The 112132-nt window shown below is 66.5% G+C and carries 107 protein-coding genes and 1 pseudogene (1 of these 108 cut by a window edge); 46 read left to right on the top strand and 62 right to left on the bottom strand.

The features are described from left to right. Positions 1-2424: the 5' portion of a DNA polymerase I gene (polA, locus tag PV761_RS10855; RefSeq protein WP_347896607.1), read on the bottom strand. It extends 444 nt beyond the left edge of the window; the window shows 2424 of its 2868 coding nt (coding positions 1-2424); it begins with the start codon at positions 2422-2424; its stop codon lies off the left edge, out of view. On the opposite strand from polA, the gene PV761_RS10850 reads away from it, so the two are divergent. Beyond that, the gene (locus PV761_RS10850; protein WP_028269322.1) at positions 2423-2887 is read left to right on the top strand and encodes a hotdog fold thioesterase; all 465 of its coding nucleotides are present in this window, start codon (positions 2423-2425) and stop codon (positions 2885-2887) included. The genes polA and PV761_RS10850 overlap by 2 nt on opposite strands. Positions 2888-2921: 34 nt before the next feature. Here the strand turns inward: PV761_RS10850 and PV761_RS10845 are convergent, their stop codons facing one another. The 3 genes from PV761_RS10845 to PV761_RS10835 are packed head-to-tail and all read right to left on the bottom strand — an operon-like array spanning position 2922 to position 5102. Further along, positions 2922-3464 carry a dihydrofolate reductase family protein gene (locus PV761_RS10845; RefSeq protein ID WP_347896605.1) on the bottom strand — a complete coding sequence of 181 codons (543 nt, stop codon included), beginning with the start codon at positions 3462-3464 and terminating at the stop codon, positions 2922-2924. A 13-nt stretch (positions 3465-3477) separates the two neighbouring features. Beyond that, positions 3478-4347, bottom strand: a complete 870-nt coding sequence (locus PV761_RS10840) for a hypothetical protein (RefSeq protein WP_347896603.1) — start codon at positions 4345-4347, stop codon at positions 3478-3480. Then, positions 4344-5102: a hypothetical protein gene (locus tag PV761_RS10835; protein ID WP_347896601.1), complete on the bottom strand. Its 759-nt coding sequence runs from the start codon at positions 5100-5102 to the stop codon at positions 4344-4346. Before PV761_RS10835 ends, PV761_RS10840 begins: the two co-directional genes overlap by 4 nt. Here PV761_RS10835 and PV761_RS10830 point away from each other — a divergent pair. After that, positions 5095-5340, top strand: coding sequence for a hypothetical protein (locus tag PV761_RS10830; protein ID WP_347896599.1), 246 nt, complete (start codon positions 5095-5097; stop codon positions 5338-5340). The genes PV761_RS10835 and PV761_RS10830 overlap by 8 nt on opposite strands. Positions 5341-5606: 266 nt before the next feature. On the opposite strand, the gene PV761_RS10825 is transcribed toward PV761_RS10830, so the two are convergent. The 5 genes from PV761_RS10825 to PV761_RS10805 all read right to left on the bottom strand — a co-directional run bounded on the left by PV761_RS10825 (position 5607) and on the right by PV761_RS10805 (position 10474). Continuing rightward, positions 5607-5828 carry a hypothetical protein gene (locus PV761_RS10825; RefSeq protein WP_028269327.1) on the bottom strand — a complete coding sequence of 74 codons (222 nt, stop codon included), beginning with the start codon at positions 5826-5828 and terminating at the stop codon, positions 5607-5609. Beyond that, positions 5825-7036, bottom strand: coding sequence for an inorganic phosphate transporter (locus PV761_RS10820; RefSeq protein WP_043437366.1), 1212 nt, complete (start codon positions 7034-7036; stop codon positions 5825-5827). The genes PV761_RS10825 and PV761_RS10820 overlap by 4 nt, the downstream gene beginning before the upstream one ends. Positions 7037-7206: 170 nt before the next feature. Then, positions 7207-7701, bottom strand: coding sequence for an HAD domain-containing protein (locus PV761_RS10815; RefSeq protein WP_347896596.1), 495 nt, complete (start codon positions 7699-7701; stop codon positions 7207-7209). A gap of 168 nt (positions 7702-7869) precedes the next feature. Further along, positions 7870-9135: an FAD-dependent oxidoreductase gene (locus PV761_RS10810; protein WP_347896594.1), complete on the bottom strand. Its 1266-nt coding sequence runs from the start codon at positions 9133-9135 to the stop codon at positions 7870-7872. Further along, a complete protein-coding gene (locus PV761_RS10805) occupies positions 9128-10474 on the bottom strand; it encodes an aromatic acid/H+ symport family MFS transporter (RefSeq protein WP_347896592.1) in 1347 nt (448 codons plus the stop codon). The genes PV761_RS10810 and PV761_RS10805 overlap by 8 nt, the downstream gene beginning before the upstream one ends. A 48-nt stretch (positions 10475-10522) precedes the next feature. Here PV761_RS10805 and PV761_RS10800 point away from each other — a divergent pair, with 48 nt between their 5' ends. The 4 genes from PV761_RS10800 to PV761_RS10785 all read left to right on the top strand — a co-directional run bounded on the left by PV761_RS10800 (position 10523) and on the right by PV761_RS10785 (position 14185). Continuing rightward, a complete protein-coding gene (locus tag PV761_RS10800; RefSeq protein ID WP_347896590.1) occupies positions 10523-11356 on the top strand; it encodes an IclR family transcriptional regulator in 834 nt (277 codons plus the stop codon). A 98-nt stretch (positions 11357-11454) separates the two neighbouring features. After that, positions 11455-12600: a cupin domain-containing protein gene (locus tag PV761_RS10795; RefSeq protein ID WP_028269332.1), complete on the top strand. Its 1146-nt coding sequence runs from the start codon at positions 11455-11457 to the stop codon at positions 12598-12600. Beyond that, on the top strand, positions 12597-13433 hold the full coding sequence (locus tag PV761_RS10790; protein WP_347896587.1) for a fumarylacetoacetate hydrolase family protein: 837 nt from the start codon (positions 12597-12599) through the stop codon (positions 13431-13433). The genes PV761_RS10795 and PV761_RS10790 overlap by 4 nt, the downstream gene beginning before the upstream one ends. Continuing rightward, positions 13433-14185 (top strand): maleylpyruvate isomerase family mycothiol-dependent enzyme, encoded by a 753-nt coding sequence (locus tag PV761_RS10785; protein ID WP_347896585.1) that lies wholly within the window; start codon positions 13433-13435, stop codon positions 14183-14185. Before PV761_RS10790 ends, PV761_RS10785 begins: the two co-directional genes overlap by 1 nt. A gap of 78 nt (positions 14186-14263) precedes the next feature. Here PV761_RS10785 and PV761_RS10780 read toward each other — a convergent pair whose 3' ends face one another. After that, on the bottom strand, positions 14264-15133 hold the full coding sequence (locus PV761_RS10780) for a universal stress protein (protein WP_347896583.1): 870 nt from the start codon (positions 15131-15133) through the stop codon (positions 14264-14266). A 143-nt stretch (positions 15134-15276) separates the two neighbouring features. Between PV761_RS10780 and PV761_RS10775 the strand changes: the two genes are divergently transcribed. Both PV761_RS10775 and PV761_RS10770 read left to right on the top strand, forming a co-directional pair. Beyond that, positions 15277-15930, top strand: coding sequence for a hypothetical protein (locus tag PV761_RS10775; protein WP_347896581.1), 654 nt, complete (start codon positions 15277-15279; stop codon positions 15928-15930). Beyond that, entirely contained in the window at positions 15927-16628 is a 702-nt protein-coding gene (locus PV761_RS10770; RefSeq protein WP_347896579.1) for a hypothetical protein, read from the top strand. Before PV761_RS10775 ends, PV761_RS10770 begins: the two co-directional genes overlap by 4 nt. 129 nt (positions 16629-16757) lie before the next feature. Here PV761_RS10770 and PV761_RS10765 read toward each other — a convergent pair whose 3' ends face one another. Together PV761_RS10765 and PV761_RS10760 are read right to left on the bottom strand one after the other, a co-directional pair. Further along, positions 16758-18089: an erythromycin esterase family protein gene (locus PV761_RS10765; RefSeq protein ID WP_156037039.1), complete on the bottom strand. Its 1332-nt coding sequence runs from the start codon at positions 18087-18089 to the stop codon at positions 16758-16760. Next, entirely contained in the window at positions 18086-19468 is a 1383-nt protein-coding gene (locus tag PV761_RS10760) for an MBL fold metallo-hydrolase (protein ID WP_028269339.1), read from the bottom strand. The genes PV761_RS10765 and PV761_RS10760 overlap by 4 nt, the downstream gene beginning before the upstream one ends. Positions 19469-19641: 173 nt before the next feature. Between PV761_RS10760 and PV761_RS10755 the strand changes: the two genes are divergently transcribed. Then, positions 19642-21276 carry a LuxR C-terminal-related transcriptional regulator gene (locus PV761_RS10755; protein WP_028269340.1) on the top strand — a complete coding sequence of 545 codons (1635 nt, stop codon included), beginning with the start codon at positions 19642-19644 and terminating at the stop codon, positions 21274-21276. A gap of 223 nt (positions 21277-21499) precedes the next feature. Next, complete coding sequence (locus PV761_RS10750) at positions 21500-22627, top strand: class I SAM-dependent methyltransferase (RefSeq protein ID WP_081818781.1); 1128 nt, start codon at positions 21500-21502, stop codon at positions 22625-22627. A 46-nt stretch (positions 22628-22673) separates the two neighbouring features. Here PV761_RS10750 and PV761_RS10745 read toward each other — a convergent pair whose 3' ends face one another. Then, positions 22674-23090: a VOC family protein gene (locus tag PV761_RS10745; RefSeq protein WP_028269342.1), complete on the bottom strand. Its 417-nt coding sequence runs from the start codon at positions 23088-23090 to the stop codon at positions 22674-22676. A 181-nt stretch (positions 23091-23271) separates the two neighbouring features. Here PV761_RS10745 and PV761_RS10740 point away from each other — a divergent pair, with 181 nt between their 5' ends. Continuing rightward, entirely contained in the window at positions 23272-23892 is a 621-nt protein-coding gene (locus PV761_RS10740) for an L-threonylcarbamoyladenylate synthase (protein WP_028269343.1), read from the top strand. Positions 23893-23974: 82 nt separating this feature from the next. Here PV761_RS10740 and ligD read toward each other — a convergent pair whose 3' ends face one another. Then, positions 23975-24997: a non-homologous end-joining DNA ligase gene (gene ligD, locus PV761_RS10735; protein WP_028269344.1), complete on the bottom strand. Its 1023-nt coding sequence runs from the start codon at positions 24995-24997 to the stop codon at positions 23975-23977. Positions 24998-25158: 161 nt separating this feature from the next. Between ligD and PV761_RS10730 the strand changes: the two genes are divergently transcribed. Beyond that, complete coding sequence (locus PV761_RS10730) at positions 25159-27075, top strand: alpha-amylase family glycosyl hydrolase (RefSeq protein ID WP_347896574.1); 1917 nt, start codon at positions 25159-25161, stop codon at positions 27073-27075. A 27-nt stretch (positions 27076-27102) separates the two neighbouring features. Beyond that, the gene (locus PV761_RS10725) at positions 27103-27783 is read left to right on the top strand and encodes an alpha/beta family hydrolase (RefSeq protein WP_347896572.1); all 681 of its coding nucleotides are present in this window, start codon (positions 27103-27105) and stop codon (positions 27781-27783) included. Between the two features lie 10 nt (positions 27784-27793). Here PV761_RS10725 and PV761_RS10720 read toward each other — a convergent pair whose 3' ends face one another. The 7 genes from PV761_RS10720 to PV761_RS10690 all read right to left on the bottom strand — a co-directional run bounded on the left by PV761_RS10720 (position 27794) and on the right by PV761_RS10690 (position 34119). After that, positions 27794-29974 (bottom strand): elongation factor G-like protein EF-G2, encoded by a 2181-nt coding sequence (locus tag PV761_RS10720; protein WP_347896570.1) that lies wholly within the window; start codon positions 29972-29974, stop codon positions 27794-27796. Between the two features lie 111 nt (positions 29975-30085). After that, positions 30086-30238 (bottom strand): hypothetical protein, encoded by a 153-nt coding sequence (locus PV761_RS10715; RefSeq protein ID WP_156037040.1) that lies wholly within the window; start codon positions 30236-30238, stop codon positions 30086-30088. Between the two features lie 138 nt (positions 30239-30376). After that, on the bottom strand, positions 30377-30991 hold the full coding sequence (locus tag PV761_RS10710) for a PadR family transcriptional regulator (RefSeq protein WP_028269348.1): 615 nt from the start codon (positions 30989-30991) through the stop codon (positions 30377-30379). Positions 30992-31076: 85 nt separating this feature from the next. Further along, a complete protein-coding gene (locus PV761_RS10705) occupies positions 31077-31997 on the bottom strand; it encodes a HAMP domain-containing sensor histidine kinase (RefSeq protein WP_347896567.1) in 921 nt (306 codons plus the stop codon). Between the two features lie 106 nt (positions 31998-32103). After that, the gene (locus tag PV761_RS10700; RefSeq protein WP_347896565.1) at positions 32104-32781 is read right to left on the bottom strand and encodes a response regulator transcription factor; all 678 of its coding nucleotides are present in this window, start codon (positions 32779-32781) and stop codon (positions 32104-32106) included. 5 nt (positions 32782-32786) lie between these two features. Then, the gene (locus PV761_RS10695; protein WP_347896563.1) at positions 32787-33503 is read right to left on the bottom strand and encodes a VTT domain-containing protein; all 717 of its coding nucleotides are present in this window, start codon (positions 33501-33503) and stop codon (positions 32787-32789) included. A gap of 10 nt (positions 33504-33513) precedes the next feature. Further along, on the bottom strand, positions 33514-34119 hold the full coding sequence (locus PV761_RS10690; RefSeq protein ID WP_269319482.1) for a phosphatase PAP2 family protein: 606 nt from the start codon (positions 34117-34119) through the stop codon (positions 33514-33516). A 293-nt stretch (positions 34120-34412) separates the two neighbouring features. Between PV761_RS10690 and PV761_RS10685 the strand changes: the two genes are divergently transcribed. Next, a complete protein-coding gene (locus PV761_RS10685) occupies positions 34413-34952 on the top strand; it encodes a hypothetical protein (protein WP_347896560.1) in 540 nt (179 codons plus the stop codon). Positions 34953-34974: 22 nt separating this feature from the next. Here PV761_RS10685 and hrpB read toward each other — a convergent pair whose 3' ends face one another. Next, positions 34975-37650: an ATP-dependent helicase HrpB gene (gene hrpB, locus PV761_RS10680; protein ID WP_347896558.1), complete on the bottom strand. Its 2676-nt coding sequence runs from the start codon at positions 37648-37650 to the stop codon at positions 34975-34977. A gap of 56 nt (positions 37651-37706) precedes the next feature. Further along, positions 37707-38468, bottom strand: coding sequence for a VOC family protein (locus tag PV761_RS10675; RefSeq protein WP_347896556.1), 762 nt, complete (start codon positions 38466-38468; stop codon positions 37707-37709). 635 nt (positions 38469-39103) lie between these two features. On the opposite strand from PV761_RS10675, the gene PV761_RS10670 reads away from it, so the two are divergent. Beyond that, positions 39104-40288: a DUF6226 family protein gene (locus PV761_RS10670; protein WP_347896554.1), complete on the top strand. Its 1185-nt coding sequence runs from the start codon at positions 39104-39106 to the stop codon at positions 40286-40288. Here PV761_RS10670 and PV761_RS10665 read toward each other — a convergent pair. From PV761_RS10665 to PV761_RS10655, 3 genes are read right to left on the bottom strand one after another with little or no spacing between them, the layout of a single operon-like run. Next, entirely contained in the window at positions 40265-40639 is a 375-nt protein-coding gene (locus PV761_RS10665) for a hypothetical protein (protein WP_347896552.1), read from the bottom strand. The two genes, PV761_RS10670 and PV761_RS10665, sit on opposite strands and share 24 nt — an antisense overlap. A gap of 24 nt (positions 40640-40663) precedes the next feature. Further along, on the bottom strand, positions 40664-41632 hold the full coding sequence (locus tag PV761_RS10660) for a CU044_5270 family protein (protein ID WP_347896550.1): 969 nt from the start codon (positions 41630-41632) through the stop codon (positions 40664-40666). Then, complete coding sequence (locus PV761_RS10655; RefSeq protein WP_051628670.1) at positions 41629-42240, bottom strand: RNA polymerase sigma factor; 612 nt, start codon at positions 42238-42240, stop codon at positions 41629-41631. Before PV761_RS10655 ends, PV761_RS10660 begins: the two co-directional genes overlap by 4 nt. Positions 42241-42315: 75 nt before the next feature. Here PV761_RS10655 and PV761_RS10650 point away from each other — a divergent pair, with 75 nt between their 5' ends. The 4 genes from PV761_RS10650 (at position 42316) to PV761_RS10635 (ending at position 45408) form a co-directional block, all read left to right on the top strand. Further along, on the top strand, positions 42316-42777 hold the full coding sequence (locus PV761_RS10650) for a DUF6278 family protein (protein WP_347896547.1): 462 nt from the start codon (positions 42316-42318) through the stop codon (positions 42775-42777). Then, a complete protein-coding gene (locus PV761_RS10645; RefSeq protein ID WP_347896545.1) occupies positions 42777-43721 on the top strand; it encodes an alpha/beta fold hydrolase in 945 nt (314 codons plus the stop codon). Before PV761_RS10650 ends, PV761_RS10645 begins: the two co-directional genes overlap by 1 nt. Before the next feature lie 172 nt (positions 43722-43893). Continuing rightward, a complete protein-coding gene (locus PV761_RS10640; protein ID WP_347896543.1) occupies positions 43894-44751 on the top strand; it encodes an SDR family oxidoreductase in 858 nt (285 codons plus the stop codon). A gap of 72 nt (positions 44752-44823) precedes the next feature. After that, complete coding sequence (locus PV761_RS10635) at positions 44824-45408, top strand: hypothetical protein (RefSeq protein ID WP_028269359.1); 585 nt, start codon at positions 44824-44826, stop codon at positions 45406-45408. On the opposite strand, the gene PV761_RS10630 is transcribed toward PV761_RS10635, so the two are convergent. The 3 genes from PV761_RS10630 to PV761_RS10620 form a co-directional block, all read right to left on the bottom strand. After that, complete coding sequence (locus PV761_RS10630; RefSeq protein ID WP_347896540.1) at positions 45371-45985, bottom strand: dihydrofolate reductase family protein; 615 nt, start codon at positions 45983-45985, stop codon at positions 45371-45373. The two genes, PV761_RS10635 and PV761_RS10630, sit on opposite strands and share 38 nt — an antisense overlap. Before the next feature lie 62 nt (positions 45986-46047). After that, a complete protein-coding gene (gene ribA / locus PV761_RS10625) occupies positions 46048-47934 on the bottom strand; it encodes a GTP cyclohydrolase II RibA (protein WP_347896538.1) in 1887 nt (628 codons plus the stop codon). Between the two features lie 117 nt (positions 47935-48051). After that, on the bottom strand, positions 48052-48759 hold the full coding sequence (locus PV761_RS10620; protein WP_347896536.1) for a FadR/GntR family transcriptional regulator: 708 nt from the start codon (positions 48757-48759) through the stop codon (positions 48052-48054). A 127-nt stretch (positions 48760-48886) separates the two neighbouring features. Here PV761_RS10620 and PV761_RS10615 point away from each other — a divergent pair, with 127 nt between their 5' ends. From PV761_RS10615 to PV761_RS10605, 3 genes are read left to right on the top strand one after another with little or no spacing between them, the layout of a single operon-like run. After that, on the top strand, positions 48887-50299 hold the full coding sequence (locus PV761_RS10615) for an SLC13 family permease (protein WP_347896534.1): 1413 nt from the start codon (positions 48887-48889) through the stop codon (positions 50297-50299). Between the two features lie 58 nt (positions 50300-50357). Then, positions 50358-51620, top strand: coding sequence for a CoA transferase (locus PV761_RS10610; protein WP_347896532.1), 1263 nt, complete (start codon positions 50358-50360; stop codon positions 51618-51620). A gap of 2 nt (positions 51621-51622) precedes the next feature. Next, on the top strand, positions 51623-53185 hold the full coding sequence (locus PV761_RS10605; RefSeq protein WP_347896614.1) for a carboxyl transferase domain-containing protein: 1563 nt from the start codon (positions 51623-51625) through the stop codon (positions 53183-53185). Here the strand turns inward: PV761_RS10605 and PV761_RS10600 are convergent, their stop codons facing one another. After that, a complete protein-coding gene (locus PV761_RS10600) occupies positions 53186-54328 on the bottom strand; it encodes a hypothetical protein (protein ID WP_347896530.1) in 1143 nt (380 codons plus the stop codon). Between the two features lie 53 nt (positions 54329-54381). Between PV761_RS10600 and PV761_RS10595 the strand changes: the two genes are divergently transcribed. From PV761_RS10595 to PV761_RS10580, 4 genes are all read left to right on the top strand, one after another. Then, a complete protein-coding gene (locus tag PV761_RS10595) occupies positions 54382-55269 on the top strand; it encodes a LysR family transcriptional regulator (RefSeq protein ID WP_028269365.1) in 888 nt (295 codons plus the stop codon). A gap of 116 nt (positions 55270-55385) precedes the next feature. Next, the gene (locus PV761_RS10590) at positions 55386-56483 is read left to right on the top strand and encodes a tartrate dehydrogenase (RefSeq protein ID WP_347896528.1); all 1098 of its coding nucleotides are present in this window, start codon (positions 55386-55388) and stop codon (positions 56481-56483) included. 144 nt (positions 56484-56627) lie between these two features. Further along, the gene (dctA, locus tag PV761_RS10585; protein ID WP_347896527.1) at positions 56628-58100 is read left to right on the top strand and encodes a C4-dicarboxylate transporter DctA; all 1473 of its coding nucleotides are present in this window, start codon (positions 56628-56630) and stop codon (positions 58098-58100) included. A 1-nt stretch (position 58101) separates the two neighbouring features. Continuing rightward, entirely contained in the window at positions 58102-59256 is a 1155-nt protein-coding gene (locus PV761_RS10580; RefSeq protein WP_347896526.1) for a glycerate kinase, read from the top strand. A gap of 24 nt (positions 59257-59280) precedes the next feature. On the opposite strand, the gene PV761_RS10575 is transcribed toward PV761_RS10580, so the two are convergent. Genes PV761_RS10575 through PV761_RS10565 form a run of 3 tightly spaced genes read right to left on the bottom strand, consistent with a single transcriptional unit; the run spans position 59281 to position 62775 of the window. Further along, positions 59281-60870 (bottom strand): DASS family sodium-coupled anion symporter, encoded by a 1590-nt coding sequence (locus PV761_RS10575; RefSeq protein WP_347896525.1) that lies wholly within the window; start codon positions 60868-60870, stop codon positions 59281-59283. After that, positions 60870-61832, bottom strand: coding sequence for a D-2-hydroxyacid dehydrogenase family protein (locus PV761_RS10570; RefSeq protein ID WP_347896523.1), 963 nt, complete (start codon positions 61830-61832; stop codon positions 60870-60872). The genes PV761_RS10575 and PV761_RS10570 overlap by 1 nt, the downstream gene beginning before the upstream one ends. A gap of 58 nt (positions 61833-61890) precedes the next feature. After that, entirely contained in the window at positions 61891-62775 is an 885-nt protein-coding gene (locus PV761_RS10565) for a helix-turn-helix transcriptional regulator (protein WP_347896521.1), read from the bottom strand. 131 nt (positions 62776-62906) lie between these two features. Here PV761_RS10565 and PV761_RS10560 point away from each other — a divergent pair, with 131 nt between their 5' ends. Genes PV761_RS10560 through PV761_RS10550 form a run of 3 tightly spaced genes read left to right on the top strand, consistent with a single transcriptional unit; the run spans position 62907 to position 64905 of the window. After that, complete coding sequence (locus tag PV761_RS10560; RefSeq protein ID WP_347896519.1) at positions 62907-63317, top strand: cupin domain-containing protein; 411 nt, start codon at positions 62907-62909, stop codon at positions 63315-63317. 28 nt (positions 63318-63345) lie between these two features. Further along, entirely contained in the window at positions 63346-64203 is an 858-nt protein-coding gene (locus tag PV761_RS10555; protein WP_347896517.1) for an aldo/keto reductase, read from the top strand. 12 nt (positions 64204-64215) lie between these two features. Then, positions 64216-64905, top strand: coding sequence for a flavodoxin (locus tag PV761_RS10550; RefSeq protein ID WP_347896515.1), 690 nt, complete (start codon positions 64216-64218; stop codon positions 64903-64905). Between the two features lie 23 nt (positions 64906-64928). On the opposite strand, the gene PV761_RS10545 is transcribed toward PV761_RS10550, so the two are convergent. From PV761_RS10545 to PV761_RS10515, 7 genes are all read right to left on the bottom strand, one after another. Continuing rightward, the gene (locus PV761_RS10545) at positions 64929-65534 is read right to left on the bottom strand and encodes a DUF1326 domain-containing protein (protein WP_347896513.1); all 606 of its coding nucleotides are present in this window, start codon (positions 65532-65534) and stop codon (positions 64929-64931) included. Between the two features lie 161 nt (positions 65535-65695). Next, positions 65696-66076, bottom strand: a complete 381-nt coding sequence (locus tag PV761_RS10540) for a VOC family protein (RefSeq protein ID WP_028269375.1) — start codon at positions 66074-66076, stop codon at positions 65696-65698. Positions 66077-66350: 274 nt separating this feature from the next. Continuing rightward, positions 66351-68192: a gamma-glutamyltransferase gene (gene ggt / locus PV761_RS10535; protein ID WP_347896511.1), complete on the bottom strand. Its 1842-nt coding sequence runs from the start codon at positions 68190-68192 to the stop codon at positions 66351-66353. Between the two features lie 94 nt (positions 68193-68286). Then, complete coding sequence (locus PV761_RS10530; RefSeq protein ID WP_347896509.1) at positions 68287-68985, bottom strand: VOC family protein; 699 nt, start codon at positions 68983-68985, stop codon at positions 68287-68289. Beyond that, positions 68982-70241 (bottom strand): MFS transporter, encoded by a 1260-nt coding sequence (locus tag PV761_RS10525; RefSeq protein ID WP_347896612.1) that lies wholly within the window; start codon positions 70239-70241, stop codon positions 68982-68984. The genes PV761_RS10530 and PV761_RS10525 overlap by 4 nt, the downstream gene beginning before the upstream one ends. A gap of 112 nt (positions 70242-70353) precedes the next feature. After that, positions 70354-70818: a GatB/YqeY domain-containing protein gene (locus PV761_RS10520; protein WP_347896507.1), complete on the bottom strand. Its 465-nt coding sequence runs from the start codon at positions 70816-70818 to the stop codon at positions 70354-70356. Between the two features lie 160 nt (positions 70819-70978). After that, entirely contained in the window at positions 70979-71545 is a 567-nt protein-coding gene (locus PV761_RS10515) for a hypothetical protein (RefSeq protein WP_028269380.1), read from the bottom strand. Positions 71546-72988: 1443 nt separating this feature from the next. Here PV761_RS10515 and PV761_RS10510 point away from each other — a divergent pair. The 12 genes from PV761_RS10510 (at position 72989) to PV761_RS10455 (ending at position 86049) form a co-directional block, all read left to right on the top strand. After that, entirely contained in the window at positions 72989-74446 is a 1458-nt protein-coding gene (locus tag PV761_RS10510; protein WP_347896504.1) for a sugar porter family MFS transporter, read from the top strand. 118 nt (positions 74447-74564) lie between these two features. Beyond that, complete coding sequence (locus tag PV761_RS10505) at positions 74565-75587, top strand: LacI family DNA-binding transcriptional regulator (RefSeq protein WP_347896502.1); 1023 nt, start codon at positions 74565-74567, stop codon at positions 75585-75587. 158 nt (positions 75588-75745) lie between these two features. Next, the gene (locus PV761_RS10500) at positions 75746-76735 is read left to right on the top strand and encodes a LacI family DNA-binding transcriptional regulator (protein ID WP_347896500.1); all 990 of its coding nucleotides are present in this window, start codon (positions 75746-75748) and stop codon (positions 76733-76735) included. A 2-nt stretch (positions 76736-76737) separates the two neighbouring features. Further along, a complete protein-coding gene (locus PV761_RS10495) occupies positions 76738-77718 on the top strand; it encodes a 2-hydroxyacid dehydrogenase (protein WP_347896498.1) in 981 nt (326 codons plus the stop codon). Next, positions 77715-78932: a D-mannonate dehydratase ManD gene (manD, locus tag PV761_RS10490; protein WP_347896496.1), complete on the top strand. Its 1218-nt coding sequence runs from the start codon at positions 77715-77717 to the stop codon at positions 78930-78932. The genes PV761_RS10495 and manD overlap by 4 nt, the downstream gene beginning before the upstream one ends. Positions 78933-78934: 2 nt before the next feature. Beyond that, positions 78935-80458, top strand: a complete 1524-nt coding sequence (locus PV761_RS10485; RefSeq protein WP_347896494.1) for a mannitol dehydrogenase family protein — start codon at positions 78935-78937, stop codon at positions 80456-80458. Further along, positions 80455-81507, top strand: a complete 1053-nt coding sequence (locus PV761_RS10480; protein ID WP_347896492.1) for an NAD(P)-dependent alcohol dehydrogenase — start codon at positions 80455-80457, stop codon at positions 81505-81507. The genes PV761_RS10485 and PV761_RS10480 overlap by 4 nt, the downstream gene beginning before the upstream one ends. A gap of 72 nt (positions 81508-81579) precedes the next feature. Further along, the gene (locus PV761_RS10475) at positions 81580-82965 is read left to right on the top strand and encodes an MFS transporter (RefSeq protein WP_347896490.1); all 1386 of its coding nucleotides are present in this window, start codon (positions 81580-81582) and stop codon (positions 82963-82965) included. Positions 82966-83042: 77 nt separating this feature from the next. Then, the gene (locus PV761_RS10470) at positions 83043-83744 is read left to right on the top strand and encodes a bifunctional 4-hydroxy-2-oxoglutarate aldolase/2-dehydro-3-deoxy-phosphogluconate aldolase (protein WP_347896488.1); all 702 of its coding nucleotides are present in this window, start codon (positions 83043-83045) and stop codon (positions 83742-83744) included. Further along, positions 83741-84697: a sugar kinase gene (locus tag PV761_RS10465; protein WP_347896486.1), complete on the top strand. Its 957-nt coding sequence runs from the start codon at positions 83741-83743 to the stop codon at positions 84695-84697. Before PV761_RS10470 ends, PV761_RS10465 begins: the two co-directional genes overlap by 4 nt. 61 nt (positions 84698-84758) lie before the next feature. Then, positions 84759-84989: a hypothetical protein gene (locus tag PV761_RS10460; protein ID WP_347896484.1), complete on the top strand. Its 231-nt coding sequence runs from the start codon at positions 84759-84761 to the stop codon at positions 84987-84989. Between the two features lie 55 nt (positions 84990-85044). Next, on the top strand, positions 85045-86049 hold the full coding sequence (locus PV761_RS10455; RefSeq protein ID WP_347896482.1) for a DUF4862 family protein: 1005 nt from the start codon (positions 85045-85047) through the stop codon (positions 86047-86049). Between the two features lie 118 nt (positions 86050-86167). Here PV761_RS10455 and PV761_RS10450 read toward each other — a convergent pair whose 3' ends face one another. The 5 genes from PV761_RS10450 to PV761_RS10430 form a co-directional block, all read right to left on the bottom strand. After that, positions 86168-86548 (bottom strand): Rid family hydrolase, encoded by a 381-nt coding sequence (locus PV761_RS10450; RefSeq protein ID WP_028269383.1) that lies wholly within the window; start codon positions 86546-86548, stop codon positions 86168-86170. A 58-nt stretch (positions 86549-86606) separates the two neighbouring features. Beyond that, the gene (locus PV761_RS10445) at positions 86607-87371 is read right to left on the bottom strand and encodes an amino acid ABC transporter ATP-binding protein (RefSeq protein WP_347896610.1); all 765 of its coding nucleotides are present in this window, start codon (positions 87369-87371) and stop codon (positions 86607-86609) included. 130 nt (positions 87372-87501) lie between these two features. Next, complete coding sequence (locus PV761_RS10440) at positions 87502-88314, bottom strand: amino acid ABC transporter permease (RefSeq protein ID WP_347896477.1); 813 nt, start codon at positions 88312-88314, stop codon at positions 87502-87504. 12 nt (positions 88315-88326) lie between these two features. After that, the gene (locus PV761_RS10435) at positions 88327-89262 is read right to left on the bottom strand and encodes an ABC transporter substrate-binding protein (RefSeq protein WP_347896475.1); all 936 of its coding nucleotides are present in this window, start codon (positions 89260-89262) and stop codon (positions 88327-88329) included. Then, positions 89259-90554, bottom strand: a complete 1296-nt coding sequence (locus PV761_RS10430) for an alpha-hydroxy acid oxidase (protein WP_347896473.1) — start codon at positions 90552-90554, stop codon at positions 89259-89261. The genes PV761_RS10435 and PV761_RS10430 overlap by 4 nt, the downstream gene beginning before the upstream one ends. A 128-nt stretch (positions 90555-90682) precedes the next feature. Here PV761_RS10430 and PV761_RS10425 point away from each other — a divergent pair, with 128 nt between their 5' ends. Then, the gene (locus tag PV761_RS10425) at positions 90683-92341 is read left to right on the top strand and encodes a helix-turn-helix domain-containing protein (RefSeq protein WP_347896471.1); all 1659 of its coding nucleotides are present in this window, start codon (positions 90683-90685) and stop codon (positions 92339-92341) included. Here the strand turns inward: PV761_RS10425 and PV761_RS10420 are convergent. From PV761_RS10420 to PV761_RS10395, 6 genes are all read right to left on the bottom strand, one after another. Then, the gene (locus PV761_RS10420) at positions 92335-93273 is read right to left on the bottom strand and encodes a 5'-3' exonuclease (RefSeq protein WP_347896469.1); all 939 of its coding nucleotides are present in this window, start codon (positions 93271-93273) and stop codon (positions 92335-92337) included. The genes PV761_RS10425 and PV761_RS10420 overlap by 7 nt on opposite strands. 58 nt (positions 93274-93331) lie before the next feature. Continuing rightward, entirely contained in the window at positions 93332-93811 is a 480-nt protein-coding gene (locus PV761_RS10415) for a GNAT family N-acetyltransferase (RefSeq protein WP_347896467.1), read from the bottom strand. Positions 93812-93892: 81 nt separating this feature from the next. Next, the gene (locus PV761_RS10410) at positions 93893-94096 is read right to left on the bottom strand and encodes a hypothetical protein (protein WP_028269391.1); all 204 of its coding nucleotides are present in this window, start codon (positions 94094-94096) and stop codon (positions 93893-93895) included. Positions 94097-94160: 64 nt separating this feature from the next. Further along, entirely contained in the window at positions 94161-96320 is a 2160-nt protein-coding gene (locus PV761_RS10405) for a bifunctional polysaccharide deacetylase/glycosyltransferase family 2 protein (protein ID WP_347896464.1), read from the bottom strand. 2 nt (positions 96321-96322) lie between these two features. Continuing rightward, positions 96323-96844 carry a hypothetical protein gene (locus PV761_RS10400; protein ID WP_347896462.1) on the bottom strand — a complete coding sequence of 174 codons (522 nt, stop codon included), beginning with the start codon at positions 96842-96844 and terminating at the stop codon, positions 96323-96325. 58 nt (positions 96845-96902) lie between these two features. Further along, positions 96903-98078, bottom strand: a complete 1176-nt coding sequence (locus PV761_RS10395; RefSeq protein WP_347896460.1) for an acyltransferase — start codon at positions 98076-98078, stop codon at positions 96903-96905. A 139-nt stretch (positions 98079-98217) separates the two neighbouring features. Here PV761_RS10395 and PV761_RS10390 point away from each other — a divergent pair, with 139 nt between their 5' ends. The 3 genes from PV761_RS10390 to PV761_RS10380 are packed head-to-tail and all read left to right on the top strand — an operon-like array spanning position 98218 to position 99694. Further along, positions 98218-98718, top strand: a complete 501-nt coding sequence (locus tag PV761_RS10390; RefSeq protein ID WP_347896458.1) for a MarR family winged helix-turn-helix transcriptional regulator — start codon at positions 98218-98220, stop codon at positions 98716-98718. Then, positions 98715-99521 carry a zinc-binding dehydrogenase gene (locus PV761_RS10385; protein WP_347896456.1) on the top strand — a complete coding sequence of 269 codons (807 nt, stop codon included), beginning with the start codon at positions 98715-98717 and terminating at the stop codon, positions 99519-99521. Before PV761_RS10390 ends, PV761_RS10385 begins: the two co-directional genes overlap by 4 nt. A 29-nt stretch (positions 99522-99550) precedes the next feature. Then, positions 99551-99694: a zinc-binding dehydrogenase gene (locus PV761_RS10380; RefSeq protein ID WP_347896454.1), complete on the top strand. Its 144-nt coding sequence runs from the start codon at positions 99551-99553 to the stop codon at positions 99692-99694. Here the strand turns inward: PV761_RS10380 and PV761_RS10375 are convergent. From PV761_RS10375 to PV761_RS10335, 9 genes and pseudogenes are all read right to left on the bottom strand, one after another. Beyond that, positions 99691-101217: an aldehyde dehydrogenase family protein gene (locus tag PV761_RS10375; protein ID WP_347896452.1), complete on the bottom strand. Its 1527-nt coding sequence runs from the start codon at positions 101215-101217 to the stop codon at positions 99691-99693. The two genes, PV761_RS10380 and PV761_RS10375, sit on opposite strands and share 4 nt — an antisense overlap. After that, positions 101214-101981 (bottom strand): HD domain-containing protein, encoded by a 768-nt coding sequence (locus PV761_RS10370; protein ID WP_347896450.1) that lies wholly within the window; start codon positions 101979-101981, stop codon positions 101214-101216. The genes PV761_RS10375 and PV761_RS10370 overlap by 4 nt, the downstream gene beginning before the upstream one ends. A gap of 38 nt (positions 101982-102019) precedes the next feature. Continuing rightward, a complete protein-coding gene (locus PV761_RS10365) occupies positions 102020-103351 on the bottom strand; it encodes an FAD-dependent oxidoreductase (protein WP_347896449.1) in 1332 nt (443 codons plus the stop codon). Between the two features lie 2 nt (positions 103352-103353). Next, a complete protein-coding gene (locus PV761_RS10360; RefSeq protein ID WP_028269398.1) occupies positions 103354-103674 on the bottom strand; it encodes a 2Fe-2S iron-sulfur cluster-binding protein in 321 nt (106 codons plus the stop codon). Between the two features lie 45 nt (positions 103675-103719). Continuing rightward, entirely contained in the window at positions 103720-104499 is a 780-nt protein-coding gene (locus PV761_RS10355) for an SDR family oxidoreductase (protein ID WP_347896447.1), read from the bottom strand. Further along, a complete protein-coding gene (locus PV761_RS10350; RefSeq protein WP_347896445.1) occupies positions 104492-106384 on the bottom strand; it encodes a PEP-utilizing enzyme in 1893 nt (630 codons plus the stop codon). The genes PV761_RS10355 and PV761_RS10350 overlap by 8 nt, the downstream gene beginning before the upstream one ends. A gap of 67 nt (positions 106385-106451) precedes the next feature. Next, positions 106452-107531, bottom strand: a pseudogene (locus PV761_RS10345) (PEP/pyruvate-binding domain-containing protein). A 5-nt stretch (positions 107532-107536) separates the two neighbouring features. Further along, entirely contained in the window at positions 107537-108814 is a 1278-nt protein-coding gene (locus PV761_RS10340) for a cytochrome P450 (protein ID WP_347896443.1), read from the bottom strand. Positions 108815-108965: 151 nt separating this feature from the next. Then, positions 108966-109757, bottom strand: coding sequence for an IclR family transcriptional regulator (locus PV761_RS10335; RefSeq protein WP_028269403.1), 792 nt, complete (start codon positions 109755-109757; stop codon positions 108966-108968). A gap of 204 nt (positions 109758-109961) precedes the next feature. Between PV761_RS10335 and PV761_RS10330 the strand changes: the two genes are divergently transcribed. Beyond that, positions 109962-110873, top strand: a complete 912-nt coding sequence (locus tag PV761_RS10330) for an SDR family oxidoreductase (protein WP_028269404.1) — start codon at positions 109962-109964, stop codon at positions 110871-110873. Between the two features lie 81 nt (positions 110874-110954). Here the strand turns inward: PV761_RS10330 and PV761_RS10325 are convergent, their stop codons facing one another. Beyond that, positions 110955-111539, bottom strand: a complete 585-nt coding sequence (locus PV761_RS10325) for an adenylate kinase (RefSeq protein WP_197024885.1) — start codon at positions 111537-111539, stop codon at positions 110955-110957. Between the two features lie 225 nt (positions 111540-111764). Then, on the bottom strand, positions 111765-112001 hold the full coding sequence (locus tag PV761_RS10320) for a hypothetical protein (RefSeq protein ID WP_347896440.1): 237 nt from the start codon (positions 111999-112001) through the stop codon (positions 111765-111767). Positions 112002-112132: the final 131 nt, after the last annotated feature.

The raw sequence follows: 112132 nt of genomic DNA, 5'->3' as shown, positions 1-112132 counted from the left end.
GTCAACGGAAATCTCCAGCTGCTTGGAGAGCCCGAACGACGTCAGGCCGTAGGCAAGGCCGTAGGACATTGCCTTGACCTTGGAACGCATCGCGCTGGTGACCTGGTCGGTGGGGACGTGGAAGATGTTCGATCCGACGAACCGGTGCAGGTCCTCGCCGTCCCGGTACGCCTGGATCAGGCCTTCATCGCCCGAGAGGTGCGCCATGATCCGCATTTCGATCTGCGAATAGTCCGCGGACAGGAGGCATTCATAGCCGTCGCTGACCACGAAGATGCCACGGACCCGGCGGCCCTCCTCGCTGCGGATGGGGATGTTCTGCAGGTTGGGATTGTTGGACGAGATCCGGCCGGTGGCGGCGACGTTCTGCGCGTATGTGGTGTGGATCCGGCCGTCCTCGGTCACGGACTTCTTGAGCGACTCCAGCATCTGGCGTAGCTTCGAGGACTCGCGGTGCGCCATCAGCTGCACCAGGAATTCGTGCCCGGTCTTTTCCAGCAGGTTCTTCAGCGAGGCGGCGTCGGTGGTGTAGCCGGACTTGATCTTCTTCGTCTTCGGCAGCTGCAGCTCCTCGAAGAGCACGGTCTGCAGCTGTTTGGGCGATCCCAGGTTGACCTCGTGGCCGATGGCAGCGAAGGCAAGCTCCTGGGCGTTGTCGATCACCTTGGCCAGGTCAGCCAGCTGTTCATCCATTCGCTGCATGTCGATCGCGATGCCGGCGAGCTCCATGTCGGCCAGCACCCTGCTGACCGGCAGCTCAAGGGTGGAGAGCAGTTCCTCCGCCTTGCGCTCCTTCAGCTCCGCTTCAAAGTAGCGGCTGAGCGTCTGGACGACGGCGGCGGCGTGGACGAGTTCGCCGGCTGCGGCCGAGTCATCGCCGTCGAACGAAAGCTCCAGCTGTCCGGCCTTCGCAACGGCGGGAGAGATTTCGATGTTGAGGTGGTGCTGCGCCAGCTCCGCGAGCTCGTAGGTGCGGCGGTCGGGCTGGATGAGGTAGCCGGAAATCGAGGTGTCGTCCACGACCCCTTCAAGTTCCAGGCCGCGGGCCGTCAGGGCCTTCAGGGCGGCCTTGAAACCGTGCATCACCTTGGGCGCTTCCGGGTCGCGCAGCCACGCCGCCAGGACGTTTTCGGCCTCGGCGTCCTGGGTGGACAGATCGATGTAGGCGGCTGCTCCGTCCCGGACGATTGCCAGCGCGGCGGCGTCCTCCCCGATCCGTCCCGGAACGAGGTCGACGGCGAGGGCGGACCGGTGCCCGGCGCCTGCCGCCAGGAACGCGGTCAGCTCGGCTGCTCCGGCCGGCGTGGCGTACTCCGGGATGTCCAGGCTTTCCCGTTCGGCGAGGTCCACGTCGTCGCTCCCGTAGAGGGCAAAGAGGCGGGTGCGGATGGTCTTGAACTCCAGCTCGTCGAACAACTGCTCCAGGGCGGCCTGGTCCGGCCGCGGCTCGGCCAGGTCGTCCAGGGTCACGGGAAGCTCCAGGTCGGTGTGGAGCCTGTTCAGCCGGCGGTTGCGCTTGACGGACTCCACGTTCTCGCGCAGGGCGTCGCCAACCTTGCCGCCGATCGAGTCGAGGTGTTCCAGCACGCCTTCCAGCCCGCCGTAGAGGTTGATCCACTTGGCGGCCGTCTTGGGGCCGACGCCGGGCACCCCCGGGAGGTTGTCCGCCGACTCCCCTACCAGGGCGGCGAGGTCGGAGTATTCGGCCGGGGTGACGAAGTACTTTTCCTGGATGGCAGGGGCATCCATCCGGGGAATGTCGCTCACGCCCTTCCTGGGGTACAGCACGAACACGTTGTCCGTAATCAGCTGGAAGGCATCGCGGTCGCCCGTGACCAGCAGCACTTCGTAGCCTGCCTTTTCGCCCATGGCGGCGAGGGTTGCCAGGATGTCGTCCGCTTCGTAGCCGGGCATCTTGATGGTCTTGATACCCCACGCGCCCATGACCTTGTCGATGAGGTCGATCTGGCCGCTCATCTCGCGGGGCGTCTCGTTGCGGCCGCCCTTGTACTCGCTGTACTCGGCCTTACGGTGGGTGGTCTCATCGGAGACGTCGAACGCCACGGCGACGTGGGTGGGCTGCTGCTCCTTGATCAGGTTGATCAGCATGGAGGTGAAACCGTGGATCGCGTTGGTGTGCTGCCCTGCAGCGGTGGAGAACTTGTCCGCAGGCAGGGCGAAGAACGCCCTGAACGCCATGGAGTGCCCGTCCAGCACCAGGAGGCGGGGCTGGTCGGTGATGGGAATCACGGGGGCCACGGTGGCGGAAACCGGCTCCGCGGTACGTGTGGTTTTGCGGGCGGGCTTGGCCGCAGCCACTGAGGCGGACTCAGTTGAGGGTAGGACGTCTGCTGCAGTGCCTGCAGCAAGAGGGGCAGGGGCCGGTTTGGTAGTTTCACTCACAGGTGCCAGCCTAGTTCCCATGATGGACAATTTCACGCCCGGACAGTTCGCCGACGAACTGGCAGCCGCCGGCGTCCCCGAAGAAATGCATGAGTGGCTCGGCGAATACGGCGTCGGGGCGCTGGTGGTGAAGATGGGGATTCATTTCCTCGAAATGAGCCCCGAACGCACAGTGGCCACCATGCCGGTTGAAGGCAACACCCAGGTGGCCGGGATCCTGCACGGGGGCGCCCACGTGGTGCTGGCCGAGACCCTTGGCTCGTTCGCTGCCGGGATGCATGCCGGTCCGGGACGGCAGGCTATGGGGATCGAGGTGGGAGCGACCCATCACCGGGCCATTGCCGCGGGCACGGTGACAGGAACCTGCACGGCCATCCATCTGGGCCGTACGCTCACCACCCACGAGGTCGTGATGACGGACGAGCAGGGCCGCCGGCTTTCCACTGCCCGCATCACCAACCTGATCCGGGACATCGCCCCCTGACTTCCCTTAACCGGGCCCGTCAGCCGGGCAGGTTTCAGCCGAGCCGGTACCGCAGTTCCACGATTCCCCTGCCCATGGTCTTGGACGCCACCAGCTCCAACGGCCGGGTGGGGCCGGTCTTGATCGGCAGCACAGGCTTACCCGAACCCAGCACCACCGGGATGATGGAAACGATGATTTCGTCCAGCAGGCCGGCGTCGGCGAATTGGGCCGCGAGCTCTCCCCCTCCCACCAGCCAGATGTTCTTGCCGGCCGCCTCCGCCGCGAAGTCGTCCATGAACTCGCGGACGTCGCCGCGGATAAACGTGATGTCCGCTCCCCGCGGCGCGGAATGTTCGTGGTGCGTGAAAACCCAGCTCGGGGTGTCAGGGTAGGGCCAGTTGCCGGGCTCGTGCTCCATGAGCCAGGCATACGTTTCGCCGCCCATCACGATGCAGCCGACGTCGGCCATGAACGTTTCGTAGCTTTCCCGGCCGCCCTCGAACCCGTCGAACTGGAGGAGCCATGCCAGGTCGTCGTCGGACGTGGCAATGAATCCGTCGAGTGACGAGGCCACAAAATATTGGAGACTGGACATGGGCCCAGCCTAGTCATTTGGACTCGGGGTTCCCATACTCCACGCGCATGCCGGGATCATCGCGGAGCACCACCACTTTGCCGCTGCGGAGCGTCCAGCCTTCGTTGAGCAGGAATATGCGTCCACCGCTGACCACCAACAGCCGCAGGCCGCTGTACTGGTACACGGGATGTTCCGCTGTTCCGCTGGACTGTTCGCGGACGTTGGGCGCGCTAATCCCCAGCCGGTCCTTGCTGTACACCACGGCGGTGGGCAGGAGCGCGGACCGTTCCTCATAGCTCACCGCCAGTCCCCGTCCCAGCGCCTGGGCAAAATCGGAGGTGCCCCAGAACAGCAGCAGGGTCACGAGGCAGAACACCAGCGTCTTCTCGGACCCCCGCGACAGTGCGGCCAGGCTGCGTCCGGACGCTTCCGCCGCCCGCCGCCAAAGACTCAGGCCCCAGGCCGCGAGCAGCACGCCGCCGGCCATGATGTAGGGCACGAACAGCACGGTGCGTTCCGGCTGGACGATCACCACCAGCCACATGGCAGCTGCACAGGCCAGGCCGGCAAAAAGAATCACCGCCGCGAGCCGCCGGATCCCCGCCACCCTGCCGGCGGCGAGGTGTCCGGCTAGGAACCGGTCCAGGGATAACCACGCAGCAGCGACAAGCAGCAGCCAGACCAGCGGAATGAACAACGACGGGATGCTGCGGAGCACGAAATCCTGCACCGTGTAGCCGAAGAGGCTGACGTCCAGTCCCATCGCCTTCGCCTGGGCATCAGTCCGTGCCCAGCCGAAGTAGACCAGCAGGGCGGTGGCAATGGTTAGTGGCGGGCCGATGACCGCCAGCATGTCGACGGCGCGCTTCCAGCGGGGGTCCGCCTCCGGGTCGCCGCTCATGGCTGCGGTTCCGTCAGCCGTGTTGTCGACCCGGACTGCGGCGCGGACTGCGGCGCGGACGCCGGCGGGGTCGTGGCGGGGCCTGACGTGGGCGGTGCAGTCGGGGTGGGGCCGGGACCGGGCGGAGACTGGTCGGAATACACCAGCACTGCCGCGCCGGAAACCGGTGGAGTGGCCTCCACGGTGATCCGGACAGCGGACGTTCCTGTGGCCGGAGGGGCGGAAAAAACGAACGGACCGAACTGCGGGCCGAACTGCTGGCCGCCGTTGTCGATCGGAGTGCCGTCCACCAGGATTCTGTCCACGTTCACGAAGAACCCTTCCAGCCGCACCTGGGTGCCGCCGGCGGCGGAAACGGCGGGGACGGGCTGGCCGGCGAATGGCCCGTCAAGGACAGTCAATCCTGTCAGGTGCCGGGGGCAGTCATCGCCCACTCCTGCTGAATCCACTTGAAGCCGGACTCCCGGGTGGGCGGCCCGGAGGTCCACGGCCTGGCGTAGGGATTCCGTGATCTTGATTTCCCAGCACCTTTCGGGCGGCAGGCCCGCCACGCCGGAGAGCGCAGACCTGGCCCGGTCCCAGTCCCCGGGCAGATCAGTGGCCAGCGCCTGGCAGGTGGCCTCCGCAGCTGTCCACACTTCAGGAAATGCCGTGTTGAGGGTCGACTCGCGCAGGCCGGCGCAGTCGCGGTTCCGCAGGAGTTCGTACAGAGTCCCCTCCGGCGGGTCGGAGGGCGCGGCCGGTCCGATGGGCACCCACCGGATCACGACGGCGCCCGGAGCGGGCGGAGGCCCGTCGCCGGGCCCGGGCAACGGGGCAACCGTCGGCGGGGCGTTGCTGGAGGCCGTCGATGTGGTGCCGGACGCGGCAGCGGATGCCGGCGCCGTCGTCGTTGTTGTTCCAGGCCCAGGAGGCGGGGAAGGCGGGATGACACATCCGCTGGTAAGGAAGAGCAGGCCCAGGGCCGCCATTGTTCCCGGCAGCCTGACCTGAAGCCGGCGTGGTCGTCGGCCTCGGAGCCGGCCGGCTTGACCGGCTGTCAGCCCGGCCGCTGCCACGGTTTGACTGTGCATGACAGACCCACCTGCTCGCGGTTCCCGGCGGGGGAACCGGCCCGGATAGAACCCTTCGGGATGACTCCCGGCATCGGCCGGCTGCGGGGCCGGACCAAACACGCTGAAACAGTGTTAACTATTCCCCCGATGGGCGATATCCGCCAGAGCAGCACCTTGCGTTCCAGCCGCGGGGCCGGGCCGGGGCTACTTGCTGAAGTACGGGATGATCAGGTACAGGCCGAACAGCACCGCGAGCCCGCACAGTCCGAAGCAGACGTACGCCAGCGACTTCATCCACCGCGGCGCGGCCTGCTCGGGGTCACCCGCGATCGCGGTGAACCGGACTCCGACGGAGTAAAGGACCACCACCGTCACGGCCGCCAGGAGCGTGGCGCCCGCTACCTGGACCAGTTCCAACCATTTCATTTGTCTCCACCGTTCAGCTTGTGGGCGCGACTGGCGGCCAGTGCCTTCTTCTTGCGGAAGCGGACGGCCTGCCCTGCTTCCTCGACCTCCACGGCATTGTGGTGGCCAACATGGGACTTTCGGGACTGCACGAACATGAACAGCACTGCGCCGGTTCCGGCGACGGCGGCAATGATGACACCGACGATGCCGGTTTTCACCAGCAGGGCGGTCAGGGCGCCGACGATCCCGGCGGCGGGCAGCGTGAAGAGCCAGCCGACGGCGATCCGGCCGGCGGTGCCCCAGCGCACCGAGGTGCCCTTGCGGCCCAGCCCCGAGCCGATGACGGATCCGGACGCCACCTGGGTGGTGGACAGGGCGAAGCCCAGGTGCGAGGAAGCGAGGATCGCCGAGGCCGTGCTGGCTTCGGCGGCGAAACCCTGGGCGGGTTTGACGTCGGTAAGCCCGGATCCCATGGTGCGGATGATCCGCCAGCCGCCGGCGTACGTACCGATGGCAATGGCGAAGGCACAGGCTGCGATGACCCAGAACTGCGGACCGGAGCCCGGCTGCTGCGTTCCGGCGGCAATCAGTACCAGGGTGATGATGCCCATGGTCTTCTGCGCATCGTTGGTTCCATGCGCCAGTGCTACGAGGCTTGAGGTGAAGATTTGGCCGGTGCGGAAACCACCACGCTTCTGGGTGAGCTTGCTGCCGGTCTCCGGGTCGTGCCGGGACGTCAGCGCGTACGCGAGTCGGGTGCAGACGTACGCCACGCCGCCGGCGATGACGGGAGCGAAGATTGCGGGGAGGATGACCTTTTGCATGAGGGATTCAAAGTTCACCGAATGAATGCCGATGCCGGCTATCGCCGCGCCAATGAGGCCGCCGAAGAGGGCGTGTGACGAACTCGACGGGAGTCCCTTAAGCCACGTGATCATGTTCCACAGGATGGCGCCCATCAAGCCGGCAAAGATGATGTCCGGGGTGATCTGGATACCGTCGGACCCTTCCTTGATGATTCCGCCGGAAACAGTCTTGGCTACTTCGGTGGAAAGGAAGGCTCCGACCAGGTTCAGGACCGCTGCGAGGGCAACCGCCGTTTTGGGTTTGATGGCACCGGTGGCAATAGGCGTGGCCATTGCGTTTGCGGTGTCATGAAACCCGTTGGTGAAGTCGAAAAAAAGTGCCAGCGCTATAACCAGCGCCACCATGAAGGTGATTTCCACCTGTTGCCCAATCTGCAGAGTCGACGGTCAGCAGTTCCACTTCCCCTTTGCCCCGTCCGCACGCAGCGTTACCCCGGTGTTTGCCGGAAGTTCAGGTGGTGTTGTTCGGAAGGGGCTTGAAACCCTATCGATCGTACGCGTCAACGCCGTGAGGACAAAACAACCGGCGGTCAAAGGAATGCCCGCACCGCCTCCAGTTCAGCGCGGGACAATCCGCGCCTGGGCTGCGGCGAAACCAGCAGCAGCCGCCGGCCAAGGATGGAAGCCCATGCCTGGGCCTCGGCCTCGTAATCGAGCTGGTCGTCGATCCAGACGGCGCGGTCCGGAGCAGCCGCCTCGATGTCCCGCTGCAGTGCCCGCAGTTTCCACCAGCCTTCGCCGCTGCCCAGTCCATTGCTGGCCAGTACAGGCCATTCCTGCCCGGCAAGGCCGATCGCGGGGCACAAATAGTCCGGTGCCATCTCCTCCCAGCTGGTGAGCCAGACGCATCGGAGGCCGGGTGTCCGGGACAGGGCATTGAGGGACTCCACCAGCTCACCGGCGTATGCCACTTCAAGCAGGCCGGCATCGGAAATTCGCCACCGGCTCCCCCAGTCCGTGGTGCCGGCCGCCCCGAACGGGCAGATCACGCCGTCCACGTCCAGGTAGAGGGAGACATTCCTCACGCCGGGGTCCTTTCCTCCGGGAGCTCCACGTCCTCCAAGAGGGCTCCACAAAAAACGTTACCGACGGCGGGCGGGGCGGGCAACGGCTTCCGTGCCAACGGAAAAGTGCCGGACACGCTCACGTGTCCGGCACTTCCCAGGGTGCAGCGCTAGGGCCGGGGCATAAGACTAGGCGGGGACTTTCGCCGCCGCTGCCGCATCCCGGACCGCGGGAACTCCGTCGCCGGACTGGCCGTACAGCCAGTCGTTGTACTGGAAGTCGTTGTCCTTCCGGCTCTTGAAGAGCAGGTTGCGCAGCGTCCTGGCCAGCCCCGAGACGTGCCAGGATTCGCCCCAGAGGCGGGCGGTGCGCTGGACCCGGGCGGTGCGGCCGGCGCGGATGGTGTTGAACTCCTGGATCGCACCGTCCCAGGCTGCCGGATTGACGCCGTCGGCCGTGAAGACGGTGCCTACGGTGGCGTCCTGCAGCACAGCAGCGTCCTCAAGCGCCTGGCAGGCGCCCTGGGCGAGGTACTGGAGCATCGGGTGCGCAGCATCGCCCATCAGCACCATCCGGCCGGCGACCCAGTTTTCGATCGGGTCGCGGTCGTACATGGGCCAGCGGATGCCGGTGGCCAGGTTCTTGAGTGCGTCCTGAACCGCCGGAACGCAGTCCTTGTAGGCTGCCTCCAGCTCGTCGACGCCGCCGTACTGCTCTTCGCCGCGTTCGAAGGAAGCGGATTTGAAGACGGCTACGGTGTTCAGCAGCTCGCCCTTGCGCAGCGGGTACTGCACGAGGTGGCAGTCCGGGCCAAGGTAGACGATGACGTCCTCGAGGTCGGTCCTGGGGGTGTTTTCGGTGATCGGCACAGTGCCGCGGTAGGCCACGTAGGCGGAGGGGACCGGCTCGTCGTTGGCCACGAGGGGACGCAGGGTGGATTTGAGCCCGTCGGCGCCGATCACGACGTCGGCCTCGAAGTCCACGCCGGCGGCCGTGTGCGCCACGCCGCGTCCGTTGACGGTTTCGACGCTCTCGACCATGACATCGTTGACCAGCGTCACGCCGGCGGCTTCACAGCCTTCGAGGAGGACGCGGTGCAGGTCGCTGCGGTGGATGACGACGTACGGGGCGCCGTAGCGTTCCTCGAACTCCGCGCCGAGCGTCTGGCGGGTCAGCTCCTCCCCGGTCACGGCGTCGCGGAACACCAGGTGCTTGGGCTGGACACCGATTTCCAGCGCCTTTTCCAGCAGGCCCCAGCGGCGGAGGACACGGGAAGCGTTGGGGGCCATCTGCAGGCCCGCGCCCACTTCGCCGAATTCGGGGGCACGTTCCACGAGGGTGACGTGGGCGCCGTTTTCACGCAGCGCGAGGGCTCCGGCCAGTCCGGCCATTCCCCCTCCGATGACCAGGACGTCAGTGGACAGGACATCGGTGGACGTGGCGTGCTCAGACATTGATAGCTCCTGTAGGTGAGGGTGGGGTGGAAAGTTTTGACTTGAGTTTGAGTCCGACGGCGGCCAGCAGTACCGCTGCGATGGCGGCCGCGCCGGCGAAGGCGATGAAGTTGGAATTGACGCCCATTCCGGCGGCCAGCAGGAGGCCGCCCACCTGGGGTGCGACGACGGCGCCGATGCGGCCTGTCCCGAGCGCCCAGCCCAGCGCGGTGCCCCGCAGGTGTCCGGGATAGTGGCTCGCCACGGCGGCGATGATCAGGCACTGTGTGCCGTGGGTGCCGACGCCGGCCAGGACCAGCATGAGGTAGACCACGGTGACAGGCGGTCCCGCAACCAGTACCACCAGCGCACCCGCCGCGACGGCGGCGGCAGCGATCGCCGTCGGAATCGGACCGAACCGGGTCCCGGCCCAGGCGGTAATGACCGAACCGGCCACCGCACCCAGGTTGAGGGCCAGGGCGAAAGTCAGGGCGGAGCCCAGGTTGTAACCGGCCAGCTGCATGAGGTTGGGCAGCCAGGTGCCGAGTCCGTACCAGGCGAACAGGGTGGCGATCGTCGCCAGTGCGAACAGCAGGCTGACCCCCAGGTACGGTGCCCGGAGCAGGGAAGAGAAACCGGACGGTTCCCGGACTGCGGAGCCCTTTCCTGCGTTCTTCCGTGCGGCCTTTTCTGCTGCACTGACCGGGGTCAGTGTCTCCGGGAGGTATTTCAGTCCCAGCGGCACCACGATCACCAGGGCCAGGACTGCCGCGAGGAACATCGACTGCCAGCCGAAGGCCGGAATCAGCTGGATGCCGACCAGCGCGGCGATTGATCCGCCGATCGGGACACCGGACATCATCAAGGTGGCGATGGTGGACCGCCATTTAGTGGGAACGAGTTCGGCAACCAGGGCGTTCGCCGACGGCACCAGGCCGCCGAGCCCGATGCCGGCAAGGAGCCGCAGGGCGCCGAAAACGGCGGCGTTCGGAGCGAAGGCGCAGAGGACGGTGAAGATGGAGAAGACGACGGCGCAGCCCAGGATGGTGCGGCGGCGGCCCCACGAGTCGGCCATCCGGCCGGCAAAGATCGCACCGATCATCATGCCGAGGAATGCCATGGACCCGATGGTCCCGGCGGTGGCCTTGTTCAGGCCCCAGCCCGTCTCGGTGATCAGTGAGGACTGGACAGTCCCGTAGACGATGAGGTCATAGCCATCGAAGACCACCAGTAGCCAGCAGACGAGGACGGCGGCGGCCGAAGCTTTCGAGAACCGTGATGCAGGCCCATCAGCGGTTGTGGGGGCGGAAGCCCCCTGCGAGGACCGTTGCGGCACTGCAGCGGAAGGTGTGTGATTCATGCCACTACTGTCATGGCCGTTGGAGGTGAACCACAATACAATTCTGATGTGCAGAAAGAGCCAGCAGCCAAACCGGCCTCCAGGTCAGTCCGGAAACCCGTGCAGAAGCGGCCCACGTATTCCATCGAGGCAGTGGACAATGCGCTGCAGCTCCTGCAACTGCTCCGCGATGGAGGAGCGCTGCGGCTCAAGGACGCAGCCGAGGAACTGGCCGTTGCTCCGTCCACCGCCCACCGCCTCCTGGCGATGCTGGTCTACCGCGGGTTCGCAGTGCAGGATGAAACCCGCCGGTACGTGCCGGGCCCGGCCATGGGCGTCGGCCCCGCCGGGTTGAGCTGGACCCGGCTGCTCCGCTCGCTGGCCCAGCCGCACATGGAACTGCTGTCCGCGCAGCTGAACGAGACGGTCAACCTCATGGTGCGGGTGGGCACGAAAGTGCGTTTCCTGGCCACCGTGGAAGGAAACAATGTGTTGCGGGTTGGTGACCGGCAGGGGACGGTGATGCCCGCCAACAAGACCTCCGGGGGCAAGGCCATGCTCGCCGAACTGGAACCCGCCATGATCGACCAGCTCTTCCGCAGCAACAACGCCGAGATCGGCGGCGATACCATCCCGGACGCCGAGTACCCGGGGTTCCTGCGCGAGCTGGAGTCCATCCGCAGCAACGGCTTCGCCGCCAATTTCGAAGGCACGGAGGAGGGCGTGAGCGCTTTGGGGATTGCCCTGCACAACCGTCACGGAAAAGTGGTGGGCGCCCTCAGCGTCGCCACTCCGGCGACTCGTTTTCGCAGGGTGTTCGACGCCGGGCTGGTTCGCGCGATGCGGGAAACCTGCCGTCAGCTGGAGATAGACATCGCGGCCAATCCGGCCGACCCGGATTAGTAATTCTGACCAGCAGAATATGTTGGAGCTCACAGCGCAGCCCTCCGTAGAGTCGAGACACGCCAACGAACTGTTCCGCACTCACCGAGGAGGCACCTGTGTCCATCAGCGCCGAGAACACAACTCATGAATCAGTGGCCGCCAGCCACGCCCTGCCGGAGCCGACACCGGAGGAGGCCGCGCAGCTTGAGCAGCTGTACCGGGACTTCGACCGGGAGAACCTGATCCCGTTGTGGACCGAGATCGCGGACCTGATGCCGATGGTCCCCTCCCCGAAGGCAGTCCCCCACGTCTGGCGCTGGAGCGACCTGTACCCGCTGGCGGCCCGTGCCGGTGACCTGGTGCCGGTGGGCCGCGGCGGGGAACGCAGGGCCATTGCGCTGGCGAACCCGGGACTGGCCGGTACGCCGTACGCGACTCCGACGCTGTGGGCTGCGATCCAGTACCTCGGTGCCCGCGAGACCGCTCCGGAGCACCGCCACTCGCAGAATGCCTTCCGCTTCGTCGTTGAGGGCGAGGGTGTGTGGACGGTGGTGAACGGGGATCCGGTGCGGATGTCGCGTGGCGATTTCCTGCTGACTCCGGGCTGGAACTTCCACGGCCACCACAACGACACCGATGAGCCGATGGCGTGGATCGACGGCCTGGACATCCCGTTCGTGCACTACGCCGACGCCGGGTTCTTCGAGTTCGGCACCGAACGCGTCACCGACGAGGCCACCCCGGATATCTCCCGCTCCGAGCGGCTCTGGGCCCATCCCGGGCTGCGGCCGCTCTCGGGCCTGGATGACACCACCAGTTCCCCGATCGCCGCGTACCGCTGGGAATACACCGACCGGGCGCTGACCGAGCAGCTGCTGCTGGAGGACGAGGGCCACCCGGCCACCGTGTCCCAGGGCCACGCCGCGGTCCGCTACACCAACCCCACCACCGGCGGGGACGTGATGCCCACCATCCGGGCCGAGTTCCACCGCCTCCGCGCCGGCGCCACCACCGAAGCCGTCCGCGAGGTCGGCTCCAGCGTCTGGCAGGTCTTCGAGGGCTCCGGCACCGCCACCCTGAACGGCGAGGTCAGGACCCTGGAGAAGGGCGACCTCTTCGTGGTCCCGTCCTGGGCCGAATGGTCCCTGCAGGCCGGCGCTGACTCGAACGCAACCTTTGACCTGTTCCGCTTCAGCGACGCCCCGATCTTTGAACGACTGAACTTCAACCGCACCTACATCGAAGGACGCAAGAACGCATGAGACTCCTCACCCTCCGCACCGGCACCGGCACCGGCCAAAACACCGTAGCTGTCCGCCAGGACGGCGATACCCTGACCGAAATCGACGGGTTCGCCGACGTCGGGGCACTGCTCCGCACCGAAGGCTGGGAAGCGACCGCGAAGGCCGCGACCGGACCGACGCACCCGGCCGAGGGCGCGGACCTGGCCCCCGTGGTGCCGTTCCCGGGCAAGATCATCTGCGTGGGCCACAACTACCGCAACCACATCAAGGAAATGGGGCGGGAAATCCCCGAGTACCCCACCCTGTTCGCCAAGTACCAGGAATCCCTGATCGGCCCCAACGACGACCTGGCCCTGCCGCAGGAATCCGACACCGTGGACTGGGAAGCCGAACTCGCCGTCGTCATCGGCAAGAAGGGCCGCCGAATCAGCGAAGCCGACGCCAAGGACCACATCGCCGGGTACTCCGTGCTGAACGATGTGTCCATGCGCGACTACCAGTTCCGCACCATCCAGTGGCTCCAGGGCAAGACCTGGGAGAACTCCACCCCGTTCGGGCCCGCCCTGGTCACGCAGGATGAATTCACCGCCGGCCCGCTGATGACCTCGGCCGTGGACGGCGACGTCCAGCAGTCCACCCCGACCGGTGACCTCGTGTTCACCCCGGAATTCCTGGTCTCCTACATCTCCACGATCATCACGCTGAACCCCGGCGACGTGATCGCCACCGGCACCCCGGGAGGTGTGGGCCACGCCCAGGACCCCAAGCGCTACCTGCAGGAAGGCCAGATCCTGGTCACCACCATCGAGGGCCTGGGCCAGCTGACCAACCGCGTGGTCAAGGAAGCCTGATGGTTGCCCGCCACGACCGGACCACGGACCCGGTCCTGCTCGAGGGTTTGCTGCAGGCACGCCGGGGCACGGCGTTCTTCGCCCGCAAGCTCAACGAGCTCCCGGACGCGGAACTCGACGGAGATTCGCTGCTTCCGGGCTGGACCCGGCGGCACGTGACAGCCCACATCGGCTACAACGCGCGGGCCATCGCGCGGCTCATCGAGTGGGCAGCCACCGGCGTGGAGACGCCCATGTACGCCTCCACGTCGGTGCGGGACCACGAAATCAACTTCGGCGCGACCCTGCCGCCGATCGCGCTGCGGCACCTGTTCGACCACTCCGCCGTGCACCTGAACGTCGAATGGCGGGACCTCCCCGCAGAAGCCTGGCACCACAAAGTCAAAACAGCCCAGGGCCGGATCGTCCCTGCCGAAGAGACAGTGTGGATGCGCACCCGCGAAGTCTGGGTCCACGCCGTGGACCTGGACAACGGCGCCACGTTCACCGACATCCCCGCACCGGTCCTGGCCCGGCTGCTCAGGGACATCACCGGCGCCTGGCACACCCGCGGCACCGACACCGGACTGCTCATCAGAGTCACCGACCAGCCCGGCGGCATGACCTTCGGCGACACCAACGCCGAAACACCGCTCGTCGTCTCCGGCCCGCTCGCTGCCATCACCCAATGGGCCACCGGCCGCGGCACCCACGGCGTGACAGCAACAAGCACTGGCCTGCCCGAGGTACCGCCAGCACCCAAGTGGATCTAGTACCCCGGCAGCCGGTTCCGGACATGAAGGTGGCCCCCTCCGCGGAGGGGGCCACCTTTTGTGTACCGGGGGTGCCTGCTATTCCTCGTGCTTGATCTTGTGCACCCGGGTGACCACCGTGGGGCACGGGACCCGCAGCAGGACCGCGTGGGCGGTGGAACCGAGCAGCAGCCGGCTGAACCCGCCGCGCCCGCGGCTGCCGATCACCAGGAGCCGCGCGTTCGCGGCGGCCTCCACGAGGGCCTTGGCCGGATCGGTGTCCTTGTCGAGCACCTGGTTCACCACGAGGTCCGGGTACTTGTCCCGCAGCCCGGCGACTGATTCGGCGAGCACGATTTTGTCCTCTTCCTCAATGACTTCAGCCAGGCCGCTCGCAGGCATCCCGCTCTGGACCCAGCGGGCGGGGCGCCGGAATGCCAGCAGGGCCGTCAGCTCATCCCCTTCACGGTCGGCCTCCGCCGCGGCAAACGCCACCGCCTGAAGGGACTCCTCCGAACCGTCCACGCCGACAACAACGCCGCGTCCCTGCGGCCCCTGGGCCTGCGGTATGACTGCCACCGGGCTGTCCGACGCGGTAACAACCTGAAGGGCCCGGTCCGTCATGGGACCCCCGTCGGCCCAGTGGCGGTGGTGCGAGCCGATGACCACCATGGCGGCCTCTTTGGACATGTCCTTCAGGGCCGAGCCTGCGCTGCCATGCCGCAACTGCACGTCGACGGCGACGTCGGGTTCCTTCTTGGCGGCATCCTCCTGGACCTGCCTCAGCAGCTCCATGCCTGATTCCCGGATCAGTTCGTGATACTGGAAGTCCGGCGACATCCACCGGTCGTCCACTGCATGGACTGCAATGACCGGGAGCTTCAGCTGCGCTGCCCGGTGCAGCGACCACGACATTGCGGCCTCACTTCCCGCGGAGCCGTTGATGCCGACGACGATTGGTTTGCTCATTCGAATCCTGCTCTTCTCCATCGCGTTTTCGGATCAGCACGCCGATGGCCGCTGACACCTTCAGTGTGCTCCGGGGGCAGAGGCACGGGTTAGGGCCTTAAGCCCCTCACCGGCCACTGAGCCCCGCGCGTAGCGTCAGCCCCATGGAGGACACCCGGGCGGACCCGGCCGCCCCCGCACGGCCCAAGCCGTTCCTTCGCCGCTGGTTCCTGTGGGTCACGCTCGGTGAGAGTGCAGGCTTCCTGGCTCCCGCCGTCGTCGCGGTCTTTGTGATCATTCCGGACACGGCCGGCGCCCTGGCGTGGCTGGCCGTGGCGGGCGTCGCAGAAGGCACAGTCCTGGGACTTGCCCAGGCACACGTACTGAAGCGGGAGCTGCCCGGGCTCCGTACGCGGTCGTGGACCGTCCGCACCGCTGCCGGCGCGGCGCTGGCCTGGCTCATCGGTCTTGCCCCCAGTACATTCGCAGCACAATGGCAGGCCTGGCCGCCGGTCCTGCAACTCGCCGTCGCCGTGCCCGGAGCCTTGCTGCTCCTCTGTTCGATCGGCCTGGCGCAGTGGCCGGAACTGCGCCGGCACGTCGCCCGCAGCGGACGGTGGGTGGCCGGGAACGCCCTCGCATGGTGCGTCGGGCTGGGACTGTTCTTCGCCGTCGCACCTCCGCTATGGCAGGAGGGACAGCCGCCGACGACGGTAATCGCCATTGGTGTCGCGGCCGCCATCCTGATGGCGGCCGGCATGGCGCTGGTGACCGGGCTGGTAATGGACCGGCTGCTGGCCGCCAGGGGAAACACATGACCCGCCTCCGGCGGGACCCGGCAGCTTTTGCTGCCGACGGCGAGCGCTTGCGGATCTCGGGCGGCATGGCCGGATTGATGTCGGCAGCGCTCGGCATAGCGGGCGGATCCATGGAAGTCCTCCTCACCGGGCCGTGGCCAACCGCCTCCGACGCAGGCTACGCGGCGTTCCTGCTGGCCAACCGGACGCCGGTGCTGGCCCAGAGCATGCTTTTTGTGTTCAGTTCAGCGGCCCTCATCTGGTTCCTGGGCTATGTCCGTTCGTACCTGTACCGCAAGGAAGGCGGCCCCGGGACGCTGGCTGGCATCGCGTTCACCGCCGGCGTGCTGGGCGCTGGCTTGAACATCCTGGGCCAGGCTGCCCAGATCACGCTGACGCTGCCGTCGCAGGCCGCGGTGGCACCGGGCGTGGCAGCCGCCGTCGCCGATCTGTGCCTCGTCACGCTTGCGCTGGCGAACCTGCCCGCCGGGGTGATGTTCACCGCCATTGCTGTGGTGTCGCTGCGGATGAAGGCATCCCCCGTGGTCCTGGGCTGGATCGCCGCCTGTGCGGCGGCAGCCTCGTTCCTGTCCGCACTGTCTCTGATTCCGGAGAGCGGGCCGCTGGCCCCCATGGGCTGGCTGACCACCTTGCTCCGGCTGGTGCCGCTGCTCTGGTACGTTCCCGCGGCCGTCCTGCTGATGCGGCGCCCTGTTTGACGCAACGTCCTGCCCGGCAAGACGCCGCCCGGCAAGACGCCGCCCGGCAAGACGCCGCCCGGCAAGACGCCGCCCGGCAAGACGCTGCCCGGCAAGACGCCGCCCAACAATGCGCCGCGTGCGGGAATTTCAGAACCCGGTGGGTTCCGTTTCGAACTCCGGCTCGTGTGGTGCAGCTTCGTGATGGAGCGGCCGAAGTGCCGAGGTCTGCTCCAGCCAGATCAGTGCGTCGTAGCGCCCTCCCATCCGGGTGGGGACGTAATTCCCGTGTTCACTGGCCGGCCGGTAGACAACGCCGATGGCCCTGTGCCCCAACCAGGCCGACAGCCATGGCCCGGACCTGTCCCTGCCGAATTCCAGCAAAGCCGGTGCGCCCAGCGCCTTGTGCAGCAGTTCCTCGTGGCTTCCTGCCCGCGCCTCCGGTACCTTCAGCACCCGTTCCGGGGAGCCCCATTCATCGGCAGCCATCACTGTTCCCGCATGCGACGCCAGCCCCACGAGGGTCACACCTTCGGTCCCATGGCGCTCGCGGAGCAGCTGGCCCACGTTCACCAGCCCGTCCCGCGCCATGTCGGTGGCCCGGGCATCCCCCACGTGGGTGTTGTGCTCCCAGATGATGCCCTTGGATGCCGGGCCCAGATGTGCACTGAGCCGGTCCACAGTGTCCGCCATGTGATGGTCCCGGACATTCCAGGACTCGCGGTTCCCCTGCACCATGATGCGGTAGTAGTGCTCGGCGTTGGCGGCGACCACGGCGTTCTGCACGGCGTCGAAGGCCTCGTCACTTTCGACACGTGGTTCATGGTCCCGCAGCGACAGGGCCCGGGTCCGCACCTCGGCGAGCAGGGCGACGACGTCCGCCTCGCAGGATTCCGGGACCAGCCTGGTGCGCCACGCGTACTGGTGCGGGTCTTCGTGATGCGGAAGGAAGCACTGCCATGCGCGCATGGCCGCAGGAACGGCGTCAGGCTCGTTTCCCTGGAGCCAGCCGATGATTTCCCGTAGGGAATCCCACAGCGAGTAGACGTCCAGGCCGTAGAAGCCAACGCGTTCGGCCAGGGGGCGCTCCAGGTTCCAGCCGCGCAGCCAGTCAAGGAAACCCGCCACTTCCTCGTTCGCCCACATCCAGGTGGGCCAGCGCTCGAACCCGGCGAGCATCGCGTGGACCCCGGAGTCCAGCCCGGTTTGTCCCCGAACCCAGCGGTTGATCCGCCAGCAGTCCGGCCAGTCACCCTCGACTCCGATCCAGCTGTACCCCTGCTCCTCGATCAGCCGCATGGTCAGGCGGGCACGGACGGTGTAGTACTCATGGGTGCCATGGGATGCTTCGCCGATGGCCACAAACCGGCCGGAGCCGGCTTTGTGGACCAGCCCGTCGAGGTCCCTGAGACCGGTAAGCGGACGGGCAAGGGACCGGATCTCGTCCGGCATGCTCATGCCGGACAGGTTTCCGGTGGTCACGTCGGGTCCTCGAGGGAGATGCCTTCGAGGTACTCCGGGACGCGTACCCGCCAGCCGAGTTCCCGCTTGATCCGGACCCGGAGGGCGTCGGACGCCTCCGGCTCGCCGTGGGTGATGTAGGTCATCCGTGGTTCCCGTTCGGCCGCCTTCATCCACTCGATCAGCCCGTCGGCATCCGCATGCGCTGACAGGCTCTCCATCTGGATCACCTCGGCCCGGATGCGGATGTCCTCACCGTAGATCCGAAGCTGCCGTTCACCGGCGGCGAGCGCGGCACCGCGGGTTCCGCCCGCCTGGTAGCCGCTGAGGACGATGGCGTTCTTCGGGTCTGATCCGTATTCGGCGATGTGGTGCAGGATCCTGCCACCGGTGAGCATGCCGCTGGCGGAGATGATCACCATCGGGCCGCCGCGGAGATTGAGCAGTTTCGAGTCGTCCACGGTGCGGGTCATCTTGGCCACTTTGTACATGTCCTCGTATTCCCGCTGCTTGAGCCGGTGCTCATCCGGGTGGCGCTGGTACATCCCGGAGGCGTCGATGGCCATGGGACTGTTGAGGTACACGGGGATGTCCGGAATCGCGTTCTTGCTGCGGAGCCGGGCCAGGTGCAGCATCAGCGTCTCCGCCCGTCCCACAGCGAACGCGGCAATCATGATGACGCCGTTCTTCTTCGCCACGCGGGTGATGATCTCCCCCAGTTGCAGTTCCGGATCCAGGCTGGAGTGCTTGCGGTTTCCGTAGGTGGACTCCGTCACCAGGATGTCAGCGGCACCCAGCCCGCGGGGAGGAAACATCAGGGGGTCATCGGTGCGGCCGAGGTCCCCGGTGAAGTGGACGGAGTGCTGGCCCGCCTCGAGCCGGATCTGGGCAGCACCCAGAATATGGCCGGCCGGCAGGAACGTGGCCGAGATTCCCCCTCCCAGTTCCAACGGGGCATCGAATCCCTGTTCGCGGAAACTGTCGAGCGACTTGACCGCGTCCGCGGCGGTGTAGAGCGGTACCGGCGGGCTGTGCCGGGACGATCCCCGCTGGTAGGCGTATTTGGCTTCCTCTTCCTGCAGGTACCCGCTGTCGGGCAGCAGTAGCGTGCACAGTTCAGTGGTGCCCTCGGTGGCATACACCGGCCCCGCGAAGCCGTCCCGGACCAGGGCGGGGACATAGCCGGTGTGGTCAAGGTGCGCATGGGTCAGCAGCACGGCGTCTATGGAGCGCGGCTGGACGGGGAAGGGAACCCGGTTCCGGTCCCGGAGCAGCTTGTAGCCCTGGAAGAGCCCGCAGTCCACCAGGATGCGCCTCCCGCCTGCTTCCACCAGGTATCTCGAACCGGTCACGCTGTCCGTGGCTCCGAGGAACCGGAGTTGCGGGTGTCGGTCTCTCATGGTGCTCCCTGTTCCCGTCGGGCAGCGTTCCCGTAACCGGGAAGTATCTCCTAGCTTCCGCTTCTTCCCGGAGGCCACGTAGGGCCGAAAGTCATAGCTGCCCCGGTGTTCCCCGCGCCTATCCGGCAGTCCCGGCACGGCAGTACGCTGGACCCACCCCTTGGAGACGTCGTATGGCTGAACAGGATCCAATAACCAGCGCCCGCGCGGCGTACGCCCGCAGGGACTGGCCCGCGGCACGGAACGGGCTGCTCGCCGCCAGGACGACCACCGGCCTGGCGCTACCGGACCTGGACGCCCTGGCCGACGCCATGTGGTGGCTGGGCCGCGTTCCCGAATCGTTGTCCGTGGCCGAGGAACTGTACAGGGGCCTTGCCGGTGCAGGAGACCGGCCGGCCGCGGCCATGAAGGCGATCATCCTGTCACTGCAGTGGGGAACCCGAGGGGACCTGATGGTTGCCTCCGGCTGGCTCAACAGGGCGCGGCGCCTGCTCCAGGATCTGCCCGAAGGCCCCGAGCAGGGCTACCTGCTTTATCTCCAATCCGTAATGTCACTGGACCTGGAAGAAGATCCCGGACCGGCGAGGGCGGCTGCAACCGAACTCGAGGCCATGGCCGGCCGGCAGTCGGATCCCACCCTGGGATGCTTTGCCCGCGTGCTGGCTGGCCTGGCTGGCGTCCGTGCCGGACGGACCGAGGAAGGGTTCAACGAACTGGACGAGGCCATGTTGCCGGTCCTTGCCGGGGACGTTGCCCCCGTGTGGGCCGGGGACATCTATTGCACGGTCATCCACCTGTGCCACCAGCTCGGGGACCTGGCCAGGATGCGGGCCTGGACCGGCGCACTGGAGCATTGGACCGCGGACCAGTCAGCCACTTTTGTGTACACCGGCGTGACGCGCATCCACGAGCTGCAGCTGGTCAGTGCCGAAGGCGGCTGGGATGAGGTTGAACGGGAAATAGGCGCTTCGAGCGACAACCTGGTGGATGCGCACGGCTGGATGGCCGGCGCCGGCTACTACGAGCTGGGTGAGGTGCGCCGGCTTCGCGGCAACGCTGCCGGGGCCCTGGCCGCTTTCGGGCGGGCACGCGGCGTCGGAGTCGACCCGCAGCCGGGAGAGGCGTTGCTCCACTATGCTGCCGGCAACAGCGCACTGGCGCTCAACCAGTTGCGCGCCGCCCTGGGCGAGAGCCGGCTGCTGGACCGGGCCAGGCTGTTATTGCCCGCCACGGAGCTGGCGCTGGACCAGCGCGAGGCGGCGCTCGCCGAGGCGTTCGCGTCGGAGCTGGAGCGGACGGCAGCCCGGTTCGCCTCTGCGGGCCTCCGTGCGTGGGCATGCCAGGCCCGCGGCGACGTCCTGCTGGCGGCCGGCCGTGGCAGCGACGCACTGCCCCTGCTGGAAGCCGCCGCCCGGACGTACCGGGCGCAGCGGGCCCGCTACCGCACGGCCCGGATCCATGAGCTGCTCGCCAGCTCCCGCCGCAGCCTCGGCCAGGCCGGTGCTGCCGACGCCGACGTCGCCACCGCACTCGCCATCTACCGGCAGCTCGGCGCTGTCCCCGACGTCGAACGGCTGGAGCGCGACGCAGCAGCCGGCACCGGCGGGAGGGACAGGAACGGCCTCACCGCCCGTGAACGCGAGGTGCTGGCCCTCATCACCACGGGGGCCAGCAACCGTCAGGTGGCGGCAGCCCTGGTCATCAGCGAAAAGACAGTGGGGCGGCACCTCGCGAACATCTTCGGCAAGATCGGAGTCTCCACCCGGACCGCCGCGGCGGGCTGGGCCAGGGAGCACGGCATCACCTGACTGAGGGCAACAACAACTGGACAACGCACGACGACGGCGGCGGGCGGGCGCCGTCGTCGTCGTGCGCTGGTTGCCTTAACCGCTCCGCGCGCGGGAACCCCTGCATCATTCGCCCCATGCCCCCGGCGAAAGTTGCATCATCCGCCCGACGCGGGGCTTGCCGCCTCGAAAGTACTTTCGAAGTAGCCGGACAGGGACGTCCGCCGACCGAAAGGAAAGAACGATGACCACCACCGATACCAACCTCCACACAGGCGCCGGGAAGACCGCGTGGGACGACGGGTTAGTGACAGAGGACGCCGTTGAGGCCGGCGCAGCCCGGTTGCTCGGCATCCTCAACGACAGCTCCGCAGCCCTCCTGGCCAGCGTCGGCCACCAGACGGGGCTGTTCGATGTGATGGCCGGACTGCCCGCGGCCACGAGCGAGCAGATTGCGGATGCGGCGGGCCTCAACGAACGCTACGTCCGGGAATGGCTCGGCGGCATGGTGACGGCCCGCTTCGTGGAGTACCGGCCAGCCCGGTACCCACACGCTGCCGGAACCTACCGGCTGGACCCCGCGCTCGTTCCGTCCGTCTCCGGGCCCGGAGTCGACAACCTGGCCCGCATGCTGCAGTACGTCACGCTGATGGGTGAGGTGGCCGGCAGGATAGCGCAGAAGTTCCGCACGGGCGGCGGCCTGGGATACGGGGACTATCCGGATTTTATGCACATCCAGGCCAGTGACAGCGGCTCAGTCCACGACGCTTCCCTGGTGTCCGCCATCCTCCCGCTGGCCGGCTGCGTTGACCGGCTGCGGGCGGGCATCGACGTCGCAGATATCGGCTGCGGAGCGGGCCACGCCGTGAACCTCATGGCCGGGGCCTTCCCCGCGAGCCGGTTCACGGGCTACGACTTCTCGGAGGATGCCGTGCTGGCGGGACGGGCGGAAGCCCGACGGCTGGGACTGGGAAACGCCCGGTTCGAGATCCTGGACGCAGCCGCCCTGGACGTCGTGGAAGGCTTCGACCTCATCACCGTCTTCGATGCCGTCCACGACCAGGCCCGGCCGGCGCAGGTGCTACACAACATCCACCAGGCGCTGCGCCCGGACGGCACGTTCCTCATGGTGGACATCAAGGCCTCCAGCAACGTTGCCGACAATGTTGGGCTGCCGTGGGGAACGTTCCTCTACGCGATCTCCACGTTCCACTGCATGTCCGTCTCCCTGGCGCAGGACGGGGACGGGCTCGGCACGGTGTGGGGCGTGCAGCTGGCGGAGTCCATGGTGCGGGCTGCGGGCTTCGGCACCGTTGAGGTGAAGGAGCTCGACGAGGATCCGTTCAACGCCTACTTCGTCGCCAGGAAGTAGGCGCCGAACGCCTCCCGCAGCCGGTCCCGCTGCTGCCTGGGTCCGGCTACTGCTTGGGACCCGCGATGTTCACGAGCCAGGCGACGCCGAACTTGTCCGTGCACATGCCAAAGGTGTCGCCCCACGGCGCCTGCTCAAGGGGCACCGTCACGGTCCCGCCGTCGGACAACTTCTCCCAGTACCCGCGCAGTTCGGCGTCGTCCTCGCCGCTGAGGGAAACGGAGAAGTTGTCGCCGGGGTTGAAGCTCATGCCGTTGGGCGTATCGGCGCCCATGAGCACCAGGCCGGATTCGGTGGTCAGCATGCCGTGCATGATCTTCTCCTGCTCCGACGCGTCCTCGCTGGCATGGAAATCGCCAAAGGTGCTCAGTGCCAGTTCGCCTCCAAATACGGACTGGTAGAAGGTCATGGCGTCCCGTGCGTTGTCCCTGAAGCCCAGGTAAGGATTAAGTGTCGTGGTCATGGTCGGGTGTCCTCTCGTGCCGGTCGATACCCGGACCAACCGTGGATCCGGTGGCCGCCCGGGCTTGGAACACTTCATATGTTGCCCGAGTCCTGCGTGACTGCATAGGGGACGGTTCGGCCTACACCTCGGAGGCGCGGCCCTCCGTGCAGAAATCAGCGCCGGGCCATAAGCTCAGGGCATGGCCAGATACTTTGACGTGCACCCCGACGATCCCCAGCCCCGTGCGATCGGACAAATAGTGGAGCTGGTGAGGACTGGCGGACTGATCGCCTACCCCACCGACTCCTGTTACGCCCTTGGTGCACAGCTGGGAAACCGGGACGCCCTGGACCGCATCCGGTCCATCCGGCAGCTCGACAGCAAGCACCACTTCACCTTGGTCTGCAAGGATTTTGCCCAGCTGGGCCAGTTCGTCCAGATCGACAACGACGTGTTCCGCAGCATCAAGGCTGTCACGCCGGGCAGCTACACGTTCATCCTTCCGGCCACCAAGGAAGTGCCCAAGCGCCTGCTGCATCCGAAGAAGAAGACCGTTGGTGTCCGCATCCCGGACAACGCCGTGGTCCAGGCGCTGCTGGCCGAGTTGGGTGAGCCGCTGCTCTCCAGCACGCTGCTGCTGCCCGACGAGGAGGAACCCCTCACCCAGGGCTGGGAGATCAAGGAACGGCTGGACCACGTAGTGGACGCGGTGGTTGATTCCGGCGACTGCGGGGCGGAGCCGACGACGGTCATTGACTTCTCCGGCGGATCGGCGGAAGTGGTGCGGCGGGGCATGGGTGACCCGTCCCGGTTCGAGTAGCCGCCATCTCGCCTGAAAACCGGGCGGGCGCCTGCGGCAGCCTTCTTTGGGCAGGCGGCCGCGGACGCCCTCTCCGGCTGGCTCAGTCCTTCTTGCGCGCCCTGCTGGGCTGAACCCGTGGAGGTTCGCCCGGCATCTTCGGATAATCCGGCGGGAACGGCAGCTCCCCGAGGCCGGAGCCGACGTCGCGTTCCCACCATTCGAGCAGCACGTCGATCTTCCCGGGTTTATCCTTCATGTCCGCCCACGGGTCTCCAACGGTCTTTAGCCGGTCCGGGACGGTGAGGATGGTGAAATTCTTCGGATCGGCGCTCTCCAGTTCGTCCCAGCTGATCGGGCAGGACACCGGGGCGTGGCCCAGCGCACGGGGGCTGTAGGCGCCGGCTATGGTGCGGTCGCGGTTGGCCTGATTGAAGTCCACGAACACCCGTTCGCCGCGTTCTTCCTTCCACCATGCTGTGGTGACCTTGTCCGGCATCCGCCGTTCCAGTTCACGGGCGGCGGCGATGACGGCATGGCGGACGTCCAGGAACTCACGGGTCGGCTCCACCGGGGCGTAGACGTGCAGTCCGCGGTTGCCCGAGGTCTTGATGAATGTGGTGAGTCCGGCTTCCGCGAGCACGTCCTTGAGCTCCAGCGCCGCCGGGATCGCGTCGTCGAAGTCCGTTCCCGGCTGGGGGTCCAGGTCGATCCGCAGCTGGTCCGGGTTGTCCGTGTTTTCGGCGAGTGAGGGCCAGGGGTGGAACACCACGGTGTTCATCTGGGCGGCCCAGACGGCGGCGGCCGGTTCGTCCAGGACCAGCATGGGATGCGAGCGCGCACTCGGGAACACCACCTTCACCGACCGGATGAAGTCCGGTGTGCCCTTCGGCGGGTTCTTGGAAAAGAACTGCTCGTCCTCCACGCCGTCCGAAAAACGCTGCAGCGCGACGGGCCGGCCGCCGTTCGCCGCGATGAAGGCGTCCCCCACGTCCGCCAGGTAGCGTGCAAGGTCCAGCTTGGTCAGGCCCAGCTCCGGCCACAGGACACGGCCGGGACTCGAGATCCGCATCTCGCGGGGACCGTTCGGCCCGTCAACGGTGAGGGTGGTGGATTCGCTCGCCATGGTGACAACCTACCCCGCGCGCCCCGCTCCGTCAGTAGCTGGCGTCCGAATGGAAGAAAGTTGGGCCCGCTCACTGGGCACGCGCCTGCGGGTCTGTCAGGATGTGAACTGGCCGGTTGCCGCCACCGGTGCCCGGGAAATCGTCGAAGGAGACCCGTTCCATGGTTGAAGCCGCAGGTGTGGACCGGGCATTGTGGCAGCACGCACTGAGCGCCCTGGGCGCGCAGGCGGACCTTCTGCCGAAGGGGCAGGACAGCTCCGATTTCCGCCGCCGTTTCGACCGCCATTTCCCTGACCTGTACCGGCTCTTCCATGCCCTGTACGGGACGCGGCCGGACTTCCAGGACCAGCTGACGGCACTCGTGCTTCAGACTGCCCGGTCCTGGAACGACCGCCCGGCTGAACTCAAGGCACTTGATGCCGAACGGGAGCACGACAGCGGGTGGTTCCTCTCGAACAACATGCTGGGCGGCGTCTGCTACGTTGACCGCTATGCCGGGGACCTTGACGGAGTGCGCGCCCGGATCCCCTACTTCAAAGAGCTCGGCCTCACGTACCTGCACCTGATGCCCCTGTTCCAGGCGCCGGAACCGCATTCCGACGGCGGCTACGCCGTCTCCAGTTACCGTGACGTCAACCCGAAGCTCGGGACCATGGAACAGCTGCGTGACCTCGCCGCCGAACTGCGGTCCAACGGCATCAGCCTGGTGGTTGACTTCATTTTCAACCACACCTCGGACGAACACGAGTGGGCGCGGCGCGCGGCCACGGGCGACCCGGAGTTCAGCGACTATTACTGGATTTACCCGGACCGCACCATGCCGGACGCCTTCGAGCAGGACGTGCGCGAGATCTTCCCGGATGACCACCCCGGATCGTTCATCGAGATGCCGGACGGCCGCTGGGTGTGGGCCACGTTCCACACCTTCCAGTGGGACCTGAACTACTCCAACCCGGACGTCTTCCGGGCCATGGCCGGCGAGATGCTCTTCCTGGCCAACCAGGGGGTGGACATCCTGCGGATGGACGCCGTGGCCTTCATCTGGAAGCAGCTCGGCACGCCCTGCGAAAACCTGCCGGAGGCCCACACCCTGCTGCGGGCCTTCAACGCCGTCTGCCGTCTCGCCGCGCCGTCGCTGCTGTTCAAGTCCGAGGCGATCGTCCACCCCGACGAAGTGGCGCTGTACATCGACCCCGCTGAGTGCCAGCTTTCCTACAACCCCCTGCAGATGGCCCTGATCTGGGAAGCGATGGCCACCCGCGACGTGTCGCTGCTGGCGCAGGCGCTCGAGCGCCGCCACAACATCCCGGCCGGGACGTCCTGGGTGAACTACGTACGGAGCCACGATGACATCGGCTGGACGTTCGCGGACGAGGACGCGGCGGAGCTGGGCATCAACGGTTTCGACCACCGGCGCTTCCTGAACTCGTTCTACGTCAACCGCTTTCCGGGCAGCTTCGCCCGCGGCGTTCCCTTCCAGGACAACCCGCGGACAGGCGACTGCCGCATCTCCGGCACGACGGCGTCGCTCTGCGGCCTGGAAGACGGCGCGGGCCAGGCGGTTGACCGGATCCTGCTCGCCCACTCGGTGGCCTTCAGCACCGGCGGGATCCCCCTGCTGTACCTTGGCGATGAAGTGGGGCAGCTCAATGACTACGGCTACGCCCTCGAAGAAGGCCACGGCACGGACAGCAGGTGGGTGCACCGTCCCCATTACCCCGGCGGGAGGTACGCGAAGCGCCACGACCGGACGACGCCCGAAGGCGCCGTGTTCGAAGGACTCCGCACCCTGATCTCCGTGCGGGGCTCGACTCCCGAATTTGCCGGGACCCGGCTGGTTCCCTTCAATACCAACAACCGGGGCGTCCTGGGCTACCAGCGGCCAGGCGAAGGATCCCTCGTCCTGGCCCTCGCCAACTTCAGCGACTCACCGCAGAGCATCACGGCGCAGACACTGTCCGGATTTGAGGGCAACGCAGTCGATCTAATGACCGGCAATCCGGTGCGGATCGATGGAGGCGTCAGCCTCAGGCCTCAGGAATTCCGCTGGCTGCGGGTGGCACCGGTCCGTGGTTGAGAGGCACTGATCCGGCATGATGGAGTCATGCCCGTATCCGAGTCCCCCGTAACCATCAGCGTCGGCGATCTCCAGGTCTCCGGTCTCTACGCCCGGCCCGAGAACCCGTTCGCCACGCTGGTCCTCGCGCACGGGGCCGGCGCCGGGATGGAGCACCCGTTCATGGCCGGGTTCACCAACGCGTTGAACGACGACGGCGTCGCCACCTTGCGTTTCAACTTCCCCTACCGCGAGGCTGGTCGGAAGTTCCCGGACCGCCCGCCCCTGGCAATAGCCACCTGGCGGGCCGTCATGGAGGATGCCGCCGCGAGGGCCGCTGCGCACTCCGACGCCGGTCCGGTATGGGCGGCCGGCAAGTCGTTCGGCGGACGGATGGCGTCCATGGCTGTCGCCGAGGGAATGCCGGCGGCCGGCCTGGTCTACCTCGGCTATCCGCTGCATCCCCCGGGCAAACCGGAGAAACTGCGCGATGAGCACCTCTACGGGCTCACCCTTCCGATGCTGTTCATGCAGGGAACGCGGGACACCTTTGCCACCCCGGAACTCCTGGAAAGGGTGGTGGCCCGGATCGGGCCCACAGCCACGCTCCACTGGTACGAGGGCGGCGACCATTCGTTTGCGGTTGCGGGCAAGAAGCGCGACGCCGGGGAGATCGGCGCCTCCGTGGCGGCCCCGGTCGCAGCCTATCTGAGATCACACAGCTCCTGAAGCTGGAAACTCACTGCCTTGGGGCCGTGTGGACCATGTTCGGGGGTACGGGCTCGTGGCGAAGATACGTGCGCCGGAAACGGCCGGTACCGGCTGTCAGTGCCCGCAGTTCCACCGCGTAGCGCAGCAGTTCCTGCTCCGGGATCTCCGCGCTGATCTCGGTACCGCTGCCGTCGGCCGCGGCGGTTCCGGTCAGCCGGCCGCGGCGGGACGAGAGGTCGCTCATCACCGCCCCCACATAGTCGTCAGCGACGCTGATGGTGACGGCCAGGACGGGTTCGAGGAGCTGGATCCGCCCAGCAGCCGCCGCCTCCCGCAATGCCAGCGCACCTGCTGCCTGGAACGCCGCGTCCGAGGAGTCGACGCTGTGCGCCTTGCCGCCGGTGAGCGTCACCCGGATGTCCACCACCGGGAACCCGGCTGACACGCCCTTCTGCATCTGGGCCCGGACGCCCTTCTCCACGGAACCGATGTATTGCCCCGGAATGACCCCGCCCACGGTCTTGTCGACGAACTCGAAGCCTGCGCCCCGGTCGAGGGGCTCCACGTCGATGTCGCAGATGGCGTACTGGCCGTGGCCGCCGGACTGTTTGACGTGGCGTCCATGGCCCATGGCCGGCGCCGCAAACGTTTCCCGCAGCGGCGTAATCACGTCGACGGTCTGCAGCTTGACCCCCTGCTCGCGCAGCCTGTCCAGCACCACTTCGCCGTGGGCTTCACCCATGCACCAGAGGATCAGCTGGTGGGTTTCGGGGTTCCGCTCAACCCGCAGCGTGGGGTCTCCGGCGGCCACCTTCCCCAGGCTCTTGGCGAGGGCATCCTCGTCGCTGCGGGTTGCTGCTTCCACCGCGACGGGCATCAGCGGCTCCGGCATGTCCCACGAAACAACGAGCAGCGGGGCCTCCTTGGCGGACACGGTGTCGCCGGTCTCTGCATTCGCCAGCTTGGCGATCGCGCAGATGTCCCCCGCCACGCAATAGGGCACGGGCCGGAGGCTGGACCCCACCGGGGAGTAAAGGTGGGTGAGCCGCTCGTCGCTGTCGTGGTCCTCATGGCCCCGCTCGGACAGCCCCCGGCCGCTGACGTGTACCGCGGAATCCTCCCGCAGCGTGCCGGAGAAGACCCGCACCAGGCAGACGCGGCCAAGGAACGGATCGATGGTGGTCCGAACGACCTCGCCGGCCAGGGGGCCCGCCGGATCGCACTCCAGCGGCGCGGCCGGTTCGCCGGCCAGGCCGGTTACCTGCGGCACGCTGCGCTCCAGCGGGGAAGGGAACGCACGGGTCAGCATTTCCAGCAGTTCGGTCAGACCGAGGCCCGTTTCGGCAGACGTTGCCAGCACCGGAAAGAAAGTTCCCCCGGCGACGGCTGTCTCCAGGTCGCTGACGAGCGCGCCGACGTCGATCTCCTCACCGCCGAGATAGCGGTCCATGAGGGTCTCGTCCTCGCTCTCCGAAATGATTCCCTCAATGAGCGTGCCGCGGGCACCTTCGGCCGCGGTGAGCTCCTCCGCGGTGGCTTCGCGTACCTGCGGAGCCGCGGAGCCGGCGGAATAGTCTGACACTGTCTGCGTGAGGAGGCCCAGGAGCCCGGTGGTTGCGTCGCCGCTGCGCACTGGGAGGTAGGCCGGCACCACCGAGTCGCCGAAGGAGCGCTGGCAGGCGGCAACCGTGGCCTCGAAGTTCGCCCGGGGGTGGTCCAGCCGGCTGATCACCACCGCCCGGGGCATCCCGACCTGGTCGCACTCGGCCCAGAGCGCCGTGGTGGCAGCGTCGATGCCGTCGATGGCCGAGACCACGAACAAAGCCGCGTCCGCTCCGCGCAGCCCGGCGCGGAGTTCGCCGGTGAAATCACCGTAGCCCGGCGTATCGAGCAGGTTGACCTTGATGCCGTCCACCACCAGCGGGGCAACGGACAGCACCACGGAGCGCTGTTGGTGCACCTCGGAGGGTTCGGCGTCGCTGACGGTGTTCCCGTCCGTGATCGATCCCATCCGGGAGATGACGCCGGTCGCTGCCAGCAGCGCTTCCACCAGCATCGTCTTGCCCGCACCGGAGTGGCCTACGAGGACAACGTTGCGGACCTTCTCCGGCGAATCGGCGGGAGCCCCGGCGGAGGCGTCCGCCCGCCGGGCATCAGAGGTGCCGCGGGCCGGGCTCTTGGACCGGCCATTTGAGCTTTTTACCGACATGAGCAACTCCAGGCGTCTTAGTCGTGAGCCGCCATGCGGCCTCTGTAAGACGATTCGACACCCTGAAGCGACTGAACTTCAAGAGGGAGATGCTGGGCCTGGCCTCCGGGGCTAGGGTTCGTCGTGCCACCACCCTTCCCAGGGGGTGGATGAGAGCTGCCCGCTCGGGAAAGCGCCCATGGAACCCGCACCGCCGGCATGCGGGTCCTTGTCCTTCCAGCCGGAATGAAGGGAGAGTGTCAACGTGCTCAAAAGAGTCATCATGGTGTGTCCTTCCGTTCGCTGCGTGGACCGCTGTGTCCAAGTAGGAATGAGCCTAACGGTGCAATGTTTCGCGGCAACGACGCAAGGTTTCCGGTGTGTATCGGTTACCTCACATGGCACTCCGGGTCCTTGCCGGGTTCACTCCGCAAGGATCAGGTACAGCGCCCGGCGGGCTTCATCAATCTTTTCGACGGCGGCCAGACGCTGTTCGTCGGTGGCCGCGACCCGGAACTGGTGGATGACGCCCATGAGCTTGCCGACGCTCTGGTGAAAGGCGGGTCCGGTGCCCTCGGGATCGGTGTTCCACGCGTTCCCCAGTTCCTCGGCATGTTCGGCCACGTACGCCGTGCCGGCATCGGTGAGTGTGAATTCGGTGCGCCGGCCCTCACCGACGGGCGTGATGAGCTCTTCGTCGACGAGCTGCTGCAGCGTCGGGTACACCGAACCCGGACTCGGACGCCACGCGCCGGACGTCTTCTCCGTGATTGTCTTGATGAGGCCGTACCCGTTGGACGGGGCCTCGGCCAGGAGCGACAGAATCGCGGAGCGGACATCGCCCCTGTTCGCCCGGCGCGGGCCGCCCGGTCCAAAACCCGGCCCGAATCCCGGCCCAAAGCCGGCGCCGAAACCCGCGCCGAATCCCTTCCCGAAGCCGCCACCGCCGTGCCCGTGGGGTCCGCGCCGGCTGCGTCCGCGCTCGAAACGTCCACGTTCCGGGCCGTTGTCTGAAAATTTGTCGTGAATGCCTCTCATGAGGGCATCCCCCTTTGTATATTACGGTCGCCGACCATCGGCGATACTTAACGATATATCGGTAAGTATCGCCGGTCAAGAGTTTTCAGAAGGATCCCGGAATTGGCGAATTCGGTTTTCCGGCCAATGGGAGCGCCAAACGCATGGTGGTTCCGTCCGGCCCGGTCCGTGCGATCTGTACGGTGCCGCCGGCACTGGTAGCGATATCACGGACCAGAGCCAGTCCGATGCCGAAGCTCCGCTGCGCGCCCTGCGGGCTCTGCGCCCTGACAAATCGATCAAAGATCCGAGACTGGTCCACCCCGCTTACGCCGGTGCCGGTGTCCGCCACCTTTATTACCGCGAGTTGCTTCTCAGCTGACGCCGTGAGCGTGATCCGGCCGCCGGCGGGCGTATGGGCCAAGGCGTTGTCGCCGAGCGCAAGCACGGCCCGGCGCAGGCTGCCCTCGTCAATCCGGGCCAGGGGCCGGCCATCGCTGCGGACCACGACGCTGATGTCCCGCTGTCCTGCCAGCTGCTGAAGGCTCTCGGCCACGGAGGCAGTGATGGCGGTAAGGTCAACCGGTTCGGTCGATGGTTCCGGTGGAGCCCCGGTCGCGGCCAGCAGGAGTTCATTGACAATGCTGGTCAATGCGGCAGTGTCCCCACGGATCCGGTCCAGTGCCCGGCCCTCCGTCGAGTCCGGGACAGCGTCGCGCTGGGCGAGCTGGATCCGGGCATCCAGGATTGCCAAGGGCGTGCGCAGTTCGTGGCTGGCATCCTGGATAAACCTCCGCTGCAATGCCAGCGCGTCCGCCAATGGCCGGATGGCGCTGCGTGCGCTTGCCCAGCCGATGCCCCCGGCAAGAACTATCCCGGCGGCGCCCGCCATGATCAGGGCTTTGAGCAGGTCCTTCGCGTCGAGATAGGCATAGTCCGCCGCGGGCGCTCCCGAACCAGGCAGTTCCGGGTGGGCCAGCTGGTTCATCAGGTACAGGGCGGCTCCGGAGAGCAGGCACAGAACCATCACTGCACATGCTGCGCTTATCCGGAGGGCCACTTTGAGCGAGGCCGTTCGGAGAGTGGCATGGTCGGGGCTGTCGCCGGGGGGCGTCGTCTCATTCATGTTCGCCTCATTCATGGGCGTCGCCGATCTGGTAGCCCACACCGTGGACGGTGCGGACCACCGCTTTGGAGATCTTCCTGCGAAGGTGATGGACGTAGGTGTCGATGACGCCGGGCTGGTCAGTGGGCTGGAACAGGGATGTGATCAGTTCGTCGCGGGTAAAGACCCGTTCCGGCTCGCTGGCCAGCGCGGCCAGGAGTTCGGTCTCCTTCGCAGTGAGCGAAACCAGTGGCCCGTACACCGAGCGGATGGACCTGGAAGCGGTGTCCAGCTCCCAATCCCCGATGCCGAGTGATGTCCGGGGCAGGGTAAAGCTGCGGGTCAATGCGCGGAGCCGTGCGTTCAGTTCCGCGGCGTCGAACGGCTTGGTCATGTAGTCGTTGGCACCGGCGTCCAGCCCGTCGACTTTGTCCTGCGTGGAACCGAGGGCCGTCAAAATGAGGATCGGAACGGTGATGCCCTTCGAACGCAGGGCCTTTATGAGTTCGACGCCGTCCATGCCAGGCAGCCCGCGGTCGATGATCATCACATCCCACACTTCAGTCAGACCGGCGTGAAGGCCGTCCCTGCCATTGGCAACAAGGCGGATCCGGTAGTCGATGCCAAGGAGCTCGGCCACGAGCGGTCCCAGGACGGCGTCGTCTTCGACCAGAAGCAGGGAAGGGACATCCTCTGTTGAACTCATAATGGCTATTCTTCCGTGGCCGGTTCCCTCGCAGGCATTTCGTCCCCGGCTGCGTCCGGTTCCGTGGCCCGGGACTTGTGGCGCCGTTTGAGAAGTTCCACTCCCCACGGCACCACGGACAGAAGCACCATGGCAATGGCGATCACATCGATGTTCCGGGCAATGATTTCGAAGTGGCCGAGCCAGGAGCCCAACAGGGTCACGGAGGCGGCCCAGACCAGCGCACCTATGATGTTCCACGCAGTGAAGGCCTTGTACCCGTAGCGGGCGATGCCGGCGGTCAGGGGTGCGTACGTGCGGACGATCGGAACGAACCTGGCCAGCACGATGGCCGGCCCACCGTGGCGGTCGAAGAATTCCTCAGTCCGGGTCAGGTGTGCAGTTTTCAGCACCCTGGCATCATCTGTGAACCACCGCCTGCCGAATCTGCGGCCCAGCAGGTAGCCCACTTGGTCACCGCCAACTGCCGCCGCCGTAACGACGCCGATCAGCACCGGCAGGGTGAGTTGCAGCTGTTGGTGCAGCAGCCCGGCGGTGAACAGCAGCGAGTCCCCGGGCAGGAAAGGGAACAGGACTCCGGATTCGACGAAGACCATCGCGGCGATCACGCCAATGGCCGCCGGTCCCATGCCTTGCAGCATGCTTGCCGGGTCAAAAAGGGAAAGAACGCCGGCTGAAGCGTCGAAGGCCGGGGAGCCGGTAAGTGCCTGAAGAATATTCACAGGGACCTCCTCAGGAGAGTTGCTGCGGGGTTGCTGTGTTGATGCGCAAAAGCTGAAACATCCGGCCAGCGAATCGGTTCCAGAGCCCCGTGAGCAGTATCAGGACGGCGCCGGCCGCGAGGAACGATGCAGCCACATCAGACGGGTAATGGACCCCGATATACACCCGCGACCACGCAACGACCAGGGCCAGGGCCACACCCAGGGCGGCCACCGTACGCGCCCAGCGTGTCCCGCGGGCCAGGGAATACAGGGCGAAAGCAAGGGTGATGGCGAACGAGACATGGCCGCTCGGGAGGCTGTCGGAGCCGGTTTCGGGTGCCAGTGGGTCGAACAACATGCCGGGGTTGGGCCGGTCCCGCCGGACAAGGAGCTTGAAGAATTCGCTCGCCACCCACCCCGACGCCGCCAACACACCGAAGGTGGCCGCATCCACCAACGACCTGCGGACCAGGAGCACCGCCAGGGCGATCAGAACAATGGCAACCAGACCGAAAACAGGACCAAAGGCCACGTTCAGGACCATCGCTGCAACCGTCAGGACGGCGGCATGGTGCCGGCTGAGGTCCTGGTCAACGCCCAGTTCAACGGCGCTCTCCCCAGGAAGCGATTGCACGGTCAGACCCAGCGCGAGAACCGCGGCGGCCAGGAGGACTGCTGAAATGATCCAATGCCGAACCTGGGGAAGCTCCAGCAGACCACGACGGGCTGCCGCCTGGCCTGTGCCGGTTGTGTTTACCGGACGTGGTTCGTTTCGGACTCGGTGGACTTCGGTCAATGGGCCACTTCCCTTCTGGGCACGGCGGACGGTTGCCGCCAGGACAAGCTTCGCCTCCTGCCCTTAAGGAATCCGTAAGAAACCGGACCGGCCTGCCTTGCCGATGAGCGAACTGTCCGTAGACTCGGCCCATGTCGCGTCGTGGGGGAACGGGGCCGGGCCGCTGTACCGCGGGGCTGGCAGTGCTGAGTGTGTTGATGGCCGGCTGTGCGTACGAGGACGCCGCCAATCCCCCGCCAACAGCCGCTTCCGTTTTCAGCGGCCGTCCTGCGCCGTCCGTCCCGGCGAAGGGCCCGGAGATTCTGGACATCGAAACGCGAAATTACGCCGAGCTGAAGAAGCGTCTCTCGGTGGCGGCCGGGTCTGTGCTTCTTGACGAGTCCGGCCCGGCCGACGGACCTGGCGTGGGCTTCAGCAAGACCGCCACGGTCAAGGCTGCGGGTGCGCACACGGTCACGGCGGCTTGTGTGGGTCTCGACGACGTCCAGATTTCACTTTCCCAGGATCCGCGGACCGGTCCGGAGCTGCCGGCGCTCGTTCTGGACTGCTCAGGAGTGCTGTCCCAGGTGGTGGAACTCCAGCCCGGATATGTCGGAGTCCATCTGACGCGGCAGGACCCCGGCGGTCCCTGGACCGGGGCTGTGGCCGGGATACGCATCACGGTCGACTGAGGCCGGGCTGCCTGCGTCAGCGCTACATCCTGTTCTTGGTCCGGGCGGTGGCCGGGGCCGTCCAGGGGTCCTCCGGCCAGGGATGCTTCGGGTAGCGGCCGCGCATCTCAGCCCGCACCTGCGCGTACGGTCCGGACCAGAACGACGCGAGGTCATCCGTCACCGCGAGGGGCCTACGCGCCGGTGACAGGAGATGAAACAGGACCGGGACCCGTCCGCCCGCCAACCGCGGTGTTTCTGCCCAGCCGAAGCATTCCTGGAGCTTGACCGCCACCACCGGCCTGCCGTCGTCGTGCCCTGCGTCCGGATAATCGATCCTCACGCGCGAACCGCTCGGCACCTCCAGCGTCTCCGGCGCCAGTTCTCCCAGCCGGGCGGCATCGGGCCACGGCAGGAGCCGCCGCAGCGGATCGGTGAGGTCGATGCCGGCTGTGGCCTTCCCGCCGGCGAGCGCCTCGAGTTCGGGCGCCAGCCAGTCGTCAAGGCGGGCCAGCAGCGCTTGCTCGGAAACGTCCGGCCAGGGTCCGCCCAGTTCCCGGTGCAGCAGCGCGAGGCGGCGGCGCAAGGCGTCCGCCGCCGTCGACCATCCGATGGTTCCCAGCCCTTCCTTCGCCAGCGCCCGGGCAACGGCTGCGCGGCCCTCGGCGGCTGAGGGCCGAACCGGCGTCGAGGAAAGCGGGATCGCACCCAACCGGCGCTCGCGCCGGGCCTTGACCCGGCCCTGGTCGAATCCGGCTTCCACGGTTTCACTCATCAGGTGCCGGGCCGCAGCCTCCGCCGTGTCAGCCGACAGTGGAGCCGCGGAACGGATAACGGCGCCGGTACCCGCGGCATCGCGGCCTTCAGCACGTGACACCTCAGCGACCGCCAGCCACTCGTGTCCTGACAGCGGGCTGCCTGCCGGAAGGCCGGCCCGGGTTCCGGAGGAGAGCAGATACCGCTCCCCCGCACCCGGGACGCGGCGCGCAACGCGGTCCGGGAAGGCGAGGCCGACGACGAACCCGACGGCCTCCGCGCCGGTCACCTGAGGCACGGCTTGGGATTTACCGACGGCGGCACCTTCGGTGCGGACGATCGCTTCCATCCGCCGGACGTCCTCCTTCCAGCGCCGGGCCGCCGGATCGCTGCCCGAAAGCAGCATGGCCAGCAGCCGGGTCAGGTCAGCGCCCGGAGCGCGCTGGTCTCCGGCCACGACGGCGACGGTCTCAGCCGCAGCACGGTGGCCGGCGCTTGCGGCGCCTTCGAACAGGGCGCGGGCCAGGCGCGGGTCGGCGGGAACCCGCGCCAAAATCTTGCCCAGCTCCGTCGCGAGACCGTCAGGACCTACGGCACCCAGCTCGCGGAGGACCTCGACAGCCTCCTCCATGGCCGCCACGGGCGGGGCGTCAGGGAGGGCCAGGCCGCGCCCGCCGGGTGATCCCCAGCAGGCCAGGACCAGGGCTGCTCCGGTCAGGTCTGCCACCGCGATCTCCGGGACCTGGTGGGCAGGGGCTGCTCCGAACGTCTTCTGGTCATAGCACCGGACCACCCGGCCGGGGCCCTGGCGTGCTGCGCGTCCGGCGCGCTGCACGGCTGAGGCGCGGGAGCAGGACACGGTTACCAGCCCGGACATGCCGCGGTTCGTGTCGCGCCGGGGCTCGCGGGACAGTCCGGAATCAATGACCAGCCGGACTCCCGGGACGGTCAGGGAAGATTCGGCCAGCGCCGTGGAGACGATGATCCTGGCCCGCCCGCCGGGTTCCCGCCCCGACACTGCACGGTCCTGTTCTGCCGGGCTTGCCTGGCCGTGGAGCTCCAGCACCTCGGCATCCGTCCGGCTGCGGAGGCGGGCTGCGACATACGACACTTCCCATGCGCCGGGCACAAAAACCAGAGCATCCACGTCTGCGTCCGCAGCGAGGGCCTCGGCATGTGATGCCGCCGCGGTGTCCGCCACGTGGTCCAGGAAGGCCCGGGTCACTCCCCGGGTGTCCAGCCGCGCGACGGCAGCCGGGGCCCATCTGGTTTCCAGGGGAAACAGCGCGGAAGGACAGTCGACCACGCGGGCCGGGCCGCCGTCGTCGTTCCCGCCGTTTCCCGCCCCGAGCAGGGCAGCGAAGCGCGGCGAATCCAGGGTGGCGGACATGGCCACCAGCATGAGGTCGCCGCGCAGCTCACGGACCTCGGCGAGCATGCCCACCAGCAGGTCGGTCTCCAGCCCGCGCTCGTGCACCTCATCGAGGATCACGGCGTCCACTGTCTCCAGTCCCGGGTCTGACAGCAACCGCTGCAGCAGGATGCCGGGCGTGACGAACTCGATCAGGGTGCCCGCCCCGCAAACCCGTTCGCCGCGTACCGTGTAGCCGATGCGGTCCCCGAGCCGGCTGCCATCCAGGGCCGCCAACCGTCGTGCCGCCGACCGTGCTGCGACACGGCGCGGCTGGGTCACCACCACGCGCGGGCTCCGGGCATTCCGTCCGGCGGTCGCCGGTGCGGGAACGGACCCGGCGGAAGCGATGTTGGCGAGCAACGGCGGAACGAGGGTGGTCTTGCCCGTTCCGGGAGGTGCCTGGACCACGGCAGTCCCGCCCGGTCCTCCGGAACGCAGGGCGTCCGCCAGCTCCCCCAGCGACGCGGCAAAGGCCAGGCCCGCGCCGATGGCGTCCACAGCGAAGGGCGGGTTGGGTCCGGCGGCTGGCGGGAGGAGCGGAGAAGTCACGCCTCCATTGTGCCCACTCTCGCGGCCGGGATTGTTCCAATCGAAAACAGGAAGCGTCAGCCTGCCGGTGCGCTGACCGCAATGAACGCGCCTTGCGGGTCGCCGATCACGGCGTTGCGAAACCCCGGCGTGGTCATCGGCGGCAGCAGGATGGTGCCGCCCAGGGCGGCGGCGTGCTCAGCCAGGGCGTCCGCGTCGCGGACGGCGAAATTGACGCTCCAGTGCGGAGGGACTGCCACGCCGTCGGTGGCCGTCACGACGGCAACGACGTCACCTGAAAGGCGCCAGAGCGCGAAGCCGGCGTCCGGCACGGAATCGAGTTCCCAGCCGAACATGGTGCCGTAGAACGACGCTGCTGCTTCAATATCCGTGGTGTGCAGCGAACTCATCGCCCAGGAGTCCGGGACATCGGCCAGCACGGCTTCGTCGCCCCGGCCGCTTTCCTCAAGGATGAATGGAACCCCGGTGGAGTCGGCCACCACGGCAAGGGCGGCTCCCGAGCCAGCGCCAAACGGCCCGGCCAGGAGCCTGCCGCCGGCTTGCTCAGCGCGGACGAGGCTCAGCCCGATGCCTTCGACGCGGATGTGGGTGTTCCACGACGGCCGGGACGACGCCGGAGCCTGGCCGATTCCGGCCACCGGCTGCCCGCCGAGACGTGCAATGAAGTAGTCGCCGTCGAGCCCGGACGGCATCGGCGCTGGATCGTCGAAACTCCAGCCGAAGAGCGGGCCGTAAAAGTCCATGGCGGCACGGGGATCGGGCTGGAATGTGTCCACCCGGCACGGGGCACCGGCGGAACGTGTGTTGCGGGCTGTCATTGATGCGCCCTTCCGTTGTGGTTACCGGACGATGGTTAGGGGCTCTGTTCGTGCGGCACACGACGTTCGTTCGAGGGTAGTCCCGGTTCCGCCGGCGCGGTTGTTCCTGCCGGTATCATCACACCAATCAACGCCGTAGGGCACCGCCTCCACCGCGGCAGGTCCGGCAGCTGCAGTCGCCGGGACAACAAACGTATAAGTGAAGGCGCCTCCGTCTGTCATGGGGGCCGTGGTGTTGATGACCTTTATGCCGGCCGCATCCGTGAGGGTGACCTGGATGCGGGCGTCCTTGCCGTACCGGGGATTGCAGTCAGCATCCGGCGCCTGGACCGTCACCGGGTCGCCCGCCCTGGCACTGGGCGGGGCCACCGAATAGGCGGGCGGAAGGCAGGGCGGTTCTCCGTTCCCGGGGGAAACCCCACAAGCAGACAACGACGCGGACACAATGACCGCAGCCACGCCGGCGCAAGCCGAAACACGCCTGCCCACGCGGTAAGGCACGGCCGCCTCCCCTTCAGGTTCTCGCGTCCGGCTATGGCTGTCCCGCAGCCCGAACGACGTCGAGGAGCCCATGGTAGACCGGCTTCCTCAGGCACGCCTCCGTTCGTTGCCTGGTCCGGGGCTAGGATCTCGATATGGGGCGTACAGAGGATTTGTTCGAGGGTGCGGCCACCGGCTTGCCCGAACCGGTCTCACGCGCCGGAGCCCTGTATGCGCAGGGGCCGGGCCGTGATGCCGAGGTCCGGCATCTGGCAGGTTACTCCGCGTTCATCGGGTTCTGTGCCGACCATGGCGTGAAGGCGGAGGAGCTCGCCGTGGACCCTGCGAGGCTCCTGTGGTGCCTGCACCAATGGGCTGCCGAGATTGATCGTGACAGCGCCGTGGGCGCCGCGGCAGCCGTGTTCGCCGGAAACACCATCGCGGGGCTCAGGCCGGACGCCCGGTGGACTGCGTCGCAAGGCAGCTCTCCCCTCGTGGGAAACCGGCAGAGGCAGTTCGACGTCGGTCGGCTGCTCGTGGCGCTGCGCAGCGCCGACGTCGAGTCCGTAGCGGGCCTCGTGACGGCGTTGTCGGACTGGGCTGAGGAAGAGGTGGAATCACCGTCGGTTCCGCCCGCGCACATTCCGCCGGTTGCGCCGTTGGCAGGCCAGCCTCGCTATGTCCGGCCGCTACTGCCGACGACGGCGTATTACTCACCGGAAGGTGTACTGATCCCCTACGGCCGGCAGTGGGGCGCCGACGGTCCGGCACCGGAGTCCTACAGCGTCGACAGCCATCCGGAGCGCTTCGCGGGACTGCACGCCGTCGCCTCGGCCCTGATCGATCACTTGGCCGCCGCCTACGACGTCGACATCGACAGCGACCCGGTCCATGCCGGCGAGGTGCTCATGAAGGCCCGCGAGGTGCTGCAGGCTGTCAGGGTCACGCCGCGCAGCGCCAAAGCTGCGCCGCTGACGTTTGTGTTCACGGGGTATCCGGGGGTTCTGATCCATGCCGGTATGCTGCATGACTTCCCGTTTCCGGTCTGCGGCTGCGATGCCTGCGACGAAACGGCCGGCACCGCGGCTGACCGGATGGAGATGCTGGTGCTTGCCGTGGCGGCGGGCGGCTACCGCGAACGCTACCCGGTTGGCAGCCGGAAATGGAGCGAATACGCGCTGACCGCGGTGGACGGCTCCGGATCTGAAAGCGGGAGCGGTGAACCCGGTCCGGTCGACGCCGTGCGCCTCCAGGACGCGGAAAACCGTTTGCGTGAAGTGGCCGGCGGCTGGCGCCCGTGGCCGTTGCGGCCGGGACTACGGCCCGGCAGTCAAAGCTGACCTCAGCGACGACGACCCAGCTCGTTGTGCCAGTATCGGCCGTCCTCGGTCCCCGTGCGCACAATGATGTCGGGTTGCGGCAAGGTAGAAGGAAACCTCGACGACGTCCCCCCAGGAGGCATCCTCACCCGCGGGCGGCATATCCAACAGGACGATGCGGACCGACGAGCCCCCTGACCTGCGGGCGAGGTTGAGATACACGCCAGCCGCGTCGGATGCGCCGACCAGGCCATTGACCTGGCCTGCGAAGAAGCGGTCAAAGTCTCCATCAATACCACCGTCCTCAGTCCAGACCAGGTCAAGCTGTCCGTAGTCGGTGTCAATTACCTGGTCTATGAGGATTTGTTTCACAGCCAGAGACTACGGCCACACGTTTCAGGGTGCCGTGTTGGTGACAGATGTTTCGATGGCGGTCCAGCCGATGGCGGTTCCTGCCGGTATTGATCCTTGAGGCTCAGTAAGGATGGCCCGTTCACCGATCAGGAGCCCGGTTGCGGCGTCGATGATGATCTCTTGACGCGTCTTGGACGGGCCCTCCTCAGTTCGTCCGATGGCGATACCGGTGCGGCCGTCCAGATTTGCCTGGTTTTCCGTGATGGTCACGCCCGGGATCATGGCCGCGGCCTTGTAGAGGGCGGCACGCAGATCGGCTGGCACAACACCTGTCCTGAGGAGGTCGGCGATGAACACCAGCGCTTCGCCGTCGACGGACTGGCCTTTCCCCAGTGTCTGTTTGTAGATGCTGTTCAGCAGCCGGTACGGGTCTCGGGGAAGCGCGGACATGTCAGTATGAACCCACCCGCCGGGGCTTCCATAGAAGGATCCGTTGGGTGCACGCAGCAGCTCGGGAAAAGGTTTGAAGTCGTTCTTTTCGACGTATTCCTTGGTCCTGGCGTCGAAGAATGTCGTGGGTACCCGCCCTGATCGCACCCACACCCACTCATCAGCGGGATCGGCCGGAATGTACAAATCAAGTTTTTCCGTGTCCAGCCACTCGTAGGTGGAACCATCAGCCTCGGTGGACGCGCTGCCCCAGACGTTGGTGCTTTTGACCCTCAGATACTGGCCCGGGTTCACGACGGGATCAGCTGTCATAATCGCCGTCTCCGCCGCATTGTTGAGGACTTCTGCGGCCTGCGCGGTCGCTCCGCCACGCCAGCCGGCGAGCCCGACGACGTCTCCCGCAACCAGTGCCACAACCGCAGCGGCGGCCGCTGTTGTGAGCCACAAACGGGTTCGACGGGGACGGCGGAAAAGGTTCGGCTTCCGCCGCGCTTCCTGCACGAGGAGGTTCTGGACGCGGTATTTCGTGTCTTTCGGGTAGGTCACTTCAGACAGATTCATGACAGCCTCGCTTCAACGGTAGTCGTGTCGAGTTGTTCGACGGGCTCCGGGTCCCGGTTCATGGCGGCCAGCTTGGCCCGCGCCCGGTGCAGTCTCGATTTCACTGTCCCGGTCCGTACGCCGAGGGTCCTGGCGGCCTCGTCCTGGCCGATGCCGTTCATCAGGCACAGGACAACGACGTCCCGTTCGCCATCGTTCAGTCCCGCGGTCGTCTCGAGCAGTTCGCGGACGGCACGTTCAGCATCGAGCCTCGAAGCAACCGCCTCCGCATGGTCTGCTTCGTGTCCGCCGTGCCGGGGATCTGAGTGCGGCAGCCTGGCTAGGAAATCAGCGTGTCGCCGGGACCCCCTGGCGCGGTTGCGGTTCGCGTTCGTTGCTACCCCGAGCAGCCACGGAAGGACTGTGTCCCTCTCCGGCCTGAGCCTGTCCCGCTGCCGCCACGCCTCCAGAAAGGTGATCGAGACGAGTTCCTCGGCGTCGTGCCAGGAACCACACCGGGAGAGGCAGTACCGGAAGACCGCGTCGGCGTGCCTGTCGAACAGGGCCCCGAATGCGTCGGCGTTGCCGGTGGTGCACTCACGCCACAGCTCTTCATCGGTTTCCCCCATTAGCCTCATGCCTTGTAGTGTCCGCAGGACCCGAAAAGGTTCCCGATCCGGTTAGCACGAGCGTAGCCTTTCGAGATGACGGACCGCGGCGACTCCGACGAACCTCTGCAGCGACTGCCGGCTGGCCTTCCCCGCCGCTACGCGGAATACAAACCCGCACCGGCCGCGCCTGCCATTCCTCCCACGAACGTTGGTGGGTACGACGAACTCCTGGCCCACTTCCGTTCTCTCGGGAAGGAGCTTCCACGCTCCAAAGAGGGCCTCGCCGCGGTCGACCGCCTCATGGATGGCCGCACTGACCGGGCCACTCTGGCCAAGCTGGTCCGCGCCATTGGCATGTTCTACGGTGACCTTCTCACCCACACCGTTCCGGGCGCGCATTGGGAAGTGGTGGTGGAAGGCGACCCGTGCGTCCGCGTCACCCGGAACACCACCGTTTCAGTGGTGTCCGTCGCCAACAGACGCCTAACCACGGGGATACCGACTCTCCAGCAGAACTATGCGCATGTGTTGGACATCGTGGCAGCAGAGGAGTGATGACCATGCGAACCAGGACACGGAGCGGCTGGGTGGACGTGCCCCATGCCAGAATCTACTGGGAAGCGACCGGAGAACCTGAAGGCACCCCGGTCCTTTACCTGCATGGCGGACCCGGTGGTTCCCTTGGACTAGGGGGTTACCGTAAACGGCATGACCCGACTCGCTTCCGGATCATCGGCCTGGACCAACGCGGATGCGGCAAGAGCACTCCGATTGTCCAGGACGATCTGGATCACCTGTCCGAGAACACTACTCAGGCCTTGATCGGCGACATTGAGGCGGTGCGCGAGCACTTGGAGATTGAGAAGTGGATCGTCACAGGCGTTTCCTGGGGCAGCACGCTCGCGCTGGCCTATGCCCTCCAGCACCCGGATCGGGTCCTCGGTGTCGCCCTGGCCGCGGTGACAACGACAAGCCGCGACGAGATCGAATGGATCACCGAAGATGTTGGACGGATATTCCCCGAAGCCTGGAAGGACTTCTCGGATGCAGCCAAGGCAAAGCCGGGTGAACGCCTAGTCGAGGCTTACGCACGCCGGCTGGCCGGGAAGGACCGCGACGACGCTCGCAGTGCCGCTTTGTCCTGGGACCGCTGGGAGTCCACGCACATTTCCCTGGACCCCAACTGGCGCCCTGGTGTGCTATTCGAAGACGAGCGGGAGCGGATGACGTTCGCGCTCCTGGTGACGCACTACTGGGCCCATGACGGATTCCTGGCTAACGGTCAGGAAATCGTTCCTCGTGTACACCAGCTCAACGGTATTCCCGGGTACCTCATCCATGGTCGCCGCGACATTAGTGGTCCCGCGGTCACCGCATGGCAGCTGCAACAGCGATGGCAATCAAGCCGGCTTGTGATCATCGAAGACGAGGGACACGGTGGCCCCGCATCCATGGCCGCACTGTCGAAGGCAGTGGAAGAGATTGCCGCCAGGGGTTGAAGTGCAGGGCACCTGATACCGGCGCTGCCCTTTCCATTACTTACCTGAAGGTGCCTATTGCACTTCAAAGTGCATCATCCGGCGTCGGAATTGTTCCCGCTGGGGGGCAGTTGCCCATAACGGAAGCCGCACGAACAAGGCTCCGGTCAACAAGGTAATCAAGGAGAATCTCATGTCCATTGTCATTGCAGGAGCCACCGGCCAGCTGGGGCGCCTCGTCGTCAAGGAATTGCTGGGCCGCGGCGTACCGGCCGAGCACATCGTGGCCGCAGGGCGGTCCGCTGAGCAGCTGGCTGAACTGGCGGCTCACGGCGTCACAACCGCGACGGTGGATTACGACGATCAGGCCACCGTTGACGCCGCCCTCAACGAAGGCGACACCCTCCTCCTCATCTCCGGCAGCGACATCCAGAAACGGTCAACCCAGCACGAAACCGTCATCGGCGCAGCTGTCCGGGCCAGGGTTGACCACATTCTGTACACCAGCGTCCTGGCCGCTGACACCACCGAGCTCGTCCTGGCCCCTGACCACGCGAGGGCCGAAGAGACCATCCGCGCCAGCGGCCTTCCCTTCACCTTCCTGCGCAACGGCTGGTACACGGAGAACTACGCCGCAGCCCTGCTCACTGCCCGCGAGACCGGCACGCTGCTGGCCAGCGCGGGTGAGGGACGCGTGGCCAGCGCCACCCGGGCGGACTACGCCGCAGCCATCGCCGCCGTCCTGGCCACAACCGGCCATGAAGGCCAGGTGTACGAACTGTCCGGCGACTACGCCTGGACCTTCGGGGAACTGGCATCGGCGTTCTCCACGGTGCTGGAGCGCAACGTCAGCTACCGGCCCGTGAGCTCAGCAGAGCACGTCAGCGCCCTGGAGGCCGCCGGACTTGACCCTGCAACGGCCGGATTCCTCGCAGCACTGGACGGCAACATCCGGGACGGTGCACTGGCCCAGACCACCGGCGACCTCGCGCGGCTGGCCGGGCGGCCCACCACTCCCCTTGTTGAGGCTCTGCGCCCGCTTGCGGGCTGAGCCCGAAGTCGAGCACGCAGGCGGATAATGGCATTCACAGCCAGCTGTTAGCGCGGTCAGGAGGGGCCTGGAATGTACCCGGTTGCACGCATCACGGTGGAAGCTCCGGTGGTCAGTGTCGGTTCCGGCCCCTCCGACTACGAAGAACTCGGCCGCTACGTCCGCGCCCTGCGCCGGCCGCGGGGACTTCATATGACCCTGCTGCACCTCGGCGTGCTCGACGACTTCTGCCAGGACGTCTCGGAGTGGACCAGGGGTTACACGAGCGCTTCGGCCGCCGCCCGCAGCACGGTTGCCTGGCTGCACGGACTGCCGGTCCTGGAAGCCTTTTCGAGCAGCACCGAACGGCTGATCGTGCTGGGCGGCGGCAGCGTGTCATGTCTTGAAATCGACGTCCCGGAGCGGGTCCACGACTACCAGGTTTCACTTGTCCAGGCCCTCCATGACCTGCTGGACGGGCTGCTGGTGGACAACGTCGATGACTTCATCCTCAGCTCCCGCGCCCTCGGCTTCAGGTCCCCGCACTGGACACCGCACGTTGCCGTCGGCACCCCGAGGGCGCGGAGCGGCAAATCGTGGGAAGTCGAGCCGCTGGTGCTGCAGTTCGGCGAGTCACGGATCAGGAACCGCCAGCTGCTCCCCGTCCTGGGGCAGTAGCTCCGGCGGTTCGCACGGAGTATTCAAGCTCAACCAGCCCGGCGTCGTACGTCGTTGCGCTCAGCAGGCGCAGGAGGGCGGGATCCTGGCCGGCAGGGAACAAGCCCCGCCCGGCGCCGATCGCGACGGGCATGACCACGAGCCGCACCCCGTCAACTTCCCCGGCCTTGAAAAAAGCTTCACCTAGCGTCAGGCTGCCCCAGAGCACGACGCTGCCCACGGTTTCGCTTTTGATGCGCCGGATTGCCTCAACGGCATCACCGGATTCGACGGTGGCTTCGGGGAGGCCGCCCCACGGCGCACTTTTCAGCGTTCGGGAAAACACAAAGCGGCGCAACGCGTTGAGTGCTGGCGCGATAACCTCACCGTCGGACGCCGGAGTGGGCCAGAATTCAGCGAACATCCGGTAGGTCGCGGCCCCGAGGACCATCGCGTCGACGGTATCGAGCCATGCCACCTGGCTGCGGTCGAATTCGGCCGTGCCACCTTCGAGCATCTCGTAGGCCGTAAATTCGTTATTCGCGTCGGCAGCGAACCCGTCCGCGGTAACGAATTCCTGGACAATCAGCTGCCCCATGATCGACACCTCGCTTCCGTGGTCCGATGGACTTTACGCCGGGCCGGGCCGAGCTTCAATCGCTAGAACGCGGGAACAGTAAACCCGAGGCCCAGCAGCCCGCGGCCAGCCTGCTCAAGAATCGGGTCCAGGGTCAGCGTCGGATGGTTGAGCAGTACGTCGACGTCCCGCTGGATCCGCTGCAGCGGATTCGAAAGTCGGTGCGCGCTTCCGCCCGATCCCGCCATGATGACGCGGACTGCTTCGGCCGACGCCTCGCCGCTGAGGCCCAGCGACAGGCGGTAGGCGGCCCGCTCGTGGTCCGTCATGGTCATGGGCCGTCGCTGATAGGAAGCAGTGACCACCCGGATGGCTTCCTCCCATTGCAGGCGGGCCGTGGCAACGAGCCCGTAGGCGTGTGAGAACCGCGCCTGCGCGAGGGGGGAATCGGCCTGACGATCCTCCAGCGTGTTCTTGACCTTGCGCACCAGGACCCGCTCACGGAACATCTCGACGGCGTGTTCCGCAGCTCCCAGGGCGGCGGCGGGCGCCACCAGGTTCAGAAGTGTGGCCATAGGGGTATGGATGATCGGGTCCGGGTGAATCCGGCTGCCCGGATTGTCCGCTGCGCCCAGGAGGGCCCAGTCAAGCGCCCGGTGGTCCGGTACGAAAAGCTCGTCTGCCAGGACGTCGTTGCTGCCGGTGCCCCGCAACCCCGCCGTGTGCCACACGTCCAGAAGTTCGACGTCGGACATCGGAACGAGGCATTGCAGCCGGACGTCCCCGTGCTGCACGGCAAGGAGGGCCCACTCCGAGTGCATGACTCCCGAGGCGAAGGTCCAGCGGCCTGAGATGGCGTACCCGCCGGGAACCCTGGTGGCTGCCCCCACCGGGGCGCCGGTGGCGGCAGCCAGGGGCGCCGCCCCGTTGGCGAAGACCTCGTCCTGAACCTTGCGGGGCCAGCGGGCGAGCATCCAGACGTGCTCAATCAGGTGTCCTACCGTCCACGCCGTGGAAGGGCATCCCCGCGCGAGCCTGCGCACCACTTCAACGTATGTTTCAACCCCCATGCCATAGCCCCCGACAGCTTTGGGCGAGAGGACACGGAAGACGCCGGCCTCCCTCAAATCCTCCATCGTGGATTCCGGAATCCGTCGGATTCGCTCGGTTTTCTCAGCGCGCTCCCGCAGGCGTGGAATCAGCGCATCAACACGGGCCAGCATCTCGTCATGGCTTGGGACTGCCGGCTGCGGGAGGACGAGGGTGTGTGCGGTGTGGTCCCGTTTGGCGGCCAGATATGCGTGATTGGCCGGCGACAGGTGGACCCCGGTGGGAACCTGCTCCGTAACGCTGATTCCGAGGGCGGTGAGCTGTGCGGCCTTGTCCGGGTTGTTGGTGAGCAGGCGGACGGTCGTGGCGCCGAGGGCACCCAGCATCTGGGCGGCAGCGGTGTAATCGCGCTCGTCCTCGCCGTGTCCCAGCGCCACGTTGGCTTCGTACGTGTCCAGGCCGGTGTCCTGCAGGGCGTAGGCGTCGAGCTTGGAGTACAGGCCGATCCCGCGCCCTTCCTGGCGGAGGTACAGGAGGAACCCTCCGGTGGCACTGATCTTTTCCACCGCCTCCCGCAATTGCGGACCGCAGTCACAGCGCTGGCTGCCGAACACGTCGCCGGTCAGGCATTCGCTGTGCAGGCGGACCAGCGGCCCTGCCATATCCAGCCCTGCCGGGTCCAGCGGTGCCGGGTCCAGCCCTGCCGGGTCCAACAGCGCCTGCTCCCACGCGCCCAGGGCCAGGAGCAGGTGCTCCTTGCCGTCGGCCAGCCCGTGGAACGTCAGCACCTCGGCCGTGGCCGTGTAGCCATCGGGAAAGCGCAAAGGGACTGTGACCCGGCTGCGCAGGGCGGCTGCGGATGGTGCCGTGGCCGCCGGCATGCGGGTCTCGGACACAACGGTCATCTGGTGCCTCAGCATTCGGTAAGGGTGCAAATTACTTGAAGGTTGAAGTTAACCGTACAGGCGGTTACTTGAACCTGCAAGTATGTTGCACCCTTATCTAAGCCGGCTTTAGACGCCCGCCACGGGGCCGACTTAGGAGTTCTTCAGCAGCGCCACATCGGACACGAGGTCGATATGCTCCAGCATGGCGGCAGCAGCGCCCGCGGAGTCCCGGGCCCTGATGGCGTCGGCAATCTTGCGGTGCGACGCAAGGGACTGCTCCGGACGGCCCGGCTGGCCGAGCGACTCAAGCCGCGTTTCGAGCACCATTCCGGCAATGAAGGTCATCAGCTGCGCCAGCACCGCGGAATGCGCGGCGGCGGTCACGGCCTGGTGGAATAGCTCGTCGCCGCGGGCGCCCCGGCCGCCCGAGCCAACCTCCTCCGCCATGACGTCGAGCGCCTTGTCGATGGTTTTCATATCGTCGTCGCTGCGCCTGGCCGCTGCCAGCTCGGCCAGCTTGACCTCGAGCGTGCTTCGCGCCTCCACGATCTCGGGCAGCCGGTTCCGATGTTCGCGCAGCCCCTTGATCACGGACGGGACGTTGGGGCGGTAGACCAGCACCGCCCCCGTGCCGTGCTGGACGTCAATGACCCCCAGCACCTCAAGGGCCACCAGGGCCTGCGCCAGCGTTGCGCGCGACACCCCCAGCCGCTCGGCCAGTTCGCGCTCCGCCGGAAGGGTATCGCCCGGGCCCAGCTGGGCGGCCTCGATGAACTCCATGAGTTGCTCCACGAGCTGCTCATAGAGCCTGGGCCGCGAAACGCGGGAGATCTGCTGCGCTGCCGCCTGCTTTGCCATTTGCATCCTTTCGGCATGGTCCTCAAACCCAAGAGTACCGGAGAACTATTGACAGAGACACCTAGTGTCTAGGAGGCTAGGCCACTAAGCCAATTAAATCCCCAACGATCGATCCGGAGGAACAACGATGTCCGCTCCTGTCCTGTCCATCATCATCCTGGCGGTGATGTTCCTGCTGGCCACTGTGCTCCCGCTCAACATGGGTGCCCTGGCCTTTGTGGGGGCATTCCTGCTGGGCTCGGTTGTCCTGGGGATGTCCACGAACGACATCCTCGCCAACTTTCCCGGCGGCCTTTTCCTGACCATCGTCGGCGTCACCTACCTGTTCGCCATCGCGCAGAACAACGGCACCATCGACCTCATGGTCCGGGGCGCCGTGCGGCTGGTGGGCAGCAAAGTGGCCCTGATCCCGTGGATCATGTTCGCCATCACCGCCGTCATCACTGCTGTCGGCGCACTCTCGCCGGCCGCCGTCGCCATCATTGCCCCAATCGCGCTCAGCTTCGCGGCCAGGCACAAAATCAACCCGCTGATGATGGGCATGATGGTGATCCACGGGGCGCAGGCCGGCGGCTTCTCCCCCATCGCCGTCTACGGCGTCACTGTCAACGGCATCATTGCCAAGACGGAACTGGAAGCCAGCCCCATGGCAATCTTCCTGGCGAGCTTCGTCTTCAACCTGGCCATTGCACTGGTGCTGTTCATCGTTCTCGGCGGAAACAAGGCCGGCTCCTCCGCAGGAGGCCGGTTCGTGGAGCAGGCCGCCGAAAAGCGCATGGCCATGAGCGTGGGAGCCCGGACCGCCGGCGTCACCCTGCAGGGCTCGGGCACCGACATTTCCTCCGCCCGCGTCTCCTCCAAGGGCACATCAGGCAGCTCCGCGGAAAGCACCACCAACGGTTCAGCCGGGGCCTGCGAAGAGCCGGCAAGCACCCCCCGCGCCTCCGTTCCCCAGCTGGTCACCATTCTTGGCCTGATCGCCCTGGCCGTGATTTCGCTGGGATTCAAGGTTGACGTCGGCTTCGTCTCCATCTCCATCGCCATGGTCCTGGCCCTGGTCTCCCCCGCCGCCCAGAAGGGCGCCGTCAACAAGATCAGCTGGTCCACTGTCCTGCTCCTCTGCGGCATGCTCACCTTCGTGGGCGTCCTCGAGGAAGCCGGCACCATCAAGTTCGTCTCCGACGGCGTGGCGCAGCTGGGCATGCCGCTGCTCGCGGCCCTGCTGATCTGCTACATCGGCGCCGTGGTCTCGGCCTTCGCCTCCTCCACCGCCATCCTGGCGGCGCTCATCCCCCTGGCGGTGCCGTTCCTGGCCTCCGGGGAGATCGGCGCCGTCGGGGTCATCGCCGCCCTCGCCGTGGCCTCCACGATCGTTGACGTCTCCCCGTTTTCGACCAACGGCGCTCTGGTGCTGGCCAACGCGCCCGAAGACGTGGACAAGGAGAAGTTCTACAAGCAGATCCTGGCCTACAGCGGCATCGTCGTCGTGGCCGGACCCGCCGTCGCGTGGCTGGTGATGGTGGTTCCGGGGTGGCTGTAGTCCGCCGGACATCCAGCAGGCGTCAACCCAGAAATCGATGAGCAACAGAAGGAATCCCATGCAGAGCACTGAATCCACGCTCCGGACCGACGGGCCCCTCTCGGGCATCCTGGTGGTGGACCTGAGCCGCGCCCTGGCCGGCCCGCACGCGGGCATGATGCTGGCCGACCTCGGCGCCCGGGTCATCAAGGTGGAAAACCCCGGCACCGGAGACGACACCCGCGGCTGGGGTCCCCCGTTCGTCGGCCCAGAAGACGACCCGCAGGCCACGTACTTCCTCTCCTGCAACCGCAACAAGGAATCCATCGCCTTGGACCTGAAGAACGACGACGGGCGGACAGTGCTGCGCGAACTGCTGGAACGCGCCGACGTCGTCATCGAGAACTTCCGTCCCGGCGTGCTGGACCGGCTGGGCTTCTCCGCCGCGGAAATGCACGCGCTGAACCCGGCACTGGTGATCCTGTCCATCACCGGCTTCGGTCACGACGGGCCGGAATCGCGGCGCAGCGGCTACGACCAGATCCTGCAGGGCGAGGCCGGACTGATGTCCCTCACCGGTTCCGGACCGGACGACCCCCAGCGGGTGGGCGTTCCGATCGCCGACCTCCTGTCCGGCATGTACGGCGCGTTCGGCACCCTCGCGGCGCTGCTGCAGCGCGAACGGACCGGGCAAGGGCAGATTGTGCGTACCTCACTGCTGGCCGCCCTCATCGGGGTGCACGCTTTCCAGGGCACCAGGGCAACAGTGGCCGGCGAAGTTCCGAAGGCCCAGGGCAACCACCACCCCTCCATCGCCCCCTACGGCCTGTTCCACTGCCGGCAGGGACGGGTCCAGATCAGTGTCGGCAGCGAGAAGCTTTGGAACACTTTCGCTTCGACCTTCGGTATCGACGCCTCCCGGCCCGAGTTCGCCAGCAACGCGGAGCGGGTGCGCAACCGCGAGAAGGTCATCGAGGAAGTGGAGAACGCGTTCTCCGATTATGGAGCCGAGGAGCTGCTCACCAAGCTCAACGACGCCGGCATTCCGGCAGGCAAAGTCCGCACCCTGGACGAGGTCTACGCCTGGGACCAGGTCCATTCGCAGGGCCTGGTGATCGACGTCGAGCACAAGCTCCTGGGCACCGTGAGCCTGCCCGGTCCGCCGCTGCGGTTCTTCACCGCCGCCGACACCAACGAAACGACCCTCACCACGCACACGGCCCCGCCCCTTCTGGACCAGGACGGCGATCAGATCCGGCAGTGGCTGGGACTGGCCGCTACCGGGACAGCCGGCACGGAACCGGGCAGCGCGCCCGCCCGGACGGAGAAGGAAAGCCGATGACCATGCTGACAGAACAACCGGCCAAACACCTGGACGCCGCCGGACTCATCAGCGCTGTGCTCGATCCGGGGTCCTACCGGAGCTGGGACGAGCCGGTGGTTGACCCCGCTCCCGGCCCCGAGTACCGGCAGGAACTGGCTGCCGCCCGCGCCAAAACCGGCGTGGACGAATCCGTCCTCACCGGCGAAGGCCGCATCCGGGGCCGGCGGGTAGCTGTCATCGTCAGCGAGTTCCGCTTCCTGGCCGGATCCATCGGGCTCGCAGCCGCGGAACGCATCGTCACCGCCGTCGAACGGGCAACACGCGAGGGACTGCCGCTTCTGGCCGGCCCGGCGTCCGGCGGCACCCGCATGCAGGAAGGCACCGTCGCTTTCCTGTCCATGGTGAAAATCAGCGCGGCCGTCCGCGCCCACCGCCAGGCCGGGCTGCCCTACCTCGTCTACCTGCGGCATCCCACCACGGGAGGGGTCATGGCGTCCTGGGGATCGCTCGGCCACATCACCGTGGCCGAGCCCGGCGCCCTGCTCGGCTTCCTCGGACCGCGGGTCTATGAGGCCCTCCACGGCACGCCGTTTCCGGAGAACGTCCAGGTGGCTGAGAACCTGTTCGACAAGGGCCTGATCGATGCGGTGGTCCCGCCCTGGCAACTGTCCGACGTCGTGGACCGCGCCTTGAGCATCCTGGTCCCGGGCGCGCACCCGCGGCCCGCGCCGCCGCGCACGCTGGCCGTCAAGCCGTCCGACGCCGGTGCCTGGGAATCGATCGAAATCTCGCGGAACGCGCGCCGACCGGACCTCCGCCAGCTGCTGGCCTACGGCGCCCGGGATGTGCTGCCCCTCAACGGCACCGGGCAGGGGGAAAAGGACCCCGGCCTGCAGCTTGCCCTGGCGTGCTTCGGCCAGGAATCCTGCGTGGTCATCGGCCACACCCGGCCCCGGCCGTCGCGGCAGACGGCGATGGGACCGGCGTCGCTCCGGGAAGCGCGCCGCGGCATGCGCCTGGCTGAGGAGCTGGGGCTGCCGCTGCTGACGGTCATTGACACGGGCGGCGCAGCGCTGTCGAAGGAGGCCGAGGAAGGCGGGCTGGCCGGAGAGATTGCCCGGTCACTGCACGACATGATCGGGCTCAACTCCCCCACCGTTTCAGTCCTGCTCGGCCAAGGGGCCGGAGGAGGGGCGTTGGCACTTCTGCCCGCAGACCGGACCATCGCCGCCCAGCACGCGTGGCTGTCGCCGCTGCCGCCCGAAGGCGCCAGCGCCATCGTCCACCGGAACACCGGCTTCGCCCCGGCCATGTCCGCGGCGCAGGGCGTCAACGTTGCGGCCCTCTACAGGAACGGCCTGGTGGAACACATCGTGGACGAACGGGGCGACGCCGAACACCACCCTGCCGAACACAACCGTGCGGAACACGGGGACGCCTCGCTTGAGCCAAGAGCATTCTGCCAGCGCATGGGACAGGCTATCGAGTACGAGCTCGCCACCTTGTCGGCCGCCGGTCCCGGCGAACTGCTGCCGCTGCGGCTGGCCAAGTACCGGAACCTGGGAAGCGTCATCGCCGGCTGATTACCGCCTCGGCGCCATCAGGGAGGACCGGTGGAAATCCGTGTGCCACACCTCGACCTCCCGTCCGTCTCCGTCGGTGACAACGTATTCGGGCCAGCGGTCGAAGGCGGAGCAGGGATGGGAGATGCCGAAGTCCACCAGGTCGGTGACGTCCAGGCCGGTCACGCCGGTGAGGACTGAGTGGTGGTCATAGAGGTTGCGCACCACAGCCGTTGCCCCGCCCTTCGGGGCACCGTCAGCGGTGTGGACCGCCAGGACCACCGGCAGCCCTGCGTCGTAAGGCAGGTCCCGCTTGCCGGCGCCGACGACGGCGATCCCGTCTTCGGGGGTGGACAGCACCGCGGCGCGGACGGTCAAGGCCGGCAACAGGCCCGGCACCGGGCTGACACCGGCGTAGGTGCCGTGATCGTGGGTGACGTAGCAGCCGGACCGGAGGAGCCTCCGCGTTCCCGGCACCTGGCCGGGTTCCGGCAGGAACTCAACCACACGGTCCGGAAAAGCCGATCCGCCCATGGAGTAGACGGGGGCTGCCGTTTCGAAGTACGGGGCCACGTCCAGAAACACCTGCCGCACCAGCCGGCAGTGCCGGTCAACGGCCGAGACGGTGTCCTCCGCACGACTGTTGGGCACCACCCCCTCGTAGCCGGCAACTCCAACGAGCCTGAGTCCCGGCGCGGCGCGGACCAGCCCGGCGAGGTGGACAGCCTCCCCGAGGCTGCGGACCCCCGTGCGTCCGCCGGGCGTCCCGACGTCGAGCATCACCTCCAGGGGGACGTTCCCTGCAGCGGTGAACACCTGCGCCGCGGCATTGATGCCCGCCTCGGAGTCCACGAAGCAGCGGATTTCCCGCCCGGGGTCCTCCTCCAGCCAGGCCCGTATGCGGCTGAGGCCGTCCCGGTCGACCACCTCGTTGGCGATGAGGACATAATGGTGCCCCCAGGCCAGCACTGCAGCGACCTGGTCCACGGTGGCAACCGTGACGGCGACTGCCCCGGCCGCCACCTGGCGGCTGATGATCGGCGCGGACATGGTGGTCTTCACGTGCGGGGCAAGGTCCACCTGCCGCTCCCGGCACCAGGAAGCCATGACACGGATATTGTTTTCGAGGGCAACGGCATTGAGCCTGAGCTGCGGATACGGCATGGTCGATTGTCACGGGCGTAGGCTGTCAGGACCAAATTCGCGAAAGGGCCGGAGTGGACACACGAAAGCTGAAGTACTTCCTGGCCGTCGTTGACCATGACGGTTTCAACCGCGCGGCAGAGCACCTCCTGATCGCCCAGCCCTCACTGTCCCAGACAATCGCCGGCCTGGAAAAGGACCTCGGCGTGCCGCTCTTCCACCGGATCGGCCGCCGGGCGGTGCTCAGCGAGGCCGGCAAGGAACTCGTAGGGCCGGCACGCCTGGTGATGCGGGACCTCGACGCTGCGCAGTCCGCGGTGCAAGCGTTGCGGGGCGTGCGCAGCGGCCGGCTGGACATCATCACCATGCCATCCCCCGGCATCGAACCGCTGACCTCGATGATCGCCGGCTTTACCCGGCTGCACCCCTCGGTCCGGCTCAACGTCAGCGCCGCCTTCACACCCGAGGAAGTCATTGAATCGGTCCGAACCGGCAGCACCGAAATTGGACTGGCCGGTTCCTCAACGCCCATCCGGGTCCCGGGGGTGCAGGTCCTGGAGCTCGAACGCCAGCCCCTGATCCTGATCGTGAACCCGCAGGCCGATACGTTCAACCCGGGAACGGCGATCCAGCGGGAGGACCTCGGCGGGCACCGCCTGATAGCCAGCCAGCGCGGATCGCTGATGCGCTGGCTCGTGGACGACGCGCTGGCGCACGGCGTCAACGTGGAGATCGTCGTCGAGGTGGCGCACCGGACCTCGATCCTGCCGCTGGTACTTGCCGGTGTGGGCCATGCGGTGATGCCTTCGTCCTGGGCTCCGACGGCCCACAAGGCCGGGCTGCGGACACTTCTCATCGAACCCGTGTCCCACCTCGATGTTGCCATCCTGAGCCGGAAGGAAGACCTGACACCGGCCGCCCGCGCCTTCCTGGAGGTCGCGGAACTGCACGCCGATCAATAGGCTCAGCCTATTTGCCGTATCGAATCTTGGTCTTGGACGCCGAATACACCCAAGCCTTCTACTTGAAGAGGAAGGCAGTGTGACGCTGCTAACAGACTCAACGAGGAGGTAGGCACATGAGCGCCACCCAGAAATTCAGCATCGCTTCAATCCCCGCAGACGGAGTCGGCAAGGAAGTTGTCTCCGCCGGCCGCCGCGTCCTGGACGCCCTGGCAGCCAACTCCAACGGCAGGTTCGCCTTCGAATGGACCGAGTTCCCCTGGGGCTGCGGCTACTACGAAAAGACCGGCCAGATGATGGACCCCAAAGGCCTGGAGGCCCTCAAGGACTTCGACGCCATCTACTTCGGCGCAGTGGGATGGGAGAACGTTCCGGACCACATCAGCCTCTGGGGCCTCCGCCTGAACATCACCCAGAACTTCGACCAGTGGGCCAACATCCGCCCCGTGAAGTTCCTTCCGGGCATCCAGTCCCCGCTCCGCAAGGCCGACAACACCGAACTCGACTGGGTCGTTGTCCGCGAAAACAGCGAAGGCGAGTACGCCGGCCTCGGCGGACGCAACCTCAGCGGCCGCGGCCCGGGCAACGAGGTGGCCCTGCAGACTGCCTTGTTCACCGAAAAGGGCTGCGAGCGCATCATGCGCTTCGCCTTCGACCTCGCCCGGACCCGCACGGTCAAGAAGGTCTCGTCCGTCACCAAGTCCAATGCACAGCAGTACGGCATGGTCCTCTGGGACGAAACCTTCCAGCGCGTAGCCCTGGACTACCCGGATGTGGCCACCGAAAGCGTCCTGGTCGATGCCATGAGCGCCAAGTTCATCCTCAAGCCGGAAGACCTCTCCGTTGTGGTCGCATCGAACCTGAACGCCGACATCCTCTCGGACCTGGGCTCGGCACTCGCGGGCAGCCTGGGACTGGCGGCCAGCGCAAACCTGAACCCGGAGCGCCGCTTCCCCTCCATGTTCGAACCGGTCCACGGTTCCGCACCGGACATCGCCGGCAAGGGCATCAGCAACCCGATCGGCGCAATCGCCAGCGCCGCCCTGATGCTGGACCACTTCGGCCTGCACGAGGAAGCCCGTCTGGTCGAAGCCGCCATTGAGCAGACCACGGCCGCCGGACACCTCACCCGCGACGTCGGCGGCGACGCCAACACCGACGACGTCACCGAGGCAATCATCGAAGCCCTCACCCACACCCTGGCTGCCGTCTAGCCAGGACTCGCGACCAGCCGGCCACGTCCCGGCGGTCAGGCACGGCCCGGAATGGACGGCGGTTCACCACACCGCCGCCGTCCATTCCGTCGTGCTCCCACACACAAGCACCCTCCAGCTACATTCCACAACGAGGTAGGAATCATGGAACACATCACCACCGCCGGCGCTGCGGCCCCATCCAAAAAGCAGTCAGCGCAGGAAAAGCCACAAAAAACCCGCTGGTACCGGCAACTGTACTTCTGGGTTCTGACAGCCATTCTCATCGGCATCCTCGTCGGCTGGCTCGCCCCCACGGTCGGCATCGCCATGGAACCCATCGGCACCACCTTCGTGAACTCGATGAAAATGCTCATCGGCCCGATCGTGTTCCTGACGATCGTCGGCGGCATCGCCAGCGTCGCCGACCTCAAGAAGGTCGGCATGACAGGGCTGAAGGCCCTCACCTACTTCCAGGTCGGCACCATCTTCGCCATGATCTTCGGCCTGGTCGCCATCAACATCTTCCGCCTCGGCGACGGCGTCAACGCGGACGCCAGCAGCATCAAGACCTCGGACTCCGCGGCCAAACTCATCGACGCCGGCGCCCACCAGGAATGGTGGCAGTTCCTTACGCACATCATCCCCAACAGCATCATCGGGCCCTTCGTTGAGGGCGACATCCTCCAGATCATCTTCATCGCCGTCGTCTTCGGCATCGCACTGAACGCCATGGGCAAGGTCGGGGCCCCCGTCCTGGACGGCGTGCAGCGCCTGACCTGGGTCATGTTCAAGATCCTGGGCTTCATCATGAAGGCCGCCCCGATCGGAACCTTCGGCGCGATGGCCTACGCCGTGGGCAAGTACGGAGTCTCGTCCCTGACCAGCATGGGCGGCCTGATCGCGCTCTTCTACGTCACGTCCATCCTCTTCGTGGTGGTCATCCTGGGATCAGTGATGGCCTTCCTGAAGCTGAACATCTTCACGATGATCCGCCACCTCAAAGAGGAATACATGCTCATCCTGGGCACCTCCACCGCAGAACCGGCCCTCCCCGGCCTGATGCGCAAGCTGGAGCATGCCGGCGTCAAGAAGGAAACGGTCGGACTCGTCGTCCCCACCGGCTACAGCTTCAACCTCGACGGCGCCGCGATCTACCTTTCCCTTGCCGCCCTCTACATCGCGCAGGCCACCAACACGGACCTGACCATCGGCCAGCAGCTCGGGCTCCTGGCGGTCATGCTGCTCACCTCCAAGGGCGCAGCGGGCGTGGCCGGCGGTGGCTTCATCGCACTGACCGCCACGCTCACCACGATCGGCACCATCCCGGCAGCCGGCATCATGCTCATCTTCGGCATCGACAAGTTCATGTCCGAATGCCGGGCTTTGGTGAACTTCACCGGCAACGCCGTCGCCACCCTCTTCATCGCCTGGTGGGACCACACCCTGGACGCGGACCGCGCCCGGCGGGTCTTCGCCGGCGAATCCGTCGAGCCCATGCCCGCCGAAGACCCCGTCCACCTCGACGAAGTCACCGACCTCGACGACGACCTCACCGAATATGGCCACCATGCACCGAAGCACACCACCGACGTGAATGCTGCCGACCGCCGCCCCGCCTACTCGGAATCCATCTGACATGACCAACGCAACCGCCCCGAAGACCGTGCGAACGCTCATCGCTCCCGACAAGTTCAAAGGCAGCCTTACTGCCGGCGAGGTGGCCGAGGCCCTGGCCTCCGGACTACGTGCCTCGGCCGGGGCGGGGGTCGGGACGGTCCATTGCGAACTGCTCCCGCTGGCCGACGGAGGTGACGGCAGCGTCGACGCCGCCGTCGCCTCCGGCTTCACCCGGCGCCACTATACGGTGGCGGGGCCGACCGGCCAGCATGTGCCGGCGAGCATAGCGTTCGACGGCGTCACCGCCGTCGTCGAGGTTGCCAACACCTGCGGCCTGGGGCTCCTGCCCGACGGAAAGCTGGAGCCGCTGGATGCCTCCAGCAGGGGCTTCGGCGAAGCAGTCCTGTTCGCCCTCAGCCTGAACCCGGACAGGATCGTGCTGGCCCTGGGCGGCAGCGCCAGCACCGACGGCGGCATGGGAATGCTCACCGCCCTCGGATACAGCTTCCGTGACGCGGAAGGCCGCCAGCTTTACGGCAGCGGCCGCGCGCTGGCCCGGATCCACTCCATCCGCCGGACTGCCCTCCCCGAACTGGCGGACACCGAGCTCATCGTCGCCAGCGATGTCCACAATCCATTGCTCGGCGCCCAGGGCGCACCGGCAGTGTTCGGCCCCCAGAAGGGTGCCGGACCTGACGACGTCGCTTTGCTCGACAAGGGCCTGGAGCACTTCGTCAGCAGGATGACCGCAGCCGGCTTCGAGGACGCTGCGTCCCGGGCAGAGCATGACGGGGCCGGAAGTGCCGGAGGAATCGGCTACGCCTGCCTCCTGCTGGGAGCAACGCAGGTATCCGGTGCGGACTACTTCCTGGACCTGCTGGACTTCAACTCCCGCAAGGAGCACTGCGACGTCGTCATCACGGGCGAGGGCAGCATCGACGAACAGACCCTGGCCGGGAAGCTGCCCGCCGCCGTCGCCCGCCGCTCAGGAACCCGGCCCATCATCGCGGTCGCCGGACGCTCCCTCCTCCCCCGGGAGCGGTGGCAGGAAATGGCCCTGGCCCGTGTCTACACGCTCGCCGAGTACACCGACCAGGACTCATCGAAGGACCCCGAGTTGTCGGCGGCGCTGCTCCGCCGGATCGGACAGGACATCGGCGCGACCCTCCGGTGACCCCACGCCGGCCCGTGCACCGGGCTACCGGCCGATCCCGGTGATGGCCACCATCACCGGGACGATGCCGATGATCAGGAGCGCACCGGCGATGTCGAAGACCAGCCCGGTGCGGATCATCCTGATGATCGGCACCGCGCCGGAACCGTACACGATCGCGTTTTGCGGTGTTGAGACAGGCAGCATAAACCCGAAGGAGGCGGCGAAGGTGGCGGCCAGGGCGGGCACGAACAAATCCAGCCCCATGGCGGTGCACAGCGGAATGACGATGGGCACCACCACCGCCGCGGATGCTGTGTTGCTGGTCGTCTCCGAAATGAGGACGGCCAGAATGGCGGAGAAAGCGGTAACCGCGACCACGTTAGTGACGTTCAGGTTCCGGGAGGCTGCGGTGCCGATGGTCTCGGCCAGCCCGGTGGCGGCGAGGAGCGAGCCGAAGATGATGCCGGTGCCGAAAAGGATGATGGTGCCCCAGTCGATCCGGGCGGCGTCCGACCAGTTGAGCGTGGCGCGGCGTTCCTTCCAGTTTGTGGGCAGGATGAAGAGCAGGGACGCCCCCAAAACGGCCACGATGCCCTCGTCCAGCCGGTCGTCCAGCAGAACGTAGACATCAGAGTCCGTCCCTGTGACAAGCCCGGCCGCGGCCGGCAGCAGCCAGAGCGTGACGGTGAGGCCGAAGGCGATCAGGGTGTTCACTTCAGCCCTGGACATCCTGCCGTGGGCGGTCCGCTGTTCGCGGATGTACTCCTCGACGCCCTCGATCCGGCGGACCTCCGGTTTGTTGAGCAGGAACATGACCAGGGCCAGGACCGCGAACATGGCCAGGCAGAGCGGGGCCGCGGCAGCTGTCCACTGGGCGAAGGAGATGCGTTCCCCGGTGGCCTCCTCGATGAGTCCCCGCCCGATGAGGTTGGGCGGTGAACCGACCGGCGTGAGCAGGCCCCCGACGCTGGCGCCGTAGGCCAGCATCAGCATCAATGCCGCACCGACCCGCAGGCGCAGCGGGTCAAAGTCGGCCCTGACGATGCCGCGGTCCTGCATTAGCTGGCCGATGACCGCGAGGATGCCCAGGGCCGTGGGCATGAGCATGGCCACGGTTGCCGTGTTGGACACGAACGCGGACAGCAGGCAGGTGATGACGCCGAAGGCGATGATCACGCGGTAGGTGGACGTGGCCACGCCGGGGAGGGAGAGCACGGCGAACGCAAGCCGTTGGGCGATGCCGTGTTTGAGCATCGCCTGGGCGAGGATGAACGCGCCGATGAAGGTGAAGATCGTCGTCGACCCGAACGGAGCCAGGACGTCAGCGGCCGGAGCGACGCCGAGTATCACCACGGCGGCCACTCCCAGCAGGCCTCCGACGGGGATGGGGACGGGCTCACAGATCCAGAGGACAATAACGCCCAGCAGAACCGCGGCCAGGAGCTGCTGTGTCCGGTCCATCGTCATCGGGAGGAGCGCGAAGGTGACCGCGGCAGCCGGCGCGAGGAAGAATCCCAGGGTTTGCCGTGCCCGCTCAAATTTCTCTTCCTTGGGAGAAAGTTTCTGCTCGCTCAGGCTTCGGAACGTCTTTCCGCCGAGCAGGGCGGCGCGGACGTCGGTTCGTTCCGTCATCAGCGGTGCAGGGCAGTCAGCAGCCGGACAGGGCTTCCCCGGAGCCAGGCCGTGACGTCTTCGAACGCGCCGCCGTAGAACTCCCGGTAGCTTTGCTCCGTGACGTAGCCCAGATGTGGCGTCAGGACAGTCCGTGGTGCGGACAGGAGCCGGCGGCCCGCGGGCAGTGGCTCGAGGTCGTAGACATCAAGCGCTGCCCCGCCGAGCCAGCCTTCGTGCAGCCCCCGGATGAGGGCGTCTTCGTCGACCAGGGGCCCGCGCGAGGTGTTGACCAGTACGCCCCGGGCTCCCAGGAGACGGAGTTCCTGTTCGCCGACGACGCCCCGCGAGCGTTCCGAAAGCCGCACATGCACCGACACCACATCCGACTCCCGGAAGAGTGTGTCCTTGCTGACCCTCCTGACGCCCACCTCGCCGGCCGCCTCGGCCGTGAGGTTGGGGCTCCAGGCGATGACGTCCATGCCGAACGCCTGTCCGTAGGCGGCGACGCGGCGCCCGATCTTGCCCAGGCCCAGGACACCCAGGGTCTTTCCTGCAAGCTCAAATCCCACGGTGGACTGCCAGTGCCCGTCCCGGAGGCGCCGGTCCTCAAACGGTATGCTCCGGGCAAGCGCGAGCAACAGGGCCCACGTCAGTTCCGGGGCTGCGGTTGGAGAACCGCCGGTCCCGCAGACGGCTATGCCCAGCTCCTCCGCCGCGGGAATGTCGATGGACTGATTGGCCATCCCGGTGGTCACCAGCAGTTTGAGTCCGGGTAGTTGCGCCAGCCGCTCGCGGCCGAACCAGGTCCGTTCCCGCATGGCGATGATGATGTCGAAGCCGCGCAGGCTGGCGACGACGTCGGCATCGTCCTTCAGGGGCCGGTCGAAGAAGGTGACGCTGACGCCGTCGGCGGCAAGCTGCTCCCAGGACGCGTAATCCCGGGCGACAGACTGGTAATCGTCCAGGATGGCGAGGCGCATGGAGGAATCCTTCGGCATAGGCAGCGTGCGGTCAATGCTGTCAGGCTACCGTTTCTGATCATCCCGCTGGCGGTTTAGCTGCCGAGGGTTCACTGGTGCTGCTGTTGGTGGTGCTCCAGCTAGCGAGAAAATCCAGTTGGTCCTGGGCGTGGCTGCCGGCCTCGGCGGTGTAGGCGATCAGTGTCAGTCCTTCGCCGGGGAGCTCGAGGGCGTCGCCGGTGAGTTCGATGTCGCCGACCAGAGGGTTGTGCATGGTTTTGCGGGCCGTGCGGTGGAAGCGGACGTTGTGCCGAGCCCATCGCGTGGAGAACTCGGTGCTGCCGGCGGCGAGGTCGCCGATGAGGTGGTTAAGTGCCCGGTCACGCGGGCTCCGGCCGGATTCGGCGCGCATGGCCGCGGCGAAGTCGTCGGCGAGGGTTTCCCAGTCAACGAAGAAATCGCGGGAACGCGGGTCCAGGAACATGAACCGCGCCAGGTTCAGCGGCAGTGTGGCGGGGCTGAGGATGTCCGTGTAGAGGGCGTAGCAGAGGTTGTTGGCGGCCACGACGTCCATGCGGGAATTTCGGACATAGGCAGGCGTTCCGGTCATCCCGGCCAGGAGCCGTTCGATGCTGGGGCGCAGTTCAGTCCGTGCCCGCCGGACACCGGATGACGGGGCCGGAGCGGCGGCTTTGGCGAGGTCGAACAGGTGGGCGCGCTCCGCCTCGTCGAGCTGCAGGGCGCGGGCGAGGGAGTCGAGAACGGACTCGGACACTCCGCGCAGGTTTCCGCGTTCGAGGCGGGCGTAGTACTCGGTACTCACTCCGGCGAGCATGGCCACTTCCTCGCGCTTGAGTCCGGCTACCCTCCGGGTTCCTCCGTAGGCGGGCAGCCCTGCCTGGGCAGGGGTGATGTGCGACCGCCGGCTCCTGAGGAACTCGCGGACGTCTTTCGTAGTGTCCATGCCTCTACGCTACGGCGGGAAGGGCCGCCCTAACAGGAACTGCCAGTACACCGCACAGCAGAGACTCCCACGCGGGCAACGGGACTGGTTTTCTTGAATCAGCAGCTTCACGCCTATCCAAGGAGCACACCGTGCATCTCGCAGTTCCCGGTCCCACGTCCAAGGGGCCCGCCGATAAATTCATCGGCGACGTGTACCTCAACGCGCTGCACGCCGGCGAACAGCCCTCCCGCCTGAGATCGGCCATGGTGCGGTTTTCTCCCGGAGCCCGCACACACTGGCACTCGCACCCCGTCGGCCAGACCCTGCACTGCACAGACGGCATGGGACTGGTGGCGAACCGAGACGGTGAGGTCATCCTCCTGCGTGCCGGAGACACGGTGCACACCCCGGCCGGGGAGGAACACTGGCACGGCGCAACGCAGGACAGCCTGATGTGCCACCTGGCCCTGGTGGAGCACGAATCCGGTCAAACCGCGACGTGGCTGGAACCCGTCACGGAGCTCGAATACCAGGCCGCCCACTCCAAACACACCCGCTAACTCCACCGAACAACGCTAAGGAATCTCAGTGAAAAGTGTCACCCTCAACAACGGCGTCGAAATGCCGATCCTGGGCTTTGGTGTCTTCCAAATCCCCGAAGAGGAAACCCAGACCGCGGTCGAAGCGGCCTTGGCCGCCGGATACCGGCATCTGGACACCGCCGCGTCCTACGGTAACGAAGCAGCCGTCGGCGCGGCCATCAAAGCCAGCGGCATCGCCCGCGAGGACCTGTTCGTCACGACGAAACTCTGGATCCAGCACGCACCCGCGGGCAGCGTCTATGACGACAGCCGGCGCTCCTTCCATAACTCGCTTCAACGGCTGGGCCTGGATTACGTGGACCTCTACCTGATCCACCAGCCCTTTGGGGACTACTACAGCGAATGGCGCGCCATGCAGGACCTGAACAAGGAAGGCCGGGCCCGTGCCATTGGTGTCTCGAATTTCCACCCTGACCGGCTGGTGGACCTGATCGACCACAACGAGATCGTTCCGGCAGTGAACCAGATCGAGACCCACCCCTTCCACCAGCGGGCCGCCGATCAGGAGCTGATGCGCGGGCGCGGGGTCCAGATCGAGTCCTGGGGGCCGTTCGCCGAAGGCAAGAACAACCTCTTTTCCGATCCTGTCCTCAGCGCTATCGCTGCTGCCCACGGCAAGTCGGTCGCGCAGGTGGTGCTGCGCTGGATGATCCAACGCGACGTCGTCGTGATCCCCAAATCCGTCCGGCCGGAGCGCATGGCCCAGAACCTCGACGTCTTCGGGTTCACCCTGACCGAGGAGCAGATGAACCAGATCACCGCCCTGGACACCGGTGCCAGCCTCTTCTTCGACCACCGCGACCCCGCCATGGTCAGTTGGCTGGGCGGGCGCCGGTACAGCTAACGCAGGACACCCATGAGCACCCCTCTGTTGAACATCAGCCGGCGGTCCGCCCTTCGCGGGGCGGCCGCCGGCCTGACCGGAGCCCTGCTGACCGCCGGAACAGCAGGCTGCACTCCAGGAAGAGACACCACAGTGGCCTCCACGCCATCGCAGGCGCCAGCCGGTCCCCCACAGAGCAGCCGGCGCATACTGTTGGCCTACTTCTCCCGGGCAGGCGAAAACTACTACTACGGAGGCCGTACAAACCTCGACGTCGGCAACACCGAAGTGCTCGCTGGCATGATCAGCGCGCTGGTTCCCTGCGACATGCACCGCATCGAGGCGGCAGAGCCCTACCCGGACGGGTACGACGCCACCGCGGCCCGGAACGTCCGCGAACAAAATGGGGACGCCCGTCCCGCGATCGCCAACCCCCTGCCTGCCATCGACCAGTACGGCTCGGTCATCCTGGCCAGCGGGATCTGGAACGTCAGGGCACCGATGATCATGGCCACGTTCACCGAAAGCTACGACTTCACCGGCAAGACTGTTTTTCCCGTCACCACCCATGCCATGAGCGGACTCGGCACGGCGCCCCGTGACTACAGGGAGTCCTGCCCGGGTGCAACGATTGCCGAAGGCCTCGCGGTGAAAGGCGAGGAAGTGCGCGGCGCAGCAACAGACATCAAGGCCTGGCTGCAGGCGACGGGCCTCCTTACCTGAACAACCGGCTTCAGGCCCGGCACCTATGCCGACCAGGCAAAGGGCGCCGAGAAGGAGTTCTTCCCGGCGTTGTCCCAGGTCATCCCGAACACATCGACGCGGCCGGTGCTGGCGGTGCCGGCTGCCAAGGTGTCGGCAGGAAATCCGATCCCGCTGACTTTCACCCCGAGCTCCGTGCGGTCCATGGGAGACACGAAGTCCTCGACCGCCATGTCCACGGCACTGCCGATCCTGACCCGATGCCGGCGCCCATCGTTGGCGTAGGCCATCTCCAGGGACTCCATTCCGGCCATCTCACCGATCAGGGCGGCCAGATTCTCCATCGGCCCGCCAAGCTGTCCGCCGAAGACCGCGCCCAGCGCCTCGGCCTGCCCGGCTGAGGCGGCTGCGTCCATCAGGAGTCCGACCTTCCAGCCTCCGCCACCCATCAGTGCGGGTGTGTCGGCGACGACGCAGACGGTGAGGCCGCCGACGTCGACGCCGTTAACGTCGCCGGTGTCCACGTGGAAGGCCAGTGCCACCTGGCAACGATCGTTATCCGCCGATACGGTCAACCCGGAGGTCGCGCACGGGCAGACCATATCGCAGTTGCAATTCTCGAAATACGTACCCTCTAAACGCCACGACATTTTGCGGCTCCCTTCGAAGTGGTACCCCCCAAAACAAAGTCTCCTCCGGCCCATCACCTCGGTCAACGGCTTGAATCGAGCCTGTTGCGGCGGTCAGTGAAGCCACCCGGCGAACATGCAGGTGGCCCCCGGTTTGTACTGCCGGGGGCCACAGCTTCGAACTATGTGCGCTGGAAGATGTTGAGAATGTTGCCCTCCGTATCCAGGAACCAGGCCCCCTTGCCTGTCGGCAAGGTGGCGATGCCGTTCTCAGTCTTCAGGCCCGGGAAGTCGTATTCCTCGAAGGTAGCTCCGCGGCCCCGCAGCTCTTCGACCTCGGCTTCGAGGTTGTCCGTCATCCAGCCCAGCTGGGTGTTCTTTGCGGTGCCCGCGTTGTCGGACTGGTACAGCAGGAAAGCTGTTCCCTTGCCGCAGCGGAACATCAAATTTTCGGCGTCCATGACCTCCGGATCGTCCAGTCCCACGACGTCCCGATAGAAGTCACGTGCCCGGGCGATGTCCTTGGCAGGGAGGACCGCGGCGACTTCACTGTCCTTGAGCATGTCGAATTCTCCTAGTTTGAAGCGATCGAGATGCCCGCCCCGAAGGAGGTGCCTGCGGGGCGGCTGTGCCGGCTCCCGCCGGCTCCCGGCTGTATTGGATGATCCGGGACGGTGCCGGGGAGGCCTGCGTCGCGGCTAAATCAACAGCCGTCCCTGGGTCTTCCCAGCGTTCATACCGCCATTATGGCCGCTGTTCGGGCTCCCGGATATAGCCAGGAAATAGGAGGCCGACGGCGGGTCTCACTCCCGTCGTCGGCCTCCGGTACGGCTGAACTCACCGCGAAGGTCTGACCACCATCGCGGAGCCGCCGCCGCGCCTCACCGGTTCAGCAGCGGCCACCATGCGCCCGTTCGGCTTGAACTCGATGGCAGTGGCAGCACCGATTTCCGCCGCCGATGTGAAGGCATCGCCCGATGGCGTGAATTCGTGTCCGAACGGTTTCAGCTGCTCACCGTAGGCCTCGATAAAGCCGGGCTCGGCCGTGACCTTTGCCGTGTTCCGCTGGGCAGCGCGGGGCGCCGCGATGGCCTCCGAGATGTCCATGCCCAGGTCCACGCGGTTCAGGATGGTCTGGAGGACGGTGGTGATGATGGTTGATCCGCCGGGCGAACCGAGTGCCAGGAACGGATCGCCGTCCTTCAGGATGATGGTGGGCGACATCGAGGAACGCGGGCGCTTGCCCGGCTGGATGCGGTTCGGGTCGTCCTCCTTGTAGACGGTGCTGAAGTCCGTCAGCTCGTTGTTGAGCAGGAATCCGCGTCCCGGCACCACGATGCCGGATCCCCCGGTCTGCTCGATCGTGAGGGTGTACTCCACTACGTTGCCCCACTGGTCCGCGACCGTCAGGTTGGTCGTGGAGATGTTTTCAGTATCCGTCTCAGCGGCGGGCGCTGCAGCGGCGGCCGGGCACGCGCCGTCGTACGAGGAGATGTCCCCCGGGTCGACGGGCTTCGAAGCAGCCTTGGCCGGGTTGATCCGGCATGAGCGCTCTTTCCCGAACACCGGGTCCGTGAGCTCGTCGGTGGGGACGTTCACGAAGGCGGGGTCGCCCACGTATTTCGCCCGGTCAGCAAAGGCCAGGGCGCTGGCCTCAAGGTAGTGGTGCAGGGCGGCCGGATTCTTGCCGCTGGCGTTGCCCATCTCCGAAAGGTTGAAAGGCTCCAGGATGTTCAGCGCCTCGCCCACGGTGGTGCCGCCGCTGCTCGACGGCGCCATGCCGAATACGTCCAGGCCCCGGTACTCCACGTGCGTGGGGTCCTGGTCCAGGGCCTCGTAGGCTGCCAGGTCCTTCGTCGTCATGTGGCCGACCGGGACGGGCAGCGTGGTGCCGGCGGTCTTCGGCGGCGCCTTCACTGCGGCGACGATCTCGTCCGCCACGGGGCCTTCGTAGAAGCCATCGGTCCCCTCCTCCGCGAGGAGCTCATACGTCGCGGCAAGGTCGGGGTTCCGGAAGACACTGCCGACGGCGGGCGCGCTGCCGCCGGGGAGGTAGAGGCTGCTCGTGGACGTAAACGCCGCAAAGCGCTTCTCGTTGTCGAGGGTCTGCTGGCGGAAGGTCTCGTCCACCACGAAGCCGCGGGTGGCGACATCGATGGCCGGCTCGAGGGCGTCGCCAAGGTCCAGGGTGCCCCAGCGTTCAAGCGCGCGCTCCCACGTGGCGGGGGTGCCGGGTACGCCGACAGAGACGCCGCTGGTGACGAGCTCGGGGGTGAAGGGGTAGGGCTTGCCTGTCGCCGGGTCGATGAAGGCGTCGTTGGGCATCTTAGCCGGCGCGGTTTCCCGGCCGTCGATGGTGCCGACTTCACCCGTTTTCGCATCGTAGAAGACGAAGTAGCCGCCCCCGCCGATCCCTGCACTGTAGGGCTCGGTCACGCCCAGTGTCGCGGCCGCGGCGACGGCGGCGTCCGCGGCATTGCCGCCCTTGCGGAGCACCTCGATCGCCGCCGCGGAGGCGTCCGGGTCAACGGTGCTGACCGCGCCGCCGTAGCCGGTGGCGGTGGGCTCCTTCTTGACCTCCCGCGGATCAGCGAACGCAGGGTTCATGACGGCGCCGCCCGTCACGCTCATGGCCAGGACCGCCGTGAGGGCGGCAATTCGACGTCTCACCTTAGGCATGATGACTCCCGAGTCAGGGTGGTGCGGAGTGGGGTGATCGCCACGTTACTCCGGCCCGGAGTGACACTCAACACTCAATTTATTGGCCGGGCGTTTAGCCCCCGATGTGCCACCCGTCGAGGACAACACGGCCACGGGGCGATGCCAGCGTCGCGGTGAGCGGCGACTGCTGCACGGCGTCGGGCGGGATGGTTCCATCGGTCGGGTCATTGTCAACGGACGGAAGCCGGAGCATGTCGGCCGCCTGCAGCGGGATGCCTCGCAGCACCAAGTTCCGCAACGAGAGGAGCGTGGGCGGCAGGTGGGCACACGGATGTTCGCCTTGCCATTCGATCAGGCTGGGCAGTGCGCCCGCGCATTCCAGACGGCCGTCGTCGCGGACCGTGATGCGCCACTTCAACAATCCGTAGGGGGTTTCCCGCTGAGCTGTGAGCAACTCGCCCGGGTGGAGGGCAAGCCTGGCAAGTTCCTGACAGAGCGTCTCGATCTTGTGCGTGCGAGCCACTGCGTGCACCAGCCGCGGCGAGTCGCGGATGGCCTCGCGCAGTTCCGGGCGGTCAAGCCCGAACCAGCGGACCCTCCCCGGCGGCGGCGCATCGGGATCGATCGCGATGACCTCGAGGTAGCAGCCGGGGAAGTTCTCGCTGCTGATGTCCATGACTTGGTTGTGGGTGCCCATCAAGGGATGCTTGCCACCGCCGGCGGGCCGGACACCGAACGTTGCTGCGCACCACGCCGCGCCTTGCTCCAGCGAATCGGCGGCGATGACCACGTGATCGATACGGGGGCTCACAACTCGGCCTTGCCGTCGGGGGCGTTGGCCGCATCGGCCGGGGATCCCTGCCGGCGGCTCGCTACCAGGAACGGTACGGCAATCAGCTGGATTGCGCCGCCGATTGCCAGCGAGGCCGCATATCCATAGGCGTCGGCCGCCCGGCCAAGCAGCGGCTGGACCACCACGCCGCCGCTTGAACCAATGAGCGAATCGAAACTAAGCACCGTAGCCCGCTGCTTCGAGGCGATCATGTCGTTCAGGTAGGCCTGCCGCACGGGAACGCCCGCGGCGTCCACCACCGCCCAGAGGGTCAGCAGCGCCAGGGCCGCCCAGAACACCCGGGTGAACCCGAGGACCACCAAAATCACTGCAGCGAATCCGACGCTGATCATCAGCACGGTGGTGCGCTTGCGGACAAGGCGCCGGATCCGGGGCGCCAGCCAGCCGCCGAGAACTTCGGCCCCGGCCACAACAGCCGCAGCGAGCCCCGCCACGGAGTAGGCGCGCGGGTCCCCGAAAAGCTCGAGGAGGTAGGGCTGCAGCGCGTAGAACACATAGATCCCGACGCCGGCATTGAACGGCCCGGCCAGCATCACGTAACGCACGGGCGGGTTCTTCAAACCGTTCTCGATGGAGGCGGCGAGCACGGTACGGACCGCCCGCAAAGGGCCGGCCGAGCGCTCGGGTGTGAACCCGACGTCGTGCATCAGGCGGAACGCCACCAGGAACATGGCCAATAGCACGCCCACACGGATCAGGAAGGGGACGCCCAGGTTGGTGACCTGGGCGATCACGCCCCCGGCCACCGAGCCGACGAGCATCGCAACCCCGGAAACCATCACCCCGCGGCCCAGCACCGCCTCCATCCCGCCTTCATAGCCCTCGAAACGCAAGGCGTCGACGAGCCAGGCCTCCACTGCCCCCGAAAAGAAGGTGAAGCCCAGGCCGAGCAGGACCGACACCAGCGCCCACCACCAGAAAGGGGCCGACAGTTGCCAGAGCAGGTAGTAGAAGTAGGTGGAGACGGCGAGGGTGACCGTGCCGAGGAGGAATGAGACACGGCGCCCCCAACCGTCCGCCACCACTCCGGTGGGCACCTCGAACAGCACCATGCCCACCGTGAAGAAGGCGTTGGCGGCAAAGGCTTCGAGGTTGCTGAGCCCGGCACCCAGCAGGAAGAGCGTGTTGATGCCCCAGATGAACGACGCCGCAACGGTATTGCCCAGCGTCAACGTCAGATAGATGCGCTGAATCTTTCGGGCGCCGGCGCTCATCGCGTTGACGTCCCCGCTAGGGCGAGGTAGGAGCACGAGCCCATTCTCGTCCGGTTAGCCTGCGTGCACCAGTGCAGATGCTGCCGGATCCGCGGCACGCTCCGCTACGGCATCAGGCGAGGCGGCTCCGGACGATCTCGCTGACGGTCTTGCCGTCAAACCGTCCCGCGACCTTGGCGGTGACCGGCTTCATCACGGCGCCCATCTGCCGGATGGACGGTTCCTGGCCGTCGGCCTTCAGCGCCGCGATTGCCTCGTCAACAATCGCTTCGACCTCTTCACGGGTCAGAGCCTTGGGCAGGTACGCCTCGATGATCTCGGCTTCGGCGATTTCCGCCGCGGCCCGCTCAGCCTCGCCGGCTTCCGTGTAGATCTTCGCGGTGTCACGGCGTTTGGCGGCTTCCTTCTGGAGCAGCCCGGTGATCTGGGCATCGTCCAGTTCGATCGGGGTCTTTCCCGATTTCTCGCGTGTCTCGATCTCGCCCAGGACGTTGCGCACCGTGGTCAGCGCCACCTTGTTCCGGTCTTTCATGTGGATCACAACATCGCCGTGGAGGCGTTCTTTGAGCGTGCTCATGGTGTTCTCGTTTCGTTGGCTTTGCCTCCATTGTCCCCGCTCGCCGCCGCCTCCGCTGCCTTCTGCCGCGCCCTACTTCACCTGCTTGCGCAGGGCACGGCCCAGACGGGCCGCAGCTTCCTCGAGTTGCGGCTCGCTGACATGCATCCAGGCAACGTGATTATTCACCAAAGGGCCTATACCGTCTAAGCCTGAACATGGCGTCACGAAATCCCGGATCCAATCGAACAACTTCTTTGTATCCTCCGACGGCCTCCGTCAGGCGCCCCGATCTTTCAGCCTTACGTGCCATCGCATAAATGATCTCTTTGTGGGCACGACTAACAAGTCCGCTTGGATCCGTGGCTGATGAATCCAAAGCCACCAAATCCCGGTGAAGGGCAAGGACTGAGCGCCAGTCACCCATCTCGGCGTGCTGCCACATCAGCTTGCGCAGATCCGCAAGCCGTTGTCGTCGCTCACATGATTCACGGCGGGGACCAGCATCCTGGAAGTCCGGGTCGTCCTGTATGCGTTCGTATCCCCGCGCTGCAACTGCCCAATCCCCGACGTTTTGGGCTTGGCGGGCAGCGTAGTAGATGTCGACGAACTCCTGGCTTTGTCGGGCGCCGGCCAGAAGGGCAGCTGCGTCGCGGAATTCCGTATCGAGCGTCAGCAAGTCACCCAGCAGACTGATGGCGGTTGGATATTGCTTCTCGCGAAGCGACGAAAGCGCTCGCTCGTACAAGGCCAATTTCCGCGGCTCTTCTGTACCGTGGTCGATTGGAGAACTCCTCGGAGCTGGAGGGATGAGCCCCGCGCCGGAGGTCACCCCGGTGAGATTGAATAGCCGTGTAGCATCACCGCGTACATACAGTACTGGGGTTACCCATTCAAAAGTTCCTAGCCCCATTATCGATCTGCGTCCGCTATTGGCAGCCCTATCGATGTCTCGGCCGTGAGCGAGGGCGCCATAGAAGCCTCGCGAGAAGGCGATTGCGGCGCTATCTGTAACAGTGAACTGCATGGCTGCCACAGCACTGATTCCTCCGCGGACCAGAGCCGCGGCAGTTCCAGAGAAAAGATCATCCTTCCCGATTCCCCTGAGGAACAGGAATTGAGTACCACCAAGCGCGGTGTGGGCTCCGCTTCCCTCAGTAGCTGCAAAAGACGTGACGATTCGACCATGGATGATCGCCCTGTGGCAGATTCCAGCGCAAGAAGGCCTTCCTGCCTGACCACGTCGTAGTCCCCGTGGCCAATAAAATGCACAACATGCCACGGCCCGTCCAGCAACGCGGACTGGATCCCATCCCAGGTAGCGTTAGGCACCCAGCGAAGCTCGATTAACCCGGCAGAAATCGGCTCAGCAAGTGCCGTCGTGAGGTTTTCCTTCTCGGCCTCAGTGTCGAGTGCTGGCAAGTCACGGACCGACGGGACAACGCCGAGGATCCGCAGTGGCGGTTCAACGGCCAGTGGACGATAGCTGTAATCGGCCGCGGGGACGCGTCGGAGCAAGGGCAACTCATGACAGAGGTAAGATTCGGTTTCTCGGTCATAGAGCATCTCCCACGGCAGTGCCACCAACTCCGGGGCCCCCAGCCTGAGTACCACCCGCAGCGGGTGACCACTATTCTGTGCTGCGCCCAGGCTCGCCCGATATGTTCCCTTTACGGCGCCCGTAAATAGGGCATTAAACATCTTCTCGCCCACGTCATGCAGGGGTTGTTCCGAAATAGGTATTGTGCGTCGGGCAGAGACCGCCGACGCGAGGACAGTGGCTTCCAAATCAGAAATTCGAGCAAGGATAGCATCGACATCCAGCCGAATCCTGGAGGAAGTTTCACCTCCCGAAGGCGCGTGGACAACTCGGACAGAATAGTTGCCTCTCCGGGAACCGGAGGTGATTTCCAGTTCAATGTCTCCGTCCACAGCGACCTTCTCATGCGCACATGCGAACTTTCACCCATCAGGGCCTTATGGAAATCCTGATGTCCCATAAGACTGGCCCACGAAACGATGCACCACAAGACCATCCAGAATGCCAACCCTTTGACCTCATGTCAGTACAAAGTCTTGACTCTTTCGTTAGAGCGCTCTAACGTTGATGGCAGCACGTGACCTGGCGCACTCGCCGGGACCCCCACCGACGGTCCAGTTGGACGGGCCAAACGATCTGAGGAAGTCAACAATGTCGTTGCACGCAGCACACCCCATCGCACCGGGAAACAAGCCCGGATCCAAACATCGCGGGTATCTGACCCGCCTTACTGTCATCTCCACCCTGGGCGGCCTACTGTTCGGCTACGACACCGGGGTTATCTCGGGCGCATTGCTCTACATGCAGGATTCACTGAGCATGAGCCCGGTCGAAGAAGCCACCGTGGTCAGCGCCCTGCTGTTCCCGGGTGCTGCGGTCGGCGCGCTGAGCGGCGGCCGGCTGGCCGACACACTCGGCCGCCGCGGCACGCTCCTCATTTGTGCCCTGCTTTTCCTGGTCGGCGCCCTGGGTTCCGCCATTGCACCGAACGTCGGCTTCATGGTGATGGCCCGAGTGGTCCTGGGCCTCGGCGTTGGAGCCGCAGCCGTCACCTGCCCCCTCTACCTGGCGGAAATGGCGCCGGCACACCTGCGCGGCCGCATGGTTACCATCAACGAACTGATGATCGTGACCGGCCAGATGCTTGCCTTCGCCATCAATGCCCTTCTTGACACGCTGATCCACGATCCCGAGGTCTGGCGCCTCATGCTGGGAGTGGCCTCCATCCCCGCAATCGCCCTGCTGATCGGCATGCTCATCCTGCCTGAATCGCCCCGCTGGTTCGCGATCCGGGAACGGTTTGCGGACAGCCGTCGCATCCTTGACCTCAGCCGCAGCCCCGAGGAAGCCGAATCCGAATACAAGGAAATCGTCGAATCCGCCACCACCGCAAAGACCGAACGGTCCCACGCATGGCTTGTCCTGAAGAGCAATCCGTGGATGCGCAAGCTGCTGTGGATCGGCATCGGCCTGGCCGTGGTCCAGCAGGCAACCGGCATCAACACGGTCAACTACTACGCGCCCACTATCCTGGAGCGCAGCGGGCTGGGAGTCAGCGCATCCCTGGTAGCCACCGTCGCCGTGGGCGTGACCTCCGTATTGATGACTGTGCTCGGCATCTACCTGCTCGGCTTCATCGGCCGGCGCCGCATGCTGGTCATCGGGTTCTCCGGCGTTGTCGCCTCCCAGGCGATCCTCGCCGTCGTCTTCATGCTGCCGCAGTCGGATTTCGTCAGCTACACCATCCTGGCCGCCATGATGCTGTTCGTCGCTTTCGTGCAGTGTTTCATCGGCACCTGCGTCTGGCTCCTCCTTTCCGAAATCTTCCCGATGGCCATCCGCGGCTTTGCCATGGGGATCGCCGTCTTTGCCCTCTGGACTGTCAATGCCGGCATCTCCTTCCTGTTCCCGATCCTCGTTGTGGCACTGGGCTCCACGGGAACCTTCGCGGTCTTCGTCCTGGTGAACGTCGCCTCCCTGGTCTTCGTATCCAAATGCGTTCCCGAGACCAAGGGCCAGTCGCTGGAAGAACTGGAGGTGCATTTCCGCACCGGCAGCCTTCCCGTCATCACGCCCGCGGTGGCCTCCGGCGCAAAGGCCGGCGCCTAGTAACAGTTTGTCCGTCTCCATAGCCAGGCCACTGTGACGATCGCGGCCGGGGCGGCTGCCTGCCGCCCCGGCCGCGATACGCTTACGTGCAGAATGCGGCGGATCGGCGGGGAGTGAATTGAAGCACCAGGAAGCGGCGAAACGCCCCACTATTTACGACGTCGCGCGGGTGGCCGGCGTCTCCCGTGCCCTGGTGTCGCTCGTGCTGCGGGGCTCCCCCAAGGTCAGCGCTGGAAAGAAGCAGGCAGTTGCCGAGGCCATCGCCGAGCTCGATTACCGGCCCAGCAACGCGGCGCGCTGGCTTGCCAGCGGCCGCACCCGGATTGTCGGGGTGCTGCTGGACGACCTGGCTAATCCCTGGTTCGTGGAACTGCTCGACGGCCTGCAGAGCGTGCTCGGGGAAGAGAACCTGCGGATGGTCCTCAGTGATCCCACCTATCTGGCCCGGCCCGATGAGAGCCCGGTGTCAGCGTTCATGGATCTCCGCGTGGACGGGCTCATTATTGCCGGCGACGTCCAGCCCGACGACGATCTGCTGCGGGCCACTGCGCACACACCGACCGTCGTGGTCGGCACCCGCACGTTCGAACTTCCCTCTGCGGACCTCGTCACCAACGACGACGTTGCCGGAGCCTGCGCCGCCGTCGAACACCTGATCAGCCTCGGCCACCGTGATATCGCCTACCTCACGGCCCCGACCGGGTCAGCCGCACTGCGTGCGGGCTCCTACCGGGACACGATGGCCCGCCACGGCCTGCAGGATCACATCCGCGTAGTGCAGACAGACCTCAGCGAACACTCCGGCTTCGAAGCAATGAACGGCCTCATTGACAGCGGCCGGACCCCCACCGCGGTCATGGCCACCAACGACGTCCTCGCCGTCGGAGCGCTCTCAGCCGCCGATGACCACGGCATCAGCGTCCCCTCCCGGCTTTCACTCGTCGGCTACGACAACACCTACCTGGCCGGAATCCGGCATCTATCGCTGACCAGCGTGGACCCCGTAAGCCGCGACGTCGGCATCCGCGCCGCCCGCCTGCTCCTCGAGCGCATGGCAGACCCGGGCCTGCCCCAGCGCACCGAAGTTCTGACCCCGCGCCTGGTGGTGCGGAACAGCACCGCCGCCGCCCCGACGGGCTGACGCGCCACAGCCTCGGGCCTCCTTTCATTCCCCGGTCCCATTCATCCCAGCAGTGCTTTCGTCGATGCGTGACGCACGTCATGGAAAATCCTTGACAAACTTGTACAACTCTTTCCATACTTGAAGGGAAGAGTTTCAACGAAGCAACTGGAGGACTGATGTCGGCAAAACTTACGGACGTCGCGAAGCTGGCAGGAGTATCACTGGCAACGGCGTCCCGGGCGTTCGGGGATCCCGGACGGCTGGCAGCAGACACTCGGCAAAAAGTCATGGCAGCGGCCGCTGAGCTGGGCTATGACGTGCCGGGCCTCAACGGCAGCAGGACGTTCGGCGTCATCGTGCCGGACATTTCCAACGCCGTCTTCGCAGCGCTCATCAAAGCCATCCAGAACCAGGCCTGGCATGGACGGCACCGGATGATCCTCGCCGACACCGCAGAGTCCTCGTCACGGGAACGCGAGCACCTGGAAGCCCTGGCACTCGGTACGGACGGCATCATCCTCTGCTCGCCCCGGCTTCCGTCCAAGGAGATCCACCAGCTTGCCGGCAACGCACCGCTGGTGGTCATCAACGGCGAAGCCGATCACGCGGCCCGAGTCCTGATGGAAGCCGGCGAAGGCCTCCGCCAGGCAGTGGAGCACCTCTTCGCCCTGGGCCACCGGAAGCTCGCCTACATTCCAGGACCGGCTTCGTCCTGGGCCAACGGCCAGCGGCTCGCCGCAATCACCCGTTTCTGTGCCGAGTGGGGCATTGACCTCGTCACCGTGGGGAACCAGAATGCCACGGTCGACGGCGGCCTCGCGGCTGCGGCCTCGGTGGTCGCCAGCGGCGCCACTGCGGTGATTGCCTACAACGACCTGGTGGCCATCGGGATGCTGGCAGGGGCACGCTCGCTCGGTTACCACTGCCCTGAGGACATCAGCGTGGTGGGCATCGATGACCTCGATATTGCCGCCGCCGCCGAACCGGGCCTCACGTCGATACGGGTTCCCATTGAGCGAAGCGGGTCCCTGGGACTCGAACTGCTCCTCGAACAGATGACCGGGAAGCCCACTGCCACCGAGGCAGTCCACCTCGGTTCACAACTCATCGTGCGCGGCTCCACCTTCGCTGCACGCACCGCAGACCAAGCAATCCAGGGAAAGTAACCATGAGAATTGTCATCGCCGACGCCAACCTGATGTCCCAACGCTCCACCTTCGAAGCCGCGTTGCCGGAGGGCGCCACGGCGTCCTGGCACGACAGCTGGAACGAACACTCGGTCCTCACCGATCTCAAGGACGCCGACGTTTATGTGGGACCGGTCTTCACCGGGGCCATGGGCGCGGTAGCCCCGAACGTCCGCCTGGTTCATGTGGCCGGCGCGGGCTACGACGGCATCGAGGCCGGCGCGCTGCCGGCCGGAGCTGTCTGCGCCAACACGTTCCATCACGAAAGCTCCATTGCCGAGCACATCACCGCCGTCCTCGTGGCCCTTCGCCGGAACCTGATCGGACAGGACGCCGCCCTGCGCACGGGAATATGGTCCTCCTCCGTCTACTCCGCGGACATCCGCCAGCCGGAAACGCTGCGCGGTGCGGTCTTTACTTTCCTGGGCTTCGGCCACATCGGCGGCGCCGCCTGGAAGCTGCTGCAGGCGTTTGGTGCCGAGGGCATCGCCATCACCCGGAGCGGCTCGGTGGATCCACTGGCGAACTCGCTCCGCTGGGCCGGGACCACGGAGCGGCTGGGCGAAGCCCTCAGTGAATCGGACATCCTTGTCATCAGCATCCCGCTGACGGAGGAGACCACCGGCCTTGTGGGCGCCGTCGAACTCGACAACCTTGGCCCCGACGGGCTGCTGGTCAACGTTGCCCGCGGTCCGGTTGCCGAGGAGAGTGCGCTCTACGAGGCACTGAAGGACCGCAGAATTGCCGGCGCCGCCATCGACACCTGGTACCAGTACCCGGGGCCCGATGGCCGCGGCGAACCCTCTGCCCTGCCCTTCGGCCGGCTGGACAACATCATCATGACCCCGCATTCCTCCGGCGTCACGGCGGAAACCTTCCGCGGCCGCGCCCGGGAAATTGCCGAAAACATCACCCGCCTGTCCAAGAACGAACCAATCAAGAATGTTGTGATCTCCCGATGACCCGAAAAATCGTCGACGTCGACGTCCTGGTAACCAGCCCCAGCCGAAACTTTGTCACCCTCAAGATCACCACCGATGACGGCATCGTCGGCTGGGGCGACGCCACACTGAACGGCCGCGAACTGTCCGTGGCCAGCTACCTGCGCGACCACCTCGCGCCCGCCCTGCTTGGGCGGGACGCTGACCGGATAGAAGACACCTGGCAGTACTTCTACCGCGGTGCCTACTGGCGCCGCGGGCCGGTGACCATGGCCGCCATCGGCGCGATCGACCTTGCCCTCTGGGACATCAAGGGCAAGGCCCTGGACGTCCCCGTCTACCAGCTGCTGGGCGGCGCAGCCCGCGACAAGATCCTCACCTACACCCACGCGACCGGCTGGGACCTGCCGGAACTCCTGGACTCCGTGGACCAGCGCCGCGAACAAGGATTCCGGGCCGTCCGAGCACAGTCAGGCGTCCCCGGCCTGGACAAGGTCTACGGCGTCACCAAGGGCGCCGCCAGCTACGAACCCGCCGGGCGCGGCGCCGGCCCGGTCGAAGAGGACTGGGACACTTCCGCCTACCTTCGCCACGCCCCAAAGATTCTCTCCGCCGTCCGCGAGCATGTCGGGCCCGAGCTGAAGCTGCTCCACGACGTCCACCACCGGCTCAACCCCACCGAAGCCGCCCGCCTGGCCCGATCCCTGGAAGACGTGGACCTGTTCTGGCTAGAAGACGTGACCCCGGCAGAGAACCAGCGGCTCCTCCGCACGCTGCGCCAGCAGACCACCATCCCGCTGGCCATCGGCGAAGTCTTCAACACCGTCTGGGACTGCGAGCAGCTCATCACCGAACGGCTCATCGACTTCATCCGCACCGCCGTCGTCCATGCCGGAGGCATCTCCCACGTGCGCAAGATCCTCGCTCTGGCGGAGGTCTACCAGATCAAGGGTGCCCCGCACGGGCCCTCTGACGTCTCCCCCATCAATCTCTCCGCCTCGCTGCACCTGGGCCTGGCCACCAGCAACTTCGCCATCCAGGAATACATGGGTTACGACCCCCTGGTCTCCGAGGTCTTCCGTTCCAGCTTCCGCTTCGAGGACGGCTACCTGCACCCAGGAGACGAACCCGGCCTCGGCGTTCAGGTGGATGAAGCAGCCGCTGCCCGCTTCCCCTACAAGCAGGCCTACCTTCCCATCGCCCGGGAGCTCGACGGCTCCATGAAGGACTGGTGACCATGACCCGCCCCCAGCCTGCTCAGCTGACGGCGTCCACGCCCGGCATCGTCCGGCGGGACACTGTCCCGGCCCCCGGCATCGTCCACCTTGGCCTGGGAAACTTCCACCGCGCCCACCAGGCTGTCTACACCGATGCCGCCATCAGTGCCCACGGCGGCGACTGGGGCATCATCGGAATATCCAGCCGCTCCAGCGCCATCACAGACGCCATGCACGCCCAGGACATGACCTACACGGTGGTGGAGATCTCACCCGAGGGATCAACCTTCTCCACGCCCAGAGTGCATTCGGATGCCTTTGTCGCAGCGGACAACCCCGAACGCGTCGTCGCCGAAATCGGCGCAGCGGCAACCCGGATCGTATCCCTCACTGTCACGGAAAACGGCTATACCTACAGCCCGGCAACCGGTTCACTGAATGTGGCGGACGCGGATGTGCAGCACGACCTGGCACAGGCCGCCGCCCCCCGCACCCCGATCGGCCAGATCGTCAGGGGCCTCCAGCAGCGGGCCCGGACGCATGGCAACCCGGTCACCATCCTCAGCTGCGACAACCTTTCGGACAACGGCCACCACACCTGTCGGCTGGTCCGCGAATTCACGTCGCTGCTGCCGGCCGCCGAAGCCACGGAAACACGTGAGTGGATCGATGCCAACGTGACGTTTCCGTCGTCCATGGTGGACCGGATCGTGCCCGCCACGACTGACCACTACCGCTCGCTCGTCGCCGACCAGCGAGGATACACAGACCGAATCCCCGTCCCAGCGGAGCCGTTCACCATGTGGATCCTGGAGGACAACTTCATCGCGGGCCGCCCGGTGTGGGAAGCGGGCGGCGCCATCTTCACCGACGAAGTCGCCGGCTACGAGCAGCTCAAGGTCAGGCTCCTGAACGGCACGCATTCGCTGATCGCCTACCTCGGCGCGCTGTCAGGCGCTGCGACGATTCCCGATTCCACGGCAACGGGGTACATCGAGGAGGCCGCCCGGAACATCCTGCGTCACGAGTACCTGCCCAGCGTGACGGTGCCGGCCGCCGTCGACGTCGACGCCTACGAAGCCCAGCTCTTCTCGCGGTGGCGGAATTCAGCGCTGGGACACCGCACCAGCCAAGTGGGCTCGGACGGGTCCGTCAAGCTCCGCCAGCGGATCCCCCTCCCCGCGATGCAAATGCTCGACGCCGGCGTGATGCCGCACTATCTTGCCCTCACCACCGCGGCTTATTTGTCTTGCATCGCGCCGCTGCACGGGTTCGACCCGGGCATCCATGCCCGCGAGATGCAGGATCCCGCCAGGCAATCGCTGCAGAATCTCGCCGCAGGGTCCGCGACCGGCGCCGAGCTCGCCGGAAAGGTCATCGGGCAGCTCCATCTCCTGGGCGATGAACTCGCCAACCGCCACGAGTTCATCCACCGAACAGGTGAACTCATCGACATCATCCACCAGCAAGGCCCGCTTGCCGCCGCCCGCGCGGCGGCCGATTCAACAGCCCTTCTTACCGCACAGACCCGGAGCATCCGATGACCACGCAAACCGCACGCCGCCCCGGCCGGCCGGCACTGCCGCGCACCACCGAGGCCGCCGTCCTGCACGGCGCCACAGACCTCCGGATCGAACAGAAACCGCTGAAAACGCTTGGTCCGGACGACGTCCTGGTGGAGATGCGCTCCGGAGGCATCTGCGGCTCGGACATGCACTACTTCGCGGACGGACGCAACGGCACGAATGAACTCCGCCAGCCCACAGTCCTTGGACACGAGGGGGCCGGCGTCGTCATCGCCGCAGGTGAGGCAGCAAACATTGCCGTGGGCACCGCCGTCGCGATTGAACCAGCCCTGCCGTGCCGGGAATGCCCCACGTGCCTCTCCGGCCGGTACAACGTGTGCGCCACCGGAACGTGCTTCGGCTCACCGCCCACGGACGGCCTTTTCGCCCGCCAGGTGGTGGTGCCCGCAGCTGCCCTCCACGCGCTCCCGGATTCAGTACCGGCGGAGATCGGAGCCGCAATCGAACCGCTGGCCGTTGCCGTGTGGGCCGTCGAACGGGCCCAGGTGCAGGCTGGCCACCGTGTGCTCATCACCGGCGCAGGCCCTATCGGCCTGCTCGTGGCGCAGGTTGCCGCAGTCCGGGGCGCAGCTGAGATCATCGTGACGGACGTCAATGACGACCGCCTGGCCGTTGCCGCCAAGTTCGGCGCCACCCGTACCATCAACACGGCCAACGAGGGCCTGGACCTGAAAGGCATGGACCGGCTGATCGAATGCTCCGGCAACCCCCGGGCGCTCAGCGACGGTATCTACACCCTCGGCCCCGCAGCACGCGCCACCGTGGTGGGCCAGGCTCGCCCCACGGTGGACGGTATCCCGCTCGGCTACCTCCAGCGCTACGAAATCGACCTGGTGACCGCCTTCCGGTATGCGCACGCGTTCCCGACGGCGATCGAACTCGCCTCCGCCGGGAAGGTGGACCTGCGGTCCATCATCACCAGCACCTACCCGCTTGCCGATGCCGCGGCCGCCCTCACCGCCCCGGTCACGGACCCGACCAACCTCAAGGTCCTCATCACTTACTAAGAAGCTCTCCACAACATGGTCCGGCCGTTGGCGCGGAACCCACACAGCACGTCCATTCAAAGGAGTATGGAAATGACTACAGCACATCCCCAAGCCACTCTCGTAGACCAGAAGAAGGTCCGAAAAGCGGCCCTGGCAGGCCTCATCGGCACCACCCTTGAACTCTACGACTTCGTTATCTACGGCACGGCCTCCGCGCTCGTCTTCAGCCACCTGTTCTTCCCGAATATTTCCCCCGCGGCCGCCCTGTTGGCCAGCTTCAGCACCTTTGCCGTCGGATTCCTGTTCCGCCCGCTCGGGGGCATCTTCTTCTCCCACTTCGGCGACCGGCTTGGGCGCAAATGGATCCTCGTCACCACCTTGCTGTTGATGGGCGGCGCCACCCTCGTCATCGGCCTGCTGCCGACGTTCGACCAGGTGGGCGTCCTCGCCCCGGTCCTGCTCTGTGTCTGCCGCGCAGCCCAGGGCTTCGGCGCCGGCGCCGAGCAGTCCGGCGGTGCCACCCTGCTGACGGAATCGGCTGCACCGGGCACCCGCGGCAAGCTGGCCTCCCTCATCATGGTCGGTGCCGCCGCCGGCACCGCACTGGGCGCCCTGGTCTGGATCGGCGCCCAGGCCCTGGCTCCGAACGACATGATGACCTGGGGCTGGAGGCTCGTCTTCCTGTCCAGCATCTTCGTCACCATCGCCGCACTGGTCATCCGCCGCAAACTGGATGAATCGCCGGTGTTCGAAGAAATCAAGCAGGCCCGCACCGAGCCGCCGGCACCGCTCCGGGAAGTCGCCAAATTCGGCAAGGCCAACGTCCTGCGCGTCATCCTGATGAACTTCGGCGTCAGCACCCAGTCCTACACCATCCAGGTGTTCATGGCCTCGTACCTGATCACTGTCGTCGGCACCGACCCCAAGTTCATCCCGCAGGTGCTCCTGATCGGAGCTCTCTGCGGAGGCGCTGCCGCTGTTGGCTTCGGGATGCTCTCGGACAAGATCGGACGACGCCGGGTGGTTTCCATCATCACCGGCGCACTGGTCCTCTTTCCGGCCCCGGCCTTTATGCTCCTCACCACCGGTTCGCCCATCGCCATCATGCTCGTGATCATTGTCGGCTTCATGCTCGCCTGCCAGGGAGTCGTCGGCGTCCACATGAGCTACTTCCCGGAAATCTTCGGCAGCCGCTACCGCTACGCCGGAGTTACGCTGGGCCGTGAATTCTCCTCCATCATTGGCGGCGGCATCGCACCGATGGTCTGCGCCGGACTCCTGGCCGTCTTCAGCAACTCGTGGGTTCCGGTGGCCATCTACATGTCCCTCGTCATGGCTGTCAGTTTCATCGCCACCCGGCTCTCACCGGAAACCCTGAACCGCGACCTGACTGACCCCAACGACGCCGGACGCGAGGGCCACGCACTCCCAGGGACCGCCGCCGTCGCCGAGTTAGCCGCCCAGCCGGTCAAGTAATAGCCGAGAAAGCCCGACGGCGGCAGCCGCCGCCGTCGGGCAGGCACACTCCAGCCGACCACCCCAAGAAGGAACCCATGCTGCGCCTCGAACAACAGGACACGACCTCCCGCCCGGCCCCGTCCGTCATCCTCCGCGACACGAGAGTGGTCGCCGTCCTCCGGGCGTCGCACGCCAGGGAATATGCCCCGGTCATCGAAGCCCTGCAGCAGGGTGGTGTGCTCAGCATCGAACTGACGCTGAGCACACCTGGGGTGTTCGACGAGCTTCCCCGTCTCCGGGAACACTTTGGCGACAGCCTGGAAATCGGCGTCGGGACCGTGACAGCGGCGCACGAAGCAGAAACGGCCCTGGACCTCGGCGCCGCCTACATCGTTACACCGGTCACCGACACCGACGTCATTTCAACGTGCGTCCGGCGGGGTGTACCCGTCTACCCCGGCGGCCTCACCCCCACGGAACTTCATGCCGGCTGGAAACTTGGTGCAACCGCAGTGAAAGTCTTCCCGGCATCCGTGGTGGGCGCAGGCTACGTCGGACAACTGCGCGGACCCTTCCCGGACATCCAGGTCATCCCCTCCGGCGGGGTGGACATCGAGGATGTACCGGACTGGATCAGTGCGGGAGCCCTTGCCGTCAGCCTCGGCGGGCCTCTCCTGGGCGATGCCTTCAAGGGTGGGGACCTTCGGGAGCTTACGGCCAGGTCACGGCGAGTCCGTGAGCTGGTCTGCCAGGCAACAGACCAGATGCGGGTAGAACAGATGGGCGCGCAGCGGTGAGCGCCTCACCTGGGCCCTACGTCCTTACCTTCGGCGAAACCATGGCACTGATGCGTGCCGACCAGGTTGGCCCCCTGGCCCATGCCTCCACCATGAGCCTCGGCATCGGAGGTTCCGAGTCCAACGTCGCCATCGGCTTGCAACGCCTCGGTGTGCAGTCCGTGTGGTGCGGACGGGTCGGCGCGGACTCTCTCGGCCAGCTGGTTGAACGCGAAATCAGGGCCGAAGGCGTGGACGTCCGCGCCGCGGTGGACCCCACAGCCCCGACCGGCTTAATGGTCAAGGAGCGCCGGACACCGGTCACCCAACGCGTCAGCTACTACCGGGCCGGCAGTGCCGGCTCGAGAATAGCGCCCGCCGACGTCGACGAACTGCTCATCGCACAGGCCGCACTGCTGCACGTCAGCGGAATCACTCCGGCGCTGTCCAGGCAGGCCGAAACAACCATCAGCTATGCGATCGCGGCGGCCAGGGCAGCCGGTGTGCCGGTTTCCTTCGACCTCAATTTCCGGTCCAATCTCTGGTCAAGGGATGGTGCCGCAGGCGCCTACCGGAACATCATCCCGCTTGCGGACATTGTGTTCGCGGGCGACGACGAAGCAGCGATTGCCGTCGGGACCGGCGAGCCCGAGGACCTTGCGCGGCGACTGGCTGACCTGGGTCCAGGCCAGGCGATCATCAAGCTCGGCGCGGAGGGCGCGCTCGCCCTGATCGACGGCCAAGTGTTCCGGCAGGAGGCAGTCAGTGTTGAGGCTGTGGACACCGTCGGCGCCGGCGACGCGTTCGTCGCCGGTTATCTGGCCGAATACGTCAGTGGCCGTGGTCCCGAGGAAAGGCTGAGGACGGCTGCGGCCACCGGTGCGTTCGCCTGCCTTGTGCCAGGCGACTGGGAGGGCTTCCCCCGGCGCGATGAACTAACGCTCCTCGATGCCAAGGAACCGGTCAGCCGTTGACCCCGAAGGAACCAGGGAACAATCCTTCAACAACGCCAGCGCGACCGGAAGGGCGCCAATCATGAACCGAGCACTCAGCCTGGTCGACGGCAAGGCGTGGGATGCAACTGAGTTCGGCTCCAAAGATGAGTCCTGGCAGGAACGGCGACGCCGCCAACTGGCCTGCCTTGGCTGCGGGGGCCGGGCCATGTTCAAGGCCGGGTTGCGGCGCGCGGCCTTTTTTGCCGCCAGGCACCGGCAGGACTGCCCGCTCTCAACAAAGGCATGGAGCGTCTTCCGGTACCTGCAATGACAGCACTTGTTGTCCGCAGGCACTTACATCCACCCAATCAGACCCGGAGCCCCGCATGAAAGAAATGAACCACCACAGCAGCAATAGCTTCTTCGTGGGCGCCTATGCTGCTGCTCCCAGCCTTACGAACTGGAACCCTGCCATGGAAGCCACGTTTCTGACACGGGTTCTTGGACTGGAGGGAGTCGCCGGACTGGAAGTGCCGTTCAACGGAACCCTGCACAAGGACGACGAACCCTGGTTCCTGAATCACCTTCCCAACGACGCCGAATATGTTGTGACCACGATTCCCGGAACTGTGGCCAGGCTCCACATTGACCCCGCCTTCGGCCTTGCCTCGACGTCCACCGCCGGCCGCAAGGCCGCGGTGGCGTTCGCCGGCGAAGCACTCGACGCCGCGCACCGGCTCAGCGCCCATACCGGCGGGTCCGCCGTTCGAGTCCTGGAACTGCACGCGGCACCCCTCGCCGACGGCGACCTGGCCTCCGTGGCAGCACTCACAGACTCACTCGTGGAGATCTCGGACTGGGACTGGCAGGGGGTGCAGATCGTCCTTGAACACTGCGACGCGTTCAACTCCGGCCGGTCTCCCGCGAAGGGCTTCATGACTTTGGAAGCGGAGGCGGAAGCTGTCAACCGGGCCAACGAACGCACTGGCCGCTCCATCGGGTTGGTCGTCAATTGGGGCCGGTCCGTTATTGAACAGCGGGCTGCAGGCGCCGCCGTCGAACATATCAGGTTCCTTCGGGACGCCGGCCTGCTCGGCGGCTTCGTCCTCTCCGGCTGTGCCGACGTCGACACCCGGTTCGGTCCCGCCTGGGCAGACGTACATGTGCCGCCTTCCCCGCCCGAAACCAAGGGCAATTTTGCCGGGCCCGGGGTCCTCGAAGCCGCTTCGTTAATGACTCCAGCCAGCATCAGGGAGTGCCTGGAGGCTGCAGGGACGGACCCGGGAACCGGCTTCCGCGGCATCAAAGTGGCTGCCCCGCCGCACTCCACCGTGGACGAACGGGTCGCCGTCATTGCCCAGACGCTGGCCATCGCGCGCCAACCGGGTTAGCAGAGCGCACCCGTCGTTCTTGCAGACCGGCCCCGCCTGACGCGTGATTACGGGTCAGACGGGGCCGGGGCCGGGGCCGGGGCCGGGTGATCATCACCCGGCTTCGACAGAGCAGCGGCTAGGGAATCGCCGCAACGGCGTCGATTTCGACCAGGAAGTCACCCAGGAACGAACCGACAGTGGTACGTGCCGGGTAGGGGGTTTCGACAAACCCTTCGTAGGTGGCGTTGAACCCGGGAAAATCCCGGCCGGGGTGGTGCAGATGCACTGTTGTTTTGACGACGTGGGAAAAGTCCAGTCCGTGTCCGGCCAGGACGCCGGCAAGGTTCTTCATCGCTTGGAGGGTCTGCTCCTCAATGGTGATGCCGACGGTCTCACCGGTGACTGGGTCGTGTGGTGTCTGGCCGGCAGTGAAGAGGAACCCGTTGGCGGCGATGGCCTGGGAGTAGGGACCGGCCGGGCTGGGCGCGAGGTCTGTGGTTACTTGCTGTCGAAACATGGAAATGGTTCCTTCGATATGGCCGGCGTCGTGGCACCGGCCGGTGTTGGTGATGTTCTCAGAGGACCTTGGAAAGAAAGGCCCGGGTGCGTTCGTGCTGGGGTGAGCCAAGGACCTGCTCCGGGGGCCCGCTTTCGACGACGACGCCCTGGTCCATAAAGACCACCTGGTCACTGACCTGGCGGGCGAAGCCGAGTTCGTGGGTGACCACCACCATGGTCATCCCGGCCTCGGCCAGTGACTTCATGACGTCGAGCACCTCGCCGACGAGTTCCGGATCGAGGGCTGACGTTGGCTCGTCGAAGAGCATGAGCTTGGGTTTCATGGCCAGCGCCCGTGCGATGACGATCCGCTGTTGCTGGCCGCCGGAGAGTTCCTGCGGGTAGGAGTGCCCACGGTTGCCGAGCCCGACCCGGTCCAGCAGCGCCTGCGCCTCGGCGGTGACCTCATTCCGGGGCCGGCCGAGCACATGGACGGGTGCTTCCACGATGTTCTCCAGCACGGTCATGTGCGGGAAGAGGTTGAACCGTTGGAAGACCATGCCCGCGTTCAGCCGTGAACGCGCGGTCTGGCGTTCCTTCATTTCGTAGAGACGTCCGTTGCGCTCGGTGTACCCGACGAGGTGCTCGTCCACGTACAGTCGTCCGGCGTCGACCTTTTCCAGGTGGTTGATGCACCGGAGGAAGGTGGTCTTCCCCGAGCCGGACGGTCCGATCAGGCAGGTCACGGACCCGCGTTCGATCCTCAGGTCAATGCCTTTCAGGATTTCCGTTGAGCCGAAGCTCTTGCGGACTCCCCTGGCTTCCACCATCGCGGTATTCATCATGCGGTCCTTGTCTGTGTCGGGACGTTTGCAGGTCCCTTGGCGCGGCGCGGCCGGCGCGGGGCTGCGTCGAAGCCTCGGCCATACCGTCGCTCGAGTTTGGTCTGGAAGAAGCTCAGGATGGTGGTCATCAGCAGGTACCACAGGCTGGCGACGATGAGCAGCGGAATGGTCTGGTAGTTGGTGGCGTAGATGATCTGGGCCGAATACAGCAGGTCCGAGATCGCCAGGACGCTGACCAGGGAGGTGCCTTGAGCATGGAGATGACCTGGTTTCCGGTGGGCGGCAGGACCACCCGCATCGCCTGGGGCAGGATGACCCGGCGCATCAGCTGGCCGCCGTTCATCCCCAGGGCCCGGGCGGCGTCGTACTGGCCCTTGTCCACGGATCCGATCCCGCCGCGGATGATTTCGGCCATGTAGGCTGCTTCGTTCAGCGCGAGCCCGAGCAGCGCGGCTGTCAGCGGGGAGATGAGGACGTTCGCCGATCCGAGGACCACGGACGGGCCGCCAAAGGGAAGGCCGAAGGCGATCACCGGGTACAGGGCGGCAATGTTGTACCAAAAGATCAGCTGGACGAGCAGTGGCGTGCCGCGGAAGAACCAGATGTAGCCCCTGCTGATGGTGCTCAGGATCGGGTTCTTCGATAGCCGCATCACCGCCAGGACCGTGCCGAGGGCGATGCCGGCCGTCATGGACACCACGGTGAGCAGGATGGTCAGCCCGGCACCGGCCAGGATCTGCGGGGCGAAGAGATAGGAGACGACGACGTCCCAGTGGTACCGCTGGTTCACGGCCACGTCCCATGCCGCGCTGAGGGCAACGACAATGAGGACGACGGCGATCGCCAACCGGACGGGGTGCCGGAGGGGCACCACCGGGATTGAGTCCGCGGGCGCCGTTGGGCTTTCCGGCCTGGTGTCAGGGATTGAGTGTTGCTGCATGGTGTTCACGTCCTATTGGGCGAAATTGACGCGGGCGTCGGTGATGGCGGCGGACTCAAGACCGTACTTCCCGAGCACCTTGAGATAGGAGTCGCTCTTGATCACGGAATCGAGCGCTGCGGAGACTGCTTTGACCATGCCCGAGTCCTTGGGCATCCCGACCCCGACCGAGGTGAAGTCGTATTTCGAGGCGATCCCGATCTGCGGGTTCTGCGAGGCAGCGAAGTCGAGAATGGGTGAATCCGCGAGGACGGCGTCGAGGCGTCCACTCGTGAGCGCCGAGATGGCCTGCCGCGTGTCCTGGAACTCGCTCCGCTGGATCGTGCCGTTGCCGGCAGCGGTGCAGTCTTCATCAATGGCGGGGACATTGACGGCGAGCTGGTAGGAACCCGTCAGGAGGCCCACCTTCTTACCGCACAGGGACCCTTCACTGCTGATCCCCAGCGGGTTGCCGCTGGCCACGGCAATGGAATTGCCCATCTGCATGTAGTCCACGAAATCCAGGACCTCCATGCGCTTCGCCGTGGGGGTCATGGACGAGACGGTCATGTCGTACCGGCCGGCGGCCAGGCCGGGGATGATGGAATCGAAATTGGCCACCTGGATCTCCACCTTCACGCCCAGGGTCTCCCCGATGAGCCGGGCGACGTCGGGGTTGGTGCCCGTCATCTCCTGGGTGCCTTCGCGGTAGAACTGCGTTGGCGGTTCGTTGGTGGGGATCGCGACACGCAGGACCCTTGTCGCCTTGATGGATTCCGGAAGCAGTTTTGCGGCCGCCTCGTTGACCGCCAGGGCCGGGACGCCGGTAGCCTGCCCGGCGTCGGACGTCGACGACGCCGGCGCCTGCGCACCGCAGGCCGTGAGGGCCAGCAGTAGGGCAGAAATGACGACGGCGGCGGGCAGGCCGGGCCGGGTGCGTTGGATTCGCGGGGATATGGGAGTTTTCATGAGGGAATGCTCATCTCTTCCAGCCCGTGGCTGGCTTCCGGGGCCGGTGAAGTGCGGGCAAAGGGTGCGTTGCGGTGCCGGATCAGGTCCCGGCCTTCCAGCCGAAGCTCCTGGATCGTGGACACTCCGAGGAGCATCATGGTTCGCGTCATTTCGGCCCGGAACATCTTCAGGACGTGGGCAACACCGGCCTGGCCGGCGGCTGCCAGGCCGTACAGGTAGGGGCGGCCGATGGAACAGGCGTCGGCGCCGAGGGCGATGGCCTTGATGACGTCCGAGCCGCGGCGGATGCCGCCGTCGACAATGATTTCAAGCCGTCCTTCCGCCCTGTCCACGATGTCCGGGAGCATATCCAGGGGCGCGGCCATGTGATCCAATTGCCTGCCGCCGTGGTTGCTGACCTGGATGGCGTCTATACCGATCTCGGCCGCAGTGACGGCATCGTTGGGGTTCACCACTCCCTTGAGGATGATGGGGCCGTTCCAGCGCGCCCGCAGATCCCGGATGTCATCCCAGTCGGTGGGTTCGTAAGAACCGGCAAGCAGCGTCCGCCACATGTCAGGCGTACTGGACAGGGGGCCTTGGGGGATTTCGGCGTCAAGGTTGGGGAACGCAATCGCGTCATGGGCCAGGAACCCCAGGGCCCACCGGGGGTGCAGCGCTCCTTCCACAACGGTTTTCAGCTTGATCGACGGCGGCGCGGTGAACCCGTTGCGGTAGTCACGTTCGCGGTGGCCGATTGCCCGGCAATCGACATTGACCAGGAGGGCTTCGTAGCCGGCCGCCGCGGCCCGGTCCAGGACAGCCTGCAGCTCGGCCTTGTCCGCCATGGGTTCGATGTTGAACCAGCGGCGCAGCCCGGGAGCGGCGGCACTCACCTGTTCCATCGGCGTCGTGCTCAGGTGTGCCAGGCCGTAGGGGACGCGGGCTTCCTCTGCGGCGCGGGCGACGGCGCTCTCCCCGTCCGGGTGGAACAGCCGGGTGCCGCCGGTGGGGGCGAGCGTCAGCGGCATCGAGACCGGTCCGCCGAGGAGGCTTGAGCTGAGGTCCAGGTTCTCCACCGATCCCCACTTGGGCAGGAAGGACCAGTCGTCGAAGGATGACCGGTTGCGCCGCAGGGACACCTCGTCCTCCCCGCCGCCCTCGATGTAGTCATAAATGCTCCCGGGCAGGCGCTTCGCGGCCAGTCTCCGCATGTCCTCTACGCTGTAGCAGCGCCGGGACAGGCGCTCCGAGGGAGTACAGGCCGGCCCTTGGACCGTTGCCAGCGCCCTGATGTCTTTGAATTTCATTGCTGATCCTCTGGGTTCAATGAAGGACTTCCTTGTCACTTCCTTTCCCAATGGTGACGCAGATCTCGCACCGTCTATATGTGAAATCTCCTAGAAGTTCGTTTTGAAGCTTGTGATAACTTCCAGATATGAAAATCGAGGAATCGGGCCTGACGGAGGGCGATCTTCAGGGCGCCGTCGTACGCCTGTCGGACTGCATCCAGCTGATGCAGGCCGATCTGGTGCATGCCAACCCCACACCGGAGAACCTCGGCCATCCGGTCTCGGACGTCCTCATGTACGATCCCCTCGACGAATGGATGAATGTCGATGACCGCATCATCCTGGCCGTCGGCCTGACCGGAGGCTCGGCAGATTTCGACCAGCTGCTGCACCGGGCCTCCAACAGCAACGCCGCAGCCGTGATCGTCAAAGCCCACGGGACGCCCCTGGAACAGCTGCGTTCCGCCGCGGACCGGCACAGCCTGGCCGTGCTGGTGGCACCCGACAACGTGGACTGGACGCGACTGGTGGCGCTGGCCAGGGCATCAGTCATGGGGGCAGCCGCCGATTCAGTCTCCGGAGTCCGGCTCGGCGACCTTTACGCGTTCGCCAACGCCGCCGCGTCGATCACCAACGGCGCGGCGAGCATCGTGGATCCGCTCGGACGCGTGCTGGGGTATTCGACATTGCCGGGACAGCCCGTCGACGAACTGCGCCGCGTCACTACCCTCTCCTTGCAGGAGGTCAAACCGCCGGCCTTCGACTCGGACTTCAAGATCGTCTATGCGTCCGCGGGAGCGGTTCTGATCCCCGGAATCGGCGATGAAATGCCGCGGCTCGCACTGGCCGTGAGGGCGGGCGGCGAACTGCTCGGTTCCATCTGGATCATCGATCCCGGCAATGACAAACGGGAAGCGGCCCTGAACGCGCTCGACAGGATGGCACCACTGGCAGGCCTCCATATGCTCCATGCCCGCTCGGCGTCGGACTTCGGCGAACGCCGGAACGGGGACCTCATCCGCACGCTGATGGACGACCCCGCGCACGCCTCCTTTGCTGCCGCCCAACTGGGGCTCGATGCGGCCCGCGGGCTCGCTGTCGCAGCGTTCTCCATCGTCCGGCCCGAAACGGGAAGCCTTGAGTCCGTGCGTGAGATCCAGCGGCTGCTGCACCTCGTCACCACCGTCTGCAAGATCCACTTCAACACCAGCCACAGCGCCCTGATCGACTCGGTGGTCTACGCCCTGCTGCCCTGTGAAGGAAACGCCCCCAGGCCGGCGCACCGGCGTCTGGTCCAGGAAATCGGTGCCTACGCCCACACGATCAGCTCCCACCCGCTGGTCGCGGCAGTGGGGGGCATCGCGCCCCGGGTGGAGGACCTCCCGGGATCCCGGACCGAGGCGCTGCAAACCCTGCAGTACATGGTCCGCCTGCAGGCGGAAACCCCGCGCTCCAGCGGAGCCCAGTCCCCCGCCGCCGGGTTGTTCGAGGACTACCGGGTCCCGCTGAGTCTCTTGAAAATCGGTGCGTTCATCGCCGAAACAGGACTCTCCGACGTGGACGACATCAGCAGGATCCAGGCCCACGATGCCTTACAGCAAACCGAATATCTGGACACCCTGAGGGCATATCTGGCTTCCAATGGAAGCATGTCGGCGATGGCGGAACATCTCCACGTGCACAACAACACCGTGCGCTACCGGGTTGCACGGCTGGTAAAAGACTTCAACCTCGATCTCGACGACCCGCAAAAGCGGCTCTGGCTCTGGCTGCGCCTGACCACTATGGACCTGGCCCGTCAGTGACGCTGGTCGAGCGCGTCGAGGAGCCGCTTGACCGAACCTCCGAGGTTCCATTCGGTGGCCAGGCGCTCAAGGTCGGCCCGCGGATCGCCGACGACGGGGTGCAACCGGGCGCCCGCCTCGTCCAGCGTCGGCAGCCCGAGGTCGCGCACCACGTTCACGACGGCGGGAGCCACCTTCAGGTAGTCCGTCGCCGCTGCGAGCTTCGCCCGCACGGACGCGGACAGCCCGCTTTCCGCACCCGTCGCCGCCTCGAGCAGCAGGTCGAGGGTGCCGTACTCCCCGAGCAGTGACGCGGCCGTCTTCTCACCGATGCCGGCCACGCCCGGCAGCCCGTCGGAGCTGTCACCCCGAAGGATTGCGTAGTCCGCGTACTGCTCGGGCAGCACGCGGTACTTGCCCACGATGACCGCGTCGGTGACGACTTCGAGGTTCTTCATGCCGCGCGCGGTGTAGATCACGCGCACGTTGCGGTCGTCGTCGACGACCTGGAAGAGGTCGCGGTCGCCCGTGACCACGTCCACCGGCAAGCCGGCATTGCTGGCGTAGGTGCCGACGACGTCGTCGGCCTCGTGTTCAGCAGCCCCCACGACGGCGATGCCGGCCAGCTCCAGCACCTTCCGGATCATCGGGATCTGCGCCTCCAGCGCGTCCGGCACCACTTCGATGTCGGGGCCACCGGCCACCACCTCGGCCACCCGGTGCGACTTATAGCTGGGAATGAGGTCGACACGCCACTGCGGCCGCCAGTCGTCGTCCCAGCACGCAATGAGATGCGTCGCTTCGAAGTCGGCGGTGAGCCGGGCGATCATGTCCAGCAAGCCGCGAACAGCGTTCACCGGCGTGCCGTCGGCGCGGCGGATCGTGTCCGGCACACCATAGAAGGCGCGGAAGTACAGGGAGGCAGTGTCCAGCAGCATCAGGCGGTGGGGCATACCTGATCCTCACATGGAAACGCTTCGTTGAGAATCCGATTGGCGCGCAGGCAGCTGTTCAGAGCTCCCGGTAGTAATAAAGCATCGGCTCCGTGCCGTCGGGTCCGGTGTTGGTGAACTCGCGGGCCTCATAGAACCGGCGCGCGTCCGTGTCCTCGCCGTCGACGTTGATTTCGAGCAATGCGCCGCCGCGGCCGCGCACCAGCTCGCAGGAGGCAGCGAGCAGTGCGCTGCCCAGTCGACGGCCCCGCAGGCCGGGCCGCACGTACAGTTCGTCGAGGATCGCGACCGGCCCCGGATACCAGACATTGGAGCGGAAGCTCAGCACCGCAAGTCCGCCTGCCGGTTCGCCGACGAGCAGCACCACGACGTCCTCCCCCGCCAGCAACTCCGCCACCCGCGACGTCAATTTGCCGATGCCCGGGCTGGGTGTCTCGAACTCGGTGTTGAAATCATGGAGCATCCGGGCAACGGTTGCGGCGTCGGCGGGAGTCGCCCGGCGGGGCGGCTCACTGCGGGCAGGATCGTCAGGAGTCACGGCTTCATCATGCTCGGCGCATCGGCCTGCGTCCACCCTGGCATGCGTCCACCCCGGCTTATGTGCCGGCGGCCACGGGGTCTAGTGGGCGGGCGCGGCGACGTCTTCCAGCACGGTCCTGTCGAAAAACCTGATCTCGCCCGTTGCCTCGAAGAACACCGGAACCACTGACGTGCTCGCGTCCTTGGATGTTTCGAAAATTTCGGGCGCACCGCCATGCTTCCGGGCAATGGTTCCCACCAGTTCGGTGCCGCGAACGCGGACGGTTCGGTATTTGTAGCTCACGCTGACTCCTTCGTCGACTAAGGCACACCCTACTCCCTGTGCCAGCCTCCACGGACGGTTCCGGCTACGCCTGACCCTCAGCGGCGGGAGGGACGCGCAGGCTGCCGTACCGCTCCATCCGGTGCCAGCCCAGGTGCACGCCCGCCAGCGCGGTGACCACGGACTGGATTACCACCAGATACATCAACTGCCGGTAGACGAACTGCTGGAGTGGTAGCGTCCACAGCGGCCCGAGCCGTTCCTTGTCCAGCCGGAACGCATACGTGGCCATGAGCATCTGAACCACCAGAAAGACGAGCCAGAGTGCCGCGATCCGGAGCGGATCGAGGAAGATCAGTCCGTAGACAGCAAAGACATCGACCACAGGGGCGAACAGGGGAAGCAGCACCTGGAGAACGAGCAGGTAGCCGAGCCCGCGCCGGCCGAGTTTGCCGGCCGCTCCCCGCTGCACCACCGCGCCACGGTGCTTCCACATTGCCTGTAATGTGCCGTAGCACCAGCGGTACCGCTGGCGCCACAGGGCGCCGAGGGTGGCAGGGGCCTCGGTCCAGGCCCGCGCGTCGTCCTGGTAGACGACGCGCCAGCCGTCACGGCACAGCGACATGGTGAGATCCGTGTCTTCGGCGAGCGTGTCGTCGCTGACTCCGCCGACCCGCAGGAGGGCCTCCCTGCGGAAGGCACCAATGGCCCCGGGTACGGTTGGCATGCACTCGGCGACGTCGAACAGCCGGCGGTCCAGATTGAAGCCGACGACGTACTCGATGTGCTGCCACGCGCCGAGGATGCCGCCGCGGTTGGCCACCTTGGTGTTACCCGAAATGGCCCCCACGCGCGGGTCAGCGAAAGGCTGGATGAGGGCACGAACCGTGTCCGGCTCGAAGACGGTGTCTCCGTCAACCATCACCACGAGGTCGTGGCTGGCAGCGTCAAGCCCGGCGTTGAGGGCGGACGGCTTGCCCCCGTTCTCCTTCCGGATGACGGTGACGCCCGGCAGGCCAAGGGCTTCCACGATGCCTGCGGTCCCGTCGGTTGAGCCGTCGTCCACCACGATGATCTCAACGGGATGGGTGGAAGCGACGATGGACCGGACCGCGGCTTCAATCCCGACGGCCTCGTTGTAAGCGGGGACAATCACACTCACCGGTTCCGTGATCTCCGGCCTGACCGGCACGTCCATCCGCCGCCGGCCCCGGCTGAGTGTCTGCAGGCGCCGTGTAGCCCTGCTGTGGCGGGCCGCGAACCCGACCACAAGGAATGCCCGGACCAGCGTTACGAGGCCTGCCGCAACGAGCCCCCACGATATGGCGGTGACGACAAAGTCGCTCAACTGGATGCCCCGCACGAACGCCGTTCCGGTCATCTGTTCCGGGGCGGACGCCTCCCGCATGCTGTCAATACCGATCGCGTCACCAACGCTTGTGACGCGATAGCCCTGCCCGGCGAAACGCGACAACGCGGAATCGAGCGCGGCAACGGTCTGTTCCCTGTCACCACCGCCGTCGTGCATCAGGAGCACCTGCCCCTGCGGGCCGGACAGGGCGAGATTTTGCTCGATAGCCGTGGCCCCCGGCCGCCGCCAATCCTCGCTGTCGACGGTGCTCAGCACCGTGATGTAGCCCTCGTCCGCCGACGTTCGCATGGCCGACCAGGTGCTGTCGTTGATCGCATCGTTCCCGGAGCTGTAAGGCGGACGCAACAACGAGGTCGCGTGGCCGGTGATTCCGGCGATGGCTTCCTGGGCGCCCTGGACTTCGAGGTCGCGCCGCCACGACGGAGCCGTGCCCAGGTCTGTGTGGGTGAGCGTGTGAACACCAATTTCGTGACCGTCGGCAATGATGCGGCGCATGAGGTCGGGGTTGTCGATCGCCGCCGAACCAACCACAAAGAACGTCGCACGAACGTGGTGTTTCCGCAGGACGTCGAGGATCTGCGGTGTCCAGGCGGGGTCCGGTCCGTCGTCGAACGTCAGCGCGAGCGTATGGTCCGGCGGAGTCACGGTGCGGACCGCCCCGCCGCGGGAGTCGACCACCGGGCCGCCACCGGAGACGGCATCCGGCACGCTACCCGCCGAGGTGCTCGACGGCACGGAGTCATCGCCGATCCCGGCGAGGTGGTGCATGTATCCCTGCACCGCGAGGGCAACGCCCAGGGCAAAAAGGACAGCGATAAGGACGAACCAGTGAGCCCTGACGCTGACGGGACCGGACTTGACGGGGCGGCTCACCCTCACGGCTGCGGCGGCGCCGACGGACGCGTGGCCTGGCCCGGCGCCGTCCCGCTCTTGCCTGGCGCCGCCGGCTCCGTTCCGGGTGCGGGTTCTGTCACGGCCTCCGACGGAGGCGCCTTGCGGACTGCAGTACCAGTGTCCGTTCCACCAGCCGGCGGCGTCACCGGAACGGCCGTTGGCCCGGTTGCGGGCGCCTGGAATGCGGTCTGTGCCGCGGGCCCGGCCGGCACAGCCTGCGGGGCGGGGGGCGCGGCCTCGCTGGACGCCGGTGCCGGAGGCGAAGACGGAAGGTCATGGGCCGCGGGAGCTGCGGCGGGAGGCAGCGGCAGGTAGGGCGCGGCGACATTGGACCCGCCGATGAACGCCACCACCAGGAGGACAACGTACGCCGCCACGAGCCCGAGGGACCCGAGGCCCAGAAGCTTCACGAGCCGCAGGCGCCGCCCTGACTGATCGACAAAGACCGGCCCGCGCGGCTGCGCGGACCCTGGCTGATCGCACGTTTCATCAAAAGCTAGCATCGGGCATCAACCTTAGAGGATCCGCGATCCGCATCCCAAAAGTGTGACCCAAGGCCCATCAAGGCCGGGAGCCGGCCCTGGCCTCATAAAACGTGTCGAAGCGATCCCGCCCGATGCGTCCCAGCTTTTCGACCGTATGCCAGCTGATGACCGCCACCAGCAGGGTCAGCAGGATGGCCGCCACGGACACGAACGGCGGCAGGTCGGCTGTGGATCCGCCGTTGAGCCAGAGAATGACCACATAGTTCCAGAGGTACGCGGCGTAGGAAATGGTGCCCAGAAGCTGCAGGGGTCGCGTCCAGGAGGGCATCACCTGCGAACGGGAAGCGGCCAGCACCACGAGGACAGCCGCGGCAGCCATGGCCAGCGGGCCTCCCACGAAGAAGAAGGCCGGAGATTCGTTGGCCTTGGGGAAGAACACCAATGCTGCCAGAACCGCGATCGACCCGAAGAGGCCCGCTTGCCTCAGCCGGGGGCCGGAGAACCAGCGGAACACCCGGACCCGGTAGAGGCGCAGCGCCGAACCGACGATCAGCCCAAGGCCCCATGTCGTGGGAAGTGCGTAGACCAGGGAGTGCAGGTGCGGGGCCAGGATCAGCATCCCCAGCACACTGGCTGTCATCAGCGAGATGACGACGGCGGCAGACCAGCCGATCAGCCGCCATTGACGGTTCTTCCGCAGGGCGAGCACCAGCAGCGCCGGCCAGACCAGATAGAACTGTTCCTCCACCGCTAGCGTCCAGAGCGGTCCGATGGCCATGCTGACATCGAACGGAAGCGGCAGGTCTTTGAGATAGCCGAAACCGGCAAGGAGGGTGTAGCCGACGATTCCCTTGGAACGGTCCCCCAGGACGTCGGCCGTCAGTTCCACGATGGCGTAGACGCCAAGGAAGGAAATGAGTGCGGGCAACAGCCGGAAGGCCCGGTGCGCATAGAAACGGCCGTAGCGGACTTTCCGGTGCCGTTCGATATCCCGCAGCAGCACGCCCGTGATCAGGTAGCCGCTCAGGACGAAGAAGACGATGACACCGACAATGCCGGCGCCCTGGAAAAGCCCGGGCCAGGAGTGTCCAAGGAGAACGGCCCCGACGGCGGCTCCGCGAAGGACATCCAGCCCGTCCAGCCTCTGGCGCAGCGTGCTTTGACCGCCGGCCTGACCACCGGAATGCCTACTGGCATGCCCGGCAGCCGGCTCCGCGGCCGTCCCTACCGTTTCTTCAGCTAGCAACGCCAAATGACCTCCGCAGTTTCGGTTTTGTTGGATTTTTCCGGCCGCCGGACCTGATTCCGGGCGCCGCACGTCATCCCATTATCCCCGGTCCGGCTGGACGAAACCTGATTGCAGCCATATGCAATCCAAGGAAGTAGCTTCCATGGAAACTACTTGCTACGCTGTAGCCATGGAAACCAGGGACCACCCCGCCGGCCTCTATCCCCTGTTCAGCGCATTAACGCGGCTTGAAACCGAGCTGTGGGACGCCGTTGACGTCCGCCTGCGCTCGGAGTGCGGCCTGCCCCTCGGCCGGTACGAGGCCATGGCGGTCATCGCCTCCTTGGGAACCTGCCGGGTCTTCGACATAGGATCGGCGCTGGCAATCACTGTGGGCGGCGCCAGCAAGCTCATCGACCGGGTGGAAGCTGCGGGATACTGCTCGCGCAGCATGAACCCCGGCGACCGCCGTTCGTCGCTCCTTGTACTCACCCCGGCCGGGGCCGAAGTTCTTGAGCGGGGCCGCAAAGTGGTGGAGGCCGAACTTGCCAACTGGTTCACTCCGGCCCTGACCACCAGGGACGCCGGCACGCTGCTGGACCTCCTGACACGTGTGCGCACCGCACAGCGGCCGGCACCCGCCCCGAAGGCGGCCGGAGAATGAGCGGCACCATGCGGGCGGTTGTTTTGGACGGTCCGGGGCCCGCCGAGGCCCTGGACATCCGGGAACGACCCATCCCCGTGCCGATGCCCGGCCAGGTCCTCATCCGGGTCCGTGCCTTCGGGTTGAACCGCTCGGAACTGCATACCCGCCTGGGCCTGGCCGAAGGGGTCACCTTTCCGCGTGTGCCGGGGATCGAAGCCGTCGGAGAAGTGGCGGACGCCCCGGGCGGGGAATTCCGCACGGGGCAGAAGGTGGTGACCCTCATGGGCGGGATGGGCCGCGTGTTCGACGGCGGCTACGCCGGGTACACCTGTGTGCCCGCCGGCCAGGTCATCGCCTTCGAGTCAGGACTGCCCTGGTCAACGATCGGCGCCATCCCGGAGATGCTGCAGACCGCCCACGGCTCCCTCACCGTCGGGCTCGACACCAAGCCCGGCCAAAGCCTGCTCATCCGCGGCGGGACCTCATCGGTCGGCATGGCGGCAGCAATACTCGCCAAGCGCCGCGGACTCACCGTCTTGGCGTCCACCCGCGACGAGTCCAAGCGCCAGGCACTCGCCGCGATCGGCGTCGACCATGTGCTCATCGACGACGGCGGCCTGGCCGCCGCGGTGCGCCGGTTCTTCCCCGACGGCGTGGATGCCGCCCTGGAGCTCGTGGGCACCCCGACGCTTCCTGACACGCTGCAGGCAACCCGGATGCACGGCGTCGTCTGCTTCACGGGGATGCTTTCCAACCAGTGGATCGTTCCCGATTTCTATCCCATCGACTACATCCCGCGGGGCGTCCGGCTGACCGCCTAAGGGGCGGAGCCGCGGACCTGCCGCCCGCAGTGCTCCAGGAATTCCTGGATGCGGTCAGCGACGGCACGGCGGTGGCGCCCATTGGCAAGGTGTACACGCTGGATGACATCGTCCAGGCGCACACGGACATGGAGGAAAACCGGGTCAGCGGAAAACTCGTCGTCACCACCTAAGGCTTGGCGCGCCGGTGGATCGACTTGTAGCTCAGGTACGCGTTGAGTCCCTCGATCCCGTATTCCGTGCCCAGTCCGGAGTCGTGCCGGCCGCCGAAGGGTGCCGCATGGTTGGAGGCGAAGAAGTTGATGCCCACCGAGCCGGTGTCCATCCGGTCCGCCACGGCCAGGGACGCCTCAGGGTCGCTGCCGAAGACCAGGCCGCCCAGGCCGAACTCCGTGTTGTTCGCCAGTGCGACGGCCTCCTCAACGCTGCCGCCGGCGTCGTCGTACTTCAAAATGCAGAGGACCGGGCCGAAGATTTCCTCGCGGGAGATGCGCATGTCCGCAGTGACGTCGGCGAACACGGTGGGTTCCACGAAGTACCCGCCCTCGAGCCCGCCGCCCAGCGCTGCGGCACGCCCGCCGGTAGTGGCGCGGGCACCTTCCGCAAGCCCCGATTCCACATACTCCAGCACGGTCTTGTACTGGGACTCCGTGGCGCAGGGTCCGAAGACGGTGTCCGGGTCCAGCGGGTCGCCCTGCTTGCCCGCCGCGATGGTCCGGGTGACCATGTCCACGACTTCCTCGTAGCGGCTGGCCGGCGCCAGGATCCGGGTGGAGATGTAGCAGGTCTGCCCGGTGTTGCGCATGGAGGAGCGGATCAGAACCTCGGACATCGCGTCCAGGTCCGCGTCCGGCAGCACGATCGCGCTGGATTTGCCGCCGAGTTCGAGGGTCACGGGGCGGAGCAGCTCGCCGCAGGCCGCGGCGATTTTCCGGCCCACCGGAGTGGAACCCGTGAACGCCACCTTGTCCACGGCCGGGTGCTTCACCAGCGCGTCGCCCAGCCGGCCGGAGCCGGTGACCAGGTTGACGACGCCGGCCGGAACTCCGGCGGCGGCAACGGCGTCAATGATCACGCGGAGGGACAGGGGTGTGGGCGACGCCGGTTTGATGACCACCGTGCACCCGGCCAGCAACGCCGGCGCCAGCTTGATCACCACGAGGTTGATCGGGAAGTTCCAGGGCGCGATCAGTGCGCACACGCCGATCGGTTCGCGCCGGACCACGGATTCGCCGCCGCCTTTGGGGAAGGCCCGGACGTCCTCGCGTTCCAGGTAACCGGCGAGGGAGGCGAAGTAGCGGAAGATGCCTGCGGCGTTGGCGGCGGCCCCGGCGGATTCGGAGACCGGCGATCCGTTCTCGCGGGTGTTCGTCAGCAAGAGTTCTTCGGCGCGCTTCTCCACTTCCTCGGCGATGCGCAGCAGGTACGCCGCCCGCTCGGACGGCGTCAGCCGCGGCCATTCGCCGTCGTCGAAAGCCCGGCGGGCGGATCCGACGGCGGCGTCCAGGTCTTCGGGGGTTCCGTCCGGGACGGATCCCCAGACTTCGCCCGTGGCCGGATCGGTGACCGGGTTGCGGCCGGTGCCGCGTGCCGGGGTCCAGGCGCCGTCGATGAAGATATCGTCCACATGCGTGTACGGCAGGTTCAGCGCGGCACGGGCGGCCAGGGCGGGGACGTCCTGCGTTGAAGCGGTCATCGGATGACCGCCGTCTTGAGCAGGGCGGTGGACCGGTTCAGGTCGGCGGCGGCCATGTCGTGGGCGGCCTGCGTGATGAGTTCCGGCACGATTTCCGCGGCCAGCCGGTCTGTGTAGGTGGCCGGGTCCATCTTGAACCAGGTGGAGGCCAGGGCAATGCCGGCCTGGTCGAAGCGCCATAGCCGGTCGGCGTCGCGCATCAGCGCATCTTCCAGGGAATGGGCCACCGGGCGGGTGTCGTGGCCGTCGATGATCTCGCAGACGCGCTCGATGAAGTCCGGTCCGTAACCCAGGCCCGGGAGCACGCGGCGGGCCACGTCGCAGCCCTGCTTCTCGTGTTCGTAGCGGATGGTGGCCTTGCGCCAGTCCCCCGCGAAACCCTCGGAGATGATGCGGGACTCGTCCACGTGGGCCCACCCGGTGTCGTGCAGCAAGGTGGCAACCCGGACCAGTTCGGCGTCTGCCTCCGGGTAGGCGCGGCAGAGCCGCTCGGCGAAGGCAAGCGAGATCGGCAGGTGGATGTCGTTGCCGCGGGTGCGGGTCTCGTGCACCACGGCCCGCCAGAGCGAGTCGAGTTCATCCAGCGCCGCCGGAGTGGTGGCAATGGGGGCGGTGTCCACCGGTCCGGGAGCCGGAACCGGCCGGACGGGGTACGCGGCTGCGAAGTCCTCTGCCGTTTGGTTTTTGGCCGCGGGATTGGTGCCGACGTCGGTGACGGCTTCAGTACCGGCCTCGGCAACCGGGGTCTTGGGGGTGGTCGTCATGCTCCTTCGGGAGGGGCCGGCTTACGGTCTGGGTGGAGTTAGCTGTCCGTGGTGATCGTCTTGAGGAGTGTTGCCGGGTCCGCGGCGGCGTCGGCGGGGATGTTCCGGCCTTTGGCGAGGGCGTTCTTGACGGCCATGAAGTCCAGCGGGGCGTTGACGCAGTCCGCAGCGATGACCTGGCCCTGCCGGTAGTAGAGGACGCTGAATTTTCCGCGTTCCTCGTCACGCCGCAGCACCGTGCGGTCGTACCCGTTGCAAAGCCCGGCGATCTGGAGTTTGAGGTCGGCCTGGTTTGACCAGAACCACGGAATGCCGGCGTATTCCTCGCGCCGCCCGGTGAGCGAGTACGCAGCAACTTTGGCGTGCTCGATCGCATTGTTGACGCTTTCGAGCCGGATCCGTTCGCCGGGTTCCGAGCCGGGCACCGGGTTGGGCATGTTGGCGCAGTCGCCGATCGCCACCGTGGTGCCGTCTGAGGCCAGCGCAAACCGGTCCACGACAATCCCGTTGTCCACAGTCAGCCCCAGTTGTTCGGCCAGCTGGGTGTTGGGGATGACCCCGATGCCCACCAGGACGATCTGGGCGGGCAGCACCGTGCCGTCCTGGAGTTCGACGCCGGCGACTGACGTCTGTTTGTCACCTTCGGCGGAGGCAGCCCTGAACCGCGCGGCACTCGTGTTCAGCCGGATGTCGAGGCCGCGGGCGCGGTGGGCCTGCAGGAAGTACTCGGCGGTTTCCTCGCCGACAGCGCGGCCCACCAGCCGCGGACCGAATTCCAGCACGGTGACGTTCTTCCCCATTTTCTGCAGGCTGGATGCGGCTTCGAGCCCGATGAACCCGCCGCCGATCACCACGACGTCTTTCGCGTCCCCCACCCGGGCCTTGAGCGCCAGGGCATCGTCCGCGTTGCGAAGGTACAGCACGCCGTCGAGGTCGCCGCCGTCAATCTCGAGCTTCCGGGCGCGGGCACCCACGGTGAGGGCCAGCCGTTTGAAGGGGAACTGCCTGCCCGAGGAAGCGTGCGCGACCCCTGACCCGTCGGCGTCCCTGTCGATCCTGACGATGTATTCGCCCTTGACCAGGTCCACGTTGTGTTCGGCCCAGTACTCGTTCGAACGGAAGATCAGGGATTCGCTCTCCACCGTCTCCTGCAGGAACTCCTTCGAGAGGGCGGGGCGCTGGTAGGGGCGGTGGTCCTCGTCGCCGAGAAGGGTGATGTGCTCGTCAAAACCGAGCGCGCGGAGGGAGACTGCGAACTGGACACCGGACTGGCTTGCGCCGATGATCAGCAGGCCCGTGTGCGTGGGAACTGCGGTGGTTCCGGTGCCGGCCGCGACGGGCGCCGGCTGCTCAGCAGTGTGCGTGCCCATCGCTACACCTGGGTTTCCGGGGTGGTGACAAACAGGTCGAGCTCGTCCGTGAGCCGGAGCTGGCAGGACAGCCGCGAGTTGTCCTCGCGGTCCACGGCGGTGCCGTAGAGCATCTCGTCCTCCATGTCCTCCATCGGGGGAAGCTTGGACAGGCAGTCCTCGCGGACAAAGACGTGGCAGGTGGCGCAGGACAGCGATCCGCCGCATTCGGCCACGATGCCGGGGACGCCGTTGCGCACAGCGGTTTCCATGACGGAGTCGCCGGGATTGCCCTGGACGTCGCGGACCTCGCCCTCGGCGTCGGTGAAATGAACCGTTGGCATTGGTTCTCCTTGGGTTGAAAGCGGAATGTTGGCTAAAGGTGAGGGTCAGATGAACTGGCGGCCGCCGTCGACCACCATGGTCTGCCCGGTGTAATAGGAACTGTCCGGCCCGGCCAGGAAGAGCGCCGCGCCCACGATGTCCTCCGGCTGGCTGGCCCGCTTGATCGCTCCGCGGTCCACACCGTAGTTCTCGGCGTTCTCCATCAGCCCGTAGCTGGCCTCGGTGAGCGTGAAGCCGGGGGCGATCGCGTTGACCGTGATCCCCCGCCGGCCCAGTTCCTTGGCCATGACCCGGGTCAGGGCCACCACGCCGCCCTTGGATGCGACATAGTGCAGCCACTGTTCCGAGCCGCTGAAGATCGTGGCGCTGGAGAGGTTGATGACGCGCCCGCCCTCGGGCAGGTAGGGGCTCGCGGCGCGTGTCACCAGCCAGGGGCCTTTGAGGTTCACGTTCATTACCAGGTCCCATTCGGCCGGGTCGATGTCCTCGAACGGGCTCCGGGTCACCCCCGCGTACACCGCCGCGTTGTTAAGAACGACGTCGATGCTTCCGTTGCCGAAGTCGGCGCAGCTTTTCGCGAGGTCCTCGGTGGACTCCACGCTGGTGACATCGGCCGGGAAGGCGGCTGCTTCGCCGCCGGCTTCGCGGACCAGTTTCGCCGTCTGCTCGGCGCCTTCGAGGTTGATGTCGGCCACCGCCACCCGGTAGCCGCGGCCGGCGAAACCGAGCGCGAACGCCCGGCCCAGCCCGCCCGCGGCACCGGTGATGAGGACGGTCTTCCCTGCTTCGGGCATGGGGACGTCGGGCATGGACACGTCAGACATGGCTGTGGCTGTGGGAGTGCGCCCCGGGACCGGCGGCCAGGAGTTCGGGTTCTCCGGCCTCGGGAACCAGCGCGTCGAGGATCTGGACGGTGCCCTTGGTGCCGTCAACGCGGAGCCGCTGGCCGGTCTTGATGGTGGTGGACGCCGACCCGGTGCCGGTGACGGCCGGAAGGCCGTACTCGCGGCAGACGATGGCAGCGTGGCTCATCATGCCGCCGATGTCCGTGACGGTGGCCTTGATCTTGCCGAAGATCGGGCCCCACGATGGGGCCGTCACGGTGGCGACAAGGATTTCGCCCTGCTGCACCTCGGAAAGCTGGTCGGCGTCGGTGACCACGCGGGCCAGGCCCTCCACGACTCCGGGCGAGGCCGCCATGCCGCGGAGGCCGCCGCCTTCCACCGCTTCGCCGGCGCCCAGCCACTGCTGGACCTGCTCGGTGGTGATGCCCCAGAGCATCCGGGTGAAGGGCTCGGTGATGGACTCCGGCGGCGTGTTCAGCGCGGGGGCCGGCCGCGCGGTCTTGAGCGCGTCCACGATGCCGCGGCGGCGTTCGATTTCCTCCGGCCAGAAGTCCGGGCCGATGGGCTTGGCCCCAACGCCCCAGCCGGTGACCAGGTCAAAGAGTGCGTCCCGGACCTCGTTGCGGCCCAGGTACAGCAGGTCGTCGGGCCGGGTCCAGAAGCCCTCCGCGTGCATCATGCGGGAGAGCTCGCGGATCTTGCGCCAGAAAACGCCCATGGTCCAGTGCTCGATGTAGAAGTTGTGGTTCTCCACGTACGGGTAGGCGGTGGCAGCGAGGCCGCGCTTGGCATCGAACAGGGCCTGGTTTTCACCTTCGAGGAGCTCACGGTATTCCTCGATGATGCGGTCGCGCTCGGCAATCAGGGCTTCCACCGGGCGCATGATTTCCTGGCCTTCGTCCACGCGGCGGATGTAGTCCGCGATGTAGCCGAGCGGGATTTCCTGGTGCTCGTTCCAGTACTTGTCGTGGCCGTAGAACCCGTTGCCCACGGTGAAGTTGAACCACGGGTCCTTGGCACCTTCATACTGCGCCATCCAGCGCTCCCCGCCCGGTGCGGCGGCGATGGCACCCAAGGTGGCATCGACTCCGTCCGTGTTGCCGAAGTGTCCCTGCAGCTGCAGTTCGACGGCGAGCTTGGCGAGCTGCTTGAGCTCGTCGTCCGGCCGGAAGAGTTCCATGTCCACGCCCTGCACCATGGTGGCGATGGACTGGTCCGGGATGTTGGGGAAGACCTGCTTGCAGAAGTTGAAGAAATCCAGGTAAGCGATGTAGCCCAGGTTCAGGAACTCGAAGTGGTACTGCCAGTTCTGGTACGCGAGCTGGATGAGGCGGTCATAGCTTTCGAGCAGCTTCTCGGACCCGTCCTTTCCCTTGCCGGTGAGGATGTCCTCCATCGGGACCATGTCGGGGAGCTTGGGGAAGGAGATGGTTTCCATTTCGTCGATGGTGCCCTTGACCTTCACGTGCCACTGCTTGAGCAGCTGGTCCCAGTTCTGGAAGTAGTGCCCCACGCGCTGTTCGAACAGGGGCACGCGGGCGGCGATCTGGTCCTCGGGGACCGGGATCGGCGACATGTAGAGGTAGCCCAGGTGGACGCGGAATTCTATGCCGTTGGCGTTGGGGATCATCAGGTGCCGGGCGTTGTACTGGCCCAGGCACTTCACCGCGAATTCGCCGCCGATGGTTTCGAAGGGCTTGTACACGGTGGGCCAGTGCTGGCTGTCGCAGAACCAGAACTTGGCGTCCTCCTGCTCCTTGAGCTTGTCCTGGAAGACCAGATAGTAGGGGTAGATCTTTTCCCAGCCCTCTGCGCCGGCGGGGACCGGGAGCTCGGACGGTTTGGGGAAGGACTTCAGGGACATGGCGGTCCTTTCAAGAGGGCTCGACGGTGAGCCTGGGTGGGGTGGAACCTGGTGGGTGTTCTGGCGCTTAGACGGACGGCTTGAGCGTGCCTGCACTGAATCCGCTGAAGTAGCCGCCGGAGACGACAGGTTGCGGGGCGGTGTGCGTGGCCGGCTTGGAGGAGTGCACGGTTTCCGGCCGGGACTGGAGCAGGAGCAGGTTTTCGCCGTCGGGCAGGTCCGTATCAAGGGCCCATTCGATGTCCTGCGGGCACTTGTAGTGCTTCTCTGCGCGTTTGGCCATCTGCGCGACGGCGGTGAGTTCGGCGTCGGTGAGGCTGCGGCGTCCACGGCGTTCGGCGTCGACTTCCCGCTCCACCAGGCGGCCGGCCGCGGCGTCCGGGACCAGTTCGGCGTGCTTGTCCCCGAGGTGTTCGGAGATGACGGCCAGGGTGACCTAGTCCAGCATGATGTTGTCCGGGGTGACCTGGCCGGAGACCACCATTTCACCCACCCCGTAGGAGGAGTCGATGGTGATCTTGGAACGGTCGCCGTTGGTGGGGTCCATGGTGATCGCAACGCCGGAGACGCGGGCATTGACCATCTTCTGCACCACCACGGCCATCGAGAGGCCCTCGTTGGGGATGTTGTTTTTGAGCCGGTAAATGATGGCACGGGAAGTGAAAAGGGAGGCCCAGCATTGCCGGATGTGCTCGGTGACGGCCTTGACGCCGTCGAGCCAGAGGTAGGTGTCCTGCTGGCCGGCGAAGGAGGCATCCGGAAGGTCCTCGGCAGTGGCGCTGGAGCGGACGGCCACCGGGACCGGCGCGTCGAAGCGGGACATCAGGGCCTCGTAGGCGGTGATGGTGAGCTCACGCAGGACCTGCGGGACCGGGCGGGAGCAGATGTCCTCGCGGATGGCGGCGGAGACCTTGTCCACCTGGCCCATGTCTTCGGGGTCCAGGCCGGCAAGCAGCTGATGGATATGCCGGGTGATCCCGGCTTCCTCCATAAAGGCGTCGAATTGCGCCGTGGTGACCACGAAGGCCGGCGGGACGGGCATGCCGGCCGCAGTCATCGTGACCAGGGAGGCACCCTTGCCGCCGAGGTTTTCAAGCTTCGGTTCGACGCCGCCGTCGAAGAACTGGACGTATTCGTTGCTGTGCATCGTTTTCAGGCCTTCCAGCTGACGGGGACGGTCTCGGGGACACGGAAGGAGAGGTTCTCGCGGAAGGCGATGGCTTCCGGTTCCTCCAGCTGCAGCTCCGGGGCGAGCCGGGCCACCTCTTCGAGGGCGATTTTTGCCTGGAGCTTGGCGAGCATATTGCCCAGGCAGTAGTGGATTCCGAATCCGAACGAGAGGTGCTCGCGGGCGTTGGGACGGGTGATGTCGAAATCCTCGCCGTCGGTGAACTTGTTATCGTCGCGGTTGGCGGAGCCCATCAGGAGCAGGAGCTGCGCGCCTTCTTCGATCGCAACACCGCCCACTTCAGCGTCCTTGAGCGCCTTGCGCCGCCAGCCGACGATCGACCCGGCGTAGCGCAGGACCTCGTCGATGGCGGCGGGGATCTTCTTGGGCTCCGCCACCAGCTGCTGCCACTGCTCGGGGCGGGCCAGGAGTTCGCGGAGGGCGTTGGAGATCAGCGTGGTGGTTGTCTCGTGGCCGGCAAAGAGCAGGCTGTAGAGGACGGAGGCGATCTCGTGGTCCGAGATGTCGGCGCCGTCCTGCTGCGCTTTGACGAGGTCCGCGGTGAGGTTGTCGCCGCCCTTCTCCTTGGCTTCTGCAACGAGGCGCTGGCATTCCTGCCAGTACTCCACGAGGTTGTGGGCGTGCGGGATCTGTTCCTCGTCAGAGAGGTCGCCCCAGGTCATCGCGGCGCGGGAATCGCTCCAGCGCTTGAACGTGTCCACCTGGGACACGTCCGCGCCGATGAGGGTGAGGATGGTGATGGTGGGGACGTCGTAGGCGAGGTCCTTGACCATGTCGCCCCGGCGTTCCGGCCGGGCCAGCATCCTTTCGAGCAGTTCGACGACGTTCTGGCGGATGAAGGGTTCCAGCGCCTTGTAGCGGCGGGGCGTGAAGGCCTTCTGGACCACGGCGCGGATGCGGGTGTGTTCCGGCGGGCGGCGGGCGGACAGGCCGGAGTAGGCGGTGAAGCCGCCGTCGTCCATGATCTTCTTCGCGGCGGCGCCCCGTTCGCGGACGGGGGCCTGGGCGTTCTCGCTGGAGAAGGTCTCCCAGTCCTCGAAGACGGCCTTGATGTCGTCATAGCGGGAGACGACATAGAGGCCCACGCGCTCGTCGAACATGACGGGCTGCTCGGCCCGGAGTTCGGCATAGGCGGGGAAGGGGTCCTGCATCTGGAACGGCTCGTAGCCGTGGTGCCCGGCGGGGGCTTCGGCGCCGTGGCCATAGGGACAGCGGCCGGCCGTTTCAGTCGACGATGACATCTGGGCTCCTTGGTTTTCGGTCCCGCCGGCGGCGTCAGTGCCTGCCGGGGGTTCTTGTTCACCAGTGAGGCCCCGATCACCAGCAGCCGACAGCATCGGCTTCCACTCAGTGGAAACCAGTTTGTTTCAGCCCTCGCAGGCCGGGGACGGCTCAGTCCGTGCCGTCATGGCTGCCCAGCAGCGTCTCCAGCGGGATCCGGGCTGTGGCCCGCTCAATCTGGGCGGCGATGCCCCGCAGGACGGGCAGGTGCCGGGTCATCGTGGCGGCCTGGGTGGTGGGCAGCACAAGGCCGATCGATGCCCCGATCCTGCCGGTATGGAAAACCGGGACGGCGATGGAGCAGGAGCCCAGCCGGACTTCCTCCAGGGTGGTGGCGTAGCCCTGTTCATGGATTTGGGCCAACTCCTCGGCCAGCTTCCTGGGATCCACGTGGGTGTGCGCGGTATGCCGCTCCAGCTGCCGGTTCAGGTAGGCGTCCCGGACCCAGTCCTCCTCGAAGGCGAGGATGACCTTGCCGACAGCGGTCGCGTGCATGGGCAGCCTGCCGCCGACCCGGCCGGCGCGGGGTACCCGCTTGGAGCCGTAGACGCGGTCGATGTACAGCACCTCATGCCCGGCCCGGACCGCCAGGTGCGCGGTTTCACCGGTGAGCGAGAAGAGGTCCTGAACGTAGGGCCGGGCGGCGTCCCGGAGCTGCCGCCCGGTGTTCTGGGCGAGCTCCCAGAGGCGGATGCCGAGCTGGTAGCGGCCGTTGGGCTCACGGGAGAGGAGTCCCCAGTCCGTGAGCTCGTTGACCAGCCGGTGTGCGGTGCTCAGGGGCAGGCCGGATTTTTGGCCGATGTCGGTCAGGCTGAGGGCACCCCGGGATTTTTCGAAGGCTTCCAGGATGGACAGGACCTTCGAGGTCACGGTCCTGCCGGGTTCGCTGCTGCCGCCCGCCATCGTGGTTCCTCCTCCGGTACGTGCCCGCTGCTGTGCAATCTGCGGGCCGCCTCCCGGCAGCCCGATCAGAGTCTAGCCTGCAGCCCTGGGGCGTCCTTTCGCAGCGCCACTTGCGGCTTCCCCCGGCCTGAGTAGATTTGCCTTACCCAGGGTGTCCGCCCGTTCCGCTTCACCCCGCTTAACCCCACGTCACCGGAGGCGACCATGACAAGCGTTGGACCCGTGCTTGTGGTTGGCGGCACCGGCATGCTCGGAAGCCAGGTGGTGTGGCAGCTGCTGTCAGCGGGAAAGCAGGTCCGTGCCCTGGTGCGTCCGGGCTCCGACGCCACACGCCTCGAAGCTGCCGGTGCCACCATCGCCCGCGGCGACATGATGGACCTTGACTCCCTGGTCCGCGCGATGGACGGTGCCGATAGCGTGGTCACCTCGGCGGCCGGCTATACACGGCACAGCAAAGGCGACTCCCCGCAGATCGACACCATAGGGAACAGCAACCTCGCCGAAGCCGCCAGCCGGACCCGCGTGCGCCGGTTCGTGCTGACCAGCATCCTCACCTGTGACCAGACACCGGAAGTTCCGCACTTCTGGCATAAGAAGCTGGCCGAGGACCGGCTCGAGCAACTCGGCGTCCCGTTCGTCGCGCTGCGGCCGGGTGCCTTCCTGGACCAGGTCACCCGGTTTGGCGGGGACCCGTTCAGCAAAGGGCGCCTCACCTGGCTCGGGTCCGCCCGGGTCCCGTTGACTTTCGTACTCTCATCCGACCTGGCCGGTTACCTGGCCGCCGCCACGGATCTGCCCGCAGTGGAGGGGCAGCGCATCGATATCGGCTGGGACCGGCCTGTCAGCATGCAGGACGTTGCGGACATTTCGGGACGGCTCCTCGGCAGGCGCATCCGGGTCCGAACCATCCCCGGCAGGCTCATCCGGGCCGCTGGTTCGGCGCTCGGGCCGGTCAACCCCATGATCAAGGACATGGGAGCCATGGCCGCCTGGTTCGAGTCCGGCCGCTACGTTGCAGACACCGGCCGGCAACGCGAAGTCTTTGGCCCGGTGCCTACCGCCGAAGACGCCATAACCCGCCTTATCAAGGGCCTCGGGCACGCAGTGAGCGGCTGAGCGGCTAACCGGCTGAGCAGGGTCAAAAAGGCGGGATGACGACGGCGGAGGAACCGCCGTCGTCATCCCTTCATTGCTGTTCTACAGTCCGCGGACGGGCACGCTGAGCACGTCGTCTATGCTGCCCAGGACCCGGTCCGTGACTTCCTCGATTCCGCCGATCCCGTCCACCCGGGTGAGGATCCCGCGCTCCGCATACTTGGCCACCACGGCCTCCGTCTGCTGGTGGTACAGGTCCAGCCGGTGGCGGATGACGCCTTCGTTGTCGTCGCTCCGGCCGGTTTCCCTGGCCCGGCCCAGCAGGCGGGTGACCAGTTCCTCGTCGTCCGCTGTTAGCTGGAGAACCACGCTGAGGGCCTGGCTGGAAGCGGCGAGGATCCCGTCGAGGTACTCCACCTGTGCCACCGTGCGGGGATAACCGTCCAGCAGGAAGCCTTCAGTGGCATCGTCCTGGCTGAGCCTGTCCCGGACCATTTCATTCGTGACGCTGTCCGGCACGAAGTCTCCGTTATCCATGTATTTCCGGGCCTCAACGCCGAGCGGCGTGCCGCCCTTGACGTTGGCACGGAAGATGTCGCCGGTTGAGATCGCCACCACGCCGAGGCGTTCGGAAATCCGTTCCGCCTGCGTTCCCTTGCCGGAACCGGGCGGACCAATAATCAGCATTCTCGTCATTCGGTATTCCTTTGCTGGCTATATGGACGTCTTCGTCCTGGCCCGATGCTCCTGACCCGACGCTTGCGGCCGGGCTGCATCGGCGCCTCACTGCAGAGTACGACGGCGGGGGCTCCCCGCCGTCGTACTCTGCCCTTTTGTGCTGTTACCGGTAGTGATGATGCAGTGAGCGGCGGCGCCCAGGCACCGCGCGTACGGTGAACCCCGGACCCGTTGTCAGCGGGGTTCGGGCGTTTCGCCGTTCGCGACCGCCTCGATCCAGTCGACGGCCTCGTCCGAGAAATAGAACCCCGACGGACCGTTCTGACCAACCCACCATGCATCGCCGGCAACGTCGCCTCCGGCATTGGTGATCTCCGTGACCATCTCCGCCGGAACCGCGTCACCGTTGTTCGCAATAAGCCATTCCCTGGCCGACGGCTTCAGCCGCGGCCACCATTGCTCCATAGTCATGGCCGCAGTCTGCCACTTCGGCGGCAATTGCACGACCATCCCGGAACGGTTCCCTGCTAGAACGCGCGGAGGATGTCTTCGACGCGGGCTTTGGCGTCGCCGAAGAGCATTTGCGAGTTGTCGCGGAAGAA

The organism is Arthrobacter sp. CC3, assembly GCF_039907775.1.
Classification (GTDB): Bacteria; Actinomycetota; Actinomycetes; order Actinomycetales; family Micrococcaceae; genus Arthrobacter.
This window is presented reverse-complemented; position numbering and strand designations above follow the sequence as displayed.

What these genes read in the sequence shown, in the direction of transcription:
- PV761_RS10770 (WP_347896579.1), top strand. Translation starts at nt 15,927, where the DNA reads ATGACCCGCCTCCGGCGGGACCCGGCAGCTTTTGCTGCCGACGGCGAG.
- PV761_RS10365 (WP_347896449.1), bottom strand. Translation starts at nt 103,351, where the DNA reads ATGGGCACGCACACTGCTGAGCAGCCGGCGCCCGTCGCGGCCGGCACC.
- PV761_RS10670 (WP_347896554.1), top strand. Translation starts at nt 39,104, where the DNA reads ATGGGGCGTACAGAGGATTTGTTCGAGGGTGCGGCCACCGGCTTGCCC.
- PV761_RS10615 (WP_347896534.1), top strand. Translation starts at nt 48,887, where the DNA reads ATGTCCGCTCCTGTCCTGTCCATCATCATCCTGGCGGTGATGTTCCTG.
- PV761_RS10440 (WP_347896477.1), bottom strand. Translation starts at nt 88,314, where the DNA reads ATGCAGCAACACTCAATCCCTGACACCAGGCCGGAAAGCCCAACGGCG.
- PV761_RS10600 (WP_347896530.1), bottom strand. Translation starts at nt 54,328, where the DNA reads ATGCCGTATCCGCAGCTCAGGCTCAATGCCGTTGCCCTCGAAAACAAT.
- PV761_RS10700 (WP_347896565.1), bottom strand. Translation starts at nt 32,781, where the DNA reads ATGAGTTCAACAGAGGATGTCCCTTCCCTGCTTCTGGTCGAAGACGAC.
- PV761_RS10645 (WP_347896545.1), top strand. Translation starts at nt 42,777, where the DNA reads ATGACCATGCGAACCAGGACACGGAGCGGCTGGGTGGACGTGCCCCAT.
- PV761_RS10335 (WP_028269403.1), bottom strand. Translation starts at nt 109,757, where the DNA reads ATGGCGGGCGGCAGCAGCGAACCCGGCAGGACCGTGACCTCGAAGGTC.
- PV761_RS10750 (WP_081818781.1), top strand. Translation starts at nt 21,500, where the DNA reads ATGACCACCACCGATACCAACCTCCACACAGGCGCCGGGAAGACCGCG.
- PV761_RS10655 (WP_051628670.1), bottom strand. Translation starts at nt 42,240, where the DNA reads ATGGGGGAAACCGATGAAGAGCTGTGGCGTGAGTGCACCACCGGCAAC.
- PV761_RS10635 (WP_028269359.1), top strand. Translation starts at nt 44,824, where the DNA reads ATGTACCCGGTTGCACGCATCACGGTGGAAGCTCCGGTGGTCAGTGTC.
- PV761_RS10355 (WP_347896447.1), bottom strand. Translation starts at nt 104,499, where the DNA reads ATGTCTGACGTGTCCATGCCCGACGTCCCCATGCCCGAAGCAGGGAAG.
- PV761_RS10830 (WP_347896599.1), top strand. Translation starts at nt 5,095, where the DNA reads ATGGGCACCCACCGGATCACGACGGCGCCCGGAGCGGGCGGAGGCCCG.
- PV761_RS10420 (WP_347896469.1), bottom strand. Translation starts at nt 93,273, where the DNA reads ATGCCCCACCGCCTGATGCTGCTGGACACTGCCTCCCTGTACTTCCGC.
- PV761_RS10350 (WP_347896445.1), bottom strand. Translation starts at nt 106,384, where the DNA reads ATGTCCCTGAAGTCCTTCCCCAAACCGTCCGAGCTCCCGGTCCCCGCC.
- PV761_RS10650 (WP_347896547.1), top strand. Translation starts at nt 42,316, where the DNA reads ATGACGGACCGCGGCGACTCCGACGAACCTCTGCAGCGACTGCCGGCT.
- PV761_RS10640 (WP_347896543.1), top strand. Translation starts at nt 43,894, where the DNA reads ATGTCCATTGTCATTGCAGGAGCCACCGGCCAGCTGGGGCGCCTCGTC.
- PV761_RS10740 (WP_028269343.1), top strand. Translation starts at nt 23,272, where the DNA reads ATGGCCAGATACTTTGACGTGCACCCCGACGATCCCCAGCCCCGTGCG.
- PV761_RS10475 (WP_347896490.1), top strand. Translation starts at nt 81,580, where the DNA reads ATGACTACAGCACATCCCCAAGCCACTCTCGTAGACCAGAAGAAGGTC.
- PV761_RS10455 (WP_347896482.1), top strand. Translation starts at nt 85,045, where the DNA reads ATGAAAGAAATGAACCACCACAGCAGCAATAGCTTCTTCGTGGGCGCC.
- PV761_RS10460 (WP_347896484.1), top strand. Translation starts at nt 84,759, where the DNA reads ATGAACCGAGCACTCAGCCTGGTCGACGGCAAGGCGTGGGATGCAACT.
- PV761_RS10425 (WP_347896471.1), top strand. Translation starts at nt 90,683, where the DNA reads ATGAAAATCGAGGAATCGGGCCTGACGGAGGGCGATCTTCAGGGCGCC.
- PV761_RS10630 (WP_347896540.1), bottom strand. Translation starts at nt 45,985, where the DNA reads ATGGGGCAGCTGATTGTCCAGGAATTCGTTACCGCGGACGGGTTCGCT.
- PV761_RS10470 (WP_347896488.1), top strand. Translation starts at nt 83,043, where the DNA reads ATGCTGCGCCTCGAACAACAGGACACGACCTCCCGCCCGGCCCCGTCC.
- PV761_RS10445 (WP_347896610.1), bottom strand. Translation starts at nt 87,371, where the DNA reads ATGAATACCGCGATGGTGGAAGCCAGGGGAGTCCGCAAGAGCTTCGGC.
- PV761_RS10385 (WP_347896456.1), top strand. Translation starts at nt 98,715, where the DNA reads ATGAGCGGCACCATGCGGGCGGTTGTTTTGGACGGTCCGGGGCCCGCC.
- PV761_RS10495 (WP_347896498.1), top strand. Translation starts at nt 76,738, where the DNA reads ATGAGAATTGTCATCGCCGACGCCAACCTGATGTCCCAACGCTCCACC.
- PV761_RS10785 (WP_347896585.1), top strand. Translation starts at nt 13,433, where the DNA reads ATGGTTGCCCGCCACGACCGGACCACGGACCCGGTCCTGCTCGAGGGT.
- PV761_RS10715 (WP_156037040.1), bottom strand. Translation starts at nt 30,238, where the DNA reads ATGATGACTCTTTTGAGCACGTTGACACTCTCCCTTCATTCCGGCTGG.
- PV761_RS10825 (WP_028269327.1), bottom strand. Translation starts at nt 5,828, where the DNA reads ATGAAATGGTTGGAACTGGTCCAGGTAGCGGGCGCCACGCTCCTGGCG.
- PV761_RS10510 (WP_347896504.1), top strand. Translation starts at nt 72,989, where the DNA reads ATGTCGTTGCACGCAGCACACCCCATCGCACCGGGAAACAAGCCCGGA.
- PV761_RS10375 (WP_347896452.1), bottom strand. Translation starts at nt 101,217, where the DNA reads ATGACCGCTTCAACGCAGGACGTCCCCGCCCTGGCCGCCCGTGCCGCG.
- PV761_RS10340 (WP_347896443.1), bottom strand. Translation starts at nt 108,814, where the DNA reads ATGTCATCGTCGACTGAAACGGCCGGCCGCTGTCCCTATGGCCACGGC.
- ribA (WP_347896538.1), bottom strand. Translation starts at nt 47,934, where the DNA reads ATGCTGAGGCACCAGATGACCGTTGTGTCCGAGACCCGCATGCCGGCG.
- PV761_RS10520 (WP_347896507.1), bottom strand. Translation starts at nt 70,818, where the DNA reads ATGAGCACGCTCAAAGAACGCCTCCACGGCGATGTTGTGATCCACATG.
- PV761_RS10370 (WP_347896450.1), bottom strand. Translation starts at nt 101,981, where the DNA reads ATGACGACCACCCCCAAGACCCCGGTTGCCGAGGCCGGTACTGAAGCC.
- PV761_RS10525 (WP_347896612.1), bottom strand. Translation starts at nt 70,241, where the DNA reads ATGAGCGCCGGCGCCCGAAAGATTCAGCGCATCTATCTGACGTTGACG.
- PV761_RS10435 (WP_347896475.1), bottom strand. Translation starts at nt 89,262, where the DNA reads ATGAAAACTCCCATATCCCCGCGAATCCAACGCACCCGGCCCGGCCTG.
- PV761_RS10590 (WP_347896528.1), top strand. Translation starts at nt 55,386, where the DNA reads ATGAGCGCCACCCAGAAATTCAGCATCGCTTCAATCCCCGCAGACGGA.
- ggt (WP_347896511.1), bottom strand. Translation starts at nt 68,192, where the DNA reads ATGCCTAAGGTGAGACGTCGAATTGCCGCCCTCACGGCGGTCCTGGCC.
- PV761_RS10755 (WP_028269340.1), top strand. Translation starts at nt 19,642, where the DNA reads ATGGCTGAACAGGATCCAATAACCAGCGCCCGCGCGGCGTACGCCCGC.
- PV761_RS10790 (WP_347896587.1), top strand. Translation starts at nt 12,597, where the DNA reads ATGAGACTCCTCACCCTCCGCACCGGCACCGGCACCGGCCAAAACACC.
- PV761_RS10450 (WP_028269383.1), bottom strand. Translation starts at nt 86,548, where the DNA reads ATGTTTCGACAGCAAGTAACCACAGACCTCGCGCCCAGCCCGGCCGGT.
- PV761_RS10480 (WP_347896492.1), top strand. Translation starts at nt 80,455, where the DNA reads ATGACCACGCAAACCGCACGCCGCCCCGGCCGGCCGGCACTGCCGCGC.
- PV761_RS10685 (WP_347896560.1), top strand. Translation starts at nt 34,413, where the DNA reads ATGTCGCGTCGTGGGGGAACGGGGCCGGGCCGCTGTACCGCGGGGCTG.
- PV761_RS10605 (WP_347896614.1), top strand. Translation starts at nt 51,623, where the DNA reads ATGCTGACAGAACAACCGGCCAAACACCTGGACGCCGCCGGACTCATC.
- PV761_RS10805 (WP_347896592.1), bottom strand. Translation starts at nt 10,474, where the DNA reads ATGAATCACACACCTTCCGCTGCAGTGCCGCAACGGTCCTCGCAGGGG.
- PV761_RS10430 (WP_347896473.1), bottom strand. Translation starts at nt 90,554, where the DNA reads ATGAAATTCAAAGACATCAGGGCGCTGGCAACGGTCCAAGGGCCGGCC.
- PV761_RS10850 (WP_028269322.1), top strand. Translation starts at nt 2,423, where the DNA reads ATGATGGACAATTTCACGCCCGGACAGTTCGCCGACGAACTGGCAGCC.
- PV761_RS10485 (WP_347896494.1), top strand. Translation starts at nt 78,935, where the DNA reads ATGACCCGCCCCCAGCCTGCTCAGCTGACGGCGTCCACGCCCGGCATC.
- PV761_RS10565 (WP_347896521.1), bottom strand. Translation starts at nt 62,775, where the DNA reads ATGGACACTACGAAAGACGTCCGCGAGTTCCTCAGGAGCCGGCGGTCG.
- PV761_RS10710 (WP_028269348.1), bottom strand. Translation starts at nt 30,991, where the DNA reads ATGAGAGGCATTCACGACAAATTTTCAGACAACGGCCCGGAACGTGGA.
- PV761_RS10325 (WP_197024885.1), bottom strand. Translation starts at nt 111,539, where the DNA reads ATGCTGATTATTGGTCCGCCCGGTTCCGGCAAGGGAACGCAGGCGGAA.
- PV761_RS10575 (WP_347896525.1), bottom strand. Translation starts at nt 60,870, where the DNA reads ATGACGGAACGAACCGACGTCCGCGCCGCCCTGCTCGGCGGAAAGACG.
- PV761_RS10320 (WP_347896440.1), bottom strand. Translation starts at nt 112,001, where the DNA reads ATGACTATGGAGCAATGGTGGCCGCGGCTGAAGCCGTCGGCCAGGGAA.
- PV761_RS10540 (WP_028269375.1), bottom strand. Translation starts at nt 66,076, where the DNA reads ATGCTCAAGGACAGTGAAGTCGCCGCGGTCCTCCCTGCCAAGGACATC.
- PV761_RS10810 (WP_347896594.1), bottom strand. Translation starts at nt 9,135, where the DNA reads ATGTCTGAGCACGCCACGTCCACCGATGTCCTGTCCACTGACGTCCTG.
- ligD (WP_028269344.1), bottom strand. Translation starts at nt 24,997, where the DNA reads ATGGCGAGCGAATCCACCACCCTCACCGTTGACGGGCCGAACGGTCCC.
- PV761_RS10660 (WP_347896550.1), bottom strand. Translation starts at nt 41,632, where the DNA reads ATGAATCTGTCTGAAGTGACCTACCCGAAAGACACGAAATACCGCGTC.
- PV761_RS10840 (WP_347896603.1), bottom strand. Translation starts at nt 4,347, where the DNA reads ATGAGCGGCGACCCGGAGGCGGACCCCCGCTGGAAGCGCGCCGTCGAC.
- PV761_RS10745 (WP_028269342.1), bottom strand. Translation starts at nt 23,090, where the DNA reads ATGACCACGACACTTAATCCTTACCTGGGCTTCAGGGACAACGCACGG.
- PV761_RS10730 (WP_347896574.1), top strand. Translation starts at nt 25,159, where the DNA reads ATGGTTGAAGCCGCAGGTGTGGACCGGGCATTGTGGCAGCACGCACTG.
- PV761_RS10500 (WP_347896500.1), top strand. Translation starts at nt 75,746, where the DNA reads ATGTCGGCAAAACTTACGGACGTCGCGAAGCTGGCAGGAGTATCACTG.
- PV761_RS10720 (WP_347896570.1), bottom strand. Translation starts at nt 29,974, where the DNA reads ATGTCGGTAAAAAGCTCAAATGGCCGGTCCAAGAGCCCGGCCCGCGGC.
- PV761_RS10845 (WP_347896605.1), bottom strand. Translation starts at nt 3,464, where the DNA reads ATGTCCAGTCTCCAATATTTTGTGGCCTCGTCACTCGACGGATTCATT.
- PV761_RS10360 (WP_028269398.1), bottom strand. Translation starts at nt 103,674, where the DNA reads ATGCCAACGGTTCATTTCACCGACGCCGAGGGCGAGGTCCGCGACGTC.
- dctA (WP_347896527.1), top strand. Translation starts at nt 56,628, where the DNA reads ATGGAACACATCACCACCGCCGGCGCTGCGGCCCCATCCAAAAAGCAG.
- PV761_RS10705 (WP_347896567.1), bottom strand. Translation starts at nt 31,997, where the DNA reads ATGGTTCTGTGCCTGCTCTCCGGAGCCGCCCTGTACCTGATGAACCAG.
- PV761_RS10570 (WP_347896523.1), bottom strand. Translation starts at nt 61,832, where the DNA reads ATGCGCCTCGCCATCCTGGACGATTACCAGTCTGTCGCCCGGGATTAC.
- PV761_RS10330 (WP_028269404.1), top strand. Translation starts at nt 109,962, where the DNA reads ATGACAAGCGTTGGACCCGTGCTTGTGGTTGGCGGCACCGGCATGCTC.
- PV761_RS10775 (WP_347896581.1), top strand. Translation starts at nt 15,277, where the DNA reads ATGGAGGACACCCGGGCGGACCCGGCCGCCCCCGCACGGCCCAAGCCG.
- PV761_RS10620 (WP_347896536.1), bottom strand. Translation starts at nt 48,759, where the DNA reads ATGGCAAAGCAGGCGGCAGCGCAGCAGATCTCCCGCGTTTCGCGGCCC.
- PV761_RS10760 (WP_028269339.1), bottom strand. Translation starts at nt 19,468, where the DNA reads ATGAGAGACCGACACCCGCAACTCCGGTTCCTCGGAGCCACGGACAGC.
- PV761_RS10580 (WP_347896526.1), top strand. Translation starts at nt 58,102, where the DNA reads ATGACCAACGCAACCGCCCCGAAGACCGTGCGAACGCTCATCGCTCCC.
- PV761_RS10725 (WP_347896572.1), top strand. Translation starts at nt 27,103, where the DNA reads ATGCCCGTATCCGAGTCCCCCGTAACCATCAGCGTCGGCGATCTCCAG.
- PV761_RS10610 (WP_347896532.1), top strand. Translation starts at nt 50,358, where the DNA reads ATGCAGAGCACTGAATCCACGCTCCGGACCGACGGGCCCCTCTCGGGC.
- PV761_RS10675 (WP_347896556.1), bottom strand. Translation starts at nt 38,468, where the DNA reads ATGACAGCCCGCAACACACGTTCCGCCGGTGCCCCGTGCCGGGTGGAC.
- PV761_RS10545 (WP_347896513.1), bottom strand. Translation starts at nt 65,534, where the DNA reads ATGTCGTGGCGTTTAGAGGGTACGTATTTCGAGAATTGCAACTGCGAT.
- PV761_RS10550 (WP_347896515.1), top strand. Translation starts at nt 64,216, where the DNA reads ATGAGCACCCCTCTGTTGAACATCAGCCGGCGGTCCGCCCTTCGCGGG.
- PV761_RS10390 (WP_347896458.1), top strand. Translation starts at nt 98,218, where the DNA reads ATGGAAACTACTTGCTACGCTGTAGCCATGGAAACCAGGGACCACCCC.
- PV761_RS10400 (WP_347896462.1), bottom strand. Translation starts at nt 96,844, where the DNA reads ATGCTAGCTTTTGATGAAACGTGCGATCAGCCAGGGTCCGCGCAGCCG.
- manD (WP_347896496.1), top strand. Translation starts at nt 77,715, where the DNA reads ATGACCCGAAAAATCGTCGACGTCGACGTCCTGGTAACCAGCCCCAGC.
- PV761_RS10780 (WP_347896583.1), bottom strand. Translation starts at nt 15,133, where the DNA reads ATGAGCAAACCAATCGTCGTCGGCATCAACGGCTCCGCGGGAAGTGAG.